Annotated in this window: 106 protein-coding genes, 1 pseudogene and 1 riboswitch (1 of these 108 cut by a window edge); of the genes and pseudogenes, 74 read left to right on the forward strand and 33 right to left on the reverse strand. The window is 63.7% G+C overall.

The annotated features are described in order from the left end of the window. Positions 1-51 precede the first annotated feature (51 nt). Entirely contained in the window at positions 52-1,365 is a 1,314-nt protein-coding gene (guaD, locus tag AC07UC_RS01800; protein ID WP_494903673.1) for a guanine deaminase, read from the reverse strand. 2 nt (positions 1,366-1,367) lie between these two features. Continuing rightward, the gene (locus tag AC07UC_RS01805; protein WP_494903675.1) at positions 1,368-2,585 is read right to left on the reverse strand and encodes a urate hydroxylase PuuD; all 1,218 of its coding nucleotides are present in this window, start codon (positions 2,583-2,585) and stop codon (positions 1,368-1,370) included. Positions 2,586-2,747: 162 nt separating this feature from the next. On the opposite strand from AC07UC_RS01805, the gene AC07UC_RS01810 reads away from it, so the two are divergent. Next, positions 2,748-3,668 carry a LysR family transcriptional regulator gene (locus AC07UC_RS01810; protein WP_140770174.1) on the forward strand — a complete coding sequence of 307 codons (921 nt, stop codon included), beginning with the start codon at positions 2,748-2,750 and terminating at the stop codon, positions 3,666-3,668. Between the two features lie 102 nt (positions 3,669-3,770). Here AC07UC_RS01810 and AC07UC_RS01815 read toward each other — a convergent pair whose 3' ends face one another. Next, positions 3,771-4,712, reverse strand: coding sequence for an IS110 family transposase (locus AC07UC_RS01815; RefSeq protein WP_494903677.1), 942 nt, complete (start codon positions 4,710-4,712; stop codon positions 3,771-3,773). A 592-nt stretch (positions 4,713-5,304) separates the two neighbouring features. Between AC07UC_RS01815 and AC07UC_RS01820 the strand changes: the two genes are divergently transcribed. Then, positions 5,305-6,312, forward strand: a complete 1,008-nt coding sequence (locus tag AC07UC_RS01820) for an LLM class flavin-dependent oxidoreductase (protein WP_494903679.1) — start codon at positions 5,305-5,307, stop codon at positions 6,310-6,312. Beyond that, on the forward strand, positions 6,309-7,556 hold the full coding sequence (locus AC07UC_RS01825) for an LLM class flavin-dependent oxidoreductase (protein WP_494903681.1): 1,248 nt from the start codon (positions 6,309-6,311) through the stop codon (positions 7,554-7,556). The genes AC07UC_RS01820 and AC07UC_RS01825 overlap by 4 nt, the downstream gene beginning before the upstream one ends. 3 nt (positions 7,557-7,559) lie before the next feature. Here the strand turns inward: AC07UC_RS01825 and xdhC are convergent, their stop codons facing one another. The 4 genes from xdhC to uraH form a co-directional block, all read right to left on the reverse strand. Continuing rightward, positions 7,560-8,564 (reverse strand): xanthine dehydrogenase accessory protein XdhC, encoded by a 1,005-nt coding sequence (gene xdhC / locus AC07UC_RS01830; RefSeq protein ID WP_494903683.1) that lies wholly within the window; start codon positions 8,562-8,564, stop codon positions 7,560-7,562. Between the two features lie 62 nt (positions 8,565-8,626). Continuing rightward, positions 8,627-10,984: a xanthine dehydrogenase molybdopterin binding subunit gene (gene xdhB / locus AC07UC_RS01835; protein ID WP_494903684.1), complete on the reverse strand. Its 2,358-nt coding sequence runs from the start codon at positions 10,982-10,984 to the stop codon at positions 8,627-8,629. Then, positions 10,984-12,465 (reverse strand): xanthine dehydrogenase small subunit, encoded by a 1,482-nt coding sequence (gene xdhA, locus AC07UC_RS01840; protein WP_494903685.1) that lies wholly within the window; start codon positions 12,463-12,465, stop codon positions 10,984-10,986. The genes xdhB and xdhA overlap by 1 nt, the downstream gene beginning before the upstream one ends. Before the next feature lie 3 nt (positions 12,466-12,468). Continuing rightward, a complete protein-coding gene (gene uraH / locus AC07UC_RS01845) occupies positions 12,469-12,843 on the reverse strand; it encodes a hydroxyisourate hydrolase (RefSeq protein WP_494903687.1) in 375 nt (124 codons plus the stop codon). 183 nt (positions 12,844-13,026) lie between these two features. Here uraH and puuE point away from each other — a divergent pair, with 183 nt between their 5' ends. The 16 genes from puuE to AC07UC_RS01925 all read left to right on the forward strand — a co-directional run bounded on the left by puuE (position 13,027) and on the right by AC07UC_RS01925 (position 30,207). After that, positions 13,027-14,445 (forward strand): allantoinase PuuE, encoded by a 1,419-nt coding sequence (gene puuE / locus AC07UC_RS01850; RefSeq protein ID WP_494903689.1) that lies wholly within the window; start codon positions 13,027-13,029, stop codon positions 14,443-14,445. Positions 14,446-14,455: 10 nt separating this feature from the next. Beyond that, complete coding sequence (locus tag AC07UC_RS01855) at positions 14,456-15,319, forward strand: bifunctional allantoicase/(S)-ureidoglycine aminohydrolase (RefSeq protein WP_494903690.1); 864 nt, start codon at positions 14,456-14,458, stop codon at positions 15,317-15,319. Between the two features lie 11 nt (positions 15,320-15,330). Next, positions 15,331-15,822, forward strand: a complete 492-nt coding sequence (locus tag AC07UC_RS01860; RefSeq protein WP_494908879.1) for an ureidoglycolate lyase — start codon at positions 15,331-15,333, stop codon at positions 15,820-15,822. A gap of 66 nt (positions 15,823-15,888) precedes the next feature. Beyond that, positions 15,889-16,482 (forward strand): nucleoside deaminase, encoded by a 594-nt coding sequence (locus AC07UC_RS01865; protein WP_494903691.1) that lies wholly within the window; start codon positions 15,889-15,891, stop codon positions 16,480-16,482. 65 nt (positions 16,483-16,547) lie between these two features. Next, a complete protein-coding gene (locus AC07UC_RS01870; protein WP_494903692.1) occupies positions 16,548-16,853 on the forward strand; it encodes a type II toxin-antitoxin system MqsR family toxin in 306 nt (101 codons plus the stop codon). Between the two features lie 2 nt (positions 16,854-16,855). After that, positions 16,856-17,269 carry a type II toxin-antitoxin system MqsA family antitoxin gene (locus AC07UC_RS01875; protein WP_494903694.1) on the forward strand — a complete coding sequence of 138 codons (414 nt, stop codon included), beginning with the start codon at positions 16,856-16,858 and terminating at the stop codon, positions 17,267-17,269. 79 nt (positions 17,270-17,348) lie between these two features. Beyond that, a complete protein-coding gene (locus tag AC07UC_RS01880) occupies positions 17,349-19,334 on the forward strand; it encodes a CocE/NonD family hydrolase (protein WP_494903696.1) in 1,986 nt (661 codons plus the stop codon). A gap of 154 nt (positions 19,335-19,488) precedes the next feature. Beyond that, positions 19,489-21,075: an ABC transporter substrate-binding protein gene (locus AC07UC_RS01885; protein WP_140770197.1), complete on the forward strand. Its 1,587-nt coding sequence runs from the start codon at positions 19,489-19,491 to the stop codon at positions 21,073-21,075. A 16-nt stretch (positions 21,076-21,091) separates the two neighbouring features. After that, positions 21,092-22,051, forward strand: coding sequence for an ABC transporter permease (locus AC07UC_RS01890; RefSeq protein ID WP_202324896.1), 960 nt, complete (start codon positions 21,092-21,094; stop codon positions 22,049-22,051). Positions 22,052-22,061: 10 nt separating this feature from the next. Next, positions 22,062-22,886, forward strand: coding sequence for an ABC transporter permease (locus AC07UC_RS01895; RefSeq protein WP_172371154.1), 825 nt, complete (start codon positions 22,062-22,064; stop codon positions 22,884-22,886). After that, positions 22,886-24,556 carry an ABC transporter ATP-binding protein gene (locus AC07UC_RS01900; RefSeq protein ID WP_140770199.1) on the forward strand — a complete coding sequence of 557 codons (1,671 nt, stop codon included), beginning with the start codon at positions 22,886-22,888 and terminating at the stop codon, positions 24,554-24,556. The genes AC07UC_RS01895 and AC07UC_RS01900 overlap by 1 nt, the downstream gene beginning before the upstream one ends. Positions 24,557-24,729: 173 nt before the next feature. After that, a complete protein-coding gene (locus tag AC07UC_RS01905; protein WP_140770201.1) occupies positions 24,730-26,319 on the forward strand; it encodes an ABC transporter substrate-binding protein in 1,590 nt (529 codons plus the stop codon). Between the two features lie 97 nt (positions 26,320-26,416). Then, entirely contained in the window at positions 26,417-27,256 is an 840-nt protein-coding gene (locus AC07UC_RS01910; RefSeq protein ID WP_494903701.1) for an alkaline phosphatase family protein, read from the forward strand. A gap of 281 nt (positions 27,257-27,537) precedes the next feature. Continuing rightward, positions 27,538-28,104, forward strand: a complete 567-nt coding sequence (locus tag AC07UC_RS01915; protein WP_140770205.1) for a sigma-70 family RNA polymerase sigma factor — start codon at positions 27,538-27,540, stop codon at positions 28,102-28,104. Continuing rightward, on the forward strand, positions 28,101-28,769 hold the full coding sequence (locus AC07UC_RS01920) for an anti-sigma factor (protein WP_494903703.1): 669 nt from the start codon (positions 28,101-28,103) through the stop codon (positions 28,767-28,769). The genes AC07UC_RS01915 and AC07UC_RS01920 overlap by 4 nt, the downstream gene beginning before the upstream one ends. Further along, positions 28,759-30,207, forward strand: a complete 1,449-nt coding sequence (locus AC07UC_RS01925) for a S8 family serine peptidase (RefSeq protein ID WP_494903704.1) — start codon at positions 28,759-28,761, stop codon at positions 30,205-30,207. The genes AC07UC_RS01920 and AC07UC_RS01925 overlap by 11 nt, the downstream gene beginning before the upstream one ends. 15 nt (positions 30,208-30,222) lie before the next feature. Here AC07UC_RS01925 and AC07UC_RS01930 read toward each other — a convergent pair whose 3' ends face one another. The 3 genes from AC07UC_RS01930 to AC07UC_RS01940 form a co-directional block, all read right to left on the reverse strand. After that, positions 30,223-31,569, reverse strand: coding sequence for an NAD(P)/FAD-dependent oxidoreductase (locus AC07UC_RS01930; RefSeq protein WP_494903706.1), 1,347 nt, complete (start codon positions 31,567-31,569; stop codon positions 30,223-30,225). 167 nt (positions 31,570-31,736) lie between these two features. Next, positions 31,737-32,759 carry a substrate-binding domain-containing protein gene (locus tag AC07UC_RS01935; RefSeq protein WP_140770213.1) on the reverse strand — a complete coding sequence of 341 codons (1,023 nt, stop codon included), beginning with the start codon at positions 32,757-32,759 and terminating at the stop codon, positions 31,737-31,739. 16 nt (positions 32,760-32,775) lie between these two features. Then, positions 32,776-33,051 (reverse strand): hypothetical protein, encoded by a 276-nt coding sequence (locus tag AC07UC_RS01940; protein WP_494903708.1) that lies wholly within the window; start codon positions 33,049-33,051, stop codon positions 32,776-32,778. Between the two features lie 70 nt (positions 33,052-33,121). Between AC07UC_RS01940 and AC07UC_RS01945 the strand changes: the two genes are divergently transcribed. The 5 genes from AC07UC_RS01945 to AC07UC_RS01965 all read left to right on the forward strand — a co-directional run bounded on the left by AC07UC_RS01945 (position 33,122) and on the right by AC07UC_RS01965 (position 39,655). Next, complete coding sequence (locus tag AC07UC_RS01945) at positions 33,122-34,477, forward strand: ABC transporter substrate-binding protein (RefSeq protein WP_494903710.1); 1,356 nt, start codon at positions 33,122-33,124, stop codon at positions 34,475-34,477. Between the two features lie 195 nt (positions 34,478-34,672). Beyond that, on the forward strand, positions 34,673-35,686 hold the full coding sequence (locus tag AC07UC_RS01950; protein WP_494903713.1) for a carbohydrate ABC transporter permease: 1,014 nt from the start codon (positions 34,673-34,675) through the stop codon (positions 35,684-35,686). Position 35,687: 1 nt separating this feature from the next. Beyond that, on the forward strand, positions 35,688-36,842 hold the full coding sequence (locus AC07UC_RS01955) for a carbohydrate ABC transporter permease (protein ID WP_140770219.1): 1,155 nt from the start codon (positions 35,688-35,690) through the stop codon (positions 36,840-36,842). Between the two features lie 4 nt (positions 36,843-36,846). After that, positions 36,847-38,511 (forward strand): beta-galactosidase BglA, encoded by a 1,665-nt coding sequence (gene bglA / locus AC07UC_RS01960; RefSeq protein ID WP_494903715.1) that lies wholly within the window; start codon positions 36,847-36,849, stop codon positions 38,509-38,511. Between the two features lie 31 nt (positions 38,512-38,542). Then, positions 38,543-39,655, forward strand: coding sequence for an ABC transporter ATP-binding protein (locus AC07UC_RS01965; RefSeq protein ID WP_056569096.1), 1,113 nt, complete (start codon positions 38,543-38,545; stop codon positions 39,653-39,655). Positions 39,656-39,732: 77 nt separating this feature from the next. Here the strand turns inward: AC07UC_RS01965 and AC07UC_RS01970 are convergent, their stop codons facing one another. The 3 genes from AC07UC_RS01970 to AC07UC_RS01980 form a co-directional block, all read right to left on the reverse strand. Further along, complete coding sequence (locus tag AC07UC_RS01970; protein WP_140770224.1) at positions 39,733-39,969, reverse strand: DUF680 domain-containing protein; 237 nt, start codon at positions 39,967-39,969, stop codon at positions 39,733-39,735. Between the two features lie 68 nt (positions 39,970-40,037). Further along, positions 40,038-40,241, reverse strand: a complete 204-nt coding sequence (locus AC07UC_RS01975; protein WP_140770226.1) for a DUF680 domain-containing protein — start codon at positions 40,239-40,241, stop codon at positions 40,038-40,040. Positions 40,242-40,313: 72 nt separating this feature from the next. Continuing rightward, a complete protein-coding gene (locus tag AC07UC_RS01980) occupies positions 40,314-40,514 on the reverse strand; it encodes a DUF680 domain-containing protein (RefSeq protein WP_140770228.1) in 201 nt (66 codons plus the stop codon). Positions 40,515-41,008: 494 nt separating this feature from the next. Then, a riboswitch (cobalamin riboswitch) is annotated at positions 41,009-41,209 on the forward strand. Positions 41,210-41,326: 117 nt separating this feature from the next. Here AC07UC_RS01980 and AC07UC_RS01985 point away from each other — a divergent pair. The 17 genes from AC07UC_RS01985 (at position 41,327) to AC07UC_RS02065 (ending at position 60,466) form a co-directional block, all read left to right on the forward strand. Then, on the forward strand, positions 41,327-42,574 hold the full coding sequence (locus AC07UC_RS01985) for an aromatic ring-hydroxylating oxygenase subunit alpha (protein ID WP_202324905.1): 1,248 nt from the start codon (positions 41,327-41,329) through the stop codon (positions 42,572-42,574). A gap of 20 nt (positions 42,575-42,594) precedes the next feature. Further along, positions 42,595-43,695, forward strand: a complete 1,101-nt coding sequence (locus tag AC07UC_RS01990) for an FAD-binding oxidoreductase (protein WP_202324906.1) — start codon at positions 42,595-42,597, stop codon at positions 43,693-43,695. Positions 43,696-44,226: 531 nt separating this feature from the next. Beyond that, positions 44,227-45,705, forward strand: coding sequence for a sugar ABC transporter ATP-binding protein (locus AC07UC_RS01995; RefSeq protein ID WP_494903719.1), 1,479 nt, complete (start codon positions 44,227-44,229; stop codon positions 45,703-45,705). Positions 45,706-45,739: 34 nt separating this feature from the next. Next, positions 45,740-46,744, forward strand: coding sequence for an ABC transporter permease (locus tag AC07UC_RS02000; protein ID WP_494903721.1), 1,005 nt, complete (start codon positions 45,740-45,742; stop codon positions 46,742-46,744). An 86-nt stretch (positions 46,745-46,830) separates the two neighbouring features. Next, on the forward strand, positions 46,831-47,817 hold the full coding sequence (locus AC07UC_RS02005) for a substrate-binding domain-containing protein (protein ID WP_494903723.1): 987 nt from the start codon (positions 46,831-46,833) through the stop codon (positions 47,815-47,817). A 60-nt stretch (positions 47,818-47,877) separates the two neighbouring features. Continuing rightward, complete coding sequence (locus AC07UC_RS02010) at positions 47,878-48,648, forward strand: SDR family oxidoreductase (protein WP_494903725.1); 771 nt, start codon at positions 47,878-47,880, stop codon at positions 48,646-48,648. Between the two features lie 15 nt (positions 48,649-48,663). After that, the gene (locus AC07UC_RS02015) at positions 48,664-49,659 is read left to right on the forward strand and encodes a dihydroxyacetone kinase subunit DhaK (protein ID WP_494903727.1); all 996 of its coding nucleotides are present in this window, start codon (positions 48,664-48,666) and stop codon (positions 49,657-49,659) included. 11 nt (positions 49,660-49,670) lie between these two features. Next, the gene (dhaL, locus tag AC07UC_RS02020; RefSeq protein ID WP_494903729.1) at positions 49,671-50,333 is read left to right on the forward strand and encodes a dihydroxyacetone kinase subunit DhaL; all 663 of its coding nucleotides are present in this window, start codon (positions 49,671-49,673) and stop codon (positions 50,331-50,333) included. 147 nt (positions 50,334-50,480) lie between these two features. Further along, complete coding sequence (locus AC07UC_RS02025; RefSeq protein ID WP_494903731.1) at positions 50,481-52,562, forward strand: bifunctional sugar-binding transcriptional regulator/dihydroxyacetone kinase subunit DhaK; 2,082 nt, start codon at positions 50,481-50,483, stop codon at positions 52,560-52,562. A 62-nt stretch (positions 52,563-52,624) separates the two neighbouring features. Beyond that, on the forward strand, positions 52,625-53,284 hold the full coding sequence (gene dhaL / locus AC07UC_RS02030; RefSeq protein WP_494903733.1) for a dihydroxyacetone kinase subunit DhaL: 660 nt from the start codon (positions 52,625-52,627) through the stop codon (positions 53,282-53,284). Between the two features lie 10 nt (positions 53,285-53,294). After that, complete coding sequence (locus AC07UC_RS02035) at positions 53,295-53,873, forward strand: PqqD family protein (protein ID WP_494903734.1); 579 nt, start codon at positions 53,295-53,297, stop codon at positions 53,871-53,873. Positions 53,874-53,905: 32 nt separating this feature from the next. Then, positions 53,906-54,955, forward strand: coding sequence for a serine kinase (locus AC07UC_RS02040; protein ID WP_494903736.1), 1,050 nt, complete (start codon positions 53,906-53,908; stop codon positions 54,953-54,955). Continuing rightward, entirely contained in the window at positions 54,952-55,707 is a 756-nt protein-coding gene (locus AC07UC_RS02045; protein ID WP_494903738.1) for a glycosyltransferase family 2 protein, read from the forward strand. The genes AC07UC_RS02040 and AC07UC_RS02045 overlap by 4 nt, the downstream gene beginning before the upstream one ends. A gap of 46 nt (positions 55,708-55,753) precedes the next feature. Beyond that, complete coding sequence (locus AC07UC_RS02050; RefSeq protein ID WP_494903740.1) at positions 55,754-56,506, forward strand: glycosyltransferase family 2 protein; 753 nt, start codon at positions 55,754-55,756, stop codon at positions 56,504-56,506. Next, complete coding sequence (locus tag AC07UC_RS02055) at positions 56,506-57,183, forward strand: glycosyltransferase family 2 protein (RefSeq protein WP_494908880.1); 678 nt, start codon at positions 56,506-56,508, stop codon at positions 57,181-57,183. The genes AC07UC_RS02050 and AC07UC_RS02055 overlap by 1 nt, the downstream gene beginning before the upstream one ends. Beyond that, complete coding sequence (locus AC07UC_RS02060) at positions 57,183-58,652, forward strand: nucleotidyltransferase family protein (RefSeq protein WP_494903742.1); 1,470 nt, start codon at positions 57,183-57,185, stop codon at positions 58,650-58,652. The genes AC07UC_RS02055 and AC07UC_RS02060 overlap by 1 nt, the downstream gene beginning before the upstream one ends. A gap of 218 nt (positions 58,653-58,870) precedes the next feature. Beyond that, complete coding sequence (locus tag AC07UC_RS02065) at positions 58,871-60,466, forward strand: hypothetical protein (RefSeq protein WP_494903743.1); 1,596 nt, start codon at positions 58,871-58,873, stop codon at positions 60,464-60,466. A gap of 25 nt (positions 60,467-60,491) precedes the next feature. Here AC07UC_RS02065 and AC07UC_RS02070 read toward each other — a convergent pair whose 3' ends face one another. The 5 genes from AC07UC_RS02070 to AC07UC_RS02090 all read right to left on the reverse strand — a co-directional run bounded on the left by AC07UC_RS02070 (position 60,492) and on the right by AC07UC_RS02090 (position 65,318). Then, the gene (locus tag AC07UC_RS02070) at positions 60,492-61,712 is read right to left on the reverse strand and encodes a glycosyltransferase family 87 protein (protein ID WP_494903745.1); all 1,221 of its coding nucleotides are present in this window, start codon (positions 61,710-61,712) and stop codon (positions 60,492-60,494) included. Between the two features lie 56 nt (positions 61,713-61,768). Further along, positions 61,769-62,398, reverse strand: coding sequence for an alpha-ketoglutarate-dependent dioxygenase AlkB family protein (locus AC07UC_RS02075; RefSeq protein ID WP_494903747.1), 630 nt, complete (start codon positions 62,396-62,398; stop codon positions 61,769-61,771). Positions 62,399-62,618: 220 nt separating this feature from the next. Further along, positions 62,619-63,083 carry a peptidoglycan-binding protein LysM gene (lysM, locus tag AC07UC_RS02080; protein WP_140770246.1) on the reverse strand — a complete coding sequence of 155 codons (465 nt, stop codon included), beginning with the start codon at positions 63,081-63,083 and terminating at the stop codon, positions 62,619-62,621. An 89-nt stretch (positions 63,084-63,172) separates the two neighbouring features. Then, positions 63,173-63,610, reverse strand: a complete 438-nt coding sequence (gene arfB / locus AC07UC_RS02085) for an alternative ribosome rescue aminoacyl-tRNA hydrolase ArfB (RefSeq protein WP_056569055.1) — start codon at positions 63,608-63,610, stop codon at positions 63,173-63,175. A gap of 97 nt (positions 63,611-63,707) precedes the next feature. Then, on the reverse strand, positions 63,708-65,318 hold the full coding sequence (locus AC07UC_RS02090; protein ID WP_140770250.1) for a phosphoenolpyruvate carboxykinase: 1,611 nt from the start codon (positions 65,316-65,318) through the stop codon (positions 63,708-63,710). Between the two features lie 343 nt (positions 65,319-65,661). Here AC07UC_RS02090 and AC07UC_RS02095 point away from each other — a divergent pair, with 343 nt between their 5' ends. The 13 genes from AC07UC_RS02095 to AC07UC_RS02155 all read left to right on the forward strand — a co-directional run bounded on the left by AC07UC_RS02095 (position 65,662) and on the right by AC07UC_RS02155 (position 83,744). After that, positions 65,662-66,363, forward strand: coding sequence for a response regulator transcription factor (locus tag AC07UC_RS02095; protein ID WP_010912942.1), 702 nt, complete (start codon positions 65,662-65,664; stop codon positions 66,361-66,363). Between the two features lie 124 nt (positions 66,364-66,487). Beyond that, entirely contained in the window at positions 66,488-68,269 is a 1,782-nt protein-coding gene (locus AC07UC_RS02100; protein WP_494903751.1) for a sensor histidine kinase, read from the forward strand. 50 nt (positions 68,270-68,319) lie between these two features. Continuing rightward, on the forward strand, positions 68,320-68,781 hold the full coding sequence (locus AC07UC_RS02105; RefSeq protein ID WP_494903753.1) for an HPr kinase/phosphorylase: 462 nt from the start codon (positions 68,320-68,322) through the stop codon (positions 68,779-68,781). A 164-nt stretch (positions 68,782-68,945) separates the two neighbouring features. Continuing rightward, a complete protein-coding gene (locus AC07UC_RS02110; protein WP_010912939.1) occupies positions 68,946-69,347 on the forward strand; it encodes a PTS sugar transporter subunit IIA in 402 nt (133 codons plus the stop codon). After that, on the forward strand, positions 69,344-69,640 hold the full coding sequence (locus AC07UC_RS02115; protein ID WP_056569043.1) for an HPr family phosphocarrier protein: 297 nt from the start codon (positions 69,344-69,346) through the stop codon (positions 69,638-69,640). The genes AC07UC_RS02110 and AC07UC_RS02115 overlap by 4 nt, the downstream gene beginning before the upstream one ends. Positions 69,641-69,821: 181 nt before the next feature. Then, the gene (gene ahcY / locus AC07UC_RS02120; protein WP_064985125.1) at positions 69,822-71,222 is read left to right on the forward strand and encodes an adenosylhomocysteinase; all 1,401 of its coding nucleotides are present in this window, start codon (positions 69,822-69,824) and stop codon (positions 71,220-71,222) included. Positions 71,223-71,421: 199 nt separating this feature from the next. Beyond that, complete coding sequence (locus tag AC07UC_RS02125; protein ID WP_494903756.1) at positions 71,422-73,974, forward strand: sensor histidine kinase; 2,553 nt, start codon at positions 71,422-71,424, stop codon at positions 73,972-73,974. Positions 73,975-73,982: 8 nt separating this feature from the next. Beyond that, positions 73,983-75,494, forward strand: a complete 1,512-nt coding sequence (gene tsaE, locus AC07UC_RS02130; protein WP_494903758.1) for a tRNA (adenosine(37)-N6)-threonylcarbamoyltransferase complex ATPase subunit type 1 TsaE — start codon at positions 73,983-73,985, stop codon at positions 75,492-75,494. Next, the gene (locus AC07UC_RS02135; protein WP_494903760.1) at positions 75,491-76,237 is read left to right on the forward strand and encodes a nucleotidyltransferase family protein; all 747 of its coding nucleotides are present in this window, start codon (positions 75,491-75,493) and stop codon (positions 76,235-76,237) included. The genes tsaE and AC07UC_RS02135 overlap by 4 nt, the downstream gene beginning before the upstream one ends. Further along, on the forward strand, positions 76,234-79,368 hold the full coding sequence (addB, locus tag AC07UC_RS02140; protein WP_494903762.1) for a double-strand break repair protein AddB: 3,135 nt from the start codon (positions 76,234-76,236) through the stop codon (positions 79,366-79,368). The genes AC07UC_RS02135 and addB overlap by 4 nt, the downstream gene beginning before the upstream one ends. Next, positions 79,365-82,871 carry a double-strand break repair helicase AddA gene (addA, locus tag AC07UC_RS02145; RefSeq protein ID WP_494903764.1) on the forward strand — a complete coding sequence of 1,169 codons (3,507 nt, stop codon included), beginning with the start codon at positions 79,365-79,367 and terminating at the stop codon, positions 82,869-82,871. Before addB ends, addA begins: the two co-directional genes overlap by 4 nt. Positions 82,872-82,948: 77 nt before the next feature. Further along, positions 82,949-83,272, forward strand: a complete 324-nt coding sequence (trxA, locus tag AC07UC_RS02150; protein ID WP_140770268.1) for a thioredoxin — start codon at positions 82,949-82,951, stop codon at positions 83,270-83,272. A gap of 190 nt (positions 83,273-83,462) precedes the next feature. After that, entirely contained in the window at positions 83,463-83,744 is a 282-nt protein-coding gene (locus AC07UC_RS02155) for a cupin domain-containing protein (protein ID WP_494903766.1), read from the forward strand. A gap of 30 nt (positions 83,745-83,774) precedes the next feature. Here the strand turns inward: AC07UC_RS02155 and AC07UC_RS02160 are convergent, their stop codons facing one another. From AC07UC_RS02160 to AC07UC_RS02180, 5 genes are all read right to left on the reverse strand, one after another. Next, positions 83,775-85,100 (reverse strand): bifunctional folylpolyglutamate synthase/dihydrofolate synthase, encoded by a 1,326-nt coding sequence (locus tag AC07UC_RS02160; protein WP_494903768.1) that lies wholly within the window; start codon positions 85,098-85,100, stop codon positions 83,775-83,777. A gap of 182 nt (positions 85,101-85,282) precedes the next feature. Then, on the reverse strand, positions 85,283-86,209 hold the full coding sequence (gene accD, locus AC07UC_RS02165; RefSeq protein WP_202324922.1) for an acetyl-CoA carboxylase, carboxyltransferase subunit beta: 927 nt from the start codon (positions 86,207-86,209) through the stop codon (positions 85,283-85,285). A gap of 48 nt (positions 86,210-86,257) precedes the next feature. Beyond that, positions 86,258-87,097 (reverse strand): tryptophan synthase subunit alpha, encoded by an 840-nt coding sequence (gene trpA / locus AC07UC_RS02170; RefSeq protein WP_140770275.1) that lies wholly within the window; start codon positions 87,095-87,097, stop codon positions 86,258-86,260. A gap of 2 nt (positions 87,098-87,099) precedes the next feature. Continuing rightward, positions 87,100-88,350, reverse strand: coding sequence for a tryptophan synthase subunit beta (gene trpB / locus AC07UC_RS02175; RefSeq protein ID WP_202324923.1), 1,251 nt, complete (start codon positions 88,348-88,350; stop codon positions 87,100-87,102). A gap of 33 nt (positions 88,351-88,383) precedes the next feature. Next, positions 88,384-89,043 carry a phosphoribosylanthranilate isomerase gene (locus tag AC07UC_RS02180; RefSeq protein ID WP_494903771.1) on the reverse strand — a complete coding sequence of 220 codons (660 nt, stop codon included), beginning with the start codon at positions 89,041-89,043 and terminating at the stop codon, positions 88,384-88,386. Between the two features lie 120 nt (positions 89,044-89,163). Between AC07UC_RS02180 and AC07UC_RS02185 the strand changes: the two genes are divergently transcribed. After that, positions 89,164-89,382 (forward strand): hypothetical protein, encoded by a 219-nt coding sequence (locus AC07UC_RS02185; protein ID WP_140770281.1) that lies wholly within the window; start codon positions 89,164-89,166, stop codon positions 89,380-89,382. Here AC07UC_RS02185 and AC07UC_RS02190 read toward each other — a convergent pair whose 3' ends face one another. The 4 genes from AC07UC_RS02190 to AC07UC_RS02205 form a co-directional block, all read right to left on the reverse strand. After that, positions 89,383-90,141 (reverse strand): M48 family metallopeptidase, encoded by a 759-nt coding sequence (locus AC07UC_RS02190; RefSeq protein WP_140770283.1) that lies wholly within the window; start codon positions 90,139-90,141, stop codon positions 89,383-89,385. Between the two features lie 98 nt (positions 90,142-90,239). Beyond that, entirely contained in the window at positions 90,240-90,722 is a 483-nt protein-coding gene (locus AC07UC_RS02195) for a DUF2852 domain-containing protein (protein ID WP_140770285.1), read from the reverse strand. Positions 90,723-90,839: 117 nt separating this feature from the next. Beyond that, positions 90,840-91,982, reverse strand: coding sequence for a benzoate/H(+) symporter BenE family transporter (locus tag AC07UC_RS02200; protein WP_140770287.1), 1,143 nt, complete (start codon positions 91,980-91,982; stop codon positions 90,840-90,842). Positions 91,983-91,984: 2 nt separating this feature from the next. Further along, on the reverse strand, positions 91,985-92,773 hold the full coding sequence (locus tag AC07UC_RS02205) for an alpha/beta hydrolase (RefSeq protein WP_494903774.1): 789 nt from the start codon (positions 92,771-92,773) through the stop codon (positions 91,985-91,987). Between the two features lie 221 nt (positions 92,774-92,994). Here AC07UC_RS02205 and infC point away from each other — a divergent pair, with 221 nt between their 5' ends. From infC to AC07UC_RS02255, 10 genes and pseudogenes are all read left to right on the forward strand, one after another. Next, positions 92,995-93,531, forward strand: a complete 537-nt coding sequence (gene infC / locus AC07UC_RS02210) for a translation initiation factor IF-3 (RefSeq protein WP_010912915.1) — start codon at positions 92,995-92,997, stop codon at positions 93,529-93,531. Between the two features lie 224 nt (positions 93,532-93,755). Continuing rightward, positions 93,756-94,382 (forward strand): methyltransferase family protein, encoded by a 627-nt coding sequence (locus tag AC07UC_RS02215; protein WP_140770291.1) that lies wholly within the window; start codon positions 93,756-93,758, stop codon positions 94,380-94,382. 182 nt (positions 94,383-94,564) lie between these two features. Next, a complete protein-coding gene (rpmI, locus tag AC07UC_RS02220) occupies positions 94,565-94,768 on the forward strand; it encodes a 50S ribosomal protein L35 (RefSeq protein ID WP_006201248.1) in 204 nt (67 codons plus the stop codon). Between the two features lie 93 nt (positions 94,769-94,861). After that, positions 94,862-95,263 carry a 50S ribosomal protein L20 gene (gene rplT, locus AC07UC_RS02225; RefSeq protein WP_006201247.1) on the forward strand — a complete coding sequence of 134 codons (402 nt, stop codon included), beginning with the start codon at positions 94,862-94,864 and terminating at the stop codon, positions 95,261-95,263. A 255-nt stretch (positions 95,264-95,518) separates the two neighbouring features. Next, on the forward strand, positions 95,519-96,616 hold the full coding sequence (gene pheS / locus AC07UC_RS02230) for a phenylalanine--tRNA ligase subunit alpha (RefSeq protein WP_494903778.1): 1,098 nt from the start codon (positions 95,519-95,521) through the stop codon (positions 96,614-96,616). Beyond that, entirely contained in the window at positions 96,613-97,035 is a 423-nt protein-coding gene (locus AC07UC_RS02235; RefSeq protein WP_140770295.1) for an ASCH domain-containing protein, read from the forward strand. Before pheS ends, AC07UC_RS02235 begins: the two co-directional genes overlap by 4 nt. Before the next feature lie 7 nt (positions 97,036-97,042). Further along, a pseudogene (locus tag AC07UC_RS02240) lies at positions 97,043-97,117 on the forward strand (tRNA ligase subunit PheS family protein); the annotation flags it as partial. A 17-nt stretch (positions 97,118-97,134) separates the two neighbouring features. After that, positions 97,135-97,557, forward strand: coding sequence for a GFA family protein (locus tag AC07UC_RS02245; RefSeq protein ID WP_140770296.1), 423 nt, complete (start codon positions 97,135-97,137; stop codon positions 97,555-97,557). Continuing rightward, complete coding sequence (gene pheT, locus AC07UC_RS02250; protein ID WP_494903779.1) at positions 97,554-99,962, forward strand: phenylalanine--tRNA ligase subunit beta; 2,409 nt, start codon at positions 97,554-97,556, stop codon at positions 99,960-99,962. Before AC07UC_RS02245 ends, pheT begins: the two co-directional genes overlap by 4 nt. A gap of 83 nt (positions 99,963-100,045) precedes the next feature. Continuing rightward, a complete protein-coding gene (locus AC07UC_RS02255; RefSeq protein ID WP_494903780.1) occupies positions 100,046-100,648 on the forward strand; it encodes a nucleotidyltransferase family protein in 603 nt (200 codons plus the stop codon). A gap of 229 nt (positions 100,649-100,877) precedes the next feature. Here the strand turns inward: AC07UC_RS02255 and AC07UC_RS02260 are convergent, their stop codons facing one another. Beyond that, entirely contained in the window at positions 100,878-101,873 is a 996-nt protein-coding gene (locus AC07UC_RS02260; protein WP_494903782.1) for an aldo/keto reductase, read from the reverse strand. Between the two features lie 96 nt (positions 101,874-101,969). Here AC07UC_RS02260 and AC07UC_RS02265 point away from each other — a divergent pair, with 96 nt between their 5' ends. The 9 genes from AC07UC_RS02265 to dapA all read left to right on the forward strand — a co-directional run bounded on the left by AC07UC_RS02265 (position 101,970) and on the right by dapA (position 109,277). Continuing rightward, positions 101,970-102,860, forward strand: a complete 891-nt coding sequence (locus AC07UC_RS02265) for a LysR family transcriptional regulator (protein WP_202324930.1) — start codon at positions 101,970-101,972, stop codon at positions 102,858-102,860. A gap of 158 nt (positions 102,861-103,018) precedes the next feature. Then, positions 103,019-103,591, forward strand: coding sequence for a cytochrome b (locus AC07UC_RS02270; protein ID WP_494903783.1), 573 nt, complete (start codon positions 103,019-103,021; stop codon positions 103,589-103,591). Between the two features lie 67 nt (positions 103,592-103,658). Then, positions 103,659-104,234 carry a YceI family protein gene (locus AC07UC_RS02275; protein ID WP_494903784.1) on the forward strand — a complete coding sequence of 192 codons (576 nt, stop codon included), beginning with the start codon at positions 103,659-103,661 and terminating at the stop codon, positions 104,232-104,234. Positions 104,235-104,523: 289 nt separating this feature from the next. Then, entirely contained in the window at positions 104,524-105,510 is a 987-nt protein-coding gene (locus AC07UC_RS02280; RefSeq protein WP_494903786.1) for a Gfo/Idh/MocA family protein, read from the forward strand. A 77-nt stretch (positions 105,511-105,587) separates the two neighbouring features. Continuing rightward, positions 105,588-107,246: an FAD-binding dehydrogenase gene (locus AC07UC_RS02285; RefSeq protein WP_494903788.1), complete on the forward strand. Its 1,659-nt coding sequence runs from the start codon at positions 105,588-105,590 to the stop codon at positions 107,244-107,246. A 201-nt stretch (positions 107,247-107,447) separates the two neighbouring features. Next, the gene (locus AC07UC_RS02290) at positions 107,448-107,639 is read left to right on the forward strand and encodes a hypothetical protein (protein WP_202324934.1); all 192 of its coding nucleotides are present in this window, start codon (positions 107,448-107,450) and stop codon (positions 107,637-107,639) included. A 16-nt stretch (positions 107,640-107,655) separates the two neighbouring features. Further along, a complete protein-coding gene (locus AC07UC_RS02295; protein ID WP_494903790.1) occupies positions 107,656-107,877 on the forward strand; it encodes a hypothetical protein in 222 nt (73 codons plus the stop codon). A gap of 37 nt (positions 107,878-107,914) precedes the next feature. Then, positions 107,915-108,484, forward strand: coding sequence for a hypothetical protein (locus AC07UC_RS02300; protein WP_494903791.1), 570 nt, complete (start codon positions 107,915-107,917; stop codon positions 108,482-108,484). Continuing rightward, positions 108,372-109,277, forward strand: coding sequence for a 4-hydroxy-tetrahydrodipicolinate synthase (dapA, locus tag AC07UC_RS02305; protein WP_494908881.1), 906 nt, complete (start codon positions 108,372-108,374; stop codon positions 109,275-109,277). The genes AC07UC_RS02300 and dapA overlap by 113 nt, the downstream gene beginning before the upstream one ends. Before the next feature lie 435 nt (positions 109,278-109,712). Here dapA and AC07UC_RS02310 read toward each other — a convergent pair whose 3' ends face one another. The 5 genes from AC07UC_RS02310 to AC07UC_RS02330 all read right to left on the reverse strand — a co-directional run. After that, the gene (locus tag AC07UC_RS02310) at positions 109,713-110,642 is read right to left on the reverse strand and encodes an alpha/beta hydrolase (RefSeq protein WP_494903792.1); all 930 of its coding nucleotides are present in this window, start codon (positions 110,640-110,642) and stop codon (positions 109,713-109,715) included. A 124-nt stretch (positions 110,643-110,766) separates the two neighbouring features. Continuing rightward, a complete protein-coding gene (locus tag AC07UC_RS02315; protein ID WP_140770321.1) occupies positions 110,767-111,549 on the reverse strand; it encodes a carnitinyl-CoA dehydratase in 783 nt (260 codons plus the stop codon). Next, positions 111,542-113,620 carry an acetate--CoA ligase family protein gene (locus AC07UC_RS02320; protein WP_494903793.1) on the reverse strand — a complete coding sequence of 693 codons (2,079 nt, stop codon included), beginning with the start codon at positions 113,618-113,620 and terminating at the stop codon, positions 111,542-111,544. Before AC07UC_RS02320 ends, AC07UC_RS02315 begins: the two co-directional genes overlap by 8 nt. Before the next feature lie 85 nt (positions 113,621-113,705). Beyond that, on the reverse strand, positions 113,706-114,869 hold the full coding sequence (locus AC07UC_RS02325; RefSeq protein WP_494903794.1) for an acyl-CoA dehydrogenase family protein: 1,164 nt from the start codon (positions 114,867-114,869) through the stop codon (positions 113,706-113,708). Between the two features lie 4 nt (positions 114,870-114,873). Continuing rightward, positions 114,874-115,343: the final stretch of a carnitine 3-dehydrogenase gene (locus tag AC07UC_RS02330; protein WP_140770327.1), read on the reverse strand. It continues 625 nt past the right edge of the window; 470 of the gene's 1,095 nt are visible here — the last part of the coding sequence; its start codon lies off the right edge, out of view; the stop codon is at positions 114,874-114,876.

The raw sequence follows: 115,343 nt of genomic DNA on the forward strand, positions 1-115,343 counted from the left end.
CGCTTTGACCTAAGGCTGCCGCCGGGTCAAGCAAGGAACGCACCTGACATTCTAACTCGCCATGTCGCTCTTGGCAGCCCGCCCCGCGACATAGACCTCGTGCACGGCGCGGTCGTCGCCCAGCGTCTGCAGCAGAAACAGTTCCTGCGCCAGCGTCTGCGCCGTTTCCATCCTGAGCCGCATCGCCGGCGTCGCCCTGGCATCGAGCACGACGATGTCGGCATCGGTGCCTTTGTCCAGCGTGCCGACCCTATCGGCCACCGACAGCGCCTCGGCATTGCCGCGCGTGATCTGCCAGAAGGACTGGAACGGGTTGAGCTTCTCGCCGTTCAGGGCGATCACCTTGTAGCCTTCGTCCATGGTGCGCAGCATGGAATAGTTGGTGCCGCCGCCGACATCGGTCGCGGCGGCGATCCTGAGGGCTTTGTCACGCGTGCGGTAGCGCTGATAATCGAACAGGCCGGAACCGAGGAACAGGTTCGAGGTCGGGCAGAACACCGCCACCGAGCCACTGTCCGAAAGCGCATCCGCCTCACGCTCCGACAGATGGATGCAGTGGCCGAACAGGCTTTTCTTGCCCAGCAGCCCGTAATGCTCGTAGACGTCGGTATAGTCGCGCGACCAGGGGTAGAGTTCCCGGGTGAAGGCGATCTCGGCGTGGTTTTCCGACAGATGCGTCTGCATGTGCAGGTCGGGATGCTCGCGGCAGAGCGCTCCAGCCATCTCCATCTGCTCCGGCGAGGAGGTGATCGCGAAGCGCGGCGTGATGGCATAATGCTGGCGGCCCTTTCCGTGCCATTGCGCGATCAGCGCCTTGGTGTCGTCATAGCCGGATTGCGGTGTGTCGAGCACGCCGTCGGGTGCATTGCGGTCCATCATCACCTTGCCAGCGATGTTGAGCATGTTGCGGTCATGCGACTCGGCGAAGAAGGCTTCCGCCGAGGCCTTGTGCACCGAACAATAGGCGACCACCGTCGTCGTGCCGTGGCGGACCATTTCGTCGAGGAACAGGCGCGCTATGCGGCGGCCGTGCTGCGCGTTGGCGAATTTCGTCTCTTCCGGGAAGGTGTAGGTGTTCAGCCAGTCGAGCAGTTCGGCGCCGTATGACGCTATGATCTGCATCTGCGGGAAATGCACATGCGTGTCGATGAAGCCCGGTAACAAAAGGTGCGGCCGGTGGTCGATCTTTCTCGTACCCTCGCCGGCCTGCTTCTCGACTTGCGCATAGGCGCCTGATGCGACGATCCTGCCGTCACGGATCAAAAGGCCGCCATCTTCCTCGTAGCGCCAGGCCGAATGGTCATCGATGGTCTGCGGCCAGCGCACGAAGGACAGCGTGCGGCCGCGCAGAAGTGTCGAGGTCATGCCTATTTCCCCGCGCCTTCGAACCAGGCCACCAGCAACGCCCGTTCCTTGTCTGATATCTGCGAGACATTGGCGGGCGGCATGGCGTGGCTGCGGCCGGCCTGCAGATAGATCTCGCGGGCGTGGTTGGCTATGTTGGCGTCGGTATCAAGCAGCACGCCCTTGGGCGCGTGATAGATGCCTTCATAGACCGGTTCCTGAGCATGGCACATCGAGCAGCGGCCGAGCACGGTGTCGCGCACGGCCGGGAAATGCGCCGAGGCGATATAGACTTCCGCCGAAGCCGACGCCTTCGGTTCGCCGGTCAACACCTTCGGCACGGTCGACAGCCAGATGATGATGATGAACAGGACGAGGGCACCCAGCCAAGTCCAGTGCGGATTGCCGGCACGCTTGTGCACGGTGTTGAAATAATGCCGGATCAACACACCGATGATGAACACCAGCGAGGCGATGACCCAGTTGAACTGCGTGCCGAACGCCAGCGGGTAGTGGTTCGACAGCATCAGGAACAGGACGGGCAGCGTCAGATAATTGTTGTGAAGCGAACGCTGCTTGGCGATCTTGCCGTATTTCGGATCGGGCTTGCGGCCGGCGATGAGGTCGGCGACGACGATCTTCTGGTTGGGGATGATGACCATGAAGACGTTGGCCGACATGATCGTGGCGGTGATGGCGCCCAGATGCAGGAAGGCGGCGCGCCCGGTGAACAGGTGGGTGAGCCCCCAGGCGATGAACACCAGCACGCAGTAGAGCACCAGCATCAGGCCGGTATCGCTTTTTCCGAGCGGCGAACGGCAGAGCAGATCATAAACCACCCAGCCGACGCCGATCGTGGCCATGGACAAAAGGATACCGACCGGCACCGACATCGGCAGCACATTGGGATCGATCAGGAACAGGTCGGCGCCTGCATAGTAGACCACGCACAGCATGGCGAAACCGGACAGCCAGGTAGCGTAGGACTCCCATTTGAACCAGGTCAGATGTTCGGGCATCTCGGCCGGCGCCACCAGATATTTCTGGATGTGATAGAAGCCGCCGCCATGCACCTGCCATTCCTCGCCGAAGGCGCCGACAGGCATGCCGGGACGCTGGCGCAGGCCGAGATCGAGCGCGACGAAATAGAAAGACGAGCCGATCCAGGCGATGCCGGTGATGACATGCAGCCAACGCACGGCGAAGCTCAGCCAGTCCCAGAAAATCGCGAAATCCATCATTGAAGTCGTCCCTGCCGATTGGGTGACTTTACGGTGTGGCGCGCAAACGGAAAGAGGCGAGGTGTACGATGACTTTCAAAAAAAAATGGAAAATACTAGGGTGGTCACACGCAGCAGGATAGGAGCCGCCCGAAGGCGGCCTCAGGAAAGCCACGAAACCGCATGGCCTATCTCGACAACATCGCCGTCTTCGTCCGCGTCGTCGAACTCGGCAATCTGTCGGCGGCGGGCCGCGACATGCGCATTTCGCCGGCGGTCGCCTCCAACCGCATCAAGGAGTTGGAGAAGCACCTTGGTGTGCGGCTGTTCAACCGCACGACGCGGCAATTGATGCCGACCGAGCATGGCACGGTTTTCTACGCCGGCGCCAAGCAGGTGCTGGAGGCTATCACCGAGGCGGAGGCCGCGGTGTCGGCCCTTTCCGGCCAGCCGCGCGGCACCATCCGCGTGACCGCGCCGCTTGGCCTCGGCCGGCGGCTCGTCGCCTCGGGCATTCCCGATTTCCACGATAAATATCCCGATATCGAAGTGCGGTTGAGGCTCTCCGACCACAATGTCGACATCATGAAGGAAGGCATCGACGTCGCCTTCCGGCTTGGCATCATCGAGGATTCCAGCCTGCGGATGCGCGGCATCATGGAATGCGAGCGCGTGCTGGTGGCGGCACCGAAATATCTGGAAGCGCGCGGCGAGCCCGTGGAGCCGCAGGAACTGATCGGACGAAAGCACGACTGCCTGATGCTGCGCTATTCCGGCGCGCGCGAATATGTCTGGACGCTGCAGACCCCCACCGGGCCCCAGAAATTCGAAGTGCACGGACCTTACGACACGGATGACGGCGACGTGCTGACCGGCTGGGCGCTGTCGGGACGCGGCATCATCAACAAGCCGCGCTTCGAGGTCGAACCGTTCATCCGCGACCGGCGGCTGAAGGTGATCCTGGCCAACACGCCACCAACGCCGGTACAGTTCGCCGCCGTCTATCCGCACAAGAAGCTGCAGGACCCGAAAGTGCGGCTGCTGCTGGATTTCATGGCCGAGCGCTGCCAGCGCCTGATCAACGACATTCTTGCTGGTAAGTGATGGGCTGGTAACCGGTACAGTGAATTGATCTATTGGCAGGCTGGAGGCACCCGCCGGGCCATCACGGCGTTCAAGATTGGCTGAAGCCTCCCAACGTCGTCATCAACTCTGAGGAATGGTGGCGTCTCTGAGCCTGGCGTTTAGGGTGACGACGATCTTTCGCATGACTGCAGCGATGGCCACCATTGGCTTTTTGCCGTTGGCGATGAGGTGTTTGTAGAAGGTTGCGAACTCGCCCCTTCCGGCAGCGGCGTGCAATGCGGGCATGTAGAGCATGCTCCTGATCTCCGGTCGTCCGCCACGGATTTTGCGGTAGCCTTGCTTTTGTCCGCTGTCGTTTGGATGAGGCGCGAGCCCTGCAAGCGCGGCAGCCTTTCGACGTGTCATGGTGCCGAGTTCGGGCAAGATGGCCAGCAGCTTGGCGGCCACGATTGGGCCGAGACTGTCCATGGCCGTGCAGATGGCGGCTCGATGCTTGAGGGCGCTGCTGTTGGCGATCAGCTCGCGCATGGCTGCATCGATCGCCTGGATCTGACGCTCGACGACTTTGATCACGGCCTCGAAGGAGGCGGCGAGGTCTCGAGCACTAGGTGCCTTGGCGCGGTTCTTCTCGGCGATCTTGATGGCGATGAGCTCCTGGCGGCGGCGCACCAAGGCGCGCAAGCGGGTCTCGTCGGGGTCCGGAGCCTGCCAAAGGGTCAGCTTTTCCCAGCGTTCGCGGCCGTAGGCCCTCAACATCGCGGCATCGATGGCATCGCTCTTCCCGTGGGTGCCGTAGGAGCGGATGAAGCTCTTGACCTTGAGCGTGTCGGCGCGATGGCAGGCGATGCCGGCACGCAGGCACTCTTCGAGCAGCAGGCCTTCATGGCCACCGGTCGGTTCACAGACCACAAGGTCTGCCTGCTTGTGGCTCTTGAGGAAGGCGCGGATCGTGCGTCGCTGGTTGTCGATGACATGGGTGGTGGTGCCATCGGCGGCGGTGATGGTGTCCTTGGCGATATCGAGGCCGAGGCACAGTTTCGGTTGTTGATGCAAGAAGGCCATGCTGGTGGTATCCTTGTCAGGCTTCGGATTGTTTGCGGGCGTGGCGCGAGCCAGCGGCCAATCAACTCTCCAAGCGATGGCGGACAAAGACGGCAGGGACCATGATGACGTCGGGTGTTGCCCGATCCCAGGGACGGTCGCCTGCCGCCGGGACTGCCGGTTGTGATGGGCCGCAGTCCCGGCCGCCAGACTACCCGATCCTTCTCAAACAATCCTAGGGCGGAGCAGCCGCGCAGCGGCGTCGCGGAGACCCTGGGATCCATTCCGTGACGTCTATCGAAGTGTGCAGCAGAGCAGAATTCTGCACCGTGGCGGCGCTTCCGAGTCCCGGCATGGATCCTATGGTCTGCGCCGCGTCGCTTCGCTCCTTGCTCCGCCATAGGATGACGAAGACATTGATGTCTCGGCTAATCATCGAAGCATGTGATCCGCCAAAGTAAACCCACACGGCCTGTCCAAACACGGCACCCAGACCTAGCCGGACAGTTAGTTGCTGGCCGGCAAGTGAGGGTCAGTTGGCCCATCACTGGCGGTTGCCATCGCCGGAACTGGCGAACATAGTTCCAAGCATGTCGTCTTGCAGGGACCATCCATGGACAACGGCACCATAATGCATCTTGCCGTCTCACCGGTTCCTGACACCTCACCCAGAGCAGAGCCGGAATTCAATCGCCTGGCCAGCTTCGTGCAAAGAGCCGAAGCGGCCGGACTGGACATGGTGCTCCTTGCCGACTCCGCACCAGCTTCGAGCAGCGACACGGCAAACAATCCCGTACCCTTCGAAGCGACCACCTTGCTGGCCGCGCTGGCAACGGTGACGAGCCGGATCGGACTGGTCGCGGCGGCCTCGATAGTCGCCCACCAGCCCTACAATCTGGCGCGCCGTTTCGCTTCGCTCGACATCATCAGCCATGGCCGCGCCGGCTGGAACGCGACGATGGCGCGGAGCCCTCGCGAGGCCGCCAATTTCAGCCGGCCGGAAGGATTTTCCGACACCGACTTTCGCCGCCGCGGCGAGGAATATATCGGCATCGTTCAGGGCCTGTGGCAGGGCTGGGATGCGGATGCGCTGCTGTTCGACAAGACCGGCGGACGCTTCCATGATCCCGGGAAAATGCATCTGCTCGACCACAGGGGCGAGTTCTTCTCCGTGCGCGGGCCGCTGAACGTCGCGCGTTCGCCGCAGGATACGCCGGTGCTGGTGTTCTCCGGTCTGTCGGAGCCTGACCTGGATATTGCGGCCCGCACCGCCGATGTCATCTTGCTGGAGAGCGGGTCGGTCGAGAGCGCGAAAGTACGCTATGATGATCTGAGGCGTCGCGCCACGGCGGCTGGGCGCGATCCGGATGCTGTGAAGGTGCTGACGAATATCTCGCTAGCGCCCGATGACAGCTCGGCCACCTTGGTCGATAGGCTGGAAACCCAATTTCGCGCAAAAAGCTGCGACGGGTTCAGCATCCAGTTGTCACAGCTTTCGGTATTCGACGATTTCATCAATCGTGTCGCGCCGGAGTTGCGGCGCCGCGGCCTTCTTCGAGAGACCTATCACGGCACGACGTTGCGCTCGCATCTTGGCCTTGCCGGCGGAGGTGAGCAATGACCGCGCAGATGAAGCTCGGTGCCTTCCTGTGGGCAACAGGCCACCACATCGCCGCATGGCGCCATCCGAAGTCCCATGTGACGGCCGGCATCGACGTCGACCACTACATCCAGCTGGCGCGCACGGCGGAAGCGGCCAAGTTCGACATGATCTTCTGCGAGGACGCCGCCGGGCTGCGCGAGGCCAATATCGGCATCGCCAGCCAGACGTCGCGCTCGATCGGCTTCGAGCCGATCAGCCTGCTTTCGGCGCTGGCCGTGCAGACCAGCCGCATCGGCCTCGTTTCCACCGCCTCGACAAGCTACAACGAGCCCTACGGCCTGGCGCGGACGTTTCTGTCGCTCGACCATCTGAGCGGCGGCCGCGCCGGCTGGAACCTCGTCACTTCGGCAAGTCCGATCGAAGCCGCCAATTTCGGTGCGACAGGTCTCAAGCCCCATGCCGACCGCTATGAACGAGCGCGCGAATTCGCCGAGGTCGTCACCGGCCTTTGGCACGGCAAGGCTTCCGGCCACGACGGCCAGAGCTTTTCGGTGCGCGACCCGCTCGACCTGCCGCGCTCGCCGCAGGGCGCGCCGGTCATGGTCCAGGCCGGCGCCTCGGATGTCGGCCGCGACCTTGCCGCCCGCACCGCCGACGTGGTGTTCACGGCGGCGCAGACCTTCGAGGAAGCCAAGGCGTTCTACGACGATCTCAAGGGACGCATGGCCGCCTACGGGCGCGAGCCCGACGATATCAAGATCATGCCCGGCGTCTCGCCCGTGGTGGCGGAAACCGAGACTGAGGCCCGCGAGAAGCATGAGGAATTGCAGGAACTGATCCCCGACGATGTCGGCGTGGCGCTGCTCTCCAGCTATCTCAGCATCTCCGATCTGTGGCGTTACCCGATCGACGGGCCGCTGCCCGAACTGCCGGAGAGCGAGGGCATGAAGAGCCGGCAGGCGCTGGTCGTCGAACAATCGCGCCGCGACGGCCTTTCCATCCGCCAGCTTGCCCGCCATTTCGCCGGCGCGCGCGGCCATTGGCGCATTGTCGGCACAGCGGCGCAGGTCGCCGACGAGTTGCAAGCGCGGTTCGAGGGTGGTGCCGCCGACGGCTTCAACGTGATGCCGTCTTATTTCCCGGGCGAGCTCGATGCCTTCGCCACGCTGGTGGTGCCGGAACTGCAGCGGCGCGGTCTGTTCCGCCGGGACTATGAAGGCCGAACGTTGCGCGACCATCTGGGTTTGAAACAGCCGGTTTAGCTGCTAACCAGCCATCGCCTTGTCCTGCTGGATCTGGTGGGCGGCATCTGAGCCCGCGTTGTGAACCACCAGCGCCGTCATGATCTCGGCGGCGGCAAGTGCGGCGATGACTGGCGGGCGCTTGTCCTTGACGGCGTCGCCGCCGATCGGCGAGACGAGGCGGGAGAATTCGGCTTCGCTGCCTTCAGCCGACTTCAGGAACCAGTTCTTGAACGTCGCTTTCTTGGTCTTCGAGCCGATCATGCCGACATAGGCAGCGTCGTTCCGTTTCAGCGCTTCGGCGACGATCAGGAAATCCAGTGCGTGGTCGTGGGTGAGGATCGCGAAAGCCGTGCCGGCAGGGGCGTTTCGCACCTCGGCCTCGGGCATCGGCGTCAGCCGCGTCTCGACGGTCTCCGGCATGTCCTCCAGCGCCTCGGCCCGTGTCTCGATGACGACGCCGTGCACGGGAAGGAGCGCGATCGTCGACGCCAGCGCCTGGCCGACATGGCCGCCGCCGAAGATGTAGACATGCGGCAGATGGGCTTCCTCGGCTTCAGCGTCGGCAATCAGCTTCTGTTCGATTGCCCTGTCGATCAGGCGGATCAGCACCTCGACGCGGCCCCCGCAGCACTGGCCAATCTCCGGTCCGAGCGGAACGTCGAGGGTAGCGCAGATTTCGTCGACCTCGATGCGGGCTTCCTTACCCTCCCCCTTGTGGGGAGGGTCGGACGACGCAGTCGTCCGGGTCGGGGGGCCTTCGAGCGCCGCACCCCCGCCCCGGCCGGCTTTGCCGGCCGACCCTCCCCACAAGGGGGAGGGTGAAGACGCCAGCATCTGCCGGGCCTTGTCGATCGCCATATATTCGAGCTGGCCGCCGCCGATCGTGCCAAGGATCGCCGTTTGCGAGACGAGCATGAAGGCGCCCTTGTCGCGCGGCGTCGAGCCTTTGGTGCCCGCCACCTTGACCAGCGCGAGCCGGCCGGCGCTGGCGAGGAAGACTTTCAGGCTTTGCACGTTCGAGTTCATCGTCTGCATTCCCACCCGGGAAATATAGCGTTTTTCGGCCCGATTTGCACGTTAAGGCTCGATCAGGCCGGTTTTGCCGCTTTCAACCTCTCTATCGCCATCAGGACGCGTTCTGGCGTCGCGGGCGCATCAAGGCGCGGACAAATTCTATGATCGGCGACACTGGCCACCGCATCCGACAGGGCGTGCAGCACCGACATGCCGTGCGGCAGCGGCGGCTCGCCGACGGCCTTGGAGCGATGGATGGTCGGCTCATAGGCCTGCGACCAGTCGGTCAGCGCCACGTTGAATATCTTCGGGCGGTCCGACGCCAGCGGGATCTTGTAGGTCGACGGCGCATGCGTGCGCAGCCGGCCCTTGTCGTCCCACCACAGTTCCTCCGTCGTCAGCCAGCCCATGCCCTGGATGAAGCCACCTTCGACCTGGCCGATGTCGATCGCCCGGTTCAGCGAGCGGCCGCAGTCATGCAGGATGTCGGCGCGCTCGACGACATATTCGCCGGTCAGGGTATCGACCGACACTTCAGAGCAGGCCGCGCCATAGGCGTAATAATAGAAGGCGTGGCCCTGGCCCTTGCTGCGGTCCCAGTGGATCTTCGGCGTCTTATAGAAGCCGGCGGCCGAAAGCTGGACGCGTGCAATATAGGCCTGCCTGACCAGGTCGTTGAAGGAGACCTCCTGGTTGCCGACGCGCACGCGGTTGGGCAGGAACACCACCTGGTCGACCGGGACCTGATATCTCTCGGCGGCGAAATCGGTCAGCCGCTGGCGAATCTGGCGCGCCGCGTTCTGCGCCGCCATGCCATTGAGATCGGCGCCCGAGGACGCAGCCGTCGGCGCCGTGTTCGGCACCTTGGCGGTGGTGGTGGCGGTGATCTTCACGCGATCGAGGTCGATCTGGAACTCCTCGGCGACAACCTGCGCCACCTTGAGGTGCAGGCCCTGCCCCATTTCGGTGCCGCCATGGTTCATGTGCACGGAACCATCGGCATAGACATGCACCAGCGCGCCGGCCTGGTTGGACTCGGTCTTGGTGAAGGAAATGCCGAACTTGACCGGCGTCAGCGCCAGGCCGCGCTTGATGAAGCGGCTGTTGGCGTTGAAGGCCTGGATCTCACGCCGCCGCCGCGCGTAACCGACACTCTCCTCGAGTTCGGCGACGATGCGCTGGATGATGCAGTCCTCGACCTTCTGGTGATAGGGCGTGACGTTGCGACCGCCGATCGCCTCCATCCGGTCGTAGAAATTCAGCTTGCGGATTTCGAGCGGATCCTTGCCGACGGCGAAGGCGACCTCGTCGATGACGCGCTCGGCGCCGATCATGCCTTGCGGGCCGCCGAAGCCGCGGAAAGCGGTGTTGGAAACGGTGTTGGTGTAGAGCGGCGCCGATTTGGCATGGACACTCGGATAGAAATAGGCGTTGTCGCAATGGAACAACGCGCGGTCGCCGACCGGACCGGTCAGGTCTGCAGAGAAGCCGGCATTGAGCGCGAACATGAAGTCGACGCCGAGGATATTGCCCTCGTCGTCGAAGCCGACTTCATAGTCGATGGCGAAGTCGTGCCGCTTGCCGGTAGCAGTCATATCCTCGTCGCGATCGAGCCGGATCTTGACCGCGCGGTTCAGCTTCTTGGCGGCAATGGCGGCGATCGCCGCGCACTGGTTGGCCTGCGTTTCCTTGCCCCCAAAGCCGCCACCCATGCGCCGAACCTCGACCGTCACCGCATGGCTCGGCACGCCGAGCACATGGGAGACAAGGTGCTGGGTCTCGCTCGGCCCCTGGGTTGAGCAATAGACGGTGACCTCGTCGTCTTCGCCGGGCACCGCCAACGAGACCTGGCCCTCGAGGTAGAAGTGGTCCTGTCCGCCAAGCTTCATGCGCCCTTTCACCCGACGGGGCGCGGCGGCGATGGCGGCGGCCGCGTCGCCGCGCCGCAAGGTGAGCGGCGTGGTGACCTGCCTGTCCTTGGCCGGATCCAGACCCCAGATGCCGAGGATGGCTGGAAGTTCGTCATATTCTATCTTGGCCAGTCGCGCGGCACGGCGCGCCGCTTCCCTTGTTTCGGCGATGACCGCGAAGATCGGCTGACCAAAAAACTGCACCTTGCCTTCGGCCAGGACGGGATCGTCATGCATGCCGCTCGGCGAGACATCGTTCTCGCCGGGCACGTCGGCATAAGTCAGCACGTCGACCACGCCGGGTGCCGTCCGCACCGCCGAAAGGTCGATGCTCTTCAGGGTGCCGTGCGCAACTTTCGACAGGCCCAGCCCAACATGCAGCGTACCCGCCGGTTCCGGCATGTCGTCGATATAGACGGCGGTGCCACTGACATGCTTGTGGGCGGAATCATGCCGCTGATCGGTGGCAACGCCGCCAGTGATCTTCTCGGCCTTGAGATTTGACGTGGCGTGCTTGTTCATCAGGCAGCCTCGTTGCGTGACACCTGGAATGGTGCCCTGGTGCCGGTGGTTTCGACAAAGAAGCGCAGCAACAGATTCCTGGCCGCAAGAGCCCGGTATTCGGCCGACGCCCGCATGTCGGTGAGCGGGGTGAAATCCCTGGCGTATTCGGCCATCGCCGCCTCGACCGTCTCTTCGGTCCAGGGCTTGCCGAGGAGCGCCTGTTCAACGAAAGACGCCCGCTTCGGCGTCGCCGCCATGCCGCCATAGGCGATGCGCACGTCGGCGACCGTGCCGTCCCTGGCCAGCGTCAGGAAAAAGGCGCCGAGGGCAGCCGTGATGTCCTCGTCGCGCCGCTTGGTGATCTTGTGGACCGCGAACTTCGTGTCCTTGGCCGGGACAGGGACATGTACCGCCTCAACGAACTCGCCCCGCTGCCGGTCCTGCTTGCCATAGGCAATGAAGAAGGTCTCCAACGGGATCGTGCGCCGCTTCTTGCCCCTGCGCAGCGTCAGGCGCGCGCCAAGCGCGATCAAGGGCGGCGGCGTATCGCCGATCGGCGAGCCGTTGGCGATGTTGCCGCCGATGGTGCCCATGTTGCGCACCTGTTCGCCACCGATGCGATCGAACAGCGGCCCGAGCGCCGGGATGCGTTTGGCCAGGGTCGAGAAGGCTTCCGTGTAGGTGACGCCGGCGCCGATCGATATGACGCCCTTGTCCTCGGAGAGGGTGCGCAGCCCGTCGAGATTGCCGATGAAGATCACCGGTGAGATGTCGCGCATGTGCTTGGTCACCCACAGGCCGACATCGGTGGAGCCGGCAACGACCGTGGCGCCGGGTTCCTTGTCCAGCGCGGCGGCGAAGTCATCGACATTGGCCGGCACGATGAGCCGCTTCTTGCCCGACCCGATCTCTATACGGGCGCCGTCATGCATGGCTTCCAGCCTCGCCGTGATCGCCTTGCGCTCCACCGCCAGCGGATCTTTTGCCGCCTTGCCGTAGCTGGAAATGGCGTGCGCCGCGCGCATGATCGCCTCATAGCCGGTGCAGCGGCAAAGATTGCCTTGCAAGGCCTTTTCGATGGCTGCGTTCGACGGGTCCGGCGACTTCATCCACAGGCCATAGAGCGACATGACGAAGCCCGGCGTGCAGAAACCGCATTGCGAGCCGTGGAAATCGACCATCGCCTGCTGGACGGGATGCAGCTTACCGGGCTCACCGCGCAGATGCTCGACCGTCACGACATGGGTGCCGTCGAGAGAGCCGAGGAAGCGGATGCAGGCATTGACGCTTTCATAAACCAGCCCGCTGGCGGAGAGCTTGCCGACAAGCACCGTGCAGGCACCGCAATCGCCCTCGGCGCAGCCTTCCTTGGTGCCGCGCAGCGAGCGGTCGAGCCGCAACCAATCGAGCAGGGTCGCGTCGGGCGCAACCGACGACAGCACGACATCCCTGCCATTCAGGATGAAGCGGATCTCGTTTCGGACTGTGACCTTGGCCATGCCTCAGCTCCCCCTGTAGGTCGAATAGCCGTAGGGCGAGATCAGCAAGGGTACATGATAGTGCACCGCCTCCGCCATGCCGAAGCGGATCGGCACGCCGTCGAGGAAAGCGGGCTCGGGCAGCTTTGTGCCCTGGCCACGCAGATAATCACCGGCGGCGAACACCAGTTCGTATTCGCCGGTGCGGAACTCAGCGCCTACCAGCAGCGGCGCGTCGCAACGGCCATCGGCATTGGTAGTGACAGTCTTCAGATGTGTCCTGTCCGGACCGTCGAGACGATAGAGTGCGATCGACAGTCCGGCCGCCGGCTTGCCGGTCGCCGTGTCCAGCACATGGGTCGTCAGGCGCCCGCCATCGGCTTTCGACGTTTCAGCCATTGGCCGCCTCCCATCCAGGTACATCAGAACAACAGTGACGAATTGTGCGCCAATTAAAGGCGATGCATAAGTCCTGGTCGAGCGGAGCGCGACAAAAACACTTTCAAAAATTTTCGGGGGAATGCGAGAAGCACCCTTTCGATATCCTGATCATACTTCGGGCGATGCCCGGCGGGAGGGACGATGCGTTACGAAAGAGACATGCGTGGCTACGGAGCCAATCCGCCGGATCCGAAATGGCCTGGCGGTGCGCATGTCGCCGTACAATTCGTGGTCAATTACGAAGAGGGCGGCGAAAACTGCGTGCTCCACGGCGACAAGGCATCGGAAGCCTTCCTGTCGGAAATCGTCGGCGCCGCACCCTGGGTGGGTCAACGCCACTGGAACATGGAATCGATCTACGAATATGGCGCGCGGGCCGGCTTCTGGCGGCTGCTTCGCCTGTTCAGCGAGGAGCAAGTGCCTGTGACCTGCTACGGCGTCGCCACCGCGCTGGCACGCTCGCCCGACCAGGTCACGGCCATGCAGGACGCCGGCTGGGAGATCGCTTCGCACGGGCTGAGATGGATCGACTACCGCGACCACAGCGCCGCGGACGAGCGCCGCGACCTCGAAGCGGCGATCAAGCTGCATTACGAAGTGACAGGCCAGCGCCCGACCGGTTGGTATACGGGCCGCACCTCGGTCAACACGGTGCGTCTGGTCGCCGAGGAAGGCGGCTTCGACTATGTCTCCGACACCTATGATGACGAACTGCCTTACTGGTTCGAGCATGCAGGCGGCACGCAGCTCATCATCCCCTACACGCTCGATGCCAACGACATGCGCTTCGCCACGCCACAGGGCTTCAATTCGGGCGACCAGTTCTTCGCCTATCTCAAGGACAGTTTCGACACGCTTTATGCCGAAGGCAAGGCAGGACGGCCGCGCATGATGAATATCGGCCTGCATTGCCGGCTCGTCGGGCGTCCGGGCCGGGTCGCGGCGCTGAAGCGCTTCGTCGACTATGTGAAGTCGCACGACAAGGTCTGGCTGGCGCGGCGCATCGACATCGCCCGCCACTGGCAAGAGAACCATCCCTACAGGCCGGCGGCGCTCAGGCCTTCGAAGATGGAATTCGAGACATTCGTCCACACGTTCGGCGGTGTGTTCGAGCATTCGCCGTGGATTGCCGAACGGGCCTACGAACTGGAACTGGGTCCGGCGCACGACACGGCAGGGGGCCTGCACAATGCGCTTTGCCGCGTCTTCCGTGCCGCCAGCGAAACCGAGCGGCTCGGTGTGCTCAACGCCCACCCGGACCTTGCCGGCAAGCTGGCCAAGGCCAAGCGGCTGACGGCGGAATCGACCCGGGAACAGGCCTCGGCCGGCCTCGACGCGCTGACGGACAAGGAACGCGAACTGTTCTCCAAGCTCAATGCCGCCTACGTCACCACCTTCGGTTTCCCCTTCATCATCGCGGTGAAAGGCAAGACCAAGGAGGAAATCCTGGCGGAATTCGAGGCGCGCATCGGCAACAGCCGCGGCGTCGAATTCGAAACCGCCTGCAAACAGGTCGAGCGCATCGCGCTGCTCCGCCTCAGGGACATGCTACCGCAATAGGTTTGAAACCATGGATACGATCAGGATGCCCGACCGAACCTACTACGCGCCGCATGGCGGCCATTCCGGTCAATCCGAACTGCTGACAGGCCGCGCCGTCTTCACAGAGGCCTACGCCGTCATCCCCAAAGGCGTGATGCAGGACATCGTTACCAGCGCCCTGCCGTTCTGGGACAAGACCCGCGTCTGGATCCTGTCACGGCCGCTGTCCGGTTTTGCCGAGACGTTTTCGCAATACATTGTCGAGGTCGCTCCCGGCGGCGGCAGCGACCGGCCGGAACCCGATGCCGGCGCCGAGGGGGCTCTGTTCGTGGTCGAGGGCGAACTGACGGTTTTGCTCGCCGGCAAAAAGCATAACTTAAGACCAGGCGGCTTTGCCTTCCTGCCGCCGTCCAGCGGCTGGACCGTTCGCAACGAAAGCAAGGCCGCAGTCCGCTTCCACTGGATTCGCAAGGCTTACGAGGTCGTCGATGGTCTCGACGTGCCGGAAGCCTTCTTCACCAACGAACAGGATATCGCGCCGACGCCGATGCCCGGCACCGAAGGCCGATGGGCGACGACACGCTTCGTCGATCCGGCCGATCTGCGCCACGACATGCACATGACCATCGTCACGCTCGAGCCGGGCGCCGTCATTCCCTTCGCCGAGACGCATGTCATGGAGCACGGGCTCTATGTGCTGGAAGGCAAGGGGGTCTATCGCCTCAACCAGGACTGGGTCGAGGTCGAGGCCGGCGACTATATGTGGCTGCGCGCCTTCTGCCCGCAGGCCTGTTATGCCGGCGGCCCCGGCAAATTCCGCTATCTGCTCTACAAGGACGTCAACCGGCACGCCAAGCTCGGCGGGGCTGGCATTGGCGGCCGCTCGCGGTGACCCGCCCCATCTTGGCTCATATCGTCGCGCGGCCGCTGACCCGTGAGGCCTTTGCCGAATTCGGTGATGTCATCGACATGGGCGGCGACAACCATTACCCGATCAATGGCGGCAAGGCCGAGCGCTACCATGACCTGGCGACCGCCGAGGCGGCGGGACCGAACGCCCGCGTGCTGATCTCCATGGTGCGCGGCGCGCCTTACGAACTGCCACTGAAGCTGACCATGGTCGAGCGTCACCCCTTCGGCAGCCAGGCTTTCATTCCGCTGTCGCCGCGCCCGTTCCTGGTCGTCGTCTGCCATGACGGCAAGGAGGGGCCGGGCGAACCGCATGCCTTCATCACCGCGCCGGGACAAGGCATCAATTATTCCCGTAACCTCTGGCACGGCGTGCTGACGCCGCTCGGCGAGGCTCAGGATTTCCTGATCGTCGACCGTGGCGGCGACGGCTCCAACCTCGAAGAGTTTCATTTCTCGCACGCCTACGAGATCCATCTCCCTTGATTTTTGTGCATGTCGCCACCCCAAGACCGGGGCACCTTTGGCCGGCATGCAGCAGGAGCCCCCGTCATGACCGACATTTCGCTGATCGACCGCCTGCTCGACGTCATCGAGCATGACATCGTGCCGAAGACGGCGGATGGCGTCGCCCACGGCAACAAGCTGTTCGGCGCGGCGATCCTTCGCAAGGACGATCGCTCCCTTGTGCTGGCCGAAACCAACAACGAGATCGAAAACCCGCTCTGGCATGGCGAGGTGCATTGCCTGAAGCGGTTTTACGAAATGCCCAGGGCTGAGCGTGTCGAGACCAAGGACGCGCTGTTCATCGCCACGCATGAACCCTGCTCGCTCTGCCTGTCGGCGATCACCTGGACCGGCTTCGATAATTTCTACTATCTCTTCAGCCACGAGGATTCGCGCGACAGTTTCGCCATCCCGCACGATCTGAAAATCCTGAAAGAGGTCTTCACCCTCGATCCCGGCGGCTACAATGCCGAGAACGCCTACTGGAAGAGTTTTTCGATCCGCAGGCTGGTGCGGGCGCTGCCTGAGGCCGAACGCCGGCGGCTGGAGACGCGCATCGGCACGATCTCGGCACGCTACGACGAACTGTCCGAAGCGTACCAAGCGAGCAAGGCCGAGAACGATATTCCGCTCAACTGAATGCCATTGAACTCCATAGGACGGAGAAACCTTGAAGTGCCCCCTTTATGGTGGCATATTGTGTCATGGAGAAACGCAGGCCCACCTACGATCTTGATGCGATCAAGACAACGTTGGGGTCTGTGGACACGTTGGCGATTACAACATCCGCGCTGCGCGACGCGCTCGGCCTAGGTTTCGATCGCGCTGGCATCGTCGAAGTGATCGGCGGCATGACGCGCAAGATGTTCGTGAAGTCGATGACGACTTTCGCGGATCACCGGGTCTGGCAGGACGTCTATCACGTGCCGGCGCGCGACGTGCTCCTCTATGTGAAATTCCAAGCGGATGTCGTGACCGATTTCATGGTCATGGCATTCAAGGAGAAGTGACCATGGCGACAAGAGAAGGAAGTGAGACGATGATTTCCCCCGAAACCGGGGAAATCCTGACGCGCCAGATGCGTCCATTCACCGTGACCTATAAGGGCGAGAGTATGATTGTCGACCTTCCGGGCTATTATCCGGCCTCTGGAGACGAGGGAGTGCATGTTGGAGACGACATGATCGCTGTCGACGCGGCTCTTCGCGCCCTCAAGGAAAAGATCGACGGCGTTCCCGCTCCGGCAACCATCCGCCGGATGCGTACAAAGCTCAAACTGTCGCAACGCGAAGCAGGTTCTTTGTTCAAGGTCGGAGAGAATGCCTTCGACAAATATGAAAGAGGCCTGATCGAGCCGAGCGGCCCCACCATCCAACTGATGACATTGCTGGAAAAGCATCCCGAACTGCTGGACGAATTGCGGTAGCAGCACAGGTCGTATATTTCGCTGCTCCAGTCGCGAATGGCAATTGAAAGTTGCCGCGCCGCGGGGCGTTATGCGCACCATGAAAACCATTACCGAATTCCCCCGCAAAGTCGTCGAATTTCCTGACATGGGCATCGTCATGCCGGATGGCTGCCGGCTGTCGGCGCGGGTGTGGATGCCGGAAGATGCCGGCGACGATCCGGTGCCTGTCATCCTCGAGCACCTGCCCTATCGCAAGCGGGACGGCACCATCTTTCGCGACCAGCTGACGCATCCCTATTTTGCCGGCCACGGCTACGCTTCGATCCGCGTCGACATGCGCGGCAATGGCGATTCCGAAGGGCTGATGGACGACGAGTATTCCGACCAGGAATTGCAGGACGCCTGCGACGTCATCGCCTGGGCGGCGGCCCAGCCCTGGTGCAACGGCAATGTCGGCATGATGGGCATCTCCTGGGGCGGCTTCAACTGCCTGCAGGTGGCGGCCAAGCAGCCGCCGGCGCTGAAGGCGGTGATCAGCCTGTGTTCGACCGTCGACCGCTATGCCGACGACATCCACTACAAGGGCGGTTGCCTGCTGATCGAGAATTTCGGCTGGGCCTCGACGATGTTGTCCTATTCGTCGCGGCCGCCGGATCCGCTGATCGCCGGCGACAACAGATGGCGGGACCTGTGGCTGACCCGGCTGGAGAACCAGTCGTTCCTTGCACCGCTGTGGCTGAAGCACCAGCACCGCGACGCCTACTGGAAACGCGGTTCGATCTGCGAGGATTTTTCCGCCATTCATGCCGCCGTGCTGTCGATCGGCGGCTGGCATGACGGCTACCGCAACACGATCTCGCACCTCGTGACCAACATCGAGGCGCCGGTAAAGGGCATCGTCGGCCCGTGGATCCACAAATATCCGCACTATGCCGGCCCCCAGCCGGCCATCGGCTTTCTGCAGGAGGCCCTGCGCTGGTGGGACCATTGGCTGAAGGGCGCCGAGACCGGCGTCGAGGACGATCCCGCCTACCGCGCCTATGTGATGGACAGCGTGCGCCCGGCACGTTGGCACCCGGAGCGGCCAGGCCGCTGGGTGGCCGAGACACAATGGCCCTCGCCCACCATCAAGATCCAGACGATCGATCTGCTCCCCAAAGGGAGCCAACCTGCCATCGTCGCCTCGCCGCAGAATTGCGGCCTCGCCGGCGGCGAATATTTTCCGTTCACCTTCGGACCGGAATTGCCGGGCGACCAGCGCCCCGACGATGCGCTGTCGGTGTTTTTTGATCAGCCGCTGCTCACGGAGGCGATCGACATCGTCGGCGCGCCGGAGGTCGAGGTCACGTTCTCTTGCGACCGCCCACAGGCCAACATGGCGATCCGGCTGTGCGACGTGCATCCCGACGGCGCTTCGGAACTGATCTCCTACGGCGTGCTCAACCTGACGCACCGGGTGTCGCACGAATTTCCGCAGGCGCTGGTGCCGGGCGAAACCGTGTCGGCGCGCGTCGTGCTCGATCAATGCGCCTATCGCGTGCCGGCAGGCCACCGGCTGCGCATCGCGGTGTCGAACGCCTACTGGCCTGTCATCTGGCCCTCGCCGCAGCCGGTGCAACTCGCCTTGTCGGCCGCGACGCTGGCCCTGCCGCTGCGCCCGCTGGCGACCGGCGACGAAACGACGTTCGCCGAGCCGGAAGGCGCTGCGCCCTGGGCCACGGAAACAGTCCGGCCAGCCAATTCCGAGCGCCATGTCGATCGCGACGAAAAGACGGGGATCGTCACGCTTTCCATATCTGATGATTTTGGCGAGGTGCGCGATCTCGACCATGGCCTGGTCAACGGCAGCATCGTCCGCGAGACCTGGGCGATCCATCCCGACGATCCGCTGTCCGCCTCGGGAAAAACCCATTGGACCCAGACCCTGTCGCGGAATGAATGGTCGGTCCGTACCGAGACATGGGCAGAGATGCGGTCGGACGCGGAAAACTTCATCGTAAGCGCGAGAATCGAAGCCTATGAGGGTGAAAAAATCGTCTTCGAGCGCAATTTCGAGGAAAAGATTCCACGCGCGCTCGTTTGAGATCCCAAGGCGTTGGTCCAAATGCGACGTACGATTTACGCCACGGCATGTCGCATTCGGTCTTGCTTACGGCATTGGCTTACCCTCATTATTCAGGGAGAATTAAAAACAAAAATCGACCGTAGAGTCGAACCAACAGAGTGAGGAACTCAATATGTCAAACGAACTGGAATTCCTTAGCCGGCGTGTCGCAGCGGGCAAGCTGAGCCGTCGTGACTTTCTCGGCAGGGCGGCGGCACTCGGCATCGCCGCACCTTTCGCCAACTCGCTTCTTTCAAGTGCGGCGCGCGCGGCAGGCCCGGTCAAGGGCGGCACGCTGAAGGCCGGCCTGGTCGGCGGTGAATCCACCAACAGCCTCGATCCGGCACTGATGATGACGCAGGTGCCGTTCGCCTTCGGCAAGTGCTGGGGTGAAATGATCGTCGAGCTGTCCCCCGACGGCAAGCTCGAGAACCGCATCGCCGAAGACATCGGCTCTTCCAAGGACGCCAAGGTCTGGACGCTGAAGATCCGCGACGGCGTCGAGTTCCACAACGGCAAGACCGTGACCGCCGAGGACGTGGCCGCCACGCTCGAGCGCCATTCGGACGAGAAGTCGAAATCCGGCGCGCTCGGCTACATGAAGGGCATCGAGACCATCAAGGCCAGCGGCAAGGAAGTGGTGCTGACCCTGAAAGAGGCCAATGCCGACCTGCCCTACCTGCTCAGCGACTATCACCTGATCGTCCAGCCTAATGGCGGCAAGGACAAGCCCGATGCCGGCATCTCGGCCGGCCCGTACGTGGTCAAGACCAACGAGCCCGGCGTGCGCCATGGCGGCGAGCGTTTCGCCAACTACTGGCAGGGCGACAAGATGGGCCATGCCGACCAGATCGAAGTCATCGTCATCAATGACGCGACGGCGCGCACGGCGGCCCTGCAGGGCGGCCAGGTCAACATGATCAACCGCGTCGAGCCGAAGATTGTCGACCTGATCAAGCGCGTGCCGGGCGTGACCATCCGCAACCATGCGGGTCCGGGCCACTATGTCTTCATCATGCATTGCAACACGGCGCCGTTCGACAACAACGACCTCAGAATGGCGCTGAAGCTCGCTATCGATCGCGAGGAGATGCTGACCAAGGTGCTGCGCGGCTATGGCTCGCTCGGCAACGACTTCCCGATCAACGCCGCCTACCCGCTGTTCACCGAGATCGAGCAGCGCAAGTACGATCCGGACAAGGCCAAGTTCCACTACAAGAAGTCGGGTCATGACGGCACCGTGCTGCTGCGGACCTCGGACGTTGCCTTCCCCGGCGCGGTCGATGCCTCCCAGCTCTTCCAGCAGAGCGCGGCCAAGGCCGGCATCAAGATCGAGCTCAAGCGCGAACCCGGCGATGGCTACTGGAACGAGGTCTGGAACAAGCAGCCCTTCTGCGCTTCCTACTGGGGCGGGCGTTCGACGCAGGACCAGATGTACTCGACCGCCTATCTGTCGACTGCCGACTGGAACGACACGCGCTTCATGCGTCCGGACTTCGACAAGATGGTGCTGGCGGCGCGCGCCGAACTCGACGAGGCCAAGCGCAAGCAGATGTACCACGACATGGCTGTGCTGGTGCGCGACGAAGGCGGTCTGATCCTGCCGATGTTCAACCAGTTCATCGACGCCACCGGCGCCAAGGTCGATGGCTGGGTGGACGATCCGCACCAGGAACTGATGAACGGCTACGCCCTGGCGAAGTGCTGGCTGCAGGCCTGAGTCCGGCTTTGCAGAGATGTCTTCACCCATCCTGAAACTAATCGCCCAGCGCATTGCGCTGGGCATCCTCCTTCTGTTGGCCATATCGGTCCTGATCTTCGCCGGCACCCAGATCCTGCCCGGCGACGTCGCGCAAGCCATTCTGGGACAATCGGCGACACCGGAGTCGCTCGCCAATCTACGCGAGCAGCTCGGGCTGAACGATCCGGCCTATGTCAGGTATTTCCATTGGCTCGGCGGTGTGCTGACCGGTGACCTCGGCACGGCAATGTCGAGCGGCCAGGATATCGCCACCTCGATCAAGGGCCGGCTGTGGAACACGCTGTTCCTCGCCTTCTGGGCGGCGATCGTGGCGGTGCCGCTGGCGATCATCCTCGGCCTGATCGCCGTGCGCTTCCGCAATGGCTGGGTCGACAAGCTGATCTCCGGGCTGGCGCTCGCCTCCACCTCCTTCCCCGAATTCTTCATCGGCTATCTCCTGGTCTATTTCTTCGCCGTGAAATGGCAGATCTTCCCCGCCATCTCGACCGTCTATGACGGCATGCCGTTCGGCGAGCGGATGCAGGCCATCGCGCTTCCGGCGACGGCGCTCACCCTTGTGGTGCTCGCCCACATGATGCGCATGACCCGCGCGGCGATCCTCAACGTCATGCAGTCGGCCTATGTCGAGACGGCGGAGCTCAAGGGGCTTTCGGCCTTCGCGGTCATCCGCAAGCACGCCTTCCCGAACGCGATCGCGCCGATCATCAACGTCGTCATGCTCAATCTCGCCTATCTCATCGTCGGCGTGGTCGTGGTCGAGGTGATCTTCGTCTATCCCGGCATGGGGCAGTATCTGGTCGACCACGTCACCAAGCGCGACGTGCCGGTGGTGCAGGCGGTCGGCCTGATCTTCGCCGCCGTCTATATCAGCCTCAACATCATCGCGGACATAGCGGCGATCGTCGCCAATCCGCGTCTCAGACATCCAAAGTGAGGGGGCGGGCATGCTCGATATAAAACGCATCCCCATCCCCGCCCTGATCGGCCTGGTGCTGACCGCCCTGTTCGTGCTGGCGGCGGTCTTCGCACCGTTGATCGCCCCGCACGCCAATGCCGAGATCGTCGGCGACGTCTGGGAGCCGATGTCGGCAACGCATTGGCTGGGCACCGACAATCTCGGCCGCGATCTCTTGTCGCGCATGATCTACGGCGCGCGCATCACCCTGTTCATCGCCGTGCTGGCCACCGCGCTGTCCTTCTCGCTCGGCGCCATACTCGGTTTCTCGGCGGCGGTGTTCGGCGGCTGGTTCGACACGATCCTGTCGCGTCTGGTCGACCTTTTGATGTCGATCCCGACGCTGATCATGGGCCTGGTCGTGCTCTCCGTGCTGCCGACGAACCTGGTGACGCTGATCCTGGTCATGGGCATCCTCGACTCGACACGCGTCTACCGCCTGTCGCGCGCTGTCGCCGTCGACATCAACGTCATGGACTATGTCGAGGCGGCAAAACTGCGCGGCGAAGGCAGTGCCTGGATCATCTTCCGCGAAATCCTGCCCAATGCGCTGTCGCCGCTGGTTTCGGAACTCGGGCTGCGCTTCATCTACGCGGTGCTGTTCCTGTCGACGCTGTCCTTCCTCGGCCTTGGCGTGCAGCCGCCGGACGCCGACTGGGGCGGCATGGTCAAGGAGAACAAGGACGGCATCGTCTTCGGCATTGCCGCCGCGCTCATCCCGGCGGGAGCGATCGCGGCGCTAGCCATCTCGGTCAACCTTGTTGCCGACTGGATCCTCAACCGCACGACAAGCCTGAAGGGAGGACGCGGGTGATGGCCGACAGCAAAGCGAAACCCGGACAACCCAAGCCAGGCGTGCTGCTCGATATCAGGAACCTGCGCATCGAGGCCACGGTGTACCCGCCCGGCGAGGCGCCAAAGAACATCGTGCTGGTGCACGATGTCTCGCTGACGCTGGAAAAGGGCAAGGTGCTGGGCCTGATCGGCGAATCCGGCGCCGGCAAGTCGACCATCGGCCTGTCTTCCATGGGCTATGGCCGCGGTGGCGTGCGCATCACCGGCGGCGAGGTGATCCTCAACGGCCGCGACATCCTGAAGGGCGGCAAGGAAGGTTTCCGCAAGCTGCGCGGCCGCGAGGTCTGCTATGTCGCGCAATCAGCGGCGGCCGCCTTCAATCCGGCGCACCGGCTGATGGACCAGGTGGTGGAAGCCACGCTGCTGCACGGCACGGCGACACGCGCCGAGGCGGAAAAGCGAGCCGTCGCGCTGTTCAAGAAGCTCAGCCTGCCAAACCCCGAGACCATCGGCGAACGCTTTCCGCACCAGGTATCGGGCGGCCAGCTGCAGCGTGTGATGACGGCAATGGCGCTGTGCTCGGAACCAGACCTGATCGTCTTCGACGAGCCGACGACGGCGCTCGACGTGACGACGCAGATCGACGTTCTGGCGGCGATCAAGGACGCCATCCGCGACACCCATGTGGCGGCGCTCTACATCACCCACGACCTGGCGGTGGTCGCCCAGGTCTCCGACGAGATCATGGTGCTGCGCCACGGCCGGCTGGTCGAATGGGGCGGCACAAGGCAGATCATCAAGGAGCCGCGCCAGGAATACACCAACGCGCTGGTCTCGGTGCATGAGATAGAACATTCCGAACAGAAGCCCGGCGCGACACCGTTCCTCTCGGTGAAGAACGTCACCGCGGCCTATGGCGGCGGCCAGGTCAAGGTGCTGAAGAACGTCTCGGTCGATATCTACCCCGGCCAGACACTGGCCGTGGTCGGCGAATCCGGCTCCGGCAAGTCGACGCTGGCGCGCGCCATCACCGGACTTCTGCCGCCCGAGCAGGGCAACGTCACCTTCGACGGACGGCCCCTGGCCAACCGGCTTGCCGACCGGCCGAAGGAGGATCTGCGCCAGTTGCAGATGATCTACCAGATGGCCGACGTGGCGATGAACCCGCGCCAGACCGTCGGCACCATCATCGGCCGCCCGCTCGAATTCTATTTCGGCATGCGCGGCCGCGAACGCGACAAGCGCGTTGCCGAACTGCTCGACGAGATCGAGATGGGCAAGGGTTTCCTCGACCGCTATCCGGCCGAGCTTTCGGGCGGCCAGAAGCAGCGCGTCTGCATCGCGCGCTCGCTTGCCGCCAAGCCGAAGCTGATCATCTGCGACGAGGTCACTTCGGCGCTCGACCCGCTGGTGGCCAACGGCATCCTCAAGCTGCTGCTGAACCTGCAGGAGCACGAAAAGGTCGCCTATCTCTTCATCACCCACGACCTGGCGACGGTGAAGTCGATCGCCGATTCGATCGCGGTGATGTATCGCGGCGAAGTGGTGCGCTACGGCTCGAAGAGCAAGGTTCTCACGCCGCCCTTCGATGCCTATACGGACCTTCTCTTGTCGTCGGTTCCGGAAATGGAGATCGGCTGGCTGGAAAAGGCCATCAAGGGGCGGCGCATGGCCAGCGCGGGGAACTGAGCAATTCGGGAAGGCGAGCGGGTTTTCCGCTCGGAATTGCGCTGAAGCAAAGGGATGGACTGAAGCGGCTGGCCGGGGAGCGACCATCGTCATCAGCATGCAACACAAGGGCGCCACAGGTCCTTCCGGACGGGCGCCGCTGGTGTGACGTTATTTTCAACAAGGGGTAGGACATGAAGACTGAACTCGACCATCTCGCTGAGCTCGCCGGCCAGGGCCGGATATCACGTCGCGACTTCCTTGGCCGCACCGCGGCGCTGGGTGTGTCGGCGGCGCTGGCAACGACGCTGGCCGGGAAAGCCTTCGCACAGACGCCGGTCAAGGGCGGCATCCTCAAGGCCGGCCTGCAGGGCGGCGAATCGACCAACAGCCTCGATCCGGCGCTGAACCTCAGCCAGGTCACCTACAGCTTCGGCAAGCAGTGGGGCGAATATCTGGTCCGATTGATGCCGGACAACAGCCTGACCAACATGATCGCCCAGGAGATCGGCGCTTCCAAGGACGCCAAGACTTGGACGATCAAGGTGCGTGACGGCATCGAGTTCCACAATGGCAAGACGGTGGCAGCGGAAGACATCGCCGCCACGATCGAGCGCCATGCCGACGAGAAGTCCAAATCCGGCGCGCTCGGCATCCTCAAGAACATCAAGGGCGTCAAGGCAAGCGGCAAGGAAGTCATCGTCACGCTCGGCGATGCGGACGCCGACTTCCCCTACCTCATGGCCGACTACCATCTCGTCATCCAGCCGAATGGCGGCAAGGACAATCCGAATGCCGGCATCAGCGCCGGCCCCTACAAGGTCACCGTCAACCAGCCCGGCGTGCGCCATGGCGGCGAGCGCTTCGCCAACTACTGGCAAGGCGACAAGCTGGGCCATGCCGACCAGATCGAGATCGTCGTCATCAATGACGCCACGGCGCGGCTGGCCGCGCTGCAGGGCGGCCAGGTGCACATGATCAACCGCGTCGAGCCAAAGGTCGTCGACCTGGTCAAGCGCATCCCGGGCGTCACCATCGAGAACGTGTCGGGCAAGGGCTACTATCCGTTCAACATGTTCTGCGACACGGCGCCGTTCGACAACAATGACCTTCGCATGGCGCTCAAGCTCGCCATGGACCGCGACGAATTGCTGGAAAAGATCCTGCGCGGCTACGGCTCGGTCGGCAATGACTTCCCGATCAACGAAGCCTACCCGCTGTTTTCCACTGACATCGAGCAGCGCAAGTTCGATCCGGAAAAGGCGGCGGCGCTCTATAAGAAGTCGGGCCACAGCGGCTCCATCCTGCTGCGCACCTCCGACGTCGCCTTCCCCGGCGCCGTTGACGCGGCCCAGCTTTACCAGCAGAGCGCCGCCAAGGCCGGCATCAAGATCGAGATCAAGCGCGAGCCGGGCGACGGCTACTGGTCGGAGGTCTGGAACAAGCAGCCCTTCTCGCTCTCCTACTGGGGTGGGCGCGCCACGCAGGACCAGATGTATTCCACCGGCTACGTTTCGACCGCCGACTGGAACGACACGCGCTTCAAGCGGCCGGAATTCGACAAGATGCTGTTTGCAGCGCGCGGCGAACTCGACCAGGCCAAGCGCAAGGCGATCTACCACGACATGGCGGTGCTGATGCGCGACGAGGGTGGCCTGATCGTGCCGTTCTTCAACCAATTCATCGATGCCGCCGCCACCAACAAGATCAGCGGCTTTGCCAAGAGCCCTATCGGCGAAATGATGGACGGCTACGCACTCGGCGAGTGCTGGCTCAACGCTTAGTCGAACCCTGCCTGTCTGATTCACGTGTAAGAACGCCGTGTGCCCGAAACGGCACACGGCGTTCCCGTTTCAACTGCTAGACATCATGGAGCTGCCCATGGCGCTCAAATCCAAGCTTCTGCTGATCATCCTCGATGGTGTTCCCTACAGGAACTGGCGCCGGCTGATGGGCAATCTCGAGGGCTGGGTGCAATCGGGCGACGCGCGGGTCTGGAAGATGCGCTCGGTGCTGCCGTCGACCTCGGCCTGCTGCTATGCCTCCATCCACACCGGCGTGTCACCGCAGGTGCATGGCATTCTTTCCAACGAGAACCGCTTCCGAGTCGCGCAGCCCGACATCTTCTCGGAAGTCAGCAAGGCCGGAGGCAAGACAGGCGCGGTGACGCATTCCTACTGGTCCGAATTCTTCCGGTCCTATCCGTTCGACCTGGTCGAGGACATGGAATATGACGAGCCTGGTGGTCCGATCACGCATGGCCGGTTCCACACCATGACCGGCTACAATGCCCGTAACCAGATGACACCGAGCGACGTCGACCTGTTCGCGACGCTGACCATGCTGACGAAACGCCACGGCATCGACTACGGCATCCTGCACACATGCACGCTGGACTCGATGGGCCATCGCTTCGGCCACGACTGCCACGAGATGGACCATGCCGTCTATGCGATGGACGGCATGCTGGCAGCCTTCCTGCCGGGCTGGATCGAAGCAGGTTACGAGGTCATGGTCACCGCCGACCACGGCCAGACCGACCGTGGCCACCATGGCGGCCATGACGACGAAATGCAGGATTTCGCGCTGTACTATTTCGGTCCGGCGAAAGGCCCCGAGGGCGACACGCTGCTCGACCAGTTGCAGCTGGCGCCGACCGTGTTGAGCCGGCTCGGCGTGCCGGTGCCGGCGACGATGAAGGCGAAGACGTTTCTGGGGTGAGCGCAACTTTCCCTTCTCCCCTTGTGGGAGAAGGTGGCCTCGCGAAGCGATGTCGGATGAGGCTGCTCCAGCCTGGCGACGACGGCACTCCGTCACCCACCCCTCATCCGTCTCGGCGCTGCGCGCCGATCCACCTTCCCCCACAAGGGGGGAAGGAAGAGGCGCCCCTACTGGCAACCTCCCCTTTCTTCGGTTAGCCTCCGCGAATTCCTTGGCGGAGGATGAACCTTTTTGGACCGATCAGCGACAGAGCAGGCAGGAGCCAGGCGGCTCGACCGGCCATGACGGCAGCGACGGATACCGATCGCGCGCTTGTCGACCGTGTCGCGAAGGGTGATCGTGCCGCCGTGCGGCTCCTGTTCATGCGTCACCACGCGCGGGTCTACCGCTTCGTGGCGCGCCAGACGGGATCGGAAATGATGGCTGACGATATCGCGAACGAAGTCTTCCTCGAATTGTGGCGCCAGGCGCCAGGTTTCGAGGGACGCTCCGAAGTCTCGACATGGCTGCTCGGCATCGCCCGGTTCAAGGCGCTGTCCCTGCTGCGCAAGAGGAAGGAAGACTGGATCGACGACGAGGCCGCCGCCGCGGTGCCCGACGGCGCCGACACGCCGGAGGTCGTCACGATGAAAGAGGACAAGGCCGCCGCCTTGCGCCGCTTTGTCGATGCCTTGCCCGAAGAGCACCGCACGGTGATCGACCTTGCCTATTATCACGGACAGTCGGTGACCGAGATCGGTGAGGTGCTCGGCATCCCGGTCGCGACCGTCAAGACCCGGATGTTCTACGCCCGCAAGAAACTCGGAGAGGCCCTCAAGGCCGCCGGTTACGACAGGGGGTGGCCATGAGCGCCGCTGAAAAAATGTCGCGCCGCGACGAAATGGAAACGCTGCTGCCGTTCTACCTGAACGGCTCGCTGGAAGGCTCGGAGCTGGAAGCCGTCGAAGAATGGCTGGCGACGGATCCGGCCGCAATGGCAGCCCTTGGCGAGGCCGAGGCCGAATTCTCCGGCATATCGGCCGCCAATGAGGCGATCCGTCCGCCGGCCGATGCGCTCAGCCGCTTCGCCAGGGCACTCGATGCCGAAGCGGGGCCGGCACGGGCACCGGCGGGCTCCTCCTGGCTGGCGCAGGCCTGGGGGCGTTTCATGGCGGTGCCGGCCGGTGTCGCCTGGGCCACGGCCGCGGTGTTGCTGGCACTGATCGCTGTGCAGTCCCTGGTGCAGCCCGGCGGCAAGGGCAAGGACTTCGAGATCGCCGGCGCCGAAGACGACCTGGCGAAAATGCCGTTCGCGCTGGTCAAGTTCAAGCCTGATGCGAAGATGTCCGATATTTCGGGCTTCCTCGGCAGCGGCGGGTTGAAGGTCATTGGCGGACCGACCGCCGATGGCGTGTTCCGGCTCGGCATTCCCGCGGCCAACGCAGCCGAATACACCAAGCAGCTCGGCCTTATTGCTGCCCAGCCGTTCACCGAGACTGTGATAGAGGGAAGGAAACCGGCTGATGGCGGCTGAGGCGGTCGTTCGATTTGCGGTGGTCCTTGCGGCGGCGATGACAATCGCCGCCGTGCCTGCATCGGCACAGACCAACGACACTACTGGCGACCAGACGAAGATCGACTGCCGCAACGGCACCAATGCGGCAGGAGCCGACTGCGCCAAGGACAACGAAAAGGACGGTTCGGGGGCATCGCGGCCCGGCGCCGTCTTTCTTCCGGCCCTGATCGTCGACCTCTTTCCCAATCCCGCCGAAACTCCGGTGCCCGTGCCGACACCCGCACCGCGCCAGGATCCGGCTACGCCGCCGGCCGCCCCCGCCGATACGCAACCGGGAACCTCGGCCGGGGGGGCGATCGTCTCGCCCACCGATCTCATCGCCGTTCAGCCGCCGCGCGCGGTGGTGGGCGATTTCGTGCCCGACGAGGTGCTGGTGACCGTCGACGGCGATGCCGGCGCCGTGCAGCAGATCGCCGCCTCTTTCGGCCTTCAGGTTCGTTCGCAGCGCCAGTCGCGGCTGCTCGGCACCACGCTGGTGCGTTTCGGCATTCCCGACGGCCGCCCTGTCGGTGTCGTACTGGCGCAGCTTGCCGCCGACGGCCGCACGCAGCGCCGCGAGCCCAACCACATCTACTCGCTGCAGCAGGCGGCCGGCATCGTCAACTATGCCTTCGACCGCATCGCGCTCGATGCCAAACAGGCCAGCGGCGAAAACGTTCGTGTTGCCGTCATCGACACCGGCATCGACGACACCAACCCGGCGCTGGCCGGCGTCATCGCCGCGCAGTTCGACGCCATGCCCGACGTGCCGATCGAGAAGCGCGATCATGGCACTTCGATCGACGGCCTGATCGCCGGCGTCGGCGCGCTGGAAGGCATGGCGCCGGGCGCCAGGATCTACCATGCCCGCGCCTTCGAAGGCGGCAAGTCGACCATGGACGTCATCCTGTCGGCACTCGACTGGGCGGCCGAGCAGAATGTCAGCATCATCAATATGAGCTTCGTCGGGCCGAAGAACGACCTGCTCGGCGCCGCCTGCCGCAATGCACGGGCGCTCGGCATGGTGCTGGTCGCCGCTGCCGGCAATAACGGGCCGAAGGCGCCCTATGGCTATCCGGCCGCCTTCGACGGCGTCATCGCGGTGACCGCGACCGACGCCAAGGACGCTCTGATGCCGCAGGCCAATCGCGGCGCCTACGTCTTCATTTCGGCGCCCGGCGTCGAGATGGTGGCGCCAAGCGGCGCCGGCTCGGACGTGGTCACCGGCACCTCGTTCGCCGCGGCGATCGTGAGCGGCGCCATCGCCAATCTCCTCCATGCCGCGCCGGGCCGCTCGGCCGACGACATCGAGAAGGCACTGGCGGCGACAGCGAAGGATCTCGGCCCCAAGGGGCGCGACAACGACTTCGGCTACGGACTGCTGGACATCAAGGCGGCCGAAGCGGCGAAGCAATGAGCCTGGGCACCGACACTATAGAGATGGGCCCAATCGAACGGCGCTTCCATCATAGAAACGCGACAGCCGGAAGCGGCTGAGATCATGCCCAGTCTCGTTTCCCTGTATCATGTCGGAAACGACGCGACCGATTCCTGGCCCGATACCAAACCCGTGACCACTCATGCCGGTCGCGACGAAAAGACCACCGACCGCCTCCACGCGATCCACGACAGGGACGACATCGGGCATGGCGTCGATCATGCCTGCCCAGCCCGCCTTTAGGCGAAGCGTTTCGAACTGTGGAAAAAGGTGTTTGAAATTGCGTTCTATCGAACGGAGGCCGGAGCGTTCGGCGGCTGGGTTGAGCACCCGCATCCTTTCGAAGGGGCTGCGGGAATCCGGTGCCCAGTCGCGCGGCGTAGACCAGCTGTCGGGGTAGCCTGACGGAGCGAACGGAGAGTAACGCGTTCCGAACGGATTGGCCATGAGGGCTGGAAGATACTTGGTGGCGTGCCGGAACGCGTCGGGCCCGACGTAAAGCAAATTGCTGCCTCCCGGGGCGAGCGTGTATCCGCCATCCTGTCTGCGCCTGAACGCGATGTTGTCGTCGGCCGCCGCACCGGAATAGATTTCGGGCAGGGGTTCCGTGGCGGCCACGGTTACCCTGACGCTGAGCTGAGGGACGGACACGCCGTGTCTTGCCAGGAGCAGGGATGACCAGGCGCCGCCCGCGACCAGGACGCTGGAGGTCTCTATGTACCCCGCCTCGGTCCACACGCCCTTGATCCTGCCCGCCGAGATTTCGAGGGTCCGCACGGCGCAATTCTCTACGATCCTGGCACCTTTTCGGGCGGCAAGCCGCGCAAGCGCGGGCACCGCCAACCAAGGCTCCGCACGCATGTCGGAGGGCGTCGTCATCGCACCCTTGAACCTGCGCGACATGCCCTTGATGAGTTTTGCGGTTTCGTCCGCGTCCAGGAGGCGAGTGTCGAGTTCATGGATCGCGGCGATCTTCATGAATTTTTCGAAGCCGGCCATTTTCTTGTCCGAGCTTGCCAGGTAGGTCACACCTGTCTGGTTCAGACCGATGTCTTCGCCGCATTCCTCAGCCAGCTGCCGCCATAGGCGAGACGCCTCGATAACAATCGGCAGTTCATCCGCGTCTCGCCCCTGCTTTCGAATCCAGCCCCAATTTCGGGAGGACTGCTCGGCCGCAACGCGTCCTTTTTCCAGCAGCGTCACCGGAATGTTGCGCTGCGCAAGGAAAAGAGCGGTCGTCACGCCAATGATACCGCCGCCCACAATGACCACCTCCGAAGTCTTCGGCGGCGGACCGGCATGTCGGATTGGATCCGCTTCGGAGAAGGGGAATATGGGCAAGTGGCGCATCCTGGGAGGAATGATCGATGGCTCCGGCCTACTGGTTGCCACCCTCCAAAAGCCAAATCAAGAGCAGACGCAGGCGGACCGTTATCCCACGACACGGCAATCGATCGTCCGGCAAGGTCCACAAGGGGCCGGCTCCGCAGGGTGATTGGGTCTGTCTCCTATGCCGGCGCACCGGCGACCGAGCCCCGCACCACCAGATCGACCGGCCAGACCTCGCCGCGGGCGCCTTCTTCCAGGCCCGATATCCGTGCCGCCAGCCGCTCGGCGACGCGCTCGCCGGCGAGACGGATGGATGAGCGCGTCGTCGATAACGGTACGGAAAAGTTTTCCGGCTTCAGCCAGGGGAAGACATCGTCATGGGCGATCAGCGAGACATCGCCGGGAATGGTGAGGCCGAGGTCGCGCACCGCGCGCACGACGCCAAGCGCCATGATCAGGCTTGAGCAAGCGATCGCCGTCGGCGCGTCGCTCGCCTCAAGCAATCGCCTGGTGGCGCGATAGCCGTTTTCTTCGGTCATGGCCACCGAGCAGACGTGGCGCTCGCCGAGGGTCAGTCCGCTCGCGGCGAGCGCCCGGCGCACGCCGCGTTCGCGATGGATGGCAAAGGTTTCGCGGTCGTCGCCATTGATCAGCGCCAGCCGCCGGTGGCCAAGCTGGACCAGCAACCGCGCCGCCTCGTGGAAGGCACCCTCATTATCGATGTCGAGATAGGGATAGTCGAAATCGAGGCCTTCGCTGCGGCCGTGGACCAGATAAGGGATGCCGAGCGTGCTGACCAGCGCCACCCGGCTGTCCTGCGGCCTTGGCGACGAGATGTAGACGGCATCGACCTGCCGGTTGGCGACGATGCGCCGGTAAGTGGTCTCCTGGTCGTCGGCATCGGCCGGCGACAGCACAAGATCAAGCTCATGCGAGCGGGCATAGTCGCCGAGGCCGGACAGGAATTCGACGAAATGCGGATCGATGTCGACGGCCGCACCCGTCGGCAGGACATAACCGATCATGCCGGACTTGCCGGTCGCCAGCCGGCGCGCGCTCGGATTGGGGCGGTAGCCATGGCGCTTGGCGGCGTCCATCACGCGCCTGCGCGTTTCCTCGTTGACCTCCGGGTAGCCATTCAGCGCCCGGCTTACCGTGGTCTGCGAAAGCGCCAGCATATGCGCGAGCTGCTTGAGGTTCACAACGGCCTCCATTCCCTCAAAGCGCTTTTAAATTGAATCGACCCAAGTGCCACAAGGCCGCCAGGGCATCGACACAACCATAAGCGGGGTCGAGATCGGTTTGAAACAGAAAATTGCTGTTGCGCTGCCAAAAAGCATGCTGCGGTGCACTTTTGATGTCAGAATCGGCGAGATTAAATCGATTAGCTAACCGAACCTCTTGACTTCCGGTCGATTCAGTGGCGAGATCAGGAAAGCCAAAGCGCTTTGGAAGACTCTTCGAAAGGTTGCGGTTCCCTTGCGACTGAGTCACAGTCCTGCGGCGTCGGCGGGCGGAATGGAGGTTCCGTCCGGTGTGTGTGACCCACTGGGAGGGAATACCGATGAAGAAAATGCTTTTGCTGGGTGCTGCGTTTGCCACGCTCGCCCTGAACGCGCCCGCGCATGCAGAACTGAAGTTCAAGCCGGGCGAGGACAAGCGTTTCAACTGGGCAAATTACGAAGACCTGAAGAAAGTCGATCTCAAGGGCGAGACCCTAACCATCTTCGGGCCGTGGCGCGGCGAGGACGAGGCGCTTGCCCGTTCGGTGCTCGATTATTTCGCCGAAGCGACCGGCGCCGAGGTGAAGTACTCCTCTTCCGAGAACTATGAGCAGCAGATCGTCATCGACACCCAGGCCGGCAGTCCGCCAAACATCGCCATCCTGCCACAGCCGGGCCTGATCCAGGATCTTGCTTCCAAGGGCGTCCTGACCCCGCTGGGCGACGACGTCGCCGCCTGGATCAAGGAGAACTATGCCGCCGGCGACTCCTGGGCCAAGCTCGGCACGTATAATGGCAAGGACGGCAAGCCGGGCTTCTATGCCTTTCCCTACAAGATCGACGTGAAGGGGCTGGTCTGGTACTCGCCCGACAATTTCGACGAAGCCGGCTACAAGGTACCGAAGACGCAAGAGGAACTGGCCGAGCTCGAAAAGAAGATCATCGCCGACGGCGGCAAGCCCTGGTGCATCGGGCTTGGCTCGGGCGGTGCGACCGGATGGCCGGCGACCGACTGGGTCGAGGACATCATGCTCAGGACGCAGCCGCCGGAAGTCTACGACAAGTGGGTCAAGAACGAGATCCCGTTCACCGATCCGGCGGTGGTCAACGCCATCGACATCTTCGGCAAGATCGCCACAGACGACAAGATGGTGGATGGCGGCGCCAAGGCAGTGGCGGCGACCGACTTCCGCGACAGCCCGAAGGGCCTCTTCACCGTGCCGCCGAAGTGCTACATGCACCATCAGGCGTCGTTCATCCCCTCCTTCTTCCCGGAGGGCGTGAAGCTCGGCCAGGATGCGGATTTCTTCAACTATCCGCCTTACGCCTCCAAGCCGGAACTCGGCACGCCGCTGGAAGTGGCCGGAACATTGGTCATGATCACCAAGGATTCCAAGGCATCGCGCGAGTTCATCAAGTTCCTCGAAATGCCGCTCGCGCATGAATTGTGGATGGCGCAGAAGAGCTTCGTCACGCCCTTCAAGGGTGCCAACAAGGACGCCTATGGCAGCGATGCGCTGAAAAAGCAGGGCGAGATCCTGGTCGGAGCGACGACGGTTCGCTTCGACGGTTCCGACCTGATGCCCGGCAAGATCGGCGCCGGCTCATTCTGGACCGGCATGATCGATCTGGTCGGTGGCAAATCCGCCCAGGACGTGGCCGCCGACATCCAGAAGAGCTGGGACGCGATCAAATGACCAGCCCGGGCAAGTGACCAGCCCGGGTTCAGGTGCAATCCAGACTTTCCTGATCCTCATACCGAATCCGGGCCCCGGCCCGGATTCACCGGCAGCACATGCCGGAAGCCTTTCGCGTTCGATTGTTCCGAATAACGAAATCGGTGCATCCAATCGCCAGCACTGCCTGGCCGATCATGCGCAGGGAGAGGGACCATGGCGGCTCAGATCTTCTCGGCCATATTTGTCATCATCATCGGCGTCGGCGGCTGTGTCGCTTATTTCTGGGGCGCCAACAAACTCCTCGACTTGACCTTCCCCTCGCGCGGGGTTTCCGGCACGACCGCCGTGAACAATCTGCGCCGGCAGGGCCTGGTGCGGCCATGGCTGTTCGTCGGCCCGGCGCTGATCATTCTCACCATCTACCTGATCTACCCCGTGATCGCGACACTGTGGCTCTCCTTCCTCGACCGCGGCGGCGAGAACTTCGTCGGCTTCGCCAACTACGAGTGGGCGCTTCGCGATCAGGATCTGCGAAACTCGATCCTGAACAACATCCTGTGGCTGGCCGTGGTGCCCGCCGCCTGTACTTTCCTCGGACTGATCATTGCCGTGCTCACCGACAAGATCTGGTGGGGCACGATTGCCAAGAGCCTGATCTTCCTGCCGCTGGCCATCTCCTTCGTCGGCGCCAGCGTGATCTGGAAGTTCATTTACGAATATCGCGGCGAGGGCCAGGTGCAGATCGGCCTGCTCAACGCCATCATCCAGCATTTCGGCGGCCAGCCGCAGGTTTGGATATCGCTGCCGTTCTGGAACAATTTCTTCCTGATGATCATCCTGATCTGGATCCAGACCGGTTTTGCCATGGTCATCCTGTCCTCGGCGCTGCGCGGCATCCCGGAGGAGACGCTGGAAGCCGCCGTCATCGACGGCGCCAACCCGTTCCAGATCTTCTGGAAGATCATGGTGCCGCAGATCTGGGGCACGATCGCGGTTGTCTGGACCACCATCACCATCCTGGTGCTCAAGGTGTTCGACATCGTGCTGACCATGACCAACGGCCAATGGAACAGCCAGGTCCTGGCCAATCTGATGTTCGACTGGATGTTCCGCGGCGGTGGCGATTTCGGCCGTGGCGCGACAATCGCCATCATCATCATGATCGCGGTCATCCCGATCATGGTCTGGAACATCCGCCAGGCGAACAAAGAGACGGGAGGGCATTGAAATGGCCGTCGCGACCGGAAATTCCTTCGCCAGCCGTTTCGGCGTCCATATAGCGGTGCTGGTCTTCGTGACCATCTGGACCATTCCGACACTCGGCATCCTGGTCTCGTCGCTGCGCGACAAGGATCAGATCGTTGCCTCGGGCTGGTGGAATTCGTTCGCCAGTTCCAGCCAGACCGAGGCCGGGCGCCTGCCCCCCGCCTCGGCGCAGACCCAGAAGGACGGCAAGTTCGTCCTCGAGGGCAACATTTTCGGCGACGGCGCCAGGCGCAGCATCAGTGCGTTCGGCGTCAAGGCGGCGTCACCGACACAGTATCCGGCCGGCACATCGGCAGACCTCGGTGACGGCGTGACCTTGCAGGTCAATGCCGACGGCAGCTTCGTCATGGCCTCGCCCAAGGCGTTCGAAGGCGATCGCGGCCAGCGCGTCTACTATGCCTCGTCGGCGCCGCCGAAATTCACCACCGACAACTACCAGACCGTGCTGTTTTCGGAAGGCATCGGCCGCTCGTTCATGAATTCGCTGACCGTCACCATCCCGGCGACCGTCATTCCGATCCTGATCGCCGCGTTTGCCGCCTACGCACTGGCCTGGATGCGTTTTCCTGGCCGTGCGCTGCTGATCGCGGTCATCATCGGCCTCCTGGTGGTGCCGCTGCAGATGTCCCTGATCCCGCTGTTGAAACTCTACAACGGCGTCGGCACTTTCTTCGGGGTGCCGTCGAAGACCTACCTCGGCATCTGGCTGGCGCATACCGGCTTCGGCCTGCCCTTCGCCATCTATCTGCTGCGCAGCTATATTGCCGGCCTGCCGCGCGAGATCATGGAATCGGCCCGCATCGACGGTGCCAGCGATTTCGAGATCTTCGTCAAGATCGTGCTGCCGCTGTCCTTCCCGGTGCTGGCCTCCTTCGCCATCTTCCAATTCCTGTGGGTATGGAACGATCTGCTGGTGGCGATGGTTTTCCTCGGTACGGCACCCGACCAGATCGTGTTGACAGCCAAGCTCAATGCGCTGCTCGGCTCTCGCGGCGGCAACTGGGAGATCCTGACGACATCGGCCTTCATCACCATCATCGTGCCGCTGATCGTCTTCTTCTCACTGCAGCGCTATTTCGTCCGCGGGCTGCTTGCCGGCTCGGTGAAAGGAGGCTGAAACCATGCAATCCGCTTTGAAGGCCAGCTCGAAGCCTGACCTTGCCGTCGATCGCGACTGGTGGCGAGGGGCCGTGATCTACCAGATCTATCCGCGCAGCTACCAGGATTCGAACGGCGACGGGATCGGCGACCTCAAGGGCATTATCGGGCGGCTGCCCTATATCGCCGCGCTCGGCGCGGACGCCATCTGGATCTCACCCTTCTTCAAATCGCCGATGAAGGATTTCGGCTACGACGTCTCGGACTATTGCGACGTAGACCCGATGTTCGGCACGCTGGCCGATTTCGATGCGCTGACGGCGGAGGCGCATCGGCTGGGCCTCAAGGTGATGATCGACGAAGTGCTGTCGCACACCGCCGACAACCATCCCTGGTTCAAGGAAAGCCGGTCGAGCCGCGCCAATCCGAAGGCGGACTGGTATGTCTGGGCGGACGCCAGGCCGGACGGCACGCCACCCAACAACTGGCTGTCGATCTTCGGCGGATCGGCGTGGCAGTGGGACACCAGCCGCCAGCAATACTACATGCACAATTTCCTGGCCGAACAGCCCGACCTCAACTTCCACAACCGCGAAGTCCAGGACGCCCTGCTCGACGTCACCCGCTTCTGGCTGGAACGCGGCGTCGACGGCTTCCGCCTCGACACGATCAATTTCTACTTCCACAGCCAGGGCCTGGAAAACAATCCGCCGCTGCCGCCTGAACAGCGCAACGACCAGACAGCGCCGGCGGTCAATCCCTACAACTACCAGGACCATCTTTACGACAAGAGCCGCCCGGAAAACCTCGGCTTCCTCGAACGCTTCCGCGCCCTGCTCGATGAATATCCGGCGACCGCCGCGGTCGGTGAAGTCGGCGATTCGCAGCGCGGGCTGGAAGTCGTGGCCGCCTATACCGCCGGCGGCAAGCGCGTGCACATGTGCTATTCCTTCGACTTCCTGGCGCCGGAAAAGATCAGCGCGGCCAAGGTCCGCTCGGTGCTGGAAGCCTTCGGCAAGGTCGCCAGCGACGGCTGGTCGTGCTGGGCGTTTTCCAACCATGACGTGATGCGCCCGGCCTCGCGCTGGGCTGCCGACGAGGCCGACCCGACCGCCTATCTCAAGGTCATCTCGGCATTGCTGATGTCGCTGCGCGGCTCGGTCTGCATCTATCAGGGCGAGGAGCTCGGGCTCGGCGAAGCCGAATTGCGCTTCGAGGATCTTCAAGATCCCTATGGCATCCGTTTCTGGCCGGAATTCAAGGGCCGCGACGGCTGCCGCACGCCCATGGTGTGGGATGGCAACGCCACGAATGGCGGCTTCTCCCAGGCAAAGCCGTGGCTGCCGGTGCCGGCAAAACATCTGGCGCAAGCGGTCAATGTCCAGCAGGGCGACCAGGCTTCGCTGCTCGAACACTACCGGCGCTTCCTCACCTTCCGCCGTGCCCATCCGGCGCTGGCCAAGGGCGATATCACTTTCATCGAAAGCGAGGGCGACACTGTCACGTTCACGCGCCGGGCGGGCAATGAGCAAGTCGTCTGCGTCTTCAACCTCGGCGCCAAGCCGGCCAAGGTCGACCTAGGCGGACCATCACTGCAACCCTTGCCGGGACACGGGTTTTCCGGGCAGGCGAGCACCGGTTCGATCGAACTTGGTGGTTACGGCGCCTGGTTCGGGCGCATCGACTGAATCTTTTTGAGAGATCACTGGGAGGAAACCAATGGCCGATGTCAATCTGAGACAAGTGAAGAAGTCCTACGGCAATCTCAATATTCTCCACGGCATCGACCTCGATATCAAATCGGGCGAATTCATCGTCTTCGTCGGTCCGTCGGGCTGCGGCAAGTCGACCTTGCTGCGCTCGATCGCCGGGCTCGAGGAAATCACCTCGGGTGAGCTCAAGATCGACGGCGAGGTCGTCAACGACGTGCCGCCGTCGAAGCGCGGCATCGCCATGGTGTTCCAGTCCTATGCGCTCTATCCGCACATGACCGTCTACGACAACATGGCGTTCTCGATGAAGATCGGCAAGGAGAACAAGGCCGAGATCGACCGCCGCGTGCGCCAGGCGGCGGAAATCCTGCAGCTGACCAAATATCTCGACCGGCTGCCCAAGGCGATGTCGGGTGGCCAGCGCCAGCGCGTCGCCATCGGCCGCGCCATCGTGCGCAATCCGAAAGTGTTCCTGTTCGACGAGCCGCTGTCGAACCTTGACGCCGCACTGCGCGTCGCCACGCGCATCGAGATCGCCAAGCTCAAGGAATCGATGCCCAACACGACCATGATCTACGTCACCCACGACCAGGTCGAGGCGATGACGCTGGCCGATCGCATCGTCGTGCTCAAGGATGGCCACATCGAGCAGGTCGGCACGCCGATGGATCTCTACAAGAAGCCCGGCAATCTGTTCGTCGCCCAGTTCATCGGCTCGCCGGCCATGAACATCCTGCCGGCGACGATCGACAAATCAGGCAGCCCTACCGTCGTCAGCCATGTCGGCGGGCGCAAGGCTACGGTGCCGATCACGACGCCGGCCTCGGCGAAGGGTGCGGCTGTAAGCTTCGGCGTGCGGCCGGAGGACCTGATCATCGCCACCGGCGCGGACTATCTGTTCGAGGGAACGGTCGATTACGTCGAGCAGCTCGGCGAGGTTCAACTGGTCTATGTCGACATCGGCCGCGCCGACCTGCCACTGGTGACCAAGCTGCCGGGCAATGTCGAGGTCAAGCGCGGCTCGACGCTGCGGCTGACCGCCAATGCCGAGGACTTGCATATCTTCGACACGGACGGGCGGTCCTTCGCGCTGCATGAAGCGGAAGCAAAGGCCGCTTAAGAAGCCCGTCTCGACGGCAGAAACAAAAATAGCGGCGGGCAAGGCCCGCCGCTCTCTTTTACGATCGACTTTGGCTGTTAGTGGCCGAAGAGGTTCCGGTCGGCGCCCTGGGGCGCGGACTTCTGCACATCGCCCGACGAATTGAGCAGCTTGTAGACGGGCGAATCGCCGTTGCGGATCGAAGCCGTGCGCGAGTTGTCGACAGAAGTCGCGGCAGGCTGGTTGGCGCCATTGGAGTTGAAGTTGTCACTTCCGGCGAAAGCGCTGCCCGAGAGAGCCAGAACGGCGGCGGCGGCGATGATGATCTTGTTCATTTCAAGTCTCCTGAATTTCAAGTTTCAACGGGACGGCAGGCATGCCCGCCACCCCGGAGAATCGGCCGTTAGTGGCCGAAGAGGTTGCGGTCGGCACCCTGGACAGGTGTCTGGGCAGCCGGTTCCGACTTCTTGATCGAAGCGGTGTACGAGCTGTCGGTCGAAGTGACAGCGGGCTGGTTGGCGCCATTGGAGCCGTAGTTGTCGCTGCCGGCGAAGGCGCTGCCGGAGATAGCCAGAACGGCGGCGGCAGCAAGGATGATCTTCTTCATTTCAAGTCTCCTGAATTCTTCGAGTTCCGCCAAGGCGGCGAGCCAGGGCCACCGCCTGCTGGAAATCGACTGTTAGTTGTTGCCGAAGAGGTTGCGATCGGCACCCGTGACAGGCGCCTGAGCAGCCGGTTCCGACTTCTTGGTCGAAGCGGTGTACGAATTGTCGACGGCAGCAGTGGCTGCAGCGGCATTCGAACCATAGTGATCGCTACCAGCGAAGGCGCTGCCGGAAATGGCCAGAAGGGCGGCGGCAGTGAGAACAATCTTTTTCATTTTTGGTACTCCAGTATTTTCCCGTCCGTCTAGCGGCGTGTCTTGGGATTAAAATCGCGTCGTTCGGACAGCCCCGATGTGGGAAAGCCATGTGGCCGTTTCCAATCACGAAGTTGTTCCGTGTGGACCAAGAATCCACCACTTGAAATTGTACCAAGGCATTCCACTGCAAACATTTTTCTTTTTGATATCAATCGATTAGATAAAACCAGCAATACGATCACCTGGTGTATCGACGGCTCAGCGTTCACAGCGTGCTGTACGCACCGTCAACAGAAACGAACCGTTCGGTTCGATTTTAGAATCTGCTAATAGTCACTTTTCGAAACCGTTAACCCTTTTTGCTTCGGTTCCGGGGCGATTTCGATAGCCGGCATCGTCGTCACCGAGACGCGTTTCGTGGCCGTTCTTCCTGACTCGATCGTTGCTGAAGCGTGTCGCGCCACATGGATGCGATGTCGCTTTCATGCCGATGTCGCATGCGCTGTCGTGATTAGATCATGGCCATCTCAGGTGCCGCTTCGTGACGACGGGGCGGAGAATTGGGAAGCCGGTCAAAGTCCGGCGCTGCCCCCGCAACGGTGGTGGAGTTCAAGTCGCAACGGGAGACCACTGGGCGAAAGCCTGGGAAGGTGTCGCGACCGTCCGAAAGGACACTCCAGAGCCCGGAAACCAGCCCGAGATTTTTGAACTCGACTGATCGCGGTGGGCGGTCAAGAGGTGGATAGTGCATGACAGGCGCTTCGCCGGGGACTGCATCCGATCCTTCCTCCATCACCACCATAGTCAGTCCTTAAACACGAGGACAGGACATGGATGTGCGCAACGATATGCTGAGGCTCTTGAGCAGCCGCAGAGAGGGTTTCTCGCTCGAGCAGCCTTTCTACACCGACCCGGACTATTTCAAGCTCGACATGGAGCTGATCTGGTACCGCGACTGGCTTTTCATCGGCCATGATTGCGAATTGCCCAAGCCCGGCAGCTTCATCACCGTACAGATCGGCGACTACCCGGTCGTGCTGGTGCGCGATCAGCAGGGCAAGATCAACGCCTTCCACAATTCCTGCCGCCATCGCGGCAGCAGGGTCTGCAACACGGACAAGGGCACGGCCGCCAAACTGGTCTGTCCCTATCACCAGTGGACCTATGAGCTCGACGGTCGCCTCCTGTTTGCCCGCCAGATGGCCGACGGCTTCGACAAGAGCCAGTTCGGGCTGAAGCCGGTCGCCTGCGAGAGCGTCGCCGGCTACATCTTCATCTGCCTGGCGAAGGATCCAGCCGACTTCGCCCCGATGCGGGCGATGATCGAACCCTATCTCAAGCCGCACCGACTCAGCGAGGCAAAGATCGCCTTCGAGAGCACCATCGTCGAAAAGGGCAATTGGAAGCTCGTCTGGGAAAACAACCGCGAGTGCTATCACTGCGCGGGCAATCACCCGGAGCTGTGCAAAACCTTCCCGGAAGCACCGACCGTGACCGGCGTGCAAGGCGCCGACAGCGATCCGGAGATGCTGGCGCACTGGGCCAAATGCGAAGCGGCCGGCCTGCCGAGCAAGTTCCGCATCGACCCGGCGGGGCAATACCGCGCCACCCGGGCGCCGCTGCTGCGCGATGCGGTCAGCTACACGATGAACGGCAAGCGGGCGGTGAAGAAGAACCTTTCCGACAGCGTCTCGGCCGACCGTATCGGCACATTGATGCACTATCACTACCCGACGACCTGGAATCATATCCTCATCGACCATGCCGTCACCTTCCGCGTGCTACCGATCAGCGCCACCGAAACCGCCGTGACGACCAAATGGCTGGTGCATAAGGATGCGGTCGAGGGCGTCGATTACGATCTTGCCGAGCTCACCCATGTGTGGACCGAGACCAACGATCAGGACCGCCGCATCGTCGAGGAAAATGCCCTCGGCATCCTGTCGCCGGCCTATGAGCCCGGCCCCTATTCGGAGCTTCACGAGGGCGGCGTGATCCAGTTCGTCGACTGGTACGCCCGCTTCATCGGTCCGCGCCTCGCCGAAGGCGGCCGGCCGGCGTTGCGCAGCGTCGCCTGAGAGGTTGAGGGATGAATGCGATGACCGACCTTGGCCTCTATCGCCATCTCGATCAGATGGCCCCCTGGAACGACAGGCTGCAGGTGCTGGAAGTGATCGGCGTCAGCGACGAGGCGCCTGACGTCAAGACCTTTACTTTCCGATCCGACAACCAGACCTGGTTCCGCTACAAGCCGGGCCAGTTCGTGACGCTGGAACTGCCTGCGCCGGACGGGCCGCTGATGCGCACCTATACGCTGTCCTCCTCGCCGTCGCGGCCCTTCTCGATCGCGGTCACGGTGAAGGCGCAGGCCGGCAGCATCGGCACGCGCTGGATGTTCGATCACCTCGTGCCCGGTTCGCACGTCAAGGCCTATGGGCCGAGCGGCGACTTTTCGCTGCACAGCCATCCGGCGGCCAAATACCTGTTCATCTCGGCCGGTTCCGGCGTGACGCCGATGATGTCGATGCTGCGCTGGCTGAACGACTGCGCGCCATGGACCGATGTCGGCTTCGTCAATTGCGCGCGTCGCGCCGAAGAGATCATTTTCCGCAAGGAGCTGGAGCTGCTCGGCAGTCATATGCCGGGCCTGTCGCTGGGCTTCATGATCGAGGAGCGGTCAAGCCGCGAGGGCTGGTATGGCCATATGGGGCGCATCGACGCCATCCGGCTGCCATTGCTGGCGCCCGATTTCCGTGAACGCGAAATCTTCTGCTGTGGTCCGGACCCTTTCATGCGCGCCGTGCGCGGCATGCTGGAAGCCGCCGGCTTCGACATGACGAAATACCACCAGGAAAGCTTTGCCGCACCGGCGGTGGAGGAAATCCCGGCGCCGTTCGCAACGCCGCCGCAGGATGGCGTGGCCGTTCCCGTCGAGGCCGCAACGCCGATCCGCTTCGCGCTTTCTGACGTCGACGCCGAATGCGTCGCCGGCCAGACCGTGCTGCAGACAGCGCGTGCCTCCGGCGTGCGGATACCCGCGGCCTGCGAATTCGGCCTTTGCGGAACCTGCAAGGTGAAGAAAGTCTCCGGTGCCGTCGAGATGAGCCACAATGGCGGCATCCTCGATCACGAGATCGACGACGGCTTCATCCTCGCCTGCTGCTCGAAGCCGCTATCGGCTCTCGAAATCGAGGCGTAGACAATATCGGGTCGGACCCGCGCCGCATGGTCCTCGGCCGCTCCGGCGACGACCGGGTGCCGTGCTTGGTGGCGCGATGGGGCCGGACAAGACGAGACCGGGACCGAGGACGCGCTTTCGTGCCTGCCTCGGGGCACGGGACGGTGTCATCGTCGTGGCCTGCGGCGCCCTTACCTCCCGTCTGTTTTCGGCGGAGCTCCTCTCTGCTCAGCCGACCGCGCCTGACAAGCCGCAACGCGGTTGACGGTTCGCCCTCACAGCTCTTCCGTCCTGGATCACCGGCGGAACAAACCCGTGAACGCCATCTCCCGTCTAGCTAGCTCCTTATAAGGGCGAGCACAGTAGCCCTCTGTTTTTCCATGCCTTTTCGAACTCCAGCGCGTCGCCTCCGGTCTACAGATTTTAAAATTTGCGCATCACTTGACATTTGTCGATTGCAACTTGACTATTGTCAGCATCGGCATTTGGGCGGGAGGTCACACGTGCCGATCGGCATCCGACAGGGATCGCCGAAGTCATGGGAGGACGATGGTGGAACTGCTGCTCGAAGTGGAAGGGCTGAAGAAGTCCTTTGGTGGCGTCGCGGCCTTGCGCGACGGCCGCTTTGAGCTTCGCGCCGGCACGGTCCATGCGCTTTGCGGCGGCAATGGTGCCGGCAAGTCGACCTTTCTGAAGATCCTGATGGGTATCCAAAGGCGCGATGCCGGCTCGATCCGCCGCCGCGGCAAGGAGGTGGAATTCGCCAGCCCCGCCGACGCGCTGGCCTCGGGGATCGCCATCATCGAGCAGGAACTGAGCCCGGTTCCCCACATGACGGTCGCCGAGAACATCTATCTCGGCCGCGAGCCCAAGGCGCGGTTTGGCGGCATCGATTTCCGCGCCATGAACCGCGCCGCGCAGAAGCTTCTGGACGACCTCGAATTCGACATTCGAGCCACCCAATACATGATGAACCTCTCGGTCGCGCAGATGCAGCTGGTCGAGATCGCCAAGGCGCTCAGCCACGACGCCGAGGTCATCTTCATGGACGAGCCGACGTCGGCGATCGGCGAGCGGGAGGCGCAGCACCTGTTCGCCGCGATCGGTCGCCTGCAAAGACAGGGCCGCGGCATCGTCTACGTGTCGCATCGCCTGTCGGAGATCTTCCAGGTCGCCGATTCCTATACCGTCTTCCGGGACGGTTCCTATGTCGGCAGCGGGGCGCTTGCCGAGATCGACCGACCCGGCCTGATCCGCATGATCGTCGGTCGTGAGCTGTCCGAGGAATACGTCAAGACCAACACGCCGACCGAGGAAACCGGACTCGAAATTGCCGGGCTGACCTGCCCGAACAAGATCGAGGACATCTCCTTCTCAGCACGCAAGGGCGAGATTTTCGGCATTTACGGCTTGATGGGTGCCGGACGGACGGAAATCTTCAATTGCCTGTTCGGGCTCGACCGGCCTTCGGCAGGAACCATCGCCATCGACGGTAAAACGGTCGCCATCGCGAAACCGGCCGATGCGATGGCGCACGGCCTGGCGCTGGTCACCGAGGACCGCAAGCTGACCGGCCTCAATCTTTCCGATTCCGTGCGCGCCAACATCTGCATGGCCAGCCTGCCCGAGATGAGCCCCGCCTTCGCCATGGACCGGGCGCGCGAGGCCGAGGCAAGCCGCCGGATGCGGGAGCGGTTCCAGATCAAGGCGGCGCGCGACACCATGCCGGTCTCCGGCCTGTCGGGCGGCAACCAGCAGAAGGTGGTGCTCGGCAAATGGTTCCTGCGCGACCCGAAGGTGCTGTTGCTCGACGAGCCCACCCGTGGCGTCGATGTCGGCGCCAAGCGTGAAATCTACCGGATCATCTGCGACTTCGCCGCCTCCGGCGGCACGGTGGTGATGATCTCTTCCGAGATCGATGAGGTTCTCGGGATTTCGGACCGGATCATGGTGATGCGGGCCGGCAGAAGCGCCGGGATCTTCAGTCGGGAGGAAACGGATGCGCAATCCCTCGTCCACCTATCGACCTGAACAGGGACACGGTTCGGCGGCAAAGGAGCCAGGAATGTCGGTTGGCGACAAGAAGACGATGCAAGGCTGGCTCGGTTCCGAGCAGCGCCGGCTGCTGATCCAGGAATACGGCATCTTCCTTGCCTTCCTGATCCTGGTGGCCGCGCTGTCGGTCTCCAACGAGTTCTTCCTGACCGCCGGCAATATCTCCAACGTGCTGCTGCAGACATCGATCAACGGTGTTCTGGCCATCGGCATGACCTTCGTCATCCTCACCCGCGGCATCGATCTCTCGGTCGGTTCCGTCGTCGCGCTCGCCGGCATCGTCAGCGCCAGCTTCATGACCAGTTCGGCGACCGCCGGCGTCGCCGGCGCGCCCTATCCGGTCGCCTTGGGTCTCGGCATCGGCCTGCTGGTCGGCATTGCCTGCGGCGCGGTCTCGGGCCTGATCGTGTCGCGCTTCTCGGTGCCGGCCTTCGTGACGACACTCGGCATGCTTTCGGCGGCGCGCGGGATGACCCTCATCTATGGCGGCGGCCGTCCGGTTCCGGCGCTGACACCGGCTTTCCGCTGGATCGGCACCGGCGACGTGTTCGGCATACCGGCGCCGGTCATCATTCTTGCCGTCGTGTTCGCCGTGTCGTGGTGGATCCTCAATCGGACGCGTTTCGGTCGCTACATCTATGCCGTCGGCGGCAACCCGCACGCGGCCAGGACCTCGGGCATCAACATCACCCGCATCCAGTTCCTCGTCTATGTCATTTCCGGTGGCCTTGCCGGCTTCGCCGGGATGCTGCTCAGCGCCCGCACCGGGTCGGCGCTGCCGCAGGCCGGCATAGCCTATGAGCTCGACGCGATCGCTGCGGTGGTGATCGGCGGAACCAGCCTGTCGGGCGGCGTCGGCCGGGTGACCGGCACGCTGATCGGCGCGCTGATCATCGGCGTCATGAACAACGGTCTCGATCTGATGGGCATCCAATCCTACTACCAGCAGGTCCTCAAGGGCGCCCTGATCGTCGGCGCCGTGATGCTCGACCAGAAGCGAAACTACGGGGCCTAGGCCCCTTTCCGGTACCGGACCTGCGTCAGGCGTGTCCGTTGCAAGGCGAACCATGTCGGTCGCTCACTCAAGGTGGAGGTAACGAAATGAAAAGATGGATGATCGCGCTCGCATCCGCGACCGCGCTGCTGGCCGCGCCAGCCATGGCCCAGGACAAGATCAAGATCGGCGCCGCGCCCTACGGGCTGAATGCGGAGTTCATGCAGATCTGGGTGGCAGCGCTGCAGGACCATCCCGCCGTCAAGAGCGGCGAGGTCGAACTGACGGTGTTCGACGGCCGCTATGACGCGCTGGTCCAGCAGGACCAGTTCAAGACGATGGTCACGCAGAAGTACAACGGGATCATCTTCGCGCCGATCGACGTCGACGCGGGCGCTGCCGCCGTGCAGGCCGCCGCCGACGCCGGCATTCCGGTCATCGGCTCGAACACCCGCGTCCATTCCGATCTTCTGACTTCCTATGTCGGATCCGACGACACGATCTCGGGCTACATGGAAGCCAAGACCGTGCTCGACAAGATCGGCTGCAAGGGCAATGTGGTCATCCTCGAAGGCCCCGTCGGCCAGTCCGCGCAGATCTCGCGCCTGGAAGGCAACAAGAAGGCGCTGGCCGAATGCCCTGACGTCAAGGTCCTCGAGGACCAGACGGCGAACTGGTCGCGCGCCGAGGCCCAGACCCTGATGGAGAACTGGCTCACCGCTCACCCGAACCAGATCAACGGCGTGATCGGCCAGAACGATGAAATGGCGCTCGGCGCCATCGAGGCGATCAAGGCCGCCAAACTTGACGTCAAGAGCTTCGCCATCGCGGGCATCGACGGCATCACCGACGCGCTGCATGCCGTCAAGAACGGCGACATGACCTCGATCCTGCAGGACGCGCGCGCCCAGGCGCAGGGCGCGCTCGACCTTGCGATCCTCAATGCCAAGAAGGGCGACTACAAGCCGGAGTCCGACATCTGGGAGACCTACAAGGACATGCCTTGGAAGGACGGCAAGGAGAAGCTCTACAATGTGCCGTGGACGCCGGTGACGGCGGACAATGTCGACAAGCTGCTTGCGACGCGCAAGTGATCCAGCCGCGGGGTGGGCTTTGCGGTCCGCCCCGCACTCCATCAGGCCGAGAAGAGAACCATGACCGAAACAATAGATGTTGATCTCAATTTTTCGCTGGGCGGCAAGGTCGCCCTGGTCACCGGCGGCGCTTCGGGCATCGGCAGCGCCATCGCCTCGGCATTCGCCGCCAAGGGCGCCATTGTCGGAGTGATCGATATCAATGATGGGGTGGCGCAGGCGAAAGCCGCCGAACTCGGCAATGGTGCGAAAGCCTTCGTCTGCGATGTATCCGATCCGCAGTCCGTGGCGGCGGTGTTTGCCTCGGCACAGGCGACCTTCGGCCATATCGACATCGTCGTCAACAGCGCCGGCGTCGTCATGCTTGCCCCCGCCGAGGACCTCAGCCTCGACGCCTGGGACAAGACCATCGCCATCAATCTCAAGGGAACATTCCTCGTTTCCCAGGCCGCCGGACGCGCCATGATCAAGGCCGGCAAGGGCGGCAAGATCATCAACATGGCCTCGCAGGCCGGCACCGTGGCGATCGACCAGCACGCCGCCTACTGCGCCTCGAAGTTCGGCGTCATCGGCCTGTCCAAGACGCTTGCCGCCGAATGGGGCAGGCACGGCATCACGGTCAACACGATCTCGCCGACCGTGGTCCTGACCGAGCTGGGCAAGAAGGCCTGGGACGGGCCGCGCGGCGAGGCGCTGAAGCTGCGCATCCCGACCGGCCGTTTCGCCTTTCCACAGGAGATCGCCGCCGCCGCCGTGTTCCTGGCCTCGAACGGCGCCGACATGATCAACGGCGCCGACCTTCTGGTCGACGGCGGCTACACCATAATCTGAGTGGCGGGAGCAACAATGCAGCGTTTCATCAACAATCCGGACGAGGTCGTCGAGGACACCGTCAAGGGCTTCGTCAAGGCGCATGCCGGCATCGTCAGGCTCGGCAGCAGCAACCCGCGCGTCATCGCGGCCCGGCATGCCCCGGTCGCCGGCAAGGTCGGCGTGATCACCGGCGGCGGCTCCGGTCACGAGCCGGCCTTCATCGGCTACACCGGCCGCAACATGCTGGACGCAGTCGCGGTCGGCGAACTGTTCTCCTCGCCGACGGCCAAGAGCTTTCTCGACGCCGCGCGCGAAGCCAATGGCGGCAAAGGCGTCGTCTGCCTCTACGGCAATTATGCCGGCGACAACATGAACGTGAAGATGGCCATCAAGCTGGCCGCCAAGGAAGGCATCGAGATCGCCACCGTCGTCGCCAATGACGACGTCTGCTCGGCGGGACCGGACGAACGCGAGAAGCGCCGCGGCGTCGCCGGCGAGATCTTCATGTGGAAATGCGCCGGCGCATTGGCGGCGGAAGGCGCAAGCCTCGAGGAGGTGCAAGCGACGGCGCAAAGGGCGATCGACAATTGCCGCTCGATCGGCGTCGGCCTTGGCCCCTGCACGTTGCCCGCCGTCGGGCATCCGAATTTCCTGATCGAGCCGGGCACGATGGAGGTCGGCATCGGTCACCACGGCGAGCCGGGCGTGCGGGTCGAGCCGCTCAAGCCGGCGGCCGATATAGCCCGGGATATGGTCAAGATCGTGCTCGACGATCATGCGCTTGCGGCCGGGACCGAAGTGGCGGTGCTGGTGTCCGGCCTCGGCGCGACGCCGGTCAACGAACTCTACATCCTCAACGACACCATCGAGGCCGAGATCAGCGGACGCGGCCTGGTCATCCACAAGACCTATGTCGGCAACTATTTCACATCGCTGGAAATGGTCGGCGCCACGCTCACGGTAATGGCACTCGACGCCGAGCTGAAACGGTTGCTGGACGTCGATGTCGATTGTCCCGCAAGGCTCTAGGGAACAGGCAAATGCAGCAGTTCGACAATGCTTCCGCGGGCGACATCGTGCTTTCGCTCGCCGACCGGATCATCGAAAACCGGGCCTATCTCAGCGAGATCGACGGCAAGATCGGTGACGGCGACCACGGCGTCAACATGGCCAAGGGCTTCGGCATGGCGGCGGACAGGATCAGGGGCAACGACATGTCGCTCGCCTCGGCCTTCGATACGCTCGGCACCGTGCTGATGACCGAGATCGGCGGCTCGATGGGGCCGCTCTACGGCGTCATGTTCACCCAGTTCGCGGAAACGATCGAAACCTCCCCGTCGATCGGCGCCGAGACCTTCAGTGCCATGCTGGGCAGCGGCCTCGAAGGCATCCAGACGATCGGATCGGCCAAGGTCGGCGACAAGACGCTGCTCGACGCGCTCGTACCTGCCATCGAAGCTTTCAACAGCGCCAACGCCGCCGGTAAGCCGTTCGCGGACGCGCTGGACGCTATGGCCGCGGCCGCCGAGCAGGGCCGCGACAGCACCAGGGACCTCGTGGCCAGGATCGGCCGCGCCAGCCGGCTCGGCGAGCGCTCGGTGGGCGTCCTCGACGCCGGCGCGACATCCTGCGCGCTGATCCTGACAACCCTGGCGTCCGGCGCCAAGCAGAAGCTGCTATCGCCAGCGGCCGCCGGCCATTGAATTCATGACTATGCTCCTCCCGAGCAAAGGCTCCCGGCTGACATTGCAGCCGGGAGCGCGCCAAGTGGCCGATCGCAGCGAGATTGAGAGTTCGCCCGTTTGCGCTCATCTTGACGATCGATCTTGGATTCGGGGAAACCAGGCAGCATGACCGGCAAGACATCATCGGCACGCAAAAACGGAAACGAGGCGGCAGCCGAGCCCATCCCCTTGCGCTACGGCGACGACCCGTATGTCTGGGCCTGCTGGCTGTACTACGAAGACCATATGACGCAAGGCGACATCGCCGAGATCATGGGCATATCGCGGGCGACGGTGAACAGCTATCTGGCCGACGCCCGCGCCCGCGGCATCGTCAACATCTCGCTCGAACCGTCGCGGCTGAGCTCGCTCTCTATCGCGCAGGAACTCAAACGCCATTTCGGCCTGCATGACTGCCTGGTCGTGCCGAGCGACGACAATGCCCGGCCGCTGATCGACCGTCTTGGCGGAGCGGCGGCGCAGGCATTGGCCAAGCTGTTGAAATCAGGTGACACGCTCGCGGTTGCCTGGGGACGCACGGTGCTGGCGATCGGCGAGCAGGCATCGGTTCCCGGCCTGCAGGACGTCACCGTCGTCCAGGCCACCGGTGGAACGGCCGCCAACTTCGCCTATACGCCGGAGCTCTGCGCGTCGGCCATCGCCGGCGCGGTCAAGGCGCGGCTGATCAACATCACGGCGCCCGCGGTCGTGTCCACCGCCGAAGTCCGCGACATGCTTTTGCGCGAGCCGCTCATCCAAAGCCAGTTCGACGCGCTTGCCAGAGCCAACAAGGCGCTGTTCGGCATCTCGTCCCTGCGTCCGAATTCGACGATCCACACCAGCGGTTTCTTCGAATCCGTTTCGCTGCAGCAGTATCTCGCCAGGAACGCGGTGGGCGTCGTTGCCGGCCGCTTCATCGACGGCCAGGGCCTTCCGGTGGCCGGCCCGCTCGACGACCGGACGATCGGCATATCGCTGGATATGCTGAAGGCCATAGGCCTGCGTATCGCGGTAGCCGGCGGCTTCGACAAGGTGCCGGCGATCCTGGCCAGCCTGCGCGGCGGCTACGTCAATGTGCTGATCACCGACGCCGCCACCGGCCGCGGCATCCTCAATGCCGATGGCGTGACGGAACTCGACCAGAAGCTGTCGCAGCGCCCCAGGGTCGACAACACCATTGCCCTGCCCGGCAATTACCGGACCCATATCAAGAAATTCCTCAACGACCCCGACGACGTCGTCGAGGAAATGCTCGACGGCGTGGTCAAGGCCCACGCGGCCTACATCAAGCCGATCAAGGGCTCCAATCGGGCCCTTGTCGCCCGCACCGGGCCAAGGCCCGGCAAGGTCGGGCTGGTGATCGGCGGCGGCTCGGGACACGAGCCCTGTTTTCTGAGCTATGTCGGCAAGGGCCTCGCCGATGCCGTGGCTGTCGGCAACATCTTTTCCTCGCCTCCTCCCGGGCCGATCCTCGAATGCACCCAGGCGGCATCCGGCGGCGCGGGCGTGCTTTTTGTCTACGGCAACTATGCCGGCGACGTGATGAACTTCGACATGGCGGCCGAAATGGCGGCGGACAAGGGCATCGAGGTCCGGACCGTGGTGACGACCGACGACATCGCCTCGTCTCCGCTGGAGGACAGGGATGGTCGCCGTGGCGTTGCCGGCAATTTCTTCATGTTCAAGATCGCCGGGGCCGCCTGCGATCGCGGCCTGTCGCTCGATGCCTGCGAGGCGGCGACACGCAAGACCAATGCGCGGACCTTCACCATGGGCGTCGCGCTCGAGCCTTGCTCGATGCCGCAGACCCGCCGCCACAATTTCGAGATCGGCCCGGACGATATTGAAATCGGCATGGGCATCCACGGAGAACCCGGCGTCATCCGCGAAAAGATGATGAGCGCCGATGCGATCACCGACCGGGTGATGGACCGCATCTTCTCCGAAATGAAGCCGGCGGCGGGCGACCGCGTGGCGGTGCTGGTCAATTCGTTCGGCGCGACGCCCCTGATGGAACTCTACATCCTGTTCCGACGCGTCGAGCAGCGGCTGAGCGCAAAAGGCGTGCAGATAGAGGCGAACTGGGTGGGCCACTATTGCACCTCGCTCGACATGGTCGGCGCATCCATATCGATCCTGCATCTCGACAATGAGCTGTCGGAGCTTTTGCGCCACCCTTGCGATACGGCCGTGCTGCGGATCGGTTGAGGACAATAAGAGATGCGTCTTATGGACAAAGGCCGCATCCTGCTTGAACTGGGAGGACCATGATGTCGGACAATGCCGCACGACGCCTGAGCAGGATGTTCTACCGCATATCGATCGCGATCGAGGCGGGCAAGGATCGGCTGTCCGATCTGGACGGCGCCATCGGCGACGCCGACCACGGCATCACCATGTCGCTCGGCTTCATGGCCGTGAATGCGTATCTGGCCAAGCTCAATCTCGACGACACGCCTCCCTCGGAGATCTTCACGGCTGCCGCCTCGGCCTTCCTCGACGCCGTCGGCGCCTCCACCGGACCGCTCTACGCGACCGCATTCCGGAGGGCCGCGCAGGCCGTCAAGTTGGATGAATGCCTATCGCTCGCCGACCAGGCGGCGATCATCAAGGCGATGACGGCCGGCATCATGGAGCGCGGCAAGGGGCAGCGCGGCGACAAGACCATGCTGGACGTGTGGATCCCCGCCACCGAAGCGGCGCTCAACGCACAGGCCCGCAATGCCGGTGACCTGGATATGTGGAACAGCATCCTTGAAGCCGCCGAAGCCGGCGCGAACGCGACGCGGTCCATGGTGGCCGCGCGCGGGCGGGCGGCGCGGCTAGGCGAGCGGTCGCTCGGACACATGGACCCGGGCGCCGCATCCGCCGTCATCATCCTGCGCGCGATGAAGGACACCTTCACCGAAAGGGAGCCTCACAGGCACTGAAAATCGAGGCGTGATCCGCATAGGCTTCGATTGGCCCCCAGAAATGTCGGCGCCCTGCCGGCGCCGGTTGCCTTGCCAAGAAAGAACCGAGCGTTTACAGGCGTTGTCAGTGGAAGCGATCCCGCTGGCGGGCGGGAATTGTGAAGCGGGGGCAACAATGACGCATGATTGCGACACCTATGCGGTTGCGAGCAGGGACATCGTCTTCGAATCCTTCGATGGCGAGGCCGTCGTGCTCAACCTTGCGAATGGCAAGTATTTCGGCTTCTCCGATTCCGGCAGCAGGGTTTGGCAGGCGCTCTCGTCCGGGGTCAACGCCCAAGCCCTGATCGGGCTGACCGCCGGTGGCTCGACACTGGGCGCGGCGGAACTCGAACACTTCATCTCGCAACTGCTCGAAATGGGGTTGCTGGTGCGTTCAGATCAGGTTGCGCAAGCGCTGCCGGGCGAGCTATCGGCCGAGCTTGCCGCCACGAACGAACCGCTCAATGTGAGCATTCACGACGACCTCGCCGACCTGATCATCGTGGATCCCATCCACGAGGTCGAGGAACCCCTCGGCTGGCCGGCGGTCAAGCAGGCATCCTGAAGAGCGGCTGCGTCCGGGATAGAGGGCGCTGGATGCCGCGCGTCACGCTCGAAACCTTGCCGGATTACGCACGGTATCTCATCACCGCTGCGGAAGGAGCCGCTGCACATTATCCGGCCCCGCTGACGGTCCGCCTGCCCCAACTGGAGCTGACCGCGCATGTCGGTCCCGGTGTGCTCGCGGATGCGCTGGGCCACGCCTTTGTAGAGGCCCATGATGGCCTGACGGCACCGTCGGCGTGCCGCATCTTCATCGCCCATCCCGGCATCGGCGGCATCCCCGAGCCGGCAAGGTGGGGCGACGCGCATTTCACCGAATACGGCTTTGCCGAACGGCTCGCCGGGGACGGGCTGCGCGGCCACTATTTTCACGATCTGGATTTCTGGCAGGTCTACGATCCTGAGCGCCGCATTGGCGTGCAACTGATGGCGTCGGCCGATGCCTTCCCGCCCTGGGAGCCGACAGCGCCGCTGCGGGCCTTCCTGCATTGGGAATATGCGGCGCGCGGCATGCGGCTGACCCATGCCGGCACGCTCGGTGCCAATGGCAAGGGCGTGCTGCTTGCCGGCGCGGGGGGCGCCGGCAAATCCGGCACCGTCGCCGCCGGCCTGCTCAACGGGCTCGACAGCGTCGGCGATGACTATGTGCTGATCGATCTCGCCGGTGGCGTAACCGCGCGGCCTCTGTTTTCAACGCTGAAGCAGGATGCGCGCGGTTTCGCGCGGCTGGGCCTGAAGCAGCGGCTGGGGGTCGAGAGCCCCTTGAACTGGCAAGGCAAGCACACTTTTCACATTGTCGACATAGCGCCCCGGCCGGTACCCCCGGCGCTGGACATCGTTGCGCTGGTGGTGCCACATATCGGCGGTGGCGAGGCGAGTTCGATCGTGCCGGTGTCGCGGCGAGACGCCATGATAGCGCTGGCGCCGTCGGGCATCATGCAAATGCCGGGGGAACGCGAAAGCGGCTTTCGTTTCTTCGGCGATCTCACCCGCCTGCTGCCAAGCTACCGTCTGTCCTTGGGAACGCATCCCGAGGAGATCGCCGGCACCATTGCGGATTTTCTAACGCGAGTTACTTCGTGAAGTTGAGCGTGATCATGCCTGTCTACAACCGCGAACGCTATGTCGTTTCGGCATTGCGCTCGCTGGTGCGCCAGCGCGACGCCGCCGATCTCGACATCATCGTCATCGATGACGGCTCGACCGACGGTTCGGCGGAGGCCGTGCGCTCGATGATGGGGGAGAACCCCTGCATCCGCCTGTTCCGGCAAGAGAACATGGGTGTCGCCAGGACGCGCAATGCCGGGCTGAGGCAGTTGCCAGCGGACGCCGAGTTCGTTTCGTTCCTGGATTCCGACGACATCTCGCTGGCCGGGCGCTTCAAGACCGATCTTGCGCGTTTCGGCGCCAACCCCGGCTTGGAGTTGACCTATTCATTGATGACACTGGTCGACCGGATTGACGATGAGAGGCTGGAGCCTGCGGTCGACAGCCGCACCATGACGCTGCGGGGGATTTCGCTGAGCACCGCCCTGTTCCGCAGGAGGCTAGTCGAGCGAACGGGCCAATTCGACGAGGAGTTCGAACAGGCCGAGGACACCGACTATCTGCTGCGGGTTTTCGAAACGGGTCCGAGCTATGAGTTGCTGGACACTGTCGCGATCTACTACCGGCGCCACACCGGGAATGCCACCAGGGAACATGACGTCCGGGTCCGCAACCACTTGCGTGTAGTCCACAAGTCGATGCGACGGCGCAAGGCCGATCCGTCGCTGCGCGAGGTTCAGGGTATTTTCGAACTGAAGAGCCCATCTGCTGACTGGCGGATGATGTGATGCCGCACGTAATCGGATCGGATCTCGAACGGGCTTGGAGCGGCCTATGAGGCTGAGCGTGATCATGCCGGTCCATAACCGTGAGACCCTTGTAGGTCCGGCGCTACGCTCGCTGCTCAGGCAGCGTGACGCCGCCGATCTCGACATCATCGTCATCGATGACGGTTCGACCGATGGATCGGCCGAAGTGGTGCGCTCGTTTATGGCGGAGAGCCCTTGCATCCGCCTGTTTCAACAGCCCAATATGGGTGTGACCCGGACGCGCAACACCGGGCTGGGATTGCTCGAGCCGGAGACCGACCTTGTCTCCTTTCTCGATTCGGACGACATTTCGCCGGTCCGACGCTTTGCAGCCGATATCGAACTCTTCCGCAATGATCCGGGTCTGGATCTCACCTATTCAAGGATGATGCTGGTCGACAAGATCGACGATGAGCGCCTGGAGCCCGCCGCTGACAGTCGCAGCATCACGGTTCGCGGCATCCATTTGTCGTCGGCGATCTTCACGCGCCGGCTTGTCGAGCGCATCGGTGTCTTCGACGAAGCCTTCAATCAGGCGGAGGACACCGACTACCTGCTGCGCACCTTTGAAAGCGGACCAAGATATGTCACGCCGGAGACCGTGGCCCTCTACTACAGACGCCATCCCGGCAACATGACCCGACAGACCGACGTCCAGTCCCGCGAATTCATGCGTGCTATCTATAAGTCGATGACCCGCCGCAAGGCAGATCCGACCTTGCGGCGGATCGAAGGCATCTTCGAACTCAAGGATCTCACTGACTGGCAGTTCATGTGATGAATGAATACGGCGTCGTCATACCGGCCTTCAACGCAAGCGGCACGATTGCCGACACCTTGCTCTCGGTCGCGGCGCAGACGGTGCTGCCTGAACTGGTGGTGATCGTCGACGATGGTTCGACCGACGATCTCGCTTCGGCGATCAGCGGAACGGAGTTGCCGGTGCGCCTGTTGCGCCAGGCAAATGCCGGGCCGGGCAGCGCCACGACCAGGGGCATCGCGGCGCTGTCGACGCCGCTCATCGCGACGCTCGATGCGGACGACCTCTGGCTGCCGGACAAGATCGAGAGGCAGCTCGCGCATCTGGAGAGATTTCCCACGACATCGGGGGTTTTCTGTCACTGGCAGAATTTCCGCAACGACCGGCCCGACGCGCCCGAGGCCGAGGCGGTGCCCGGCTGGTCGCGTACCACCATGATGATCCGCCGTGAGGTCGCCGAGACGATTGGGCCAATCGTCGATCCGCCGGGCGGCCGTGGCGAAATGATCGACTGGATCGCCCGGGTGCGCGAAGCGGGCCTTGCCCTCGACATGCTGGACGAGGTGCTGGCACGGCGCCGCATTCGGCCTGGCAGTCTGTCCTACGGGCGCGATCCGGCACGCGACCGCGGCTATCTCCAGGTCGCGCGGCTAGCCATGCTGCGGCGGGCGCGGAACAAGGCCGGCTCGGGCTGATGGCTGATATCCGCCGTATCGAGCGACGCTTCCCGGACTATGGCTGGTCATGGCCCACGGGTGGGCTCGATCAATTGCTCAAGGCGGCGCTCCTTCCCGACGAGGACGCCGCTGCCGCCTGCGCAGCACGCTGGCTGGACGAGAACGATATCGATCTCGTCTCGTTCCGCGAGCACCGGCTGCTGGCCGCGATCTCCGACAGGTTCGGCAGGAAGCTCGCCGGTCATTCCGCTTATCCGCGCCTCGTCGGCCTGCAGAAGATGCTTTGGACCAAATCGCGCATGGCCATGCGCGAGGCCGAGCCGGCGCTGAAGGCGATGGCGGATGCGGGATGCCAGGTGATGCTGATCAAGGGCGCCAGCCGCATTGCCTTGAACGCATCGGCACAGCGCGGCAGGGTGGCGCACGACATCGACATATTGGTGCGGCCGCAGGACATGCAGACGGCCTTCGACGTGCTGCGCGATGGCGACTGGCAGATCGCCACCGGCGTCAGCCCGCAATATCTGCGGACAAGACTGGCGTCGCTGCGCTCGATGAATTTCTTCAAGGGCAATCTTGGCGACATCGACCTGCACCAGCTCGCCTATGACGGCTCGCAACGGAGCGAGGAAGATGACCTGGCCATCTGGCAACGGGCCGATAGCGCCGAATTCAGCGGTGTCGGCGTGCTGGTGCCGTCGCCGGCCGACCGCATCGCGCTTGCCATCGCGCATGGCGGCCTCGACGCCCACACCCACAGCGACTGGCTGGTCGATTGCGCGGTGGCCATTCGCGGCGGCGACGTCGACTGGGACGTATTCCTTGATGTTGTCGCCAGGCGCGGCCTTGCCGTTGCAGCGGCGGTGGCGCTCTCCTACCTGACGCTTGAAACAGGCGTGACGACGCCGGACAGGGTGCTGGCGGGTGTGCTTGACATGGCCGACCGCTCCGGCCTCTCGCGCTGGTCGGCCGTGCTGCAGGCCAAGCCGCGGACCGATTTCGGCAGGCTGGTTTGGCTGTCGCGCGGCCTTGCCAAGCAGTTGCGGCTGAGGCGCAAGAGCGGCAGGCTGCGCCAGGAGCCGCCAGCCAAGGCCTGGCGCGGCAAGCCAGCCCGCAGCGAGCCGTCGGAAACGGCGCCGCCGTCGGTCTTCTCACAGACCATACCTTGTCCGCGAACGGTGGGCGAGATGATGCTGGACATCATGGTCAGGATCAGCGTTCCACCGGTCCGCCGCCGCATCGAATTGGAGATCAATGCCGACGACCACCATGTTGCGCGCCTGCGCGCCATGGCCATCAGCCGGTCGGGGAGGGAACGGGTGCTGCATTTTCGCGGCAAGGTGACGCTTGATGGCGAAAGGCATGCCCTGACGCTGGAAGCGCGGCCATCGCGGCAATTCCGCCAATGGGACGACGCGGCGACCGTCGCCGCTTATGGCGCACTGCCCTTCCACCTGATCTCGGCGACGTTCTCGCCGTTGCGCTGACAGGAACACAGGCGATGCTTGGGTGGTCCCAAGGCCGCGGAGCGATAGACAGACCACGACAGGCAGCCCAGTCAAGGCTTTGCTGACTGGCATTCGTGCATGGGACCATTCCCATCGAGGACGTAGCGCCACGCAAGTTGTGACGGCGATTAGAAGGCCCTTAACCGCCGGCTGTTAGACATCGAGCACGATTGCTGCTTTGGTGATGAGGCCCAGGCATGACGCGATTTGTTGCGTCCTATAAACCGGTTGACCTGCGCTCCGCCGAGGTCACCCCAGTTCATATCGGCTGGCCTGCCGCCGCGACGCTGCTGATCGCCACCTATGCGATCATTGTCTCGCTCCTTGTCATGCCAGGCAATGTCGATGTGTCCTGGCTGCTGACCATTGGTGAGCGCGTGCTCAATGGCGAGCGTCTTTCGGTCGACATCATCGAAGTCAATCCGGCCTTCTCGGCCTGGCTGTATCTGCCCTTCCTGCTGCTGGAGCACCTGACCGGGCTGTCGGCGGAGCTCTGGGTGAGCGTCGGCGTGGCGGTGCTTGCGATCACATCGGTCTGCTTTTCGGCTCGCCTTCTGACGCGAGCCGACGAAACGCTGAAGCGATACGTCTGGATGGTTCCAGCCGCCGTGTTTTGCGTGCTCTACTTGTTTCCGATCGATTTCGGCCAGCGCGAACAGATTGCCGTCATCGTCTTGCTGCCTTGGCTGGCGCTGTTTTCAGCACGCGACCGGACCGCCGATTTCAGCGCCGGCACCATGGCCGAGCGGATCGGCGCCGGCGTCGGCGCGGGTATCTTCGTCATGATCAAGCCGCCCTACAGCGTGCTCGCTCTGGCGGTGCCGGCACTGGTCGTTGCATTGCAACGGCACTCGCTTCGTCCAGTGCTGACGACGGAGAATGTCGTCGGCGCCCTCCTGACCGTCGCTTACCTTGTCGCGCTCGTCGTTTTCATGCAGCCCTTTTTTACCGACGTGATGCCGCTGCTGCGTCAAGTCTACCTGCCCATGCGCATGCCGGTGATGGACGTGCTCATGCTGTGGCCCGTCACGATGTTCACGGCCATGGCGATGGCCGCGCTGGCGATGGCCTATCCCGGCCGACCCGCTCACGAGGTCAGAACCATGCTGCTGGCGGCGGCGGCCTATGTTCCGGCCTTCGTTATCATGGGCAAGGGATGGACCTATCAAGCGTTGCCGTTCCTGACACTCGGTGCCCTAGCTCTGATGCTGCAATATATCAGGCTGAAACCGCTGCGCGGCTTGCCTGCACTTCCCAAGGCCGGCGTCGCGCTCGGTGTGTTTTCGATCGCAATCCTGACCGTGCTGCAACAAAGCATGGCATTTGCCCAGTCGCGGCGCGATCTCGATGCCGCGACAGCCGCCATCGTCGGCGCGGTAGATCATCCGACCATGATGTCGATCGCCTCTCAGTTACAATTCAGCAACCCGCTTGCCCGGATGACTGGCGCCCGCTTCGTGGCGCGCCAGCAATCGGGCTGGATGGTCAATGACGCGGGAATACTCATGCAACTGGAGAGCGATCCCGAGACGAGGCAAGGTCTGGCGGCATTGAGGGAAAGCTATGCGGTTTCGATCGCAAGCGAGCTCACCGCGAAACGCCCGGATATTATCATCGACGACGGAACAGACGGGCCGCGCGCGCCGGTGCTCCTCGATCTGGCGGATCGGCAGCCCATGCCGCCATTGAACGACAACCCGGCGATCGCCAAAGCACTGGCGGACTACCGTATGCTTTTTCAAGCCGCCTCGGTGACGGTGTTGATCCGTGGCGACATTGCCGCAGGCAAATAGCCGAATGCAGGGTTCTTCCCTGCCCTCAGGCCGTGCCGCTGCCCAACACGGCCGAGTCCTGGGGCGCCTGCTCGCGGCGCCTTATGGTGACGAGCATCCATGCCGACAAGGACAATGGCACCAGCACGCCTATGCCAAACCCTGCATTATTTATCAGATGGGCGACGGCCGGATAGAGCCAGATCAACGCCAGGAAAATCCGCGGCATGGTGCTGCGCGTCGAGAACAGATAGGCGACGGCGACAGCCAGGCCGATTGTGTCGTAGCTGTACCCATAGGGCGTCGCCAGCGTTGCCAGCACGGCGCCGAGCACTACCCGCTCGCGGTGCTCGACCCGGCGCCAGGGCAGCCAGGCCCAGATGGCGGCGCAAATGGCTGCTATCATCGCAGCGGCTTGCATCGCATATGCCGTCGTCAGCTCCGCGCCGCATGCGCGGGCCAGGAAAAACATGGTCGCGGCGTTGGACTGATAGGGCTGCGGATAGGGCGCTTCCAGTATCGTGGTCATCAAGGGACGGGTTTCGGTCCAAAACAATCGCCAAACGTCAAATCCGAGCACCACGCCGGTCAGGAAGAACAGCGCCGCCGACGACAGGACAGCCGCGGCAATGGCGCGCCAATTGCCGCTCGCCAGCAGACAGAACGGAACCAGTATGCCGAGATGCGGCTTGACCGTCAGCAGCCCGAACAGCAGCCCGGCCAATATCGGCCGCTTTGGCGCCACAGCCAGCCCACCAACGAGAAGCGCGGTGGTCAAGGCGCCGTTCTGGCCAAAGATGGCGTTGATGAAGACGGCCGGGCAGACGAGGATAGCCGCCTCGGCAAGTGGGTCCAGTTTCAGCTGCCGCACCGCCAGCCACAGGCAGAAGACGGTGCCGAAGGTCCAGATGAGATAGGCCGAGAAAATCGGCAGCAGCGCCAGCGGCGCGCCGAAGATGAGGATGCTGGGCGGGTAACTCCATTCCTGGTTGGGAAGATCGGGCGAGAACATCCGCCGCAAGGCCGCGCGATAGGTGTCGACGTCGAACAGCCACGCGACATGGCCGTCGAGCGCCATGCGCCCGCCGGCCCACAGATTGGTGAAATCCCAGTAAGGCAGCCGGTCGCTGAGCTCGGAGAAGCCGTGCTCGTCGAAGGTCCACAAGGCAAGGTGGTAGCGCAGGCCGACCAAAATCCCAGTGCACAGCACAAGTGCCGCGAAACGGAGATCGGATCGATTGCGGGCAGTCTGATCGACCGGTACCATTGCTTTGTTTTCCAAAATCTTGGCAGCCTTGATAAGGGATGTGCGTTAAGATCGGCTTATACGGGGCTCTCGTCCGGCTTCGTCACCCGCCGCAGCGTCAGATTGATCCTGCCGCCGTTCTTCAGCAACGCCGAGGTCGAGGGATAGATGCGGTCGACGCCGTGGAAGCAGAGGCGCCCCTCGCCGCCGAGCACGACGACATCACCGCTTTTCAGCCTGAACGACTTGGTCGCGCCCTCGCGCGTCGTCTGACCTACCCTGAACAGGCAATCGTCGCCCAGTGAGATGGAGACGACGGGTGCCGAGAAATCGGCCTCGTCGCGGTCCTGGTGCAGGCCCATCTTCGCGTCCGCCGTGTAGAAATTGATCAGGCAGGCCTCCGGCGGATTTGGATAGCCCGACACTTGCCGCCAAAGGTCGAGCAGGCCCTCCGGGATCGGCGGCCATGGTTCCCCGGTCAACGGATGCGTCGGCTGGTAGCGATAGCCTCGCTCCTTGTCGGTGACCCAGCCGAGCGTGCCGCAATTGGTCATGCGCACGCTCATCTCCTTGCCGGTGCGCGGCATGGCCGGCACGTAAAGCGGAGCCTGCTGGACGATGCTTCTCACCGCTTCGACAAGCGCCTCCTGAACAGTGCGCGGCAGATAGGCCGGCATGTGGCGGACTCCCTTGGGCAGAACGAGCATGGATTTGCGCACCTTGAGATGGTTCGAGCCGGCAGGATGCCACCATCAAGTAAAGACGGCGACCCGAAAGCGGCCGCCGATCTCGTCGCGGCTATTGATGTGGGGATTCACGAAAGTGTCTGCGCGGAGCGCAACTGGTAAAATCGAAAACGCCGCGCGTCCTTTCGGATGCGCGGCGCCTGACTTCGCCGTATCGAAACGGCGCGATCTGGTTACCAAGTCAGGGGATGCGCAGCACCTGACCTGGATAGATCTTGTCCGGGTGGGTCAGCATCGGCCTGTTGGCCTCGAAGATGGCCGTATTCTTGACGCCCTGGCCCTTGCCATAGCTTTTCTCGGCGATCTTCCAGAGGTTGTCGCCCTTCTGAACGGTGTAGAAAGTCGGTTCCTTGGCCGGCGCAGCTGCCTTGCCGGCATCCGGCGCGACCTGCAATTCGTCGGCCTGCACCTTGGAGACACCCAGCGTGTTGCCGACGGCAATCACCGCCTTTTCGAAGATCGACTGGTCCTTGACCACGCCCTTCAGCACCGCCGTGTCACCCTGGACGACGACTTGCACGCCATCGGTGCCGAGCTTGTGCGAATCGAGTTCCTTCTTGAGCGTGTCGGCAGTGGGTGCGGCTTCCTCGTCGCCGCCGATGCCCAGCTTCTTGCCGACGCTTTTGACGAAATCGAACATGCCCATCTTTAGTCTCCCTTGCTGTGGCAATGGCGAAACCTTGCATCTGAGGCGTCAAATGGAAAGCCATTTTATGCACGCGGCTGGTGTGGAGCTTAATCGTTCTCCACCCGGCCGCGCAGCTTCTTGATCGTGCCGCGCCCGGCCTTGCTTTTCAGCCGCCGTTCCACTGCGCCTTTCGAGGGGCGCGTCTTCTTGCGCGGCGGCGGTGGCGGCTCCGCGGCCTTGGCCACCAGTGCCGTCAGCCTCGCCCTTGCATCGGCGCGATTCTGCTCCTGGGTACGGAAGCGCCCGGCCTCGATGACGATGACGCCGTCCTTGGTGGCGCGTTGACCGGCAAGCTTGATCGTGCGTGCGCGCACGCGCTCCGAGAGGCCGGCCGCGTTGGCCGCGTCAAAGCGCAGTTGCACGGCCGTCGCCACCTTGTTGACGTTCTGGCCGCCGGGACCGGACGAGCGGATGAAATCCTCGTGCAGGTCGCCCGGATGGATCACGGCTTCGTCTGATATGATGATGTTGTCATCGATCGGCATGCCGCAGTCATGGCGCGGCGGACCGAAAAAGAAAAGGCCCGATCGAAACCGGGCCTTCACTGGTGCCGAGCAGCAATGATGCCAAGCGATCTGACGACTACTCCGCCGCTTCCTGCATGCGGGGCGCCGCACCCATGACGGTCGCATCGACATGCGGCTCGAATTTCTCGAAGTTGACCGCGAACATCCCGACCAGTCTTGCCGCCTGACGGTCATAGGCAGCCTTGTCGGCCCAGGTCGAGCGCGGATCGAGAATTGAGCTGTCAACACCAGGCACGGCCACCGGCACCTCGAAGCCGAAATTGGCGTCGGTGCGGAACGCGCCGGTCTTCAGCGAGCCGTCGAGCGCGGCGGCAAGCAGAGCGCGCGTCGCCTTGATCGGCATGCGCTTGCCGGTGCCATAGGCGCCGCCGGTCCAGCCGGTGTTGACCAGCCAGCAATCGGCGTCATGGCTGGCGATGAGCGCGCGCAGCAGGTTGCCGTATTCCGACGGATGGCGAGGCATGAACGGCGCGCCGAAACAGGTCGAGAACGTCGCCTCGGGCTCGGTGACGCCCTTTTCGGTTCCAGCCACCTTGGCCGTGTAACCGGAGAGGAAATGATACATCGCCTGCGCCGGGGTCAGCCGCGCGATCGGCGGCATCACGCCGAAGGCATCGGCGGTCAGCATGATGATGTTCCTGGGATGATTGGCGCGCCCGGTCTTCGAGGCGTTGGGGATGAAGTCGAGCGGGTAGGCACAGCGGGTGTTTTCGGTGAGGCGGCCGTCATTGAAATCGGGCACGCCGTCGGCGTCGAGCACGACATTTTCCAGCACTGTGCCGAAGCGCTGCGTGGTGGCGAAGATCTCCGGTTCGGCTTCCGCCGACAGCTTGATGGTCTTGGCGTAGCAGCCGCCCTCGAAGTTGAAGATGCCATGCGGACCCCAGCCATGCTCGTCGTCGCCGATCAGCGTGCGCGACGGATCGGCCGAGAGCGTCGTCTTGCCGGTTCCCGACAGCCCGAAGAATATGGCGGCGTCGCCGGCCGGCCCCTCATTGGCCGAGCAGTGCATCGGCATCACGCCCTTCTGCGGCAGGAGATAGTTGAGCATGGTGAACACCGACTTCTTCATCTCGCCGGCATAGGAGGTGCCGCCGATCAGCACGATCTTGCGGCTGAGATCGACGGCGATCACCGTCTCGGTGCGGCTGCCGTGGCGGGCGGGATCGGCGCGGAAGGACGGCAGGTCGATGATCGTCATCTCGGGCACGAACTGTTCGAGTTCGGCGCTATCCGGACGGATGAGCAGATTGCGGATGAACAGCGAGTGCCAGGCAAATTCGGTGATCACCCTGGTGGGGAGCTTCAGCTCCGCGTCGGCGCCGCCGACCAGGTCCTGCACGTAAAGATCCTTGTCCGCGGCGTGGGCCTGGAAATCGGCAAGCAGCGTCTCGAACTGGGCCGGAGAGATCGCCTTGTTATTGTCCCACCAGACATGCGGCTCGGTGGCTGCGTCGCGGACGACGAATTTGTCCTTGGGCGAACGGCCTGTGTGCTGGCCGGTCTCGGCGACCAGCGCGCCATGCGCGGTCAGCCGGGCCTCGCCGCGCCGGATCGAGTCCTCATAAAGGGCGGCCGCCCCGAAATTGTAGCGCACCACGCCGGTGGTTTTCAGGCCGATACGATCGATCGCGCAAGCAGGATTGCGTTTGCCGACTTCCGACATTGGTGTCCCTTCTTCGATTTGCTGCGTCTTTGCCGGCGTATTTCCGGCACGCCCGCTGTCCGGGCTGAGATGGTCAGAACCAGAAAAGCCAAATGATATCAAATCATTAATCGATTTAAATATTTTGAAAGTTGTTTAAATCGTTTATATATGCAAAAAGTTTCACGGTTGCCCAAAGGATTGGCCGCGTTCGTTCGTCCAATCCATGTCGAGGTAGAATTGTGGCCTGCGGCACCCCGCGCGTGACAGCGGACAAGGCCTATGCCACATTTTGTACCTAATTTGTCCTGCAAAAGCCCCTTCTCTACGAAAGAAGGGACAGCTCATGAGGGAGCCGCTTGAAATGGCAACAATCGCGCTTGTCGATGACGACCGCAACATTCTGACGTCGGTGTCGATCGCCCTTGAATCCGAGGGATATCGTGTCGAGACCTACACGGATGGTGCGTCCGCGCTGGAAGGCCTGGCGGCGCGTCCGCCGAATCTCGCCATCCTCGACATCAAGATGCCGCGCATGGACGGCATGGAGCTTTTGCGCCGGATGCGCCAGAAGTCCGACCTGCCGGTGATCTTCCTGACCTCCAAGGACGATGAGATCGATGAGTTGTTCGGCCTCAAGATGGGCGCCGACGATTTCATCCGCAAACCGTTCTCGCAACGCCTGCTTGTCGAGCGGGTGCGCGCCGTGCTGCGCCGTGCCAGCGCCCGCGAAGCTGCGGCAAAGGCGCCCAGCCAGCAGGCCCGCTCGCTCGAACGCGGCCAGCTCGTCATGGACCAGGAACGCCACACCTGCACCTGGAAGGGCGAACCGGTGACGCTCACCGTCACCGAATTCCTGATCCTGCATTCGCTGGCGCAGCGCCCCGGTGTCGTAAAAAGTCGTGATGCGCTGATGGATTCGGCTTATGATGAGCAGGTCTATGTCGATGACCGCACGATCGACAGCCACATCAAGCGGCTGCGCAAGAAGTTCAAGGCTGTCGACGACGACTTCGAAATGATCGAAACCCTTTACGGAGTCGGATACCGGTTCCGCGAAGCTTGAATAGGCAGTAGGCAGTAGGGAATAGTCGGTAGTCAGTTTTGAATGGTGCGAGCGGCCATCGCCGCGATCTCAGCCAACCATTTCTCTATTCCCTACTCACTAACTAGGCAGGGCCTGCTATTCGATGGCAGTGGAAGCACAGCGAACAAGACCGGCGGGCGCCAGGCGGCCGTCGCGCATCATGCCGTCCTTCGTGTCGAAGATCACCGTTCCGATGCGCCGCTTCCTCGGCCATCACATCTTTTCCAGCCTGACGCGGCGCATTCTGTTTCTCAACCTTGCCGGCCTTGCCGTCTTGGTCACCGGCATCCTCTACCTCAACACCTTCCGCGACGGGCTGATCGATGCCCGCGTCGAAAGCCTGATGACGCAGGGCGAGATCATCGCCGGCGCGATCGCGGCATCGGCGACGGTCGAGACCGATTCGATCAGCATCGATCCGGAAAAGCTGCTTGAGCTGCAGGCCGGCGAAAGCCTGGGGCCGGGCTCCGACCAGCTCGACAATCTGGATTTCCCGATCAATCCCGAACGTGTCGCGCCGGTGCTGCGGCGGTTGATCTCGCCGACCCGGACGCGGGCACGCATCTATGACCGCGACGCCAATCTGCTGCTCGATTCGCGCCATCTCTATTCGCGCGGCCAGATCCTGCGCTACGACCTGCCGCCGGTCGACGAGGAAGAGCCCGACCTTGTCGAGCGCATCCAGAAGTTCATCTTCGACTTCTTCCGCAACACCGACCTGCCGGTCTATCACGAACAGCCGGGCGGCAATGGCGCGGCCTTCCCGGAAGTGGTCAAGGCGCTGACCGGCAGCCCGTCGACCATCGTGCGCGTCTCGGAACAGGGCGAGCAGATCGTTTCGGTGGCGGTGCCGATCCAGCGCTTCCGCGCCGTTCTCGGCGTGCTGATGCTGTCGACCGAGGGCGGCGACATCGACAAGATCGTCGCCGCCGAGCGCAAGGCGATCCTGCGCGTCTTCGGCATCGCGGCACTCGTCACCGCCATCCTGTCGATGCTTTTGGCCTCGACCATCGCCAACCCGCTGCGCCGGCTGTCGGCGGCGGCGGTGCGGGTCAGGCGCGGCGTCAAGAGCCGCGAGGAGATCCCGGACTTTTCCGACCGGCAGGACGAGATCGGCAATCTGTCGGTCGCGGTGCGCGACATGACCAACGCGCTCTATGCCCGCATCGAGGCGATCGAAAGCTTCGCCGCCGACGTTTCCCATGAATTGAAGAACCCGCTGACGTCGCTGCGCAGCGCGGTGGAGACACTGCCGCTGGCCAAGAACGACAATTCGCGCAGCCGGCTGATGGAGATCATCCAGCATGACGTCCGGCGGCTGGACCGGCTCATCACCGATATTTCCGACGCCTCCCGCCTCGACGCCGAACTCGCGCGCGAAGACGCGGGAACCGTGGACCTGAAGAAATTCGTCACCGATCTGGTAGCCGTGTCGCGCGAGGCCACCCGCAACAAGAAAGCGGTCGAGATCGAACTCAAGGTCGCCAAGTTGCCGCAGGGCGTCAAAGGCTATTTCGTCGTCGGCCACGATCTGCGTATCGGCCAGGTCATCACCAATTTGATCGAGAATGCGCGCTCCTTCGTTCCCGAGGACCACGGCCACATCAGCCTTTCGCTGGCGCGCGCTGGCAAGTTCAATATCCTCACCGTCGACGACAACGGTCCCGGCATCCGCGCCGACAACATCGACCGCATCTTCGAGCGCTTCTACACCGACCGGCCGGCCGGCGAGGCGTTCGGCCAGAATTCGGGCCTTGGCCTGTCGATCTCCAGGCAGATCGTCGAAGCCCATGGCGGCACGCTGACCGCCGAGAACATTCCCGGCACCAAGCCCGGCGAGATCAAGGGCGCGCGCTTCGTCGTGACGCTGCCGGCCGAAGCATGATCCCGAACCGAAGGGCAGCGGGATCATGTCCGTTGCAAAAGACGTGATCCGTGCGGCCTGAAAACATTCACGCGACGGCGGTGCTGATCGGCGAACGTGGCATTCTGGTCAGCGGCGCGTCCGGTTCAGGCAAGACGACATTGGCGCTGACGCTCATCGACCATTGCCGTCAGCGCGGATTGTTCTCACGGCTGGTCGGCGACGACCAGCTTCTCATCGAGGCGCATGGGGGGGAGGCGCATGCGGGGCGGCTGGTATGCCGCGTACCCGCCACCATCGCCGGCCTTGCCGAAGTGCCGGGACTTGGACCCCGGCCGCTGCCGTTCGAACCCGCCTGCGTCATCGACCTGCATATACGCCTGCTGCCGGCTGACGAGATCGCGCGCTTCCAGGAGGACGCCAGTGACGAGATCGCCGGGTGCGTGGTGCCACGCATCGATCTGGCCGAACGCAATGTCCAGGCTGCCCTGCCCGCCGTGATGGCGCGGCTGTCCATCATGCCTTTTCTATGATCCGCCCGGCATTTTTTGCTGCAATGCGTCAAAATGGCATGGGCAGGCGCAATTTTGGGCTTGTCAACGGGCCGCGCGTCGACAAGATAGCGCTCCCGCCGCCTGGAATGGCTGGCGAGCATAAAATGCGCCTGTGAAGCGGCGATGACGGGAGCCACCAAAGAATGATCGGACTCGTGCTTGTAACGCACGGTCAACTGGCCACCGAGTTCCGACATGCCGTCGAACATGTCGTCGGGCCACAAGACAATTTCGAAACCGTGGCGATCGGTGCCGACGACGATATGGAACAGCGTCGCCGCGATATCGTCGACGCTGTCGCCCGTGTCGATACCGGAGCCGGCGTCATCGTGCTGACCGACATGTTCGGCGGCACGCCGTCGAACCTTGCCATCTCGGTGATGGAGTCCGGCCGCACCGAGGTGATCGCCGGCATGAACCTGCCGATGCTGATCAAGCTGTCGTCGATCCGCAAGGGCGACAACATGGCGGCCGCGCTCGATGAGGCGCAGGCTGCCGGCCGCAAATACATCAATGTCGCCAGCCAGCTTCTGAGCAGCAAATGAACGCGCTATCATCGGAAAAAGACCAGATTGTCCGGGAGTTTCCGATCGTCAACCAGCGCGGCCTGCATGCACGCGCCTCGGCGAAATTCGTCCAGCTCGCCAGCGGCTTCAATGCCGCGGTCCATGTCGAGAAGGACGGCGTCAAGGTCGGCGGCACGTCGATCATGGGCCTGATGATGCTGGCCGCCAGCCCGGGCTACTCGATCCGCGTCACCGCCAGCGGACCCGAGGCGCTCGAGGTGATGGATGCGCTGGAGCAGCTTGTCGCCTCCCGCTTCGGCGAGGAATGCTGATCCCCTGCATCGCCAAGGCATGCTTGCGAGACATGCAGGGATAAAGATTTCTTTATATCCCATTGTCGTTTCGACATCGATCTGCTAGTCAGGCCGGCAATTCGCGCCCTTCGACGCGCCGACCGGCGCGGGCGCATCCGCAACCAATTCGCAGCATAACAATTCGCATCGGAGCACTGCCATGACGGGTAGCAAGGATTATGTGGTCGCCGACATCTCGCTTGCCGGCTGGGGCCGCAAGGAACTCGATATCGCCGAAACCGAAATGCCGGGCCTGATGGCCTGCCGCGAGGAGTTCGGCGCCAAGAAGCCGCTGAAGGGCGCGCGCATCACCGGCTCGCTGCACATGACCATCCAGACCGCGGTGCTGATCGAGACGCTGAAGGCGCTCGGCGCCGATATCCGCTGGGCGTCCTGCAACATCTTCTCGACCCAGGACCATGCCGCCGCGGCGATCGCCGAGGCCGGCATTCCTGTCTTCGCCGTCAAGGGCGAGAGCCTCGAACAGTACTGGGACTACACCGACCGGATCTTCCAGTGGACAGACGGCGGCCTCTCCAACATGATCCTGGACGACGGTGGCGATGCCACCATGTACATCCTGATCGGCGCCCGCGCCGAGGCCGGCGAGGACGTGCTGTCCAACCCGCAGAGCGAGGAAGAGGAATATTTCTACGCCCAGGTCAAGAAGCGCCTGAAGGCTTCGCCCGGCTTCTTCACCAAGCAGAAAGCGGCGATCCGCGGCGTCACCGAAGAGACGACCACCGGCGTCAACCGGCTTTACCAGTTGCAGAAGAAGGGCCTGCTGCCCTTCCCCGCCATCAACGTCAACGACTCGGTCACCAAGTCGAAATTCGACAACAAGTACGGCTGCAAGGAATCGCTGGTCGACGGCATCCGCCGCGGCACCGATACGATGATGGCCGGCAAGGTCGCGGTCGTCTGCGGTTATGGCGACGTCGGCAAGGGCTCGTCCGCCTCGCTGAAGGGCGCCGGCGCCCGCGTCAAGGTCACCGAGGTCGATCCGATCTGCGCCCTGCAGGCGGCGATGGACGGCTTTGAAGTCGTCACGCTGGAAGACGCGGCTCCGACCGCCGACATCGTCATCACCACCACCGGCAACAAGGATGTCGTCACCCTCGACCACATGCGGTCGATGAAGGACATGGTGATCGTCGGCAATATCGGCCACTTCGACAACGAGATCCAGGTCGCGTCGCTGCGCAATCTGAAGTGGACCAACGTCAAGCCGCAGGTCGACATGATCACCTTCCCGGACGGCAAGCGGATGATCCTCTTGTCGGAAGGCCGCCTGCTTAATCTCGGCAATGCCACCGGCCATCCGAGCTTCGTCATGTCGGCCTCCTTCACCAATCAGGTTCTGGCCCAGATCGAGCTGTTCACCAAGGGCGAGCAGTACCAGAACCAGGTCTATGTTCTGCCCAAGCATCTCGACGAGAAGGTCGCGCGCCTGCACCTCGACAAGCTCGGCGCCCGCCTGACCGAACTGTCGGGTGAGCAGGCCGCCTATATCGGCGTCACGCCGCAGGGTCCGTTCAAGCCGGAACACTACCGCTATTAACCAAAGCTAAATTTACTACCATATATTGACGCCGGGCGATTGACTTTTCGCCCGGCTTTATTTTTGCGCGCGATCAGCCTTCACGGCGATTCGGCGAGGGTTTATTGTCAGGTGATTCGCGACGCTTCCGGCCCGAGAGGGGATCAGAGAGGCGCGTTTCAGGGCGGTCTTGCATTCAGGCGGCGGAGAGGACCAAGACATGCCGGGGCAAAACCCGCACGGAGCGGGATCGGCCGTTTCCGGCGGCCATGACGATTCGGGGACCTTAGGCTCGGCCATCCAGGGCGGACGCCTTTCATGGCGTGCCCGTGCCGGACTGTTGGCCAGTTCGGCACTGGCCTGGCCTTTGGCCGGCGCCGTGGCGCATGCCGAGACCGCCGCCGTGGCGACCGCCGGCCTGTCGATCAGCACGGTCGAAGTCATGCAGCTTGCGGTGTTCGTCGGCGTGACGGGCGCGGCGCTGCTGTCGGCCATCGTTCTCATCCGCGAGCGGGCCCGCACCTCGGCGGAGAATGTCGAACTGAGAAGCCGCGTCGCCGACGTCAACGCGGCACTGCGCCGGTCGGAAGCGTTGCTCAATCTGCGCGACCAGCGCGTGGTCGTCTGGGCCTCGGAGAACAAGAAACCCGAACTCGTCGGCACATTGCCGGTTGAAAGCGGCGCCCCCGAGGAGCGGGCGGCTTTCCTCGCTTTCGGCCGCTGGCTGATGCCGCGCTCGGCGGCGGCACTCGAACATGCGGTCGCGGGCTTGCGCGAAAAGGCGAGGCCTTTCGACCTGGTCATCGAATCGCAGGCCGGCGCACCGCTCGAAGTGCACGGCCGCAAGAGTGCCGCGCATATATTGGTGCGGTTTGTCTCGCTTTCCGAGACGCAGCGCAGCCAGGCCCGGCTGAGGATCGAGAACCAGCGGCTGGCCGCCGACCATGACACGATGATCGGCCTGCTCGAGGCGCTGAAGATGCCGGCATGGCTGCGTGACGAGCACGGACGCCTGAAATGGGTCAACCGGGCCTATGCCGACGCGGTCGAAGCCGAGAGTGCGGAAGCCGCCGTCCGCGACGCCAAGGAGTTTCTTGGCGGCCAGGCGCGCGAGGCCATTGCCACCCAACACAAATCGCATCCGGTCTTCGAGCAGTCGCTTTCCACTGTGATCGAAGGCGACCGCCGCGTGTTCGCGGTGACCGACGTCGCCGGCGGCGACGGTTCGGCCGGCCTTGCCTGCGACACCAGCGCGATCGAGACCATCCGCGGCGAATATGAGCGGACGGTGCGCAGCCACGCCGACACGCTCGACCAGCTCAACACCGCGGTCGCCATCTTCGACACCGACGAGAAGCTGCGCTTCTTCAACCAGGCGTTCCAGAAGCTGTGGGGGCTCGACAGCGGCTTCCTGCACAGCGCTCCAGACAATGCGCTTTTGCTCGACCGGCTGCGCAGCGAAGGCAAGATCGCCGAACAACCCGAATGGCGCCGCTGGAAGGAAGGCCTGCTCGGCGCCTACCGCGCGGTCGAATCGCAGGAACATTGGTGGCATCTACCGGATGGCAAGACCATTCGCGTCGTTGCCAACCCGCAGCCCAAGGGCGGCGTCACCTGGGTGTTCGAGAACCTGACCGAGAAGATGGACCTGGAAAGCCGCTACCGGACCGCGGTGCGGGTCCAGGGCGAAACGCTCGACAATCTCGCCGAGGGCGTGGCGGTGTTCGGCCCCGATGGGCGGCTGCGGCTGTCGAACCCTGCCTTTGCCACGCTGTGGGGGCTGAGCGCCGACGCCGCCAAGCCCAACGTGCACGTGTCGACGATCCGCGATCTTTGCGACCGGCAGGCGGTCGACAGCCCCTGGCCGGGCTTCGTTGCCGCCATCACCGGGTTCGACGATGAGCGTCGCGACCGTCACGGCCAGAGCGAGCTCAACAACGGCACCGTGCTGCGTTACGCCGTGATTCCACTGCCCAACGGGCAAGTGATGATGACCTTCGTCGACGTCACCGACAGCGTCCGTGTCGAACGCGCGCTGAAGGACAAGAACGAGGCGCTGGAAAAGTCGGATCAGCTCAAGAACGACTTCGTCCAGCACGTGTCCTACGAACTGCGCTCGCCGCTGACCAACATCATCGGCTTCACCGAACTGCTTTCAGTGCCCACGACCGGGCCATTGAATCAAAAGCAGCGCGAATATGTCGAGCATGTCAGCTCGTCCTCCTCGGTCCTGCTGACCATCGTCAACGACATACTGGACCTTGCGACCGTCGACGCCGGCATCATGCAGCTCGACATTTCAGAGGTTCATGTCGACCGCACCATCGCGGCGGCGGCGGAACTGGTTGCCGACAGGCTGCAGGAGCATTCGATCCGACTCGAGGTCGATGCCACCGCTGCGCCGAAGACCTTCCACGGCGATGAGACCCGCATCCGCCAGATCCTCTACAATCTGCTCAGCAATGCCGCCAATTACGCACCGGAAGCTAGCAGCATCCGGCTCGCCTGCCGCCAGTTGGCGGACGGGGTGGAATTCTCGGTTCATGACGACGGCCCCGGCATGCCGCCGGATGTGCTGGATTCGGTGTTCCGCCGCTTCGAACCGCGTACCAATGGCGGCCGCAGGCGCGGCGCCGGCCTTGGCCTGTCGATCGTCAAGAGCTTCGTTGAACTGCATGGCGGCGGCGTTCGCATCGAAACCGGCAAGGACAAGGGCACGACCGTCATCTGCACCTTCCCCGACATGCCCGGCATCCGCGCCGCGGCCGAGTAGCGCGCTCGATGACGGGGCTTGTGCTGGAGCGTTTGCTCCCTGATGAGACACAGACCGCGCGGCTGGGCGAGGATCTGGCGCTGGCGCTGCGTGCCGGCGATGTGCTGGCGCTCAAAGGCGATCTCGGCGCCGGCAAGTCGACACTTGCGCGGGCTCTGATCCGAACGCTTGCGGACGATGCCGGCCTCGACGTGCCGAGCCCGACCTTCACTTTGGTGCAGAGCTACGACACGCGCATTCCGGTGCATCATTTCGACCTCTACCGCCTGGCGTCGGCGAGCGAGCTCGACGAACTCGGCTTCGATGAAGCGCTGACGCAAGGGGCAGCCCTGGTCGAATGGCCCGAGCGGGCGGAGGGCTATCTGCCGAAGACAGCGCTGTCGATCGAACTCGTCCAGCATGGCGAAGGGCGGCTGGCGCGGCTGTCGGGGCAAGGCGCGGCCTTCGAGCGGGCGGCGCGGTCCCTGGCCATGCGCGATTTTCTCGACAGCGCCGGCTGGGGGACAGCGCGGCGCCGCCATTTCATCGGCGATGCCTCGGCCCGTTCCTATGAGATCGTGACACTTGCAGGCCAGGAGCCTCGCGTGCTGATGAACTCGCCACGGCTGGTGCTCGGCCCGCCGGTGCGCGACGGCAAGCCCTATGCCGTGATCGCGCACACCGCCCGGTCGGTCTCGGCCTTCGTCGCCATCGACCGCGCCTTGAAGGCCGGCGGCGTCAGCGTTCCGCAAATCCATGCCGAGGACCAGGACCAGGGGTTTCTGCTGCTCGAGCATCTCGGTTCCGAAGGGTTTCTAGGCAAGGACGGCGAGCCGGTGGCCGAACGTTATGCGGCGGCGGCCGAACTGCTGGCCATGATGCATGGCAAGACCTGGCCGCGGCGCCTGGAGGCCGGACCGGGCAGCTTCCACGAGGTGCCACCTTTCGACCGCGATGCGATGATGATCGAAGCCGATCTTTTGGTCGACTGGTATGTGCCGGCCATATCGGGTGGCCCGGCCAGCCAAGATCTGCGCACGGGCTACGCCAGGCAATGGAACGCGCTTTTCGACCGGCTGCAGGCAAGCGAATACACGCTGATGCTGCGCGACTTCCATTCGCCCAACATCATCTGGCGCGGCGACCGCTCCGGGCATGACCGGCTGGGCATCGTGGACTTCCAGGACGCGCTTATCGGCCCGTCGGCCTATGACGTCGCCTCGCTTGCCATGGATGCCCGTGTCACCCTGTCGCCCGCGATCGAAAAGCAGACACTTGATGCCTATGTCGCGGCGCGACATGCAGCAGGGGCTTTCAACGAAGCGAGTTTCCTGGAGGCCTATGCAATCATGGCCGCGCAGCGCAATTCGAAGATCCTCGGCATTTTCGTGCGTCTCGAAAAGCGCGACGGCAAACCCTATTATCTCAGACACCTGCCGCGCATCCGCGACTATCTGCGCCGGGCGCTGTCCCATCCGGCGCTCGCCAGCCTGAAGGATTTCTACGGCACGCACGGGCTGCTGGAGGAACGAGCGCTGTGACAGCAAGACCGGACACGGCCATCGTGCCCCAAACTGCAATCGTACTCGCCGCCGGGCTCGGCAAGCGCATGCGGCCGATCACCGACACCATCCCCAAGCCGCTGGTCAGGATCGCCGGCAAGACCTTGCTCGACTGGGGTCTCGACAGCCTCGCCGCCGCCGGCGTCGCCAAGGCCGTCGTCAACGTCCACTATCTTCCCGAACAGATCGTTGCCCATGTCGCGACGCGCCATGTGCCCCGCATCATCATTTCCGACGAGAGCGACCGGCTGCTCGATTCGGCCGGCGGCATCGTCAAGGCGCTGCCGGAACTGGGCGAACAACCCTTCTACATCCTCAACGCCGACACGTTCTGGATCGACCACGGCCCACTCAATCTCGGCCGCCTCGCCCTTGCATGGAACGCCGCGAAAATGGATATTCTGCTGATGCTGGCGGATCTCCATCAAGCGACCGGACACTGCGGCTCAACCGACTTCCTGGTGGCGCCGGACGGCACCTTGCGGCGTTCAAAAGGCGATCCGGCAGGCCTGATCTATGCCGGCGCGGCGATCGTCCATCCGCGCCTGTTCGCGGACGCATCCGCCGAACCGCATTCGCTCAACGCCTATTTCGACAAAGCCATCGCCGCCGGCCGCCTGTTCGGCATGCCGATGCACGGCCACTGGATCACTGTCGGCACGCCCGATGCCATTGCGCTCGCTGAAGCGGCAGTCGCCGGCGCGCTGACCGAGTCGCAATGAGCGGCACAGGCCGCGTTTTCTCCATCCCCCCCGGAGCGCCGTTTCTGCCGACGCTGGCCGAGGCGCTGCTTGCCGGTCGACTGGTTCCCGGATTTCGCTTCGACGGCGATCCGCTCGCTCTGGCCGATGTCACCATCTATGTGCCGACGCGCCGTGCCGCGCGCGCCTTGCGCGGTGTCTTCGTCGACAGTCTCGCGGCGCGCGGCGGCGGCGGTTCGGCGATCCTGCCGGTCATCCGTCCGCTCGGCGAGTTCGACGAGGACGAAGCGGCGTTCGATGCCGAGCCATCGGCGGCGATCGATCTCGCGCCACCGATCTCGGCAATCGAACGACTGTTGCTGCTGACGCCGCTGGTGCGCGCCTGGAAGCGCCGGCTGCCGGAGCATGTGGCGAAGCTTTTCGCGGAGGAGATCGTCATTCCCGCGTCCACCGCAGACGCGATCTGGCTGGCGCGCGACCTCGCGGCGCTGATGGACGAGATCGAGACGGAAGGCACCGACTGGGCAAAGCTTGAAGGCCTGGTGACCGGCAACCTCGCCGGCTGGTGGCAGGTAACGCTCGAATTCCTCGGCATCGTCACCGATGCCTGGCCGAAATTCCTCAGTGAAAGCGACCGCTCCAATCCGGCCGCGCATCGCAGCGCGCTGATCCGCTCCGAGGCGGCGCGGCTGCGGCGCAATCCGCCGGCTGGACCGGTCATCGCAGCGGGATCGACCGGCTCGATACCGGCCACGGCGGAGCTGCTTGCCGCGATCGCCCGCCTGCCCGGCGGGGCCATCGTGCTGCCCGGGCTCGACCGCACGCTGGACGAGGCATCCTTCCAGGCGCTCATCGCTCCCGGAGCGCGGCCAGCGGTGCTTGGCCACCCGCAATACGGCCTCGCCAGGCTGATCGGCAAGATCGGCGTGCTGCGCTCGGATGTCGAGGAAGTCAGCGCCGCCGAACCGCACCTCGCGCTTCGCGCCGCGCTTGTCGGCGAAGCACTGCGGCCAGCCGAGACCACCGAATTGTGGGCCGAAACGCGCAATGGTTTTTCGGCACCCGATATTGCAGGTGCCTTCGCCGGCGTGACCCTGCTTGAAGCAGCCAGCGAGCGCGACGAAGCCGTCGCCATCGCGGTTGCCCTGAAGCAGGCGGTAGAGGAGCCGGGCCAAAGAGCTGCCCTCGTCACCGGCGATCGCGCGCTGGCGCGGCGCGTCTCGGTCGAACTCAAGCGCTTCGGCGTTGTCGCCGATGATTCCGGCGGCACGCCGCTCGCCAACAGTCCGGCGGCCAGCCTGCTCAGGCTGGCGCTCGAGGCGGTGTTCCGGCCGGGCGATCCGGTCGGCCTCTTGTCACTGCTCAAGCATCCGCTGCTCGGCCTCGGTCTCGAACGCGCTGACGTGCGCCATGCGGCGGAACTGGTCGAACTGGTGGCGTTGCGCGGCGGCACCGGCCGTCCCAACATCGCATCACTGCCGGAACTGTTCGAAACCCGCCTCATTGGGCTCGGCGATGACAGCCGGCCACCCTTCTGGTTTTCCCGTCTGACCGTGCGCGCCATCGAAAGCGCACGGAATTTGCTCGAAGGTCTGAAGCAAGCCCTGGCTCCGCTGATGGCCTTTCGCGGCCAGGCGGATGCCGATCTTGCCGCCTTGGTCAAAGCCAGCGTTGTGGCCCTGGAAAATCTCGGCCGCGCCGCCGACGGCGGCCTTGCCGACCTCTATGCCGGTGACGCCGGAGAAAAGCTTGCCGAACTGCTGCGCGGGCTGGTCGCCGCTTCGGCGCCGCTGTCGTTCGCGGCGAGCGAATGGCCCGATGTGATGGACGCGCTGATCGCGCCCGAAACGGTCAAGCCGGCGCAAGGCACCGACCGGAACATCGCCATCTGGGGCGCGCTGGAAGCGCGGCTGCAGGACGTGGACACGCTGGTCATTGGCGGGCTCAACGAAGGCGTCTGGCCGCGCAAGCCGGAGAGCGACCGCTTCATGTCGCGGCTGATGAAGACCGGTATCGATCTCGAACCGCCGGAACGGCGCATCGGCCTTGCCGCGCATGATTTCCAGATGGCCATGGGTGCGAAGAAGGTTCTGCTGGCCCGCTCGGCGCGTTCCGGCGACGCACCCGCCGTGCCATCGCGCTGGCTGCAGCGGCTGCTCACCTTCATCGGCAACGAGCAGGCGGCAACCCTGCGCGGGCGCGGCGACGAGCTGCTCGCCTGGGCTCGTGCTCTCGATACCGGACCGAAGCAGGATTTCGCGCCGCGGCCGCAACCGAAGCCGCCGCTGCAGGTGCGCCCGACGCATTTCTCGGTCACCGAGATCGAGACGTTGCGCCGCGATCCCTACGCCGTCTACGCAAGACGGATCCTCGGCCTGATGCCGCTCGATCCTGTGATCCGCGACCCCGGCGCGGCCGAGCGCGGCACGCTGTTCCATGCCATCCTGCATCTGTTCTCGTCCAAGGTGGCCGATCCGCGCGCGCCCGAGGCGCTGGCCGGCCTCATTGCCGCCGGCCGCGCCTGCTTTGCCGAGGCTGCCCTTCCAGCTGATGTCGAGGCGGTGTGGTGGCCGCGCTTCGAGAAGCTCGCCGCCAACATCATCGAATGGGAGCGCACACGCGCCGATGCGGTGGTCCAACGACATGCGGAAGAGAGGGCGGGAAAGACCGTCGTCGGCCAGTCCGGCGTGACGCTGTCCGGCTACGCCGACCGCGTCGACCTGCTGGCCGGCGGGATGGCCGATATTCTGGACTACAAGACAGGCTCCTCGCCCTCCAAGGCGCAGGCGCACACGCTGCTGGCGCCGCAACTGGCGCTGGAGGGCGCTCTTCTTAGGCGCGGCGCCTTCAAGGATCTGGGCGCGCGTGAACCGTCGCAACTGGCCTTCATCAGGCTGAAGCCGAATGGCGAGGTGTTCGAGGAGTCCATCCTCGAACACAACCGCCAGCCGCGAACCGCGGCCGATCTCGCCGAGGAAGCCTGGGCACGGCTGGAAAAGCTGCTGGTCCACTACGCCGATCCGCAAACCGGATACCTGTCGCGCGCACTGCCGTTTCGTGAAGGCGAGACCGACGGCGACTACGATCATCTCGCCCGCGTGCTCGAATGGTCGGCCGGCGGCGATGCCGGCGACGAGGGAGGTGAGGCATGAAGAAGGCCTATCCCATCCCGAGCGACACCGCGACCAGCCAGGCCCGCGCCGCCGATCCCATGAATTCCGCCTGGGTGTCTGCCAATGCCGGCTCAGGCAAGACCCATGTGCTGGCCCAGCGCGTCATCCGGTTGCTGCTCAACGGCACCGACCCGTCGAAGATCCTGTGCCTGACCTATACGCGCGCCGCCGCCGCCAACATGTCGAACCGGGTTTTTTCCACGCTGTCGGACTGGACCGTGCTCGGTGATGCCGAGCTGGCCGTGAAGATCGAAGCCCTGGAAGGGCGCCGGCCGGACCGCGATACCATGCGGCGCGCCCGTCGCCTGTTCGCCGAGGCGCTGGAGACGCCGGGCGGGCTGAAGATCCAGACCATCCACGCCTTCTGCGAATCCGTGCTCCACCAGTTCCCGCTGGAAGCCAACATTCCCGCCCATTTCGAGATGCTCGACAGCCAGATGGAGGCGTCGCTTTTCGCCGCTGCGCGCCGCGAAATGATTTCAGCCGCCGGCGACGCGGATTTGACCGAGGCCTTCGCCACTGTTCTGGAGCGCGGCGGTGAAGCCGGTCTCGATGCGTTGCTCGGCGAGATCGTGCGCAAGCGCGATGGCTTGCGCGATTTCCTCGATGCGGTCGGGCATGACGGCTTCCAACCTTTGTTCGACGAATTCCATTTCCGCCCGGGCCAGACCGCCGAGGGCCTGGCCGCATCGGTGTGGCCACTGCCGGGCTTCCTGCCGGATTATTTCGCCGGCTTTGCCCAGGCCGCCGAATCCACCGATGCCAGATCGGTGCTGAACAACATCCTGCCCTATGCGCGTCAGGCCTTCGCAGAGAGCGATTCCATTCACCGCCTGCAATTGCTCGCCAGAGCATTCCTCAAGACCGATGGCGATCCCTATGATCCGGCAAAGGCCTTCAAGAAGGCTCTGACCGACCGCCTGCCGGATCTGGCCGAGCGCTACCTCTCGGCCGCGAACGCCATCATCGAAACCGTCGACCGGCTGGCGCTGTTCCGGATGCTGGAAGGCACGCGTGCGGCGCTGACCATCGCCGACTGGCTGATCGCCCGCTACGAGGTGGTGAAGCGCAGTCGCGGCTTTCTCGACTTCAACGATCTGATCACCCGCACGGTCAACCTGCTGGCACGGCCCGATGCCGGCCCATGGGTGCAATACAAGCTCGACCAGGGCATCGACCACATCCTGCTCGATGAAGCGCAGGACACCAGCCCGGATCAATGGGAGGTGGTGAAACGGCTGGCGGAGGAATTTTTCGCCGGGCTCGGCGCGCGCGACAGGGTCCACCGCACGGTCTTTGCCGTCGGTGACGAAAAGCAGTCGATCTATTCCTTCCAGGGCGCCGCGCCCGACTCCTTCGCCGACAGCCGGCTGCTGTTCGCCGGCAGGGTGCGCGATGCCGAGGCGTCGTTCGCCGACCTCAAGCTGACATGGTCGTTCCGCTCGACCGACGACGTACTGGCCGCCGTCGACCGCGTCTTTGCTGATCCTGTCGTGCGGCGCGGCATCAGCCACGATCCCGATCCGCTGAGCCACAAGGCGATCCGCACCGATGCGCCGGGCTATGTCGAGGTCTGGCCGTCGCTCGGCACTGAAGCCGTCGATGAGCCCGACGATTGGACGCAGGCGATCGACCATGCCCACGCGCCGGCGGTGCGCGTCGCCGAGAATGTGGCAGCCACCATTGCCGGTTGGATCGGCAAGGGCGAAATCATCGAGGGCCGCGGCAAGCGGCTGCGGCCCGGCGACGTGCTGGTGCTGGTGCGCAAGCGCGACAGCTTTGTCCATGCGCTGACCCGCGCCTTGAAACGCCGCGACATTCCGGTCGCCGGCGCCGACCGGCTGAGCCTGCCCGGCCATATCGCGGTCAAGGACCTGATCGCGCTCGGCCATCTGCTGATCCAGCCGCAGGACGATCTGTCGCTCGCCGCCGTGCTGCGCAGCCCGATCTTCGACTTGCCGGAGGAGACGCTGTTCACACTCGCCGCGCAGAGGGCGCCCGGCTTGTCGCTGGCCACATCGCTGCGCCAGTATGCCGAAGAAAACGGGCGCCTGGCGAAGGTTGTCGCGCAACTCGACGTCTGGGCTGACGAGGCCGCCTTCAAGCCGGTGTTCGAATTCTATGCCGGCCTGCTCGCGCGCGATGGCGTGCGCCGGAAGATGATCGCGCGGCTCGGGCCGGAGGCCGGCGATATTCTCGACGAATTCCTGAGCTTCTGCCTTGCCGAGGAGCGGACCGGCCTGCCCGGGCTGGAGGCCTTCCTGTCGACGCTGGAAAATGCCGGTCCCGAGATCAAGCGCGAGATGGACCAGACCCGTGACGAGGTCCGCGTCATGACCGTGCACGCGGCCAAGGGTTTGGAGGCGCCGGTCGTGTTCCTGGTCGATGGCGGCTCCGCCCCGTTCAGCGACCAGCATCTGCCGCGCCTGATGCCTTTCAAGGGCTCGGGCACATACTGGGACGGCAAGGGCTATCTCTGGCGCTCGGCCAGCGATGTCGCCAACGGCTTTTCCAGGGCCGCGGCGGTGCGGGCGCGGGAACTCGCCGACGACGAATACCGCCGCTTGCTCTATGTCGGCATGACCCGTGCCGAGGATCGGCTGATCGTCTGCGGTTACCATGGCAAGCGGGCGCCGAATGCCGGCACCTGGCATTCGATCGTGAGCCGCGCCTTGATCGGTGCGCCCGAGAGCGAACGGCGTCCACATCCCGCCGGCGGCGACGCGGTGCATCGTTTCCACGTGACCAATCTGCCGCCCGTCGCGGCGGGCGCCAGTGAACAAGCGCGGCAGGCCGATGCTTTCGGGCCGTTGCCGGCGACCTTGTTCCGGCCTTTGCCACCCTTCGAGGATCTGCCGCGGCCGCTGTCGCCATCCGGCGCCTCGGCGCTGATCGACGAAGGCAAGGAAGCGGTGGTCGACAGGGCTTCGCCGGTGCTGGACGCCGATGCCGAACCGGGCTTTGCCGTGCTGCGCGGGCTCGCTTTGCACAAGTTGCTGCAGATGTTGCCCGGCATTGCCGAGGGTGAGCGCCAGGGCGCGGCCGAGCGTTATCTCGCGCGAACGGGTGCCGCGTGGCCGCCGTCCGAGCGGGACAAGGCGCTTGCGTCGGTCATTGCCATCCTCGACGATCCACGCCTCGGCCAACTGTTCGCGCCATCTTCCCGCGCCGAGGTGGCGATCATGGGCAAGCTGGATGTGAGGGGGAAAAAGCGTTCCATTTCCGGCAAGATCGACCGGTTGGCGGTGACCGCCGACACGGTTTCTATCGTCGACTACAAGACCAACCGGCCGGCGCCTGCGTCGCTGGCTGAAGTCCCGCCGGCCTATCTTTTGCAGTTGGCGCTTTATCGCGCGCTGCTCAAGCCGCTTTATCCCGGTCGCGAAGTGAAGGCGGCTCTCTTGTTCACAGAAGCGCCAAGGCTGATCGAACTGCCGGCCCAGGCCATGGATGACGCCCTTGCCCGACTCACGGGAGCGTGACACAAGACCTGCTTGAAGAAGGGCGCGACAACCACCACATTTGGTGGGACAAAAAACTCTCGAAAGGAATTTTCCGCATGGGTGCCACCGTCAAGGTCGACAAGAACAATTTCCAGGCCGACGTGCTCAACGCCAAGGAGCCGGTCGTGGTGGATTTCTGGGCTGAATGGTGCGGCCCGTGCAAGATGATCGGCCCGTCGCTGGAAGAGATCGCCACCGAGCTCGGCGGCAAGGTCAAGATCGCCAAGCTCAACATCGACGAGAACCCCGAGCTTGCCGCGCAGTTCGGTGTGCGCTCGATCCCGACGCTGATGATCTTCAAGGGCGGTGAAGTGGCCGACATGAAGGTTGGTGCCGCTCCGAAGACCGCGCTGTCGCACTGGATCAATGGCAGCCTCTGATCCATCTGTTTAGACGCAATTCCGGACAGAAAACCGCTTCACGCTTTTCTTGGAATTGCTTTGAAATCCCCGATAGCAAAAGCCCGGCCGTCACGCCGGGCTTTTTGTTGGCGCCATCGGCCAACCCGCTCTGGCCCTCACATCAGGGCACGCCATGTCTTCTGTTGGCAGCAGAAACAAGGAGAGCGACATGACCGGATCCGCCAAGGCCACCGTCTTCATCGACAATGAGCGCGTCATCGTCACCGAATACCGCTTCCAGCCGGGTGACAACACCGGCTGGCATCGCCACGGCCACGATTATGTCGTGGTGCCGCTGATGGACGGCAAGCTGAAGCTCAAGACCAAGGACGGCGAAACCATCGCCGAGATGAAGAAAGGCGCTCCCTATTTCCGCAAGGAAGGCGTCGAACACGACGTCATCAGCGCCAATGACGGCGAATATGCTTTCATCGAGATCGAGCTGAAGTAAGCGGCCGCATTGACTAAGCGATGAACGGCATCACGTCGGCGGCGTGCCGTTCTCGGCCAGTACTGCCCCAGCCAGATAGAGCGAACCGCCGATCAGGATGCGGGGCGCCGGGCCGTCCCAGGTGTCGCGCAGCAGCATCAGCGCACTGGCGACGGAGCTGACCGGCTCGGCGCTCAGCCCGGCTTCGGCGGCGCGTATCGCCAGTTCGTCGTTGGGCACGCCGGCGTCGCTCATGCTCACCGGCACGGTGTAGACATGCCGGACGAGGCCCTTGAAGGCGCGGAAATAGCCGCTCTGGTCCTTGGTGTTGATCATGCCCGAAATGAGGAAGAGCGGGCGCGGGTTCTTTTCCTCCTGCTCGGCCAGAGCTTCGGCAACGACCAAGCCGGCGCCGGGATTGTGGCCGCCATCGAGCCAGATGTCGGCACCCTTCGGCGCCAGCTCCGCCAGCCGGCCCTGCACCAGTTTCTGCATGCGGCCGGGCCAGGCGACACTGGTCATCGCCTTCTCGGCGGCGCGGTGGCTGATCTCGAAGCCGGCCGCCTTGACGGCGGCAATCGCCGCCGCCGCATTGGCGAATTGGTGGCGCCCCGGCAGACGCGGCGGCGGCAGGTCCATCAGACCGTCCTCGTCCTGGTAGACCATGCGGCCGTTCTCCTCGAAGGCGAGGAAATCCTGGCCGTAGACGAAAGTCGGGCACTCCAGCCGCTCGGCGGTCTCGATCAGCACCTGCAGCGCCGTCTCGCTTTCCTGCGCGCCGATCACCACCGGGCAGCCACGCTTCATGATGCCGGCCTTTTCAGCCGCGATCAGCTCGACCCGGTCGCCGAGATAGGCTTCGTGGTCCATCGACACCGGCATGATCACCGACACGGCGGGCCTGGCGACGACATTGGTGGCGTCGAAGCGTCCGCCGAGGCCGACCTCGATGATGGCGGCTTCGGCCGGATGTTCGGAAAACAGGATGAAGGTGACAGCGGTGAGTATCTCGAAGACGGTGATCTTCTGGCCGTCATTGGCCTTGGCGACACGGGCAATGGCCTCGGCGAAGGTCTCGTCGTCGACCAGTTTGCCACCACCCTCGGCGGCGAGCCTGTAGCGCTCGGCCCAGCTCACCAGATGCGGCGAGGTGTGGACATGGACAAGGTGGCCGGCGGCTTCAAGCAGCGCGCGCGAAAAGGCGGCGCAGGAGCCCTTGCCGTTGGTGCCGGCGATGTGGATGACCGGCGGCAGCAGATCCTGCGGATTGCCCAGCCGCTCCAGAAGCCGCGTGATACGGTCGAGCGAAAGGTCGAAACCTTTCGGGTGAAGCGCCATCAGGGCTTCGATTTCGCGGTCGGCGGCAAGCGTTGTCATGACAAAATCCCGGCGCATGGCCCGAGCACCAGAATCAATCCGGAATGGCCATGGCAATCAAAAGGCTACAGCGCGCGACCGCCCTCGTGCAATCGCGGTCGCGGCGACCAAAGTCGTGTTTCGTGCATGTCGTTTTCCCGAAACCGAGGCCACTTTCGGGCGACATGCACAGCGTCGCGTCCTCAGGCTTGCGGTCGGGCTTCGGTCGTAACCACCGCCGGCGGCAGGATTTCCGGCTCGAGCGGCTTTTGCTCTTCCGGCATCTTGAGCAGCATCTTCAACAGCCGCGCGATGGTCTGGCGCAGCTCAAGCCGCGACACCACCATGTCGACCATGCCGTGCTCCATCAGATATTCGGAGCGCTGGAAGCCGTCCGGCAGCTTTTCCCGGATGGTCTGCTCGATGACACGCGGGCCGGCAAAACCGATCAGCGCGCCGGGCTCGGCGATGTGCACGTCGCCCAGCATGGCATAGGAGGCGGTGACGCCGCCGGTGGTCGGGTTGGTCAGCACGACGATGTAGGGCAGGCCGGCTTCCTTCAGCCGGTCGACGCCAACCGTTGTGCGCGGCAGCTGCATGAGGGACAAAATGCCTTCCTGCATTCGCGCGCCGCCGGACGCGGCGAACAGGATCAGCGGCCGCTTGCGCTGCAGGGCGACCTCGAATGCGTGCACGATGGCGTCGCCGGCGGCCATGCCGAGCGAACCGCCCATGAAGGCGAAATCCTGCACCGTCACCACCACCGGCAGGCCTTCGATGGTGCCCAGCGCGTTGACGATCGCGTCTTCCAGCCCGGTCTTGGCCTTGGCGTCCTTCAACCGGTCGGTGTAGCGCTTCTCATCGCGGAACTTCAGCGGATCCTGCACTACCTTCGGGTTTTCGAGCTGTTCGTATTTGCCGTCGTCGAGGAAGTACTTCAGCCGCTCCTTGGCCGAGATCTTCATGTGATGGCCCGAAGACGGGATGACGAACTGGTTGGATTCCAGATCCTTGTGGAACACCATCTCGCCGGTCTCCGGATCCTTGATCCAGAGATTCTCGGGCATGTCGGTGCGCCGGCCGAGCATCGAATTGATCTTCGGGCGAACGTAATTGGTGATCCAGTTCATCGCTTCGGCTCCTGTCCTGACGAAGAGTTGGCTAAAGACGTAGGAAGACTATTCGGCAGCAGCAAGGCGGGCCGAGCGCACGCCTTGCGCCAGGCCGCTGACCAGCGTGGCAACGGCCTCGGCCGGGTCCGCGGTCTTTTCGCCCTTCGGCCCCAGCACATTGGCGACCGCATTGACGATGGCCGTACCGACGACGACGCCATCGGCATTGGCGCCGATGACACGCGCCTGTTCGGCGGTCTTGACACCGAAGCCGACGCAGACCGGCAGGTCGGTATGACCCTTGATGCGCTTAACCGCCGCCGCCACCTTGCCGGTGTCGGCCAGCGCCGAGCCGGTGATACCGGTCATGGAGACGTAATAGACGAAGCCGGACGTGTTCTGCAGCACCTTGGGCAGACGCTTGTCGTCAGTGGTCGGCGTCGCCAGGCGGATGAAGTTGATGCCGGCTTTGAGCGCCGGAATGCAGAGTTCCTCGTCCATTTCCGGCGGCAGGTCGACGACGATCAGGCCATCGATGCCACTGGCCAGCGCATCTTTCAGGAAGCGGTCGACGCCATAGATGTAGATCGGGTTGTAATAGCCCATCAGCACGATCGGAGTTTCATTATCGCCGGCGCGGAAATCCGACGCCATCTTCAGCGTCTTGACCAGCGTCTGGCCGCCTTTCAGCGCGCGCAGGCCTGCCGCCTGGATCGCCGGACCATCGGCCATCGGATCGGAAAACGGCATGCCGAGTTCGATGATGTCGGAGCCGGCGCCGGGAAGCGCCTTCATGATCGACAGCGAGGTGTCGTAGTCGGGGTCGCCGCCCATGAAATAGGTGACGAGCGCCGGACGGCCTTCGGATTTGAGCTTCGCCATGCGGCGGTCGATGCGGGTCACCATGATCAGATCTCCATGCCCAGCATCGAGGCCACCGTGTGCACGTCCTTGTCGCCACGGCCCGACAGGTTGACGATGACGATCTGGTCCTTGTCCATGGCGGGCACGATCTTGACCGCATGCGCGATGGCGTGCGCGGATTCCAGCGCCGGGATGATGCCTTCGACGCGCGTCGTCAGCTTGAAGGCTTCCAGCGCCTCGTCGTCGAGGATCGGCACATATTCGACACGGCCGGAGTCGCGCAGCCAGGAATGCTCCGGGCCGACGCCGGGATAATCGAGACCGGCCGAGATCGAATGGCCGTCCATGATCTGGCCGTCGGCATTCTGCAGGAGATAGGTGCGGTTGCCGTGCAGCACGCCGGGCGAACCGGCGTTCATCGACGCGCAATGCTCGATGCCGTCGAGGCCACGCCCGCCGGCCTCGATGCCGATGATGCGCACCTCCTTGTCGTCCAGGAACGGATGGAACAGGCCGATGGCGTTCGAACCGCCGCCGACGGCGGCAATGATGGTGTCCGGCAGCCGGCCTTCCTGCTCGAGGATCTGCGCCCGCGCCTCGGTGCCGATGACCGACTGGAAGTCGCGCACCAGTTCCGGATAGGGATGCGGCCCGGCGGCGGTGCCGATCAAATAATAGGTGTCCTCCACATTGGTGACCCAATCGCGAAGCGCTTCGTTCATGGCGTCCTTCAGCGTGCCGTGGCCGGCGGTGACAGGCCGCACTTCGGCGCCGAGCAGCTTCATGCGGAAGACGTTGGGGCTTTGCCGGGCAACGTCGGTCGCGCCCATATAAACCACGCAAGGGAAGCCGAAGCGCGCGGCGACGGTGGCCGACGCCACGCCATGCTGGCCAGCACCGGTCTCGGCGATGATGCGCTTCTTGCCCATGCGCTTGGCCAGCAGGATCTGGCCGAGGCAATTGTTGATCTTGTGGGAACCGGTGTGGTTCAGGTCCTCACGCTTGAAATAGACCTTGGCGCCGCCCCCGAGGCCCTTCGCCGCGGAAACCTCACGAAGATGCTTGGTCAGGCCTTCGGCGAAATAAAGCTTCGACGGCCGCCCGGCATAATGGGTCGAAAGATCGGTCAGCTCAGCCCTGAACTCCGGATCGTTCTTGACCTCGTTCCAGTGCCGCTCAAGATCGAGGATCAAAGGCATAAGCGTTTCGGCGACGAAACGGCCGCCGAAAATGCCGAACATGCCCTGTTCGTCGGGTCCGGTACGGAAGGAATTGGGTGTCGCCGGCTTGTTCATCGCCGATCTCCTAAATCTTGATTAGAAGCCCGATCAGGCGGCGCGGTCGTCGCGTGCTGCCCGGACGGCCCGGAAAAACTGTTCGATCAGCGCCGGATCCTTGACGCCCGGCGCGCTTTCCACGCCCGACGAAATGTCTATTCCGGGCGGGTTGGCAAGCCGAAGGGCATCGCCGATGTTGGCGGCGTTGAGCCCACCGGAAAGCATGTAATCGACGCCGGCGTCAAGGCCGCCGAGGATGCGCCAGTCGAAGGCCACGCCATTGCCGCCCGGCAGTTCGGAACCCTTTGGCGGCTTGGCATCGAACAGGAGCCGGTCGGCGACGCCGATGAAAGGCTTGATCCGGTCGAGGTCGGTGACCTCACTGAGCGGCAGCGCCTTCATCACCGGCAGGCCGTAGCGGGCTTTCAGTTCGGCCACACGCTCGGGGGTTTCCGAGCCGTGCAGTTGCAGCATGTCGGGCTGCATTTTTTCGACGATCTCGTCCAGGAAGGCGTCGCTGGCGTCAACCGTGACGGCAACCGCCAAGGCCTTGCCACGTGCCGCTTCGCGCAGGCGTCCGGCTTCCACCGGCTCGACATAGCGCGGGCTTTTGGCAAAGAAAATGAAGCCGACATGGCTGGCACCGCCGGCCAGCGCCGCGGCCATTGCCTGGTCGGTCTTCAAGCCGCAGATCTTGATGTCGAGCGCCATGGCGCGGGAATTGGCATGAAATCGAGACAGAGTCGAGAAAAAGCATGCTGTTTGCCGGCAGGGCCAAAGGCGCTACCTATTGATGGACGGATAGACAGCATGCCGGGCGGGAGAAAGATCATGGCCGACACAACCATTGCCGAACTGAAGCAGAAGATAGCGCAGGCACACGAGGTCATCGCGCACCTGATGGACAAGGCCGCCTTCAACGGCGCCGAAGCGCATCGGGCGCTGGAGTATTTCGGCGGCGATACGTTTGACCGGAATTTCCTGCCCTGGCCGCATCATGGCGATGAGGGGCTGCGGCCGGATGAACTCAATGCGGCCAACGACGATTGACTACTCGAACACGATCGCCTGCAACGCGCCGCCGTTGCGCTTCAGCCAGTCCTTGCAGCGGTCGGTGTCGGGGCAGAGTTTTTCGCACAGTTTCCAGAATTTCGGGCCGTGGTTCATCTCCTTGAGATGCGCCACCTCATGCGCCACGAGGTAGTTTATGACCGGCTGCGGCGCCATCATGATGCGCCAGGAGAAGGAGAGATTGCCTTCCGAGGTGCAGGAGCCCCAGCGGCTGGACGTGTCCTTGTAACGGATCGCCTTGGCGCGCTTGCCGAGCGCCTCGGTGTGTCTGGCCACCAGCTTCTCGATCTCCTTCTTGGCCTCGCGCTTGAGGAAATCGGCGATGCGGCGCGGCAGATGTATCCGGTCGCCATGCACGATCAGCAGCGGCCCGCGCTCGTCGCGCGATACCGTGACGGTGCCGCGTTTCGACGGCTCATGGACGATACGGTGCGGCACGCCCCGGATCGGGATCCTGATACCCGGCCGCACCTGTGGCCGCGTCGGCACTTTTGCGAGCCGCTGCTCCAGCCAGTCCTGGTGACGCTCGAGGAACCGGTCCACCTCGCCGCGGCGCAGGCCTGGCGGCACGGTGATGCGCAGGCCCTGGCCGCCGGAATCGATGCGCAACGTCAGGCGTCGCGCCCGCGCGCTCTCGACGATCTTGAGCGGCAGCGTGCGGCCGGCAACGCAATATTCGCGCTCCACGACAGGCGTGGGCTTGGGCTTCGTCAGATTGCGAAAGAATCCGATGGTCATGGCGGGACGATACGCGATTCGAGAAAAACGACTAGAACAAAAAAGAAACGGCGCCGCTCGCGCGACGCCGTTCTCATACCTTGGCCTGTCGCTCGGCCTCAGTCGTCAAGCAGGTTCGAGCCCTTGCCACGCTTGGCCGGGGTCGTGCCGGTGCTCGGATCGGTCTTCGCCGGAGCGGTCGACTTGTTGCGCTTCGCCATGAAGCGGTCGAACTCGTCCTGATCCTTGGCGCGACGCAGTTCGCGGGCATAGTCGTCGAACTCGGTCAGCATGTCGTCGAGCTTGCGGCGTTCCTCGGCGAGGCGCTCAAGCTCCTTTTCGCGCCAGTCGTCGAAAGCGACGTTGCCGGTGCGGGCGGAGCCGTTGCCCCAGCGCGCGGCCTTGTCGGAACCACGGCGGCAGCCGGCGAAGATGCCGTCGGTCGCGCGGTTGACGTCACGCTTGAAGCCGTCGAGCCGGTCGCCCCAGATGATGTAGGCGAGCATGGCGAAGCCGAGCGGCCAGAACACCATGAAGCCGATCACCATCAACGCGATGGTTGCCGGCGTCCAGGCCGGGCGGATCAATGCAGATGTGTTCATTTTCTCCCATTCCTTCGGTTGGAGACAGCCAGGACCGGCTGCGTGGAATCGAAATGGGAAGACAAAAACGGCGATTCAAGACAATGTCCGCCAAAACCGGACAAGCTTCTGAAATGATTATCGCTTTTTGAGCATGTCGAGGAAAAGCACGCCCAACCCGGCAATCAGCCCCCAGAACGCGGCGCCGACGCCGAACAGTGTCAGCCCCGAGGCGGTGACGACAAAAGTGACGGTGGCGGCCATCCGGTCGGCCTCGTCCTTGAGCGCGATCGCCAGCGCGTTGGCGAGCGAAGCCATCAACGCAAGCCCGGCCACCAGCACGATCAGGCTCTGCGGCAGGACAGCGAAGATGGCCACCAGCGAGGCGCCGAAGATCGCGAAGACGAGATAGGCGAGCGCATAGAACGGCCCGGTCTTCCAGCGCTCGGCGGGGTCAGGATGAACGTCCGGCCCGGTGCAGATTGCCGCCGAAATCGCCGCCAGATTGGTGGTCGAGCCGCCGAACGGCGCCGACAGCAGCGAAAACAGGCCGGTGACGCCGATCAGCGGGCCGGGCTCCGGGTGGTAGCCGGCGGCGCGCAACACGGCGAGGCCGGACAGGTTCTGCGACGCCATGGTGACGAGGTAGAGCGGCAGCGCCAGGCCAATCATCGCCTTGGCGGTGAAATCAGGTGCAATCAGCGTCAGTGTCGACAGCTCGGGTGTCGGCAGGCCGCCGACACGGCCGGTGAGAAACGCGGCGAGACCGCCGCCGATCAGCACCGCCAACACCGACAGCGCCGGGTTGAACAGGCGGATGATGAAGAACGCCGCGATCAGCGGCAGGATCAGCCAGGGGTCGGCGGGAACGGTCTTGACCGCATTGAGGGCGAAGGTGACGACGATGCCGGCCAGCATGCCTGAGGCGACCGAGGGCGGTATCCTGGAGATCAATTGCGTCAACGGCCGAAACAGGCCGGTGGCGATCAACAGGATGGCGGTGACGATGAAGGCGGCGACGGCCTCGCCGATCGAAAAGCCGGTCGAGGCAGCCATCAGCGCCAGGCCCGGCGTCGACCAGGCGGTGATGACGGGCATCTTCGTGCGCCAGGACAGCCACAGGCTCTCGACCGCCATGGCCAGGCAAATGGTCGTCACCCAACTCGCCGTCTGGACTTGCGTCGCGCCGACCGCGTGGGCGGCGGCAATGACGATGGCCAGCGTGCCGCCGAAGCCGACGATGGCCGCGACAAAGGCCGAGATCGGGATGGAAAGGCGCATTCTCACCTGCCCCGCCCGGCCATGTCGCCGACCGCCCGCACCAGCATGTCGAGATCCAGCGGCCGCGACAGGCGATGATCGCCGTCGGGAATGAGCGACAGCGTGACATCATCGGCCGGCAGCAGGCTGACAAGCTTCAGCGCATGGCTCGACGGAACGTCGGCATCGGCCAGGCCCTGCAGGATGTGAACCGGGCAATGGGTGTCGATAGGCCCCGTCATGACCAGGTTGTCGCGCCCATCCTCGATCAACGCGCGCGTGTAGATATAGGGCTCCGTGGAATAGTCCGACGGCTCGGCGAAGAAGCCCTTTTCGGCGAGGTCGTGCTTCTGCGCGGGGGTCAGCACCGGCTCGACCAGCTCGGCGGTAAAATCCGGCGCCGGCGCCAGCAGCACCAGGCCGACGACGGATGCGTCCCCCGCCTTGCGCAATTCCTGCACCATGCGCAGCGCGATCCAGGCGCCCATGGACGAGCCTACCAGGATCTGGCTGCCGCTGGCGAAATGCCGGAACACGGCGAGGCTTTGCGAAAGCCATTTCGAAATCGTGCCGTCGGCAAAGGCGCCGTCGGATTCGCCGTGTCCTGAATAGTCATGGCGCAGGAAGGCGCGGCCTTCCCTTGCCGCCCAGTCCGACAGCGTCTGCGCCTTCGTGCCCAGCATGTCCGACTTGTAGCCGCCCAGCCAGACAATGCCGGGCGTCGAACCCGCCATATGGCGCACCGCGATGCGCGATCCCCCAACATCCGGAGAGACAGGGACATCGAGAAAGGTCGGGGGCGTGACGGTCATGGCTTTTTCCTCAGGCCCCTCTTTTGGCACGGCGTTCTTGTGGCACAGCCACAGGCGTGGCGAAAAGTGCTCGCGCCGTTTCTTTGTTTGGTGCAGGCCAGCGATCAGGGTGATTTTCTGTCAATGCTGTGCTATTGACTCCGCCCGCGCGCTCACCACATTGGCGCGTCCACGCATCAGACTGACAAATCCTGAACGAAACGGCCAAGGAGACCACGACCATTCGCAGACCTTTCAAAGCAGCGGCGCCGACCAAGGATGGGCCGCGCTCCAACCGTGACATCCGGGTTCCCCGGGTCCAGCTTATCGACGCCGAAGGCCAGAACCGCGGCGATGTTTCCATAAACGACGCATTGCTGCTCGCCGAAGAGGCTGGGCTCGATCTCGTCGAGATATCGCCCAATGCGGTGCCGCCCGTCGTAAAAATTCTCGATCTCGGCAAGTTGAAATACGCCAACCAGAAGAAGGCAGCCGAGGCGCGCAAGAACCAGAAGGTCATCGAGATCAAGGAGATCAAGATGCGCCCCAACATCGACAGCCATGACTACGAGACCAAGATGAAGGCGGTTCGCCGCTTCTTCGAGGAAGGCGACAAGGTCAAGCTGACGCTGCGCTTCCGTGGCCGCGAAATGGCGCATATGGAGCTCGGCATGCAGCTCCTCAACAAGGTCCGCGAAGAAGTGGCGACCATCGCCAAGGTCGAGGCGGAACCGAAGCTCGAAGGCCGCCAGATGATGATGGTGCTGGCGCCGCGCTAGGCGGATATTTTGCGGAACCTGCCTGGATCACGATAAGGTTAGGCGCCGTCATCACGCTCTAAATCCGCCTGAATTGTGCTACAGGGCGTCCCGACGATCGGCGGGACGCCTGTTTCTTGGCGAAAGCTGCGATCGCCGGCTTTGTTTTTATGCATGTCGTCCTCCCAGAATCGGGGCCACTTTTGGACGATTTGCGATAGGCTCCTCGACGATCGGATACCCCCTTGGACAATGAAGTGAAATACGGGCTGGGCAACTACCAGCAGATGCGCCGGCTGGTGCTTGCCGTGCTTGTGGTGGTGCTGTTTCTGGCACTGCTGTTTGGCCAGTCGACCTTCCCGCCGGACACGCCGGTGCATGAATCGATCGAGATGTTCGGCGTGCTCTTGATTTTCCTCGGCATTGTCGGACGCCTTTGGGCGACGCTCTATATAGGCGGGCGCAAATCCTCCGAAGTGGTGACGGGCGGGCCTTATTCGATCACCCGCAATCCGCTCTACGTATTCTCGACCGTGGCCGCGGCTGGTGTCGGCGCCCAGATCGGCTCGTTCTCCGGCATTGTTCTCTTTGCGCTGCTCTGCGCCGGGGCCTTCCACATCGTGATCCTGCGCGAGGAGAAGTTCCTCAAGGAAGCGCTCGGCGCGCCGTATGCGGCCTATCTGGCGCGGGTACCGCGCTTCTTCCCGAAGCTTTCCCTCTACCAGGAGGGCGATACGGGCAGCTTCAAGCCGCGGCTGCTGTTGACCACGCTGCTCGACGGCCTGGTGTTCCTGATCGCGCTGCCGGCCTTCGAACTGATCGATGGCGCCCAGCAGTCGGGCATGCTGCCGGTGTGGTTTACGCTCCCCTGACAGAAGACAGAGCGTCGCACGGCCTCGGGTGTTGCGTACAAGTCCTGTTTGACGTATAGGACCGCCGTTCAAGAAAACCGCCCGGCAGGGCATGCCGTGGCGGTTTCATTTGCTTTTCGGGCTTTGGTCAGCCCGGAGCGAACAAGAAGCGCGATAGTGCGCCAACAATACGGAGTAGCAAAATGCCCAAGATGAAGACCAAGTCGGCCGCCAAGAAGCGGTTCAAGATCACAGGTACGGGTAAAGTCCTGTCGGCTGCGGCCGGCAAGCGTCACGGCATGATCAAGCGTTCCAACAAGTTCATTCGAAATGCCCGCGGCACGATGGTTCTGGCTGAACCGGATGGCAAGAAGGTCATCAAGAATTTTCTGCCGAACGGCCTCTAAGGCATTCGGTCCGGACACGCAGTAGTTTTACGCAATTCCGAACGGAAAACCGCAAGACACTTTTCCTGGAATTGCTTTTAAGGAGATCATGACATGGCACGCGTAAAAAGAGGCGTCACCTCGCACGCCAAGCACAAGAAGGTCCTGAAAGCCGCCAAGGGCTTCTACGGCCGTCGCAAGAACACCATCCGCATCGCCAAGCAGGCGGTGGAAAAGTCGCTGCAGTACGCTTACCGCGACCGCAAGAACCGCAAGCGCTCGTTCCGCGCGCTGTGGATCCAGCGCATCAACGCCGCGACCCACGAGCATGGCCTGACCTATGGCCGCTTCATCGACGGCCTCAACAAGGCCGGCATCGAGATCGATCGCAAGATCCTGTCCGACATGGCCATCCATGAGCCGCAGGCTTTCGCCGCGCTCGTGGCCAAGGCCAAGGTGGCGCTCGAATATCTGAAGAACACCACGCCGAACGCTTTTGAAAGCGCTGTCGCCTAGAGCATGATGCCAAAAAGTCTATGACTTTTTGGACAACATCATGCTCCAGGGAAATTAGCGAGGAGCACGATCTTTTCCGAAAAGTCTGCAACTTTTCGGGATCGGGCTCCGAGCCCAGCGCTTCCCAAGCATTCGCAATTCTGATTTTGGGGAACCCGCGCTGGCACGGCTGGCGCGGGTTTTTCTTATGCCTGATGTAACCAAATTGGTGACACGCCCGGTGATGGCGGGTTGCCCGACCGAGAGAGCTTCGCCGTGAACGCCACTGCTGGAAATCTTGAAGCCCTGGAAGATTCACTTCTGGCCGACATCGCATCGGCCGCCGACGAGCCTGCCATCGAGGCCGTGCGCATCGCTGCCTTCGGCAAGAAGGGCACCGTGTCCGAGATGCTGAAAACGCTTGGCGCCATGACCGCCGAGGAGCGCCAGATCAAAGGCCCTGTCATCAACGGCCTCAAGAACCGCGTCACCGAGGCGCTGACGGCCCGCAAGGCCGAATTGAAGGACGTGGCGATCGCCGCCCGCCTTGCCGCCGAAAAAGTCGACGTGACGCTGCCGGTGCGGCAGTCGCCGGCCGAGCGCGGCCGTATCCATCCGATCAGCCAGGTCATCGACGAGATCGCCGCGATCTTCGGCGATCTCGGCTTCGCCATCGCCGAAGGTCCCGATATCGAGACCGACTATTACAATTTCACCGCGCTGAATTTCCCCGAGGGACATCCGGCCCGCGAGATGCATGACACCTTCTTCTTCCAGCCGGACGAGAAGGGCGAGCGGAAGCTTTTGCGCACCCATACCTCGCCGGTGCAGATCCGCACCATGGAGAAGCAGAAGCCGCCGATCCGCATCGTCATTCCTGGAAAAACCTACCGCCAGGATTCCGACGCCACGCACTCGCCGATGTTCCATCAGGTCGAGGGGCTGGTGATCGACAAAACGGCCAACGTCGCCAACATGAAGTGGGTGCTGGAAGAGTTCTGCAAGGCGTTCTTCGAGGTGCCATCGGTCAAGATGCGCTTCCGGCCGTCCTTCTTCCCGTTCACCGAGCCCAGCCTCGAGGTCGACATTCAGTGCGACCGCTCGCGGCCCGGTGAAGTGCGCTTCGGCGAAGGCTCCGACTGGATGGAGATCCTCGGCTGCGGCATGGTGCACCCCAATGTGCTGCGCGCCGGCGGGCTCGATCCCGACGAATACCAGGGCTTTGCCTGGGGCATGGGCATCGATCGCATCGCCATGCTGAAATACGGCATGCCGGACCTGCGCGCCTTCTTCGACGCGGACGTGCGCTGGCTGTCGCATTACGGTTTCCGGCCGCTCGATATGCCGACGCTGTTTGGAGGCCTCAGCCCGTGAGCGGAGCCGCCGATCCCTATGCGGACGCTGTGACCTTCCGCTTCGGCGACAGCCCGGAGCTTGCCGACGAGTTGTTGGCGCTGGTGCTGTCGGGGCGCAAGACGGCAACCTGCGGCGCATTGCGAGATTATGGCGGCGCCGAGCCCGTTCCGGAGGTCGGGCGCCGGGATGTCGTGCTCGATGGCAGCGGCCGGCGCACCGCGGTGATCGAGACGGTCGAGGCGATCGTGCGGCGTTTCGATGAGGTCGACGCCGACTTTGCCCGCGACGAGGGCGAAGGCGATTTGAGCCATGAATACTGGCGTGACGCCCATCGCGCCTATTTCGAGCGCAATGGCGGATTTGCGCCTGACATGAAACTGGTTTGCGAACGCTTCCGCCTGGTCGAAGTGTTCGCTGAAGAAGACGCGAAAGTGTGAGAGGATGAACGAGTATCAGGGCATTGCCTGGAGCACGGGCATCGACCGCATCGCCATGCTGAAATACGGCATGCCGAAGCTGCTCTGGGGCCTGAGCGCATGACAGCGCCCCACAATGGCGGCTGTCGCTGCGGCGCCGTGCGGTTCGAGGCTTCGGCTGAACCGCACCACGTCAGCTATTGCCATTGCGGCGATTGCCGGCGGGCCAGCGGCGCGCCGGTCTCCGCTTTTGTCGGCTTCCCGGCCAGCCAGGTGGCGTTCACCGGCAAGGCGCTGAAGATGTTCGAGAACGGCCCGGTGACGCGCTCCTTCTGCGGCGTCTGCGGCTCGCCCATCGCCTATGTCGACGAGCGGCTGGAAGACGACATCTACTTCATGCTCGGCGCCATGGACGCGCCGGCCGATTTCAGACCGACGCTGCATGCCTATGTCAGCGAGCAGCTTCCCTTCCTGCATATGTCCGACGACTTGCCCAGACATCTGAAAACAAGCGTCAAAAGACCAGACGGAACAGTCCCATGAAATTCACCCTCTCCTGGCTCAAGGATCATCTCGAGACCGACGCCTCGCTCAACGAGATCGTCGAGCGGCTGACGTCGATCGGGCTTGAAGTCGAGCATGTCGACGACAAGTCGAGCCTGAAACCCTTCGTCATCGCCAAGGTGCTGACGGCTGTGCAGCACCCCGATGCCGACCGGCTGCGCGTGCTGACCGTCGATACGGGCGACGGCAAGGCACCCGTGCAAGTGGTGTGCGGTGCGCCGAACGCCCGCGCCGGCTTGATCGGCGCCTTCGCCGCGCCCGGCACCTATGTGCCCGGCATCGACGTGACGCTGACGGTCGGCAAGATCCGTGGCGTCGAAAGCCATGGCATGATGTGTTCCGAGCGCGAACTGGAACTGTCGGACGAACACAACGGCATCATCGACCTGCCCGAGGATGCGCCTGTCGGCACCAGCTTTGCGTCCTACGCGCATCTCGACGATCCGGTGATCGAGATCAATCTGACGCCGAACCGGCCCGATGCCACCAGCGTCTACGGCATCGCCAGGGACCTGGCGGCGAGCGGGCTCGGCACGCTGAAAAGCGCTGCGGTCGAAGCGATCCCCGGCAAGGGCGAGACGCCGGTCAAGGTGGTGATCGAGGCGCCGGAGCTTTGCCCCGGCTTCGCCTTGCGCCTCGTGCGCGGTGTCAAGAATGGCCCATCACCGAAATGGCTGCAGCAAAGGCTGATCGCCATTGGCTTGAGGCCGATCAGCGCGCTGGTCGACATCACCAATTACGTCACCTTCGATCGCGGCCGGCCGCTGCATGTGTTCGATGCCAGGAAGGTTGCCGGCAATCTCGTCGTGCGCCGCGCGCGCGACGGCGAGAAGGTGATGGCGCTCGATGGCCGCGAATACACGCTGACATCAGACATGTGCGCCATCGCTGATGACAACGGCATCGAATCGATTGCCGGCGTGATGGGCGGCGAACATTCCGGCTGCGACGAGAACACGACCGACGTGCTTATCGAATCGGCGCTCTGGGATCCGATCACCACCGCCCGCACCGGCCGCACGCTCGGCATCATCACCGATGCGCGTTACCGTTTCGAGCGCGGTGTCGATCCTGAATTCATGGTGCCCGGGGTCGAGCTGGCGACCAGGCTTGTGCTCGATTTCTGCGGCGGAGAGCCGGCCGAGACCGAGGTCGTCGGTTATGCCGGCCACAAGCCCAAGATCGTCTCCTTCCCGCTGTCGGAAGTGACGCGGCTGACCGGCATCGAAGTGCCCAAGGCGGAAAGCCTCGACATCCTGTCGCGTCTCGGCTTCAAGCCGCAGGGCTCCGGCGATGTCGTCGATGTGGCGGTGCCGTCCTGGCGTCCCGATGTCGACGGCAAGGCGGACCTGGTCGAAGAGGTGATGCGTATTCACGGCGTCGACAACATCGAGCCACAGCCGCTCGGCGCGCATGACGCGGTCAATTCCAAGATCCTGACCACGCTGCAGGTCCGCACCCGCACCGCCAAGCGCGCGCTTGCCGTGCGCGGCATGATGGAAGCCGTCACCTGGTCGTTCATTCCGGCCAAGCATGCCGAACTGTTCGGCGGCGGCCAGACGGCGCTGAAGCTCGCCAACCCGATCGCAGCCGACATGTCCGACATGCGGCCGTCGCTGCTGCCGGGGCTGATTGCAGCCGCCCAGCGCAATGCCGACAAGGGTATTGGCGACGTGGCGCTGTTCGAGGTGTCGGGCATCTATGAGGGCGACGGCGCCGACCAGCAGCGGCGCGTGGCCGCCGGCGTGCGCCGCGGCACCGCCAAGCTCGACGGCTCGGGCCGCAACTGGGCCGGCAATTCGGGTCCGGTCGGCGTGTTCGACGCCAAGGCCGATGCAATCGCGGCACTGGAAGCCTGCGGCGCGCCGGTCGACCGGCTGCAGATCGAGGCAGGCGGCCCGTCCTGGTACCATCCCGGCCGCTCCGGCACGATCAAGCTCGGGCCGAAGACCGTGCTCGGCACGTTCGGCGAGTTCCATCCCAAGACGATGGAAGGGCTCGATGTTTCCGGGCCGCTCTGCGGCTTCGAAGTGTTTGTCGACGCCGTGCCCGAGCCGAAGGCCAAGCCGACCAAAACCAAGCCGAAGCTGGAGCTCTCCGCCTTCCAGGCGGTGAAGCGCGACTTCGCCTTTGTCGTCGACAAAGCGATCGAGGCCGGCACGCTGGTGCGCGCAGCACTTGCCGCCGACAAGAAGCTGATCACTGGCGTTTCGGTCTTCGACATTTTCGAAGGCGCGGCGCTCGGCGAGGGCAAGAAGTCTATCGCCATCGAAGTGGCGATCCAGCCGGTCGAGAAGACGCTGACCGACGAGGATTTCGAGGCGCTGGCCAAGCGCATCGTCGAGAATGTCGGCAAGCAGACGGGCGGGGTTCTGCGCGGCTGAGGCGATCGCGGGGAAAGTGCCTAGCGGTTTTCCCACCGGAATTACGGATTGCGAGCAGATGGCGAATCGTCCTCCAAAGGGCGATGGACCACCTGCGCTATTCCGGGCTGCCGTTCGAAGCACAATGCGAGGCGTTTCTCGACATCGTATCGGGGGATCCGCTGATCCACGAAGCCCTGGCGCGTGCCCGCATGCTGGCTTTGCCGGACTGGCTGGTGGTTTCCGGCGCACTCTACAACAGCGTCTGGAACCATTTGACCGGCAAGCCGTCGGGTTACGGCATCAGGGATGTCGACCTGTTCTATTTCGACAACAGCGACCTGTCCTATGAGGCCGAGGACGCTGTCATCCGCCGAGCGGCGCGGCATTTCGAGGGGCTGGCGCTGCCGGTCGAAGTGCGCAACCAGGCGCGGGTGCATCTGTGGTATCCGCAGAAATTCGGCCAGCCCTGCCCGCGCTATACGAGCGCGAGCGAATCCATCAGCCATTTTGCCTCGAAGACGCATGCGGTCGGGGTGCGCTACGATGCCGGCAGGCGGCTTGAGCTGGTGGCGCCATTCGGGCTCGACGATGTCTTTTCGTTCCGCATCACGCCGAACCGGGTGATGGACAACCAGCGGACGCATGAGGCGAAGGGGGCGCGGGCGAGGGAGTGCTGGCCGGAGATTACGGTGGTGGCTTGGTAGGGACGCAGACATAGAAAAATGTCGGCGCGAGGCGCCCCCCTCTGTCCTGCCGGACATCTCCCCCACTTGGGGGGAGATCAGCAGTTTCGGTGCCCCGTCCATTTCTCCAACGTCGGCGATTGGCGAAAGCCGAGCCGGCATCCAATCTCCCCCCTCGTGGGGGAGATGTCCGGCAGGACAGAGGGGGGCGCTGTCCCGCCAGCGTCTCAAAACAAGCTGATGCTAAAGGTCACCCATTCACCAGTGCCAGCAGCTCCTCGGTGTAGCGGTTGCCAACAACCTTATCCGGCGACAGCGCGTCGCCAATCGCAGCCACTTCAGCCGCACTCAACTCGATCCCCGCCGCCGCCGTGTTCTGCTCGAGATGGCGGATTTTTCGCGCACCCGGGATCGGGACGATGAAATCGCCCTGGTGCAGCACCCAGGCGAGCGCCAGCTGCGCGGAGGTCACGCCCTTTTCAGCCGCCATCCTTTCCAGCGTGGCGACCACCTTGGCATTGGCTTCCATGGCCTCGGCCTGGAAGCGCGGCAGGGTGCGGCGCCAGTCGCCGTCATCAAGCGTTTCGGGCTTGGCGATGGTGCCCGTCAAAAGGCCACGACCGAGCGGACTGTAAGGGACGAAGCCAATGCCGAGTTCGCGGCAGACGGCGAACACTTCCTCTTCCGGATCGCGGCTCCACAGCGAATATTCGCTCTGCACCGCCGCGATCGGATGCACGGCGTGTGCCCGGCGGATGGTCGTCGCATTTGCCTCCGACAGGCCGAGCGCGCGGACCTTGCCCTCGCGCACCAGCTCGGCCATGGCGCCGACCGTGTCCTCGATCGGCACGTTGGGGTCGACCCGGTGCTGGTAGTAGAGGTCAATGACATCGGTGCCCAGCCGCTTCAGCGAGGCCTCGGCCACCGCCTTGACGTGCTCGGGGCGGCTGTCGACGCCGGCCATGCGGTCGAGGCCCGTGCCTTCCTCCAAAATCTTGAAGCCGAATTTCGTCGCAATCGTCACTTTGTTCCGCACGGACTTCAGCGCATTGCCGAGCAGGATCTCGTTCTCGTAGGGGCCGTAGACTTCCGCCGTGTCGAAGAAATTGACGCCGATCTCGACGGCGCGATGCAAGGTGGCGATCGCCTCGGCCTCCGGCTGGCCGCCATAGGCGAAGCTCATGCCCATGCAGCCGAGGCCTACGGGATAGACGCTCAGTTCAGTTCCTAGTTTGCGGGTTTGCATCAGGCATCTCCTTGCTGTGATGCGACAGAGATAGCGCCTTGCCTTATGTTCGATAATCGTCTCTCATTTGCACAGGCTGTTCCAAGAAATAGATCAATGAACCGAGCGCATCTCTCACAGCTGGCTGTGCTGGCGACGGTCGCCCAATGCGGCAGCTTTCGTGGCGCGGCCAGGGAATTGGCGATCGCGCCGTCGGCCGTCAGCCATGCTGTATCCAGCCTGGAAGCGCGGCTCGGCGTGCGGCTCTTGGCGCGCAGCACCCGCAGCGTCGCGCCAACGGAAGAAGGCGCGCAACTCCTGGAGCGGCTGCGGCCGGCCCTATCCGAGATCGACCTGGCGCTGGAGACGGCGGTCGAATCGCGTGAGCGGCCGGCCGGAAACCTGCGGCTCAGCGTGCCGCGCACGGCAGCGCATCTGGTGCTGACGCCGCGGCTTGGTGCCTTTGCATCGGCCTATCCCGACATCGTGCTGGAAATCGTCATCGAGGATCGCTTCACCGATGTTGTCGAAGGTGGCTTCGACGCCGGCGTGCGGCTCGGCGAGAGCCTGCAGCGCGACATGATCGCGGTGCGCATCGGACCGGACATGCGCGGCGCGGTGGTCGGCGCGCCATCCTATTTCGCGGCCATGCCGAGACCGCATCATCCGCGCGACCTTGCCGACCATCGCTGCATCCGTTTCCGCTTCTCCAGCGGCATCCTCTACCGCTGGGAATTCGAAAAGGGCGGCGAAGAAATCGAGATTGCCGCGCAAGGGCCGCTGATCCTCGACGAGGACCATCTGATCGCGCAAGCGGCGGTCGACGGCGCCGGGCTCGCCTTCGTCTTCGAGCCTTATGTTCGCGCCCCGCTCGCCGACGGCAGGCTGATCCGCGCGCTGGAGGACTGGTGCCCGTCTTTCGAAGGCTTCTTTGTCTATTATCCCAGCCGCCGGCAGATGCGCCCGGCGCTGAGGGCGTTTGTGGATTTCTTCAAGGTGAGTGGGTAGGGAGCGCCCCTTACCCTCCCCCTTGTGGGGAGGGTCGATCCGCGTAGCGGATCGGGGTGGGGGTCTCGTAGAGCGCTGCCCCACCCCATCGCTTCGCGCCGACCCTCCCCACAAGGGGGAGGCTGGAAGAAAGCGCAACTCAGCAACGTTCTTCTCCCATGCAAACCTCCATCACCAACACGCCAACCCGCTACGGCTGGGCGACGATCCTCCTTCACTGGCTGATCGGGATCATCTTCATCGGCCAGTTCGTGCTCGGCTTCATCATGGTGCGATTGACCAGCCAACGCGCCGCCTTCGAGCTGATCCAGTTGCACAAATCCCTTGGCTTTCTGCTGCTTGGCCTCATCATCCTGCGCATCGCCTGGCGGCTCGGCAACGTGGCGCCGCCCTTGCCGCGTTCGGTCGGCGCGCTGGAGCGGCGTACGGCGCCGCTCGCGCATCTGGCGCTCTATGTCTTCCAGGTCGCCTTGCCCTTGTCAGGCTGGGCGCTGGTTTCGGTGTCGACGCTGGAAATTCCGACCATGCCGTTCAACCTGTTCGTAATGCCCAACCTGCCTTTGGCGGAATCCGACAGCGCGGAAAGCTTCTGGGCGGCGGCGCACTGGTATCTCGCCTACGCCGGCATCGCGCTTGTCGCGCTGCATGCCGCCGCCGCCCTGCGCCACCACTTCCTGCTGCGCGACAGCGTGCTCAGGCGCATGATCACGCCTTCGTCAGGCAGGGAATAGAGCGGGCGGTTCGCTCGTTTGTGGGGTGAGGACGCAAAAGCGTTGCCTCCAGGAAAGGATCAATCCCATGCATGCGCGCATCCTTGGATACGCGGCTCTTGCCGCATGCCTAGCCATGCCCGCCACTGCTGCGGTGGCGCTGAGTGACGCCGCCGGCAGCTACACGATCAATCCGGCAGGCTCCAGCATCCGCTTCACCATAGGCAAAGCCGGTGGCGGCGGCTTCGATGGCGCCTTCTCCCGCTTCAAAGGCACGATCCGCATCGACAACGGAGATATCGGCCATTCCAAAGTCGATCTAACCATCTATCCGGAAAGCGTTGGTACCGGCCAGAGCCGTATCGATGCCTTCCTGCGCTCCGACGCGGTGTTCGATGCGGCCAACAGCCCGGAGATCCAGTTCCGTTCGACCAGCGTGACCCGCACCGGCGATACATCAGCCCTGGTCACCGGCAGGCTGACGGCACGCGGCAAGACGTTTCCGGAAAAATTCACGGCCGAACTCGACGGCTTGAAAGGCGGCACGATAAAATTCCATGTCACCGGCAAGGTGCTGAGGTCACGCTACGGCATGGATGTCGGCACGCCGCTCTATTCCAACATCGTCGATTTCGACATGACGCTGACGGGCAAGCGGGGGTAGTTCTAATTTGCGCATCCTCCGGGTTCGTCATCCTAGGGCGAAGCAAGGAGCGAAGCGACGCGCGCAGACCCCTGGAGTTGCTCCGCAGCCCAAGGGATCCACTCCGTGACGCTAAGGCGTTGCAACGGTTACAGAATTCTGCACCGCTGCATTTACGTGATAGGTCACGGCATGGATCCTCGGGTCAAGCCCGAGGATGACGAAGGCGCTTTGTGATCCGCGTCCGCGATTGGCTTTTCTCCGAAATTGGGGCACACCTCCATCGATATAATCGAGATGGAGAAGCGTCATGTTCCGATGGGGTGTGTTGTCGACGGCCAAGATCGGCCGCGAGCATTTGTTGCCCGCAATGGTCGAGGCGGAGAATGGTGTGCTTTCGGCGATTGCCAGCCGCGACCTGTCGAAGGCCAAGGCCCTGGCCGAGCGATTTGGCGCGCGCCATGCGTTCGGCTCCTATGAGGAACTGCTCGCTTCCAAGGACATTGACGGCGTCTACATTCCGCTGCCGACATCGCAGCATGTCGAATGGACGGCCAAAGCGATCGAGGCGGGAAAACATGTGCTGGTCGAGAAGCCGCTGGCGCTCGACGCCAAGGACATTCTCCCCCTGATCAAGCTGCGCGACCAGAAGAAGGTGCTGGTCTGCGAGGCCTTCATGGTCATCTACCATCCGCAATGGATCAAGGTGCGCGACCTTATCGCCGGCGGCGCCATCGGCCGGCTGCGCCATGTGCAAGGCGCGTTCTCCTATTACAATGTCGACCCCAACAACATGCGCAACCAGCTCGATCTCGGCGGCGGCGCGCTGCCCGACATCGGCGTCTACCCGACAGTGTCGACGCGGTTTTCGACCGGCAAGGAGCCTAGCCGTGTCCAGGCGACGATCGAGCGCGACAAGAAATTCGGCACCGACATCTATTCCTCGATCCGCGCCGATTTCGGCGATTTCGAACTGTCCTTCTATCTGTCGACGCAGATGGCGGCGCGCCAGGTGATGGTGTTCCACGGCGAGAAGGGTTTCATCGAGGTCTTTTCCCCGTTCAATGCCGGGCTCTATGACCATCACCGCGTCGAATTGCACAACCAGAACCACACCGAGGCGCAAGTGTTCCGCTTCCCCGGCACGCAGCAGTACCGGCTGGAGGTCGAAACTTTCGCGCGAGCGGCGCAGGGCGGCAAGGAACGTGTTTTCACCCTGGAGGAGTCCGTGCTCAACCAGAAGGTCATCGATGCCATCTTCCGCGCCGGCGGCAAGGACGGCTGGGAGGCCGTCTAACTCCGGTTTGACGCAATTCCGGACGGAAAACCGGTTACACCTGGAATTGCGTTAGCCGGCTAATTCTGGGAGGAGAGATGGCTGACGACGCGGACGTGATCATAGTCGGTGCCGGCCTTGCCGGGCTGGTTGCCGCCGCCGAGCTTGCCGGGGCCGGCAAGAAGATCGTCATCGTCGACCAGGAGCCGGAGCAGTCGCTCGGCGGCCAGGCGTTCTGGTCGTTCGGCGGCCTTTTCCTCGTCGATTCACCCGAGCAGCGGCGCATGCGCATCCGCGATTCGCACGATCTGGCGCTCGATGACTGGATGGGCACCGCCGCCTTCGACCGGCCGGAGGATTTCTGGCCGCGCAAATGGGCGGAGGCCTATGTCGGTTTCGCCGCCGGCGAGAAACGCTCCTGGCTGATCGAGCGCGGCCTGAAATTCTTTCCTGTCGTCGGCTGGGCCGAGCGCGGCGGCGGCAACGCCATTGGCCACGGCAATTCAGTGCCCCGCTTCCACATCACCTGGGGCACCGGCCCCGGCGTGCTCGAACCTTTTGTGCTGCGCGTGCGTGAGGCGCAAAAGCGTGGATTGGTCAGCTTCAGGTTCCGCCACCGCGTCAATGAACTGACGCTGACAGGCGCTGTCGTGACCGGTGTGCGCGGCGATATCCTTGAGCCGAGCGCGGTCGAGCGCGGCCACAAGAGCTCGCGCGAGGTATCAGGCGAATTCGAGCTGCATGCACAAGCGGTGATCGTCGCTTCCGGCGGCATCGGCGCCAACCATCAGCTGGTACGGGAAAACTGGCCCAAGCGATTGGGTGCCGCGCCGAAACGCATGATCACCGGGGTGCCGGACCATGTCGACGGCCGCATGCTGGCGATCACCGAGGCGGCCGGCGGTTCGATCATCAACCGCGACCGTATGTGGCACTATGTCGAGGGCATCAGGAACTGGGCGCCGATCTGGACCGAGCACGCGATCCGTATCCTGCCCGGCCCGTCGTCGCTATGGCTCGATGCCAAGGGAAAACGCCTGCCGGTGCCGCTCTATCCCGGCTTCGACACGCTGGGCACGCTCAGCCATATCATGAGCACCGGCTTCGACTATTCCTGGTTCATCCTGACCAGGAAAATCATCCAGAAGGAGTTCGCGCTGTCGGGCTCCGAACAGAATCCGGACCTGACCGGCAAGAGCTGGCGCCAGGTGCTCGGCCGCGCGACATCGGGCATTCCGGGTCCGGTGAAAGCCTTCATGGAGAGGGGCGAAGACTTCATCGTCGAGGCCGATCTTTCGAAACTGGTCGCGCGCATGAACGCGCTGGCCGGCGGCGAGCCGCTGCTCGAGCTTGCCCAGGTCGAACGCGAGATCCGCGCCCGCGACAGGCAACTCGACAATCCGTTCTCCAAGGACATGCAGATCACCGCGCTGCGCGGCGCCCGCGCCTATCTCGGCGACAAGCTGATCCGCACGGCCAAGCCGCACAAGATGCTCGACCCGGCGAACGGCCCGCTGATCGCGGTGCGGCTCAACATCCTGACCCGCAAGACGCTGGGCGGCCTGCAGACCGATCTCGACAGTCGCGTGCTGGGCGCGGATGGCCAGCCGGTCGCCGGTCTCTATGCCGTTGGCGAGGCCGCCGGTTTCGGCGGCGGCGGCGTGCATGGCTATGCCGCGCTTGAAGGCACGTTCCTCGGTGGCTGCATCTTCTCCGGCCGCAGCGCAGGCAGGGCGGCGGCTGCATCGCTGGCGTGAACGGCGCCAACGTGGCCTGTTTTTCCAGCTCGGGCTCTTATACGTCCGGGCGATAAACATATGACTTTTTTATATTTTTCAGATTTCGTCCGCCTCGAATACAAATGCCGATGCTTTTATCTTTCCGAGTGCAGCCGGTGCTGAGCCGCTGCAGGCGGCCGTCACCTTGTGGCGGCGGTACCAGAAAGAAGGAAGTCTTCGATGTTCCTCTCAGACGGGCTCTATCTGCCCACTCATCGTCCGCTGCCGGCGTCGCAGATCGAACAGATGAAGCGTGCGACCAATAACGAGCGCCGGCCGGGCAGCCTGGTCGCGCCGTTCACACCGACATGGTGGCTGCTGGTCGTCGGCGCCGTGCTGGCCGCCGCCGCGATCGCCGCCCAGCTTTCCTGAGAAGCGGGAGATGACCATGCAAACTACCCCCATTTCTTCTGACGGAAACGCCGTCCACCGCTTCGTCGTTGGGCGCGATGGCGAAGGCCATTGGATCGCTCGCGACGAAGAAGGCCTGACCGGCGGCGTCTTTGCCGACAGGAATTCCGCTGTCCGTTTCGCCACGATGGAGAGCGGCCATCGGGCCGGCGCGATACGCTTCGCCCCGGCAAGCGTGCGGCTTTCCCTGTTCAACTGATCCGCGCCAGTTCCGAACTGACCGGAACGATCTGGCCATGGACAATTCCAACACCATTGCTGGGCCCAACGGCGCCGATCTCGCCGGATTGCTCGATCGCCTCCCGCATGTCGGCAGGCTGCTCGAACACCAACTCTGGGAGGCGGCACGCGCCCTGCCGCTCGACAGATCGTCCCGTCAAGGCAGGCGATTTGCCGGTCTGGTCGAGGCTGGCGCCACGCTCGACGCTGTCCTCCTGCTGATCGCCGTGTCGAAGCCGGAACGTTCGGTATCGGCCATCAGCAAGATCGGCGAGCGCTGGTTCTGCTCCATTCAAATCACATCCGCGGGAACAACGGCCGAAGCGGACCACATCGATCTGGCCGCAGCGCTGCTGTCGGCCCTGCTTTCCTCGCATCTCGAAAAGACGGTGCCTTCAGAAATTCATCCAGGAGACTTTGATTGCCATGACACCAGAACAAGCCCGAATGCGCCTGACCGGAGCGATGACCGCGCTGGTAACGCCGTTCACCGACGGCGAGGTCGATCTGAAACAGCTGACCGCGCTGTTGCGCTGGCAGATCGAACAAGGGATCAACGGGCTGGTCCCATGCGGCACCACAGGTGAGGCCCCCACCCTGTCGTGGGAGGAGCGCCTCGACATCATTGCGCTGTGCGTGAAAATCGCCGCCGGCAGGGTGCCGGTCATTGCCGGCACAGGCACGAACAGCACCGAGACGACAATCGCCTTGTCGACAGCCGCGGAGGCCTTTGGCGCCGATGCCGCTCTCATCGTGACGCCTTACTACAACAGGCCAAGCCAGGAAGGGATCTTTCGCCATTTCGAGGCGGTCGCCAGAAAGGTCAGGATACCGATCATCGTCTACAATGTGCCGGCGCGAACCGGCGTCGACCTGTCCGAGGAGACGATCGGACGCCTGGCGCAGATCCCAACCATTGTCGGCATCAAGGACGCAACCGGCGATGTGAGCCGGCTATCCACTCTTCCGGCTGTGCTCAGGCGCCGCTTCATCTGCCTCTCCGGCCACGACGCGACGTCGTTCGGCTTCAACACGATGGGCGGCCGTGGGACGATCTCGGTGGTCTCCAATGTCGCGCCGCGACTGTGCGTCGAGATGCATGATGCATGCAGGCAGGGCGACCACCACACCGCCCGGGCCATCCATCACCGCTTGCGGCCGCTGATCGCGGCACTGGAGCTTGAGAGCAATCCGGTGCCGGTCAAATACGCGCTGAGCCTGGCGCTGGGCATGAGCCCCGATGTCCGTTTGCCGCTGACTCCGGTTCGTCCTGAAACCGAGACCGCGATACGCGAGGCAATGCTGGCCCTGAGCGGGAGCATCGCCGGCAGCGTGCAATCAAGACCGGTGCCGGCCTCGCCTGTGCAGTGGCGGCCTTGACGAAGGCGCCTTGCTGTCAACGGCATAAACCAGCCCCGGCTGGACGATCCATTCCCCGGTGCGGAGCGCTTCGACATCGAAGCGCCCGCTGCGGTCGCGGGGTGCAACGCCGACAAAACTGTATTGCAGTCCACTCGCATCAACGACGATATCGGCGATCGGATGATCTGCGAGCCGCCCGATGATTGTTCCTTTTTCCCTGAGGTTTGCCAGGACGAAATACTCCGTCGGCACCCTTTGGCTGGCCCCTGAGGTCAGCCAGGCTGAATGTGATTTCATGGTTGTCTGAAGCCAGTTTGTTGATCGGGCCTCAGTCAGGCAGCGGCCCGCAACTACATAATCGCTGGCGGCATAGGAATTCGAGAGGGGGTTTCGGCCTGAATTATATACGCCGCATAAGTCCTGGCGGTTCGTGACGAAAGCCAGCCACCAGCGTCAGGCGCCCCGTCCGAGCGCAGCGGTCGCGTCGACGATCCGCGTGAAACTTTCGCGAGCGCGACCGACCGTGTGCCGGGCCCTGAGGTAGCCATGCACCAGACCCGGCTCCTCGAACCAGGTGGCCCGCCCGCCCGCCGCGATAATCCGGTCACGATAGGTCTCGCCGTCGGACGACAGCGGATCGCACTGAGCGGTGATCAGCACCGTCGGCGGCAGGTTGGCGAAGTCGGTGTCGGCCAGCGGCGAGAGTGTTACGTCGCCAGCCCGGTCCGCGCCACCGGTGCGGATATGCTTGTAGAATTCGAGATCGCGCATGGTCAGCATCGGCGCCTCGGCATGCGTGACATAGGAACCCTTCGAGCGGTCACCGCCAAGGCCGGGATAGATCAGCACCTGGCCCACCGGCCGTTTCGCGCGGCCGCGCGTGGCGTGCGCAACGGCGGCGCAGAGATTGCCGCCGGCACTGTCGCCGCAGAGCAGGATGGGTCGGTCGCGGGTGGACGCAACCCATGCGAACGCGCTCATCGCGTCGTCGAAGGCGGCCGGATGCAGATGCTCCGGCGCCAGCCGGTAGTCGACCGAGACAACCTCGTAGCCGGTGCGGGCGCAGAGCTCGGCGCAGACATCGTCATGGCTGTCCAGCCCGCCAAGGATGAAGCCGCCGCCATGGATGTAGAGCACTGTCGCCGCCGGTTGCGGGGCGCTTCGGTAGATGCGGATCGGGATGTCGTGCGTGGGCGTTTCAATGGCTGAGGTTTCAACCACCACGCCCTCGGGATAGCCGGCAAAGAATTCCCGGCACATGCGGTCATAGATCTCACGCTGCTCAGAGATCGTGTAGTCAATCGTATCGGGCGGATAATAGGAATTGGTCCGCTCGATGAAGGCCCAGGTCTCGGCGTCGATGAGTTTTGTGTAGTCGGTCATGGAACTCCTTTACCTCTCCCTTGATGGGGGAGGTCGCCGCGGAGCGGCGGGTGGGGTTGGCGGCGCTTCATCCCACCCCGGACCTTCGGCCCGACCCTCCCCATCGAGGGGAGGGTAAAGTGGCTCACTTCCCCTTCCACACCGGATCGCGCTTTTCGGCGAAGGCGCGGAAACCTTCCATATTGTCTTCGGAGCCGTAGAGCGCATCAACCGTTGCCAACTGGCGGCGCGTCACCTTGTTCATGGCGTCCTGGAAGGTCAGCGCTTCGGCCACGCGTGCCGTCTCCTTGATTGCCGCAAACACCAGCGGCGGACCGCTGGCGAGCAGGCGGGCGATCTCCCAGACGCGGTCCTCGAGCTTTTCCTTGGGCAGCACCTCGTTGACCAGGCCCCAACGATGCGCTTCCGCCACATCCATCCAGCGGCCGGTGAGCAGGAGGTCCATGGCGACATGGTAGGGGATGCGTTTGGGCAGCTTGATCGTCGCCGCATCGGCCAGCGTACCGGCGCGGATTTCCGGCAGCGCGAAGGAAGAGTGATCGGCGGCGTAGATGAGGTCGCAGGACAGCGCCAGTTCGAAGCCGCCGCCAACCGCCATGCCGTTGACGCAAGCGATGACCGGCTTGTTCAAGTCGCGCAATTCCTGCAGCCCGGCAAAGCCGCCCACGCCATAATCGCCGTCGACCGCATCGCCGCCGGCGGCGGCCTTCAGATCCCAGCCGGCGCAGAAGAACTTGTCGCCAGCGGTCTTGACGATGGCGACGCGCAGTTCCGGATCGTCGCGGAACGCCTTGAAGGTTTCGCCCATCAGCCGCGACGTCTTCAGGTCGATAGCATTGGCCTTGGGCCGGTCGAGCGTGACCTCGAGGATCGAGCCTTCGCGGCGGGTCGAAATGACGTCAGACATTCTTGTTTTCTCCCAGCACCAGCAACGCGTCGGCGATCCAGGCGCCCTTGCCTTCGACGCAAACGATCAGCGGGTTGATGTCGAGTTCCTCGATCTCGCCGGCATTCTTCTGCACAAAGCCGGCAATTCCCGCGATGGCGTCGATGGCGGCCGCGACGTCGGCCTTCGGCCGGCCGCGATAGCCTTCGAGCAGCGGGAACAGCTTCAGGCCGCGCAATGCCGCCTCGATGTCGTCGCGGGTCGCCGGCAGCATCAAGGTGACGCTGTCGCGCAGCAATTCGACCAGAACGCCGCCGGTGCCGAGCGTCATGACCGCGCCGAACATCGGATCGCGGGTGAAGCCGACAATCAGCTCGGCAACACCGTCGCGCACCATGCGTTCGACATAGAGGCCGGTGCCGAGCGGAAGCAGATCATGCGCCGCCGTGCTGACGGACTCAGCGTCCTTGAGGTTGAGCCTGACGGCGCCGACCTCGGATTTATGAGTGACGCCCAGTGCCTTCAGGGCGACGGGGAAGCCGAGCGCCATCGAGGAAATCACCGCCTCGACCGCATTGCCGGCACGCTCGCCCTTCGGCACGGGAAGCCCGGCCTTGATCAGCCGCGCCTTGGCTTCGGCCTCGTCAGGCGTGACATGCTCGCCATCGGCGGCACCGGCAGCTGACGTGTCGACCGGCTGCGCCTGCGGTTCGGCCCATGCCCAGCCGATGAAGGCCGCCGCGCCGGCGGCATCCATCGCCTCGGAAATGCCGAACAACGGCACCATGCCGCGCGCCATCAGTTCGGCGGTGTATTCCTCGGGCAGGTTTTCCGGCAGCGAGGAGACGATGGCGCCGTGCGCCTTGTTGGTCTTCAGTGCCGATTCGAAGGCGCGCAGCGTCGCCCACCAGTCGGTGACCGAGCAGCGGTCCGGACGCGGGAAATCGAGGACCAGCATGTTGAGATCGAAGCCGCCCGACACCATGGCGGTAAAGGTGGCGGTCATCGCCGGTTCGTTGTTCCAGATGAAGGTGTGATAATCCAACGGGTTGGCGACCGCGACCAGCGGCCCAAGAGTCGATTTGACATGGGCGCGGTGCTGTTCCGTCAGGACCGGGAAGTTGACCCAGCGCCCTTCGGCGCTGTCGGCCATGACGGAAGCCTCGCCGCCCGAGCAGCTCATCGACGACAGTTTGTATCCCGGCAGCGGACCGGTGATGTGCAGCAGCTTCAGCGCCTCGATGAAGGCCGGGATGGAATCGACGCGGGCAATGCCGAGCCGCCTCAGAAAGGCGCCCGAAGCCGCATCCGAGCCGGCGAGCGAGGCAGTGTGCGAGACGGTCGCCTGCCGCGCCTGTTCGGAGCGCCCGACCTTCATGGCGATGATCGGCTTCTTCAGTTCGCGCGCGCGTGCCGCCAAGCGTTCGAAGCCGGCTACCGAGTCAAAAGCCTCGATGTGCAGGCCGAGCGAGGTCACCCGCTCATCCTCGATCAGGCCGAGCGCCATTTCGGACAGACCGGTCTGCGCCTGGTTGCCTGCGGTCATCAGGAAGGCGATCGGCAAGCCGCGCTTCTGCATCGTCATGTTGATGGCGATGTTGGAGGACTGGGTAATGATGGCGACGCCCTTGCCGCCCTCTTCGAGCCTGATGCCGCCATGCTGGTCGGGCCACAGAAGCGCGCCGTCGGCATAGTTGATCAGGCCGTAGCAGTTCGGGCCGATGATCGGCATCTGGCCGGCGGCCGCGACCAGCTCGGCCTGCAGCCTTTCGCCGTCATCGTCATAGGCCTCGGTTTCGAGGAAGCCGGCGGCAAAGCAGACGGCGCCACCAGCGCCGCGTTCGGCCAGCGCCTTGACGACCTCGATGGTCAGATGGCGGTTGACGCCGACAAAGGCGGCGTCCGGCGCGCCGGGCAGATCCGCGACGGACCGATAGGCCTTGCGGCCGGCAACCTCGTCCTTGGTCGGATGCACCGGCCAGATTTCGCCGGCAAAGCCCATCTTGATCGATTGCGCGACGACGGCGGCGGCCTGCACGCCGCCGAAGACGGCGATGGATTTCGGGCGCAGGAGACGTTCGAGTTTATGCATGGTCATCTTTTCGTTTGAGCGCGATCCCAGGACAAACGATCTCGTTTGCCCGACAAAACCGAATCCCGGCTTGGGCGATCATGCTCTAAGCTCCGAACGGACGCAGCAGCGCCCGCGAAATAATATGTCGCTGAATCTCCGACGTGCCTTCCCAGATGCGCTCGACACGGGCGTCGCGCCAGATGCGTTCCAGCGGCAGGTCGTCCATCAGCCCCATGCCACCATGGATCTGGATCGCTTCGTCGGCGACGTAGGCCAGCATTTCAGTGGCCTTCAGCTTGGCCATGGCCATGTCCTGGTCGGTGACGGAGCCCTGATCGTACTTCCAGCCGGCTTCGAACACCATCAGGTCGGCGGCTTTCAGTTCGGTCGCCATGTCGGCGAGCTTGAACGACACACCCTGGAACTTGCCGATCTGCTGGCCGAACTGCTGGCGCTGCGCGGAATACTCGATGGCGTGGCCGAGCGCCCGCTCGGCCCGGCCGAGACAGGTGGCGCCAACCTGCAGGCGGGTAGCGCCCAGCCAGGAATTGGCGACCTCAAAACCCTTGTGCACTTCGCCGAGCACCTGGCTCGCCGGCAGCCGGCAATCGTCGAATTCGAGGATGGCGTTGGTGTAGCCGCGATGCGAGACATTGCGGTAGCCGTCGCGTACCGTGAATCCCTTGGTGCCCTTGTCGACAAAGAAGGCGGTGATCTTCTTGCGTTTGCCGCGCGGCGAATCTTCTTCGCCCGAAGCCATGAACACGATGGCGAAATCCGCGAGATCGGCGTGGGAGATGAAGTGCTTGGTGCCGTTCAGCACCCAATCGTCGCCATCCTGCACCGCGGTCGCCTTCATGCCGCGCAGGTCCGAGCCGGCGCCCGGCTCGGTCATCGCCAGGCAGTCCCACTTCTCGCCGCGAATGCACGGGAACAGATATTTCTCGCGCTGTTCCGGCGTGCCGGCGAGCAAGATGTTGGAGGGACGCGCCACGCAGGTCCAATGCAGCGCGTAATTGGCGCGGCCGAGTTCCTTTTCGTAGAGCAGCCAGGTCACGGTATCCAACCCCGCGCCGCCGACATCGGCCGGCATGTTGGCGGCATAGAGACCGGCCTCGATCGCCTTGGCCTTGATTTCCTCGATCAGCTCACGGCGCAGCACGCCGGTGCGCTCGACCTCGCGTTCATGCGGGTAAAGCTCGTTCTCGACGAAGGCGCGCGTCGTCTCGACAATGAGCTTCTGTTCCTCCGACAGCCCGAAATCCATGGTCTCAGCCTTTCTTCTTTTTCTTCGGCTTTTCCGCCTTCTTCACCGGCTTGGAGGCCTTGGCCTTTTCGGCAGCCTTCGAGGCCGCCGGCTTCTTCGCCGCCAGCTTGGCCAACTGCTTGGTATAGTCCTTGTGCAAGGCGCCCGCGCCCCAGCCCTTGCCCTTGTTCTGCTTCGACAGCGCATCCATGATCGCGACCAGATTGTCGTCGCGGATCTTTTCCAGTTCGCGGATCGACAGGCCGTGCGCCTGATCGTCCGACTGGGTGGCGATCAGGTCGACCAGCTCATCGTTGAATTCGGGCACGTCCATGAGCTTGGTCCATGGCCATTTGAGGCACGGCCCGAACTGGGCCATGAAGTGCCGCATGCCGGCCTCGCCGCCGGCGACGCGATAAACCTGGAACATGCCCATCTGCGCCCAGCGCAGGCCGAAGCCGTAGCGCATGATGTCGTCGAGTTCCTCGACCGTGC

The organism is Mesorhizobium sp. GW821-FHT04C10, from assembly GCF_059420305.1.

Coding starts and splice junctions, on each gene's coding strand:
- guaD (WP_494903673.1), bottom strand. CDS start 1,365: ATGACCTCGACACTTCTGCGCGGCCGCACGCTGTCCTTCGTGCGCTGG.
- AC07UC_RS01805 (WP_494903675.1), bottom strand. CDS start 2,585: ATGATGGATTTCGCGATTTTCTGGGACTGGCTGAGCTTCGCCGTGCGT.
- AC07UC_RS01810 (WP_140770174.1), top strand. CDS start 2,748: ATGGCCTATCTCGACAACATCGCCGTCTTCGTCCGCGTCGTCGAACTC.
- AC07UC_RS01815 (WP_494903677.1), bottom strand. CDS start 4,712: ATGGCCTTCTTGCATCAACAACCGAAACTGTGCCTCGGCCTCGATATC.
- AC07UC_RS01820 (WP_494903679.1), top strand. CDS start 5,305: ATGGACAACGGCACCATAATGCATCTTGCCGTCTCACCGGTTCCTGAC.
- AC07UC_RS01825 (WP_494903681.1), top strand. CDS start 6,309: ATGACCGCGCAGATGAAGCTCGGTGCCTTCCTGTGGGCAACAGGCCAC.
- xdhC (WP_494903683.1), bottom strand. CDS start 8,564: ATGAACTCGAACGTGCAAAGCCTGAAAGTCTTCCTCGCCAGCGCCGGC.
- xdhB (WP_494903684.1), bottom strand. CDS start 10,984: ATGAACAAGCACGCCACGTCAAATCTCAAGGCCGAGAAGATCACTGGC.
- xdhA (WP_494903685.1), bottom strand. CDS start 12,465: ATGGCCAAGGTCACAGTCCGAAACGAGATCCGCTTCATCCTGAATGGC.
- uraH (WP_494903687.1), bottom strand. CDS start 12,843: ATGGCTGAAACGTCGAAAGCCGATGGCGGGCGCCTGACGACCCATGTG.
- puuE (WP_494903689.1), top strand. CDS start 13,027: ATGCGTTACGAAAGAGACATGCGTGGCTACGGAGCCAATCCGCCGGAT.
- AC07UC_RS01855 (WP_494903690.1), top strand. CDS start 14,456: ATGGATACGATCAGGATGCCCGACCGAACCTACTACGCGCCGCATGGC.
- AC07UC_RS01865 (WP_494903691.1), top strand. CDS start 15,889: ATGACCGACATTTCGCTGATCGACCGCCTGCTCGACGTCATCGAGCAT.
- AC07UC_RS01870 (WP_494903692.1), top strand. CDS start 16,548: ATGGAGAAACGCAGGCCCACCTACGATCTTGATGCGATCAAGACAACG.
- AC07UC_RS01875 (WP_494903694.1), top strand. CDS start 16,856: ATGGCGACAAGAGAAGGAAGTGAGACGATGATTTCCCCCGAAACCGGG.
- AC07UC_RS01880 (WP_494903696.1), top strand. CDS start 17,349: ATGAAAACCATTACCGAATTCCCCCGCAAAGTCGTCGAATTTCCTGAC.
- AC07UC_RS01885 (WP_140770197.1), top strand. CDS start 19,489: ATGTCAAACGAACTGGAATTCCTTAGCCGGCGTGTCGCAGCGGGCAAG.
- AC07UC_RS01890 (WP_202324896.1), top strand. CDS start 21,092: ATGTCTTCACCCATCCTGAAACTAATCGCCCAGCGCATTGCGCTGGGC.
- AC07UC_RS01895 (WP_172371154.1), top strand. CDS start 22,062: ATGCTCGATATAAAACGCATCCCCATCCCCGCCCTGATCGGCCTGGTG.
- AC07UC_RS01900 (WP_140770199.1), top strand. CDS start 22,886: ATGGCCGACAGCAAAGCGAAACCCGGACAACCCAAGCCAGGCGTGCTG.
- AC07UC_RS01905 (WP_140770201.1), top strand. CDS start 24,730: ATGAAGACTGAACTCGACCATCTCGCTGAGCTCGCCGGCCAGGGCCGG.
- AC07UC_RS01910 (WP_494903701.1), top strand. CDS start 26,417: ATGGCGCTCAAATCCAAGCTTCTGCTGATCATCCTCGATGGTGTTCCC.
- AC07UC_RS01915 (WP_140770205.1), top strand. CDS start 27,538: ATGACGGCAGCGACGGATACCGATCGCGCGCTTGTCGACCGTGTCGCG.
- AC07UC_RS01920 (WP_494903703.1), top strand. CDS start 28,101: ATGAGCGCCGCTGAAAAAATGTCGCGCCGCGACGAAATGGAAACGCTG.
- AC07UC_RS01925 (WP_494903704.1), top strand. CDS start 28,759: ATGGCGGCTGAGGCGGTCGTTCGATTTGCGGTGGTCCTTGCGGCGGCG.
- AC07UC_RS01945 (WP_494903710.1), top strand. CDS start 33,122: ATGAAGAAAATGCTTTTGCTGGGTGCTGCGTTTGCCACGCTCGCCCTG.
- AC07UC_RS01950 (WP_494903713.1), top strand. CDS start 34,673: ATGGCGGCTCAGATCTTCTCGGCCATATTTGTCATCATCATCGGCGTC.
- AC07UC_RS01955 (WP_140770219.1), top strand. CDS start 35,688: ATGGCCGTCGCGACCGGAAATTCCTTCGCCAGCCGTTTCGGCGTCCAT.
- bglA (WP_494903715.1), top strand. CDS start 36,847: ATGCAATCCGCTTTGAAGGCCAGCTCGAAGCCTGACCTTGCCGTCGAT.
- AC07UC_RS01965 (WP_056569096.1), top strand. CDS start 38,543: ATGGCCGATGTCAATCTGAGACAAGTGAAGAAGTCCTACGGCAATCTC.
- AC07UC_RS01970 (WP_140770224.1), bottom strand. CDS start 39,969: ATGAACAAGATCATCATCGCCGCCGCCGCCGTTCTGGCTCTCTCGGGC.
- AC07UC_RS01975 (WP_140770226.1), bottom strand. CDS start 40,241: ATGAAGAAGATCATCCTTGCTGCCGCCGCCGTTCTGGCTATCTCCGGC.
- AC07UC_RS01980 (WP_140770228.1), bottom strand. CDS start 40,514: ATGAAAAAGATTGTTCTCACTGCCGCCGCCCTTCTGGCCATTTCCGGC.
- AC07UC_RS01985 (WP_202324905.1), top strand. CDS start 41,327: ATGGATGTGCGCAACGATATGCTGAGGCTCTTGAGCAGCCGCAGAGAG.
- AC07UC_RS01990 (WP_202324906.1), top strand. CDS start 42,595: ATGACCGACCTTGGCCTCTATCGCCATCTCGATCAGATGGCCCCCTGG.
- AC07UC_RS02000 (WP_494903721.1), top strand. CDS start 45,740: ATGTCGGTTGGCGACAAGAAGACGATGCAAGGCTGGCTCGGTTCCGAG.
- AC07UC_RS02005 (WP_494903723.1), top strand. CDS start 46,831: ATGAAAAGATGGATGATCGCGCTCGCATCCGCGACCGCGCTGCTGGCC.
- AC07UC_RS02010 (WP_494903725.1), top strand. CDS start 47,878: ATGACCGAAACAATAGATGTTGATCTCAATTTTTCGCTGGGCGGCAAG.
- AC07UC_RS02015 (WP_494903727.1), top strand. CDS start 48,664: ATGCAGCGTTTCATCAACAATCCGGACGAGGTCGTCGAGGACACCGTC.
- dhaL (WP_494903729.1), top strand. CDS start 49,671: ATGCAGCAGTTCGACAATGCTTCCGCGGGCGACATCGTGCTTTCGCTC.
- AC07UC_RS02025 (WP_494903731.1), top strand. CDS start 50,481: ATGACCGGCAAGACATCATCGGCACGCAAAAACGGAAACGAGGCGGCA.
- dhaL (WP_494903733.1), top strand. CDS start 52,625: ATGTCGGACAATGCCGCACGACGCCTGAGCAGGATGTTCTACCGCATA.
- AC07UC_RS02040 (WP_494903736.1), top strand. CDS start 53,906: ATGCCGCGCGTCACGCTCGAAACCTTGCCGGATTACGCACGGTATCTC.
- AC07UC_RS02050 (WP_494903740.1), top strand. CDS start 55,754: ATGAGGCTGAGCGTGATCATGCCGGTCCATAACCGTGAGACCCTTGTA.
- AC07UC_RS02055 (WP_494908880.1), top strand. CDS start 56,506: ATGAATGAATACGGCGTCGTCATACCGGCCTTCAACGCAAGCGGCACG.
- AC07UC_RS02060 (WP_494903742.1), top strand. CDS start 57,183: ATGGCTGATATCCGCCGTATCGAGCGACGCTTCCCGGACTATGGCTGG.
- AC07UC_RS02065 (WP_494903743.1), top strand. CDS start 58,871: ATGACGCGATTTGTTGCGTCCTATAAACCGGTTGACCTGCGCTCCGCC.
- AC07UC_RS02070 (WP_494903745.1), bottom strand. CDS start 61,712: ATGGTACCGGTCGATCAGACTGCCCGCAATCGATCCGATCTCCGTTTC.
- AC07UC_RS02075 (WP_494903747.1), bottom strand. CDS start 62,398: ATGCTCGTTCTGCCCAAGGGAGTCCGCCACATGCCGGCCTATCTGCCG.
- lysM (WP_140770246.1), bottom strand. CDS start 63,083: ATGGGCATGTTCGATTTCGTCAAAAGCGTCGGCAAGAAGCTGGGCATC.
- arfB (WP_056569055.1), bottom strand. CDS start 63,610: ATGCCGATCGATGACAACATCATCATATCAGACGAAGCCGTGATCCAT.
- AC07UC_RS02090 (WP_140770250.1), bottom strand. CDS start 65,318: ATGTCGGAAGTCGGCAAACGCAATCCTGCTTGCGCGATCGATCGTATC.
- AC07UC_RS02095 (WP_010912942.1), top strand. CDS start 65,662: ATGGCAACAATCGCGCTTGTCGATGACGACCGCAACATTCTGACGTCG.
- AC07UC_RS02100 (WP_494903751.1), top strand. CDS start 66,488: ATGGCAGTGGAAGCACAGCGAACAAGACCGGCGGGCGCCAGGCGGCCG.
- AC07UC_RS02110 (WP_010912939.1), top strand. CDS start 68,946: ATGATCGGACTCGTGCTTGTAACGCACGGTCAACTGGCCACCGAGTTC.
- AC07UC_RS02115 (WP_056569043.1), top strand. CDS start 69,344: ATGAACGCGCTATCATCGGAAAAAGACCAGATTGTCCGGGAGTTTCCG.
- ahcY (WP_064985125.1), top strand. CDS start 69,822: ATGACGGGTAGCAAGGATTATGTGGTCGCCGACATCTCGCTTGCCGGC.
- AC07UC_RS02125 (WP_494903756.1), top strand. CDS start 71,422: ATGCCGGGGCAAAACCCGCACGGAGCGGGATCGGCCGTTTCCGGCGGC.
- tsaE (WP_494903758.1), top strand. CDS start 73,983: ATGACGGGGCTTGTGCTGGAGCGTTTGCTCCCTGATGAGACACAGACC.
- addB (WP_494903762.1), top strand. CDS start 76,234: ATGAGCGGCACAGGCCGCGTTTTCTCCATCCCCCCCGGAGCGCCGTTT.
- addA (WP_494903764.1), top strand. CDS start 79,365: ATGAAGAAGGCCTATCCCATCCCGAGCGACACCGCGACCAGCCAGGCC.
- trxA (WP_140770268.1), top strand. CDS start 82,949: ATGGGTGCCACCGTCAAGGTCGACAAGAACAATTTCCAGGCCGACGTG.
- AC07UC_RS02155 (WP_494903766.1), top strand. CDS start 83,463: ATGACCGGATCCGCCAAGGCCACCGTCTTCATCGACAATGAGCGCGTC.
- AC07UC_RS02160 (WP_494903768.1), bottom strand. CDS start 85,100: ATGACAACGCTTGCCGCCGACCGCGAAATCGAAGCCCTGATGGCGCTT.
- accD (WP_202324922.1), bottom strand. CDS start 86,209: ATGAACTGGATCACCAATTACGTTCGCCCGAAGATCAATTCGATGCTC.
- trpA (WP_140770275.1), bottom strand. CDS start 87,097: ATGGTGACCCGCATCGACCGCCGCATGGCGAAGCTCAAATCCGAAGGC.
- trpB (WP_202324923.1), bottom strand. CDS start 88,350: ATGAACAAGCCGGCGACACCCAATTCCTTCCGTACCGGACCCGACGAA.
- AC07UC_RS02180 (WP_494903771.1), bottom strand. CDS start 89,043: ATGGCGCTCGACATCAAGATCTGCGGCTTGAAGACCGACCAGGCAATG.
- AC07UC_RS02185 (WP_140770281.1), top strand. CDS start 89,164: ATGGCCGACACAACCATTGCCGAACTGAAGCAGAAGATAGCGCAGGCA.
- AC07UC_RS02190 (WP_140770283.1), bottom strand. CDS start 90,141: ATGACCATCGGATTCTTTCGCAATCTGACGAAGCCCAAGCCCACGCCT.
- AC07UC_RS02195 (WP_140770285.1), bottom strand. CDS start 90,722: ATGAACACATCTGCATTGATCCGCCCGGCCTGGACGCCGGCAACCATC.
- AC07UC_RS02200 (WP_140770287.1), bottom strand. CDS start 91,982: ATGCGCCTTTCCATCCCGATCTCGGCCTTTGTCGCGGCCATCGTCGGC.
- AC07UC_RS02205 (WP_494903774.1), bottom strand. CDS start 92,773: ATGACCGTCACGCCCCCGACCTTTCTCGATGTCCCTGTCTCTCCGGAT.
- rpmI (WP_006201248.1), top strand. CDS start 94,565: ATGCCCAAGATGAAGACCAAGTCGGCCGCCAAGAAGCGGTTCAAGATC.
- rplT (WP_006201247.1), top strand. CDS start 94,862: ATGGCACGCGTAAAAAGAGGCGTCACCTCGCACGCCAAGCACAAGAAG.
- AC07UC_RS02245 (WP_140770296.1), top strand. CDS start 97,135: ATGACAGCGCCCCACAATGGCGGCTGTCGCTGCGGCGCCGTGCGGTTC.
- pheT (WP_494903779.1), top strand. CDS start 97,554: ATGAAATTCACCCTCTCCTGGCTCAAGGATCATCTCGAGACCGACGCC.
- AC07UC_RS02255 (WP_494903780.1), top strand. CDS start 100,046: ATGGACCACCTGCGCTATTCCGGGCTGCCGTTCGAAGCACAATGCGAG.
- AC07UC_RS02260 (WP_494903782.1), bottom strand. CDS start 101,873: ATGCAAACCCGCAAACTAGGAACTGAACTGAGCGTCTATCCCGTAGGC.
- AC07UC_RS02265 (WP_202324930.1), top strand. CDS start 101,970: ATGAACCGAGCGCATCTCTCACAGCTGGCTGTGCTGGCGACGGTCGCC.
- AC07UC_RS02270 (WP_494903783.1), top strand. CDS start 103,019: ATGCAAACCTCCATCACCAACACGCCAACCCGCTACGGCTGGGCGACG.
- AC07UC_RS02275 (WP_494903784.1), top strand. CDS start 103,659: ATGCATGCGCGCATCCTTGGATACGCGGCTCTTGCCGCATGCCTAGCC.
- AC07UC_RS02280 (WP_494903786.1), top strand. CDS start 104,524: ATGTTCCGATGGGGTGTGTTGTCGACGGCCAAGATCGGCCGCGAGCAT.
- AC07UC_RS02285 (WP_494903788.1), top strand. CDS start 105,588: ATGGCTGACGACGCGGACGTGATCATAGTCGGTGCCGGCCTTGCCGGG.
- AC07UC_RS02290 (WP_202324934.1), top strand. CDS start 107,448: ATGTTCCTCTCAGACGGGCTCTATCTGCCCACTCATCGTCCGCTGCCG.
- AC07UC_RS02295 (WP_494903790.1), top strand. CDS start 107,656: ATGCAAACTACCCCCATTTCTTCTGACGGAAACGCCGTCCACCGCTTC.
- AC07UC_RS02300 (WP_494903791.1), top strand. CDS start 107,915: ATGGACAATTCCAACACCATTGCTGGGCCCAACGGCGCCGATCTCGCC.
- AC07UC_RS02310 (WP_494903792.1), bottom strand. CDS start 110,642: ATGACCGACTACACAAAACTCATCGACGCCGAGACCTGGGCCTTCATC.
- AC07UC_RS02315 (WP_140770321.1), bottom strand. CDS start 111,549: ATGTCTGACGTCATTTCGACCCGCCGCGAAGGCTCGATCCTCGAGGTC.
- AC07UC_RS02320 (WP_494903793.1), bottom strand. CDS start 113,620: ATGCATAAACTCGAACGTCTCCTGCGCCCGAAATCCATCGCCGTCTTC.
- AC07UC_RS02325 (WP_494903794.1), bottom strand. CDS start 114,869: ATGGATTTCGGGCTGTCGGAGGAACAGAAGCTCATTGTCGAGACGACG.